Below are 113,941 nucleotides of genomic sequence, written 5' to 3' on the forward strand. Positions count from 1 at the left end.
AACCCGTGGCCAGCCGGATGCGGTCGTTGAACGCCTGCTGCACTGCCGTCAGCATTCCGGAGACGAAGGGCAGGAGAGGGGCCCAGAGCGGAACCCCGAGGTCGAGTCGCTCCCCGGAGCTGAGGACGAGGGCTGCGATGACGACGAGGACGCCGAGGATCCGGAAGGCGCTCGGCCGTTGCCTGCCGCCCGGCGGCAGGCGGGTCGCATCGACGCCCATCCCGCCCACAACCTGTCCGGAGACGAACGCCATCGTGAACATCGCCACTCCCATCAGCGGCACGGTCGTGGCCTGGGCGATGACGACCAGGGCTCCACTCAGGCCGCCGAGCAGCATCCACCACGGCAGGACCCGACCGCGCACGAGCCGGATGAGGAGCATGGTCGCGGTGCGCGAGCGCGGGGAGCAGATGAGCACGGCGACCAGGAGCAGCAGGCCGGTGGCGAAGGAGACCAGGGCGGCATAGACCGCGTGGCCGAGCACGAGGCCGAGGACGCCGTTGGCGCGCCCCTGCAGGGACATGGAGGCGCCGGCGACGATGGTGACGAGTCCCGCCGACAGGAGCGGCAGCGGGCTCGGCGTCGATCGGGTGATCACGGGCGGGGACTCACCGGGCCGACGGTCACGGGCGCGGACTCGGGGTCACTGGGCCGACGGTCACGGGCGCGGACTCGGGGTCACTGGGCCGACGGTCAAGGGTGAGGGTTCAGGGCCGCTGGGACGTGGCCAGCGGCATGATCTTGCGGCGCAGCCACACGGTGCGGGTGCCACCGGCGGAGATGCGGGTGCGGGCGAGCTCCCACTTCCCGTACTCGGCCTGGTCGGTCAGCTCCTGCAGGCTCACGGAGCGAGGCACGTCCTTGGAGAACGAGACCTTGCGGAACTCGTAGGTCATGGTCGGCCGCTGTCGCTTCATAGGCCCACCATAAACGATGTCGGCTAGTCTTGGGCATATGCCCGTCATCGTCCTTCTGCGACACGGGATCTCGAGTGCGAATACGGCAGGGATCCTCGCCGGACACTCGCCAGGCGTGTCGCTGACCGAGCAAGGTGTGAGCGCTTTGGAGGACACGCTGCGGATGCTGCCGCAGCGCTCCTTCACCCGGCTGCTCCATTCCCCTCTGCTGCGCTGTGAGCAGACGGCCCGGATCGCGGCGCGGATGGCCGACTTCGACTCGATCGAGGCGAACCCCGACATCATCGAACTCGACTACGGAGACTGGACGGGGCGCAGCCTCGAGGAGCTGAGCACCCTGGACGAATGGCGTCTCGTCCTCGAGCGCGCCTCACAGGTGCGGTTCCCCGCGGGGGAGTCGATCGCCGAGGCGGCGGCGCGGTCGGTGGGTCTCGTCCACCGGGTGGTCGATGAGCTGCGCGGCGAGGAGAAGTCCAGATCCGAGTCGGGCGAGGGCGCGCCGCTGTGGGCGATGCTCATCAGCCATGGCGACATCATCAAGGCGATCGTCGCCGCTGCGCTCGGGATGCCCCTCGATGACTTCCAGCGGTTGAGCGTGGCTCCCGGCTCGTTCACCGTCATCGACTTCGGCGGCCCCCACCCGGTGATGACGGCGATGTCCGTCACCGCCGCAGGCATCGCCGTGGGCGGGGAGCCCGGCGGCGGAGGGCTGCAGACGCCGGAGGACACACCGCCGGGCTGAGATCAGATCGCGCTGATGGCTCCGGTGCCCAGCAGGATGTAGAGGAGGATGCCGAGCGCCACGCGGTACCAGACGAAGATCGCGAACGACCGGGTCTTGACGTAGCCGAGGAACCAGTGGATGACGGCGAGGCCGAGCCCGAACGCGATGACGGTGGCCATGATCGTCGGCCCCCACCCGATGACCATGTCGGGGTTGCCGAGGCTCTTGAACAATCCGTAGAACCCCGCGCCGAGCACGGCCGGGATCGCGAGCAGGAATGAGTAGCGGGCCGCCTCGGGGCGGGAGAAGCCCATGAACCGTCCGGCCATGATCGTGCCGCCGGAGCGGGAGACGCCGGGGATGACGGCGAGGGCCTGCGCGAGTCCGAACAGGATGCCCTGCCTCCAGGTCATGTCCTCGAGCGTGTACTGCCGTTTGCCGACCCAGTCGGCGAGGCCGATGAGGAGACCGAAGGCGATGAGCATCGTCGCGGTGATCCACAGGCTGCGCAGCGCCCCTTCGATGTAGTCCTCGAACAGGAGTCCGATGACGACGATCGGGATCGATCCGATGATGATCAGCCAGCCGAGGCGGACCTCGGGATCGTGGCGGTCGTGCTTGCCGACGAGTGCCAGACACCACTTCCGCACGATCGTGACGATGTCCTTCCAGAAGTACACGACGACGGCCAGTTCGGTGCCGATCTGGATGATGGCGGTGAAGAAGGCGCCGGGATCCTGTCCCGGAAGCATCCACTCACCAACGATGCGCACGTGCGCCGACGATGAGATCGGCAGAAATTCCGTCAGTGCCTGAACGATTCCAAGCACGGCGGCGACCAGCCAGTCGTACATGCGACTCCTTGGGTAGACGATCGAGAGAAGGGGAGGGGAGAGAAGATTCCTCAATCGGAGAAAAGGGAACAGATCCAAGGTAGTCGCCGAATCGGGTAACCTCAACAATCATGAAGCAGCAGCGCCTCGGCACCACCGGTCTTGATGTCAGCGATCTGGGTCTGGGGACCTTCGAGTGGGGCCACAGGGTGGATGCCACGGTGGCGCAGACCCTCGTCGACGAGTTCGTCGCCGCTGGTGGCAACCTCGTCGAGCTGCCCAGTTCGGGAACCGGGGCCGCCACGATCTTCGGTCGGCTGAGTGTTCCCGCAGAGATCGTGCTGCTCGCCCGGGTGGGCGTGTCCATGAGTGAGACTTCCCACATCGAGGTCGGACTGGGGCGCTCACGCATCCTCGACCAGGTGGATCGGCTGCTGGAGACCACGCGCCGCGACCACATCGACATCCTCGTCCTCGACGTCTTCGACGAGGTCGTCGAGAAGGAGGAGACCGCCTCGGCGCTTCACACCCTGCTGACGCTGGGCAAGGTCCGCTACGTCGCGGTCTCCCACCACTCCGGGTGGCAGCTGGCCGAGATGCGGCACATGCCGGTGCCCATCAGCGCAGCGCTGGCCGAGTACTCGCTGCTCTGCCGGGACGCGGAGAGCGACCTCATGCCTGCCGCCGACTACGCCGGGGTCGGGCTCATCGCCGGCGCGAGCCTGGGCAGGGGAGTGCTGTCGGACAGGTACACCCGCGGCACCCCACAGGATTCGCGCGTCGCCGGAGAGCTCTCGGACTACGTCGGCGCCTACCTCGACGACCGCTGCTCATCGGTGCTGGCAGGGGTGCGCAAGGCCGCGGCGGCGTTGGGAGTGAGCCCCGTCGACATCGCGCTGGCGTTCAATCGGCACCGGGGAATCACCTCGTCGCTGGTGTCGGCCAGGACTCCCGAGCAGCTGGCGACCCTCGTCGCCAGCGACGTCGAACTCGAACCGGAGATCTCCGAGGTGCTCGACCAGATCTCCTGACCGGGCCGGTCCGCGGCGCTCAGTCCTCGTCGTCGTCAACGACGACGAAGTCGTCCTCGGGTTCCTCGTCCTCCCTGGCGTCCTCGACGTCGTCGAAGAGCTCGAATGGGGTGACCTCGTCGAAAGCGGTGTAGATGGCGTCTTCGTAGATCTCGAATGCATCGGCCAGAGCCATGTAGGCGGCCTCTACTCGGGGGTCTTCGTCTCCACTGCGGTGTGCGGATGCGGCGTAGTGCTCCCGCACTGCTTCGAGGAATGCGTCCAGGGCCTCACGAGGATCAGTGCTCATGGGTCAAATGTATCCCAGGCAGGTTCGACATGTAAGTGTTTGAACTAGGCTGGAGTCATGGCAGCTTTGTACGATCACCCCACCCCGGATCGTTTCGTCGTCGGCACGATCGGACTGCCGGGGGAGCGAACCTTCCTTCTGCAGGCGAAATCGGAATCCGCCCTGACCACAGTGGTCGTGGAGAAGGAACAGGTGGAGATCCTCGCCGACCGGATCACCGAGCTCCTCGACATGGTGATGATCAAGGACCCTGCCGCTCGGGTGCCCCAGACCGCGCTCGACGAGCGCATCGACAACGCCGGCCTCAACGTGCCCATCGACCCCGAGTTCCGGGTCGGAACGATGAGCCTGGGCTGGGACACCGTCGCCCACGAACTCGTCGTCGAATGCTTCGAACTCACCGAGGAGGACGCCCAGGCCGGCACCTCGGCCGACCCCGATGACGATGAGGTCGAGCGCGAGGTGCTGAGGGTCGTGCTCGACGCCGCCGGCGCCCGCGAATTCGCCCGCCGCGCCGAGCAGGTCGTCTCTGCCGGACGCGGCGACTGCCCGTTCTGCTCGCTGCCGCTGGAGCCCGACGGCCACCTGTGCCCCCGCGCCAACGGGATCGCCCGGGCTTGATGCACGACGTGGTCGAGGACGTGCTGACGGCGGGTGCGTGCACGATCATGGGCACGATCCCCCGGGCGAGCAACGACACCCGCCTCGTGGTGGTCGAGCACGGCGACCGGACTCTGCGTGCCGTCTACAAGCCCACCTCGGGGGAGAGCCCGCTGCGCGACTTCCCGCCGGGCAGCCTCGCGGGACGGGAGGTCGGGGCCTACCGGCTCAGCCGGCATCTCGGCCTTGACGTCGTCCCGCCGACCGTGGTGCGGTCGGACCTCGCCGCCGGTCCCGGATCCCTGCAGGCCTATGTCGAGGACGCCGGGGACGACGCCTCCGTCGCCCTGACCGGCATCGAGGCCATCCCGCCGGGACACGCCCCGATGTTCGCCCTGCGCACCCCCGACGACCGGGACCTCGTGCTCTCCCATGAGACCTCGGAGGCACTGCGCCGCATCGCCTTCTTCGACCTGCTCGCCAACAACGCCGATCGGAAGGCTGGCCACATCATCCGCGGCAGCGTGCTGCCCGGGCTCGGGCGGAGGGGAGCCGACCCCGCCACCTACGGGATCGACAATGGCCTCACATTCCACGCCGAGGAGAAGCTGCGCACCGTGCTCTGGGGCTTCTCCGGATCGTCCTTCGGCGAGGACGAGGTCGATGCCCTCGACACCGTCGCCGGCATGCCTGAGACTCTGCGCACACAACTCGTTGAGTGCCTGTCCCAGGCGGAGGTCACCTGCCTGACGCGACGCGCCGCACGGCTCGCGGAATCGGGCTTCTGGCCCGAACCCTCCGAGGACCGGATGATCATCCCCTGGCCCCCGATCTAGGAAATGCCAAGCCGGGAGGGTCTCGGTTAGGCTGGGCTCCGTGAAGTCTTGGTCCGAACCCCCACTCCCTCGAATCTCCAGCCCCGGCATCGTGCCCACCGTCTTCGACACCGGCAGCAGGGGCCCGCGAACACTCCAGGGCAACGGCTCCGCTGCCGGCCTCTATGTCTGCGGAATCACCCCCTACGACGCCACCCATCTCGGCCACGCCGCCACCTATGTGGCCTTTGACCTGCTCAACCGGGTATGGCGCGATGCGGGCATCGACGTCGCCTACGTGCAGAACACCACGGACATCGACGATCCGCTGCTGGAGAGGGCGAATGAACGCGGGCTCGACTGGCGCGAACTCGCCGACGACCAGATCGAGCTCTTCCGCACGGACATGGAGGCGCTGCGCGTCCTCCCGCCCGACCACTACATCGGAGCCGTCGAGTCCATTCCGCAGGTCGTCACCGCCGTCGAGGACCTCGTCGCCGCCGGTGCCGCCTATGCGCTCGACAACGGCGACGTCTACTACCGGGTGTCCACCTCCGTCCAGCCGGCCTTCGGCAGCGTCAGCCACGACGACCGGGCGACGATGCTGCGCCTCTTCGCCGAGCGCGGGGGAGACCCCGAGACACCGGGCAAGGACGACCCGCTCGACGCCCTGCTGTGGCGGGCCGCCCGTGACGGCGAACCGTCCTGGGACGGGGCGAGCCTCGGGCCCGGCCGGCCGGGCTGGCACATCGAATGCGCCGTCATCGCCGCCGACTACGTCGGGCTGCCGCTCGACGTGCAGGGAGGCGGCAGCGACCTCGTCTTCCCGCACCACGAGATGGGCGCCGCCCACACTGCCGCCTGGAAGCGGACCCCGCTGGCCCGCACCTACATGCACACCGGGATGGTCGGCTACCAGGGCGAGAAGATGAGCAAGTCGAAGGGCAACCTCGTGCTCGTCTCGAAGCTGCGCGAATCCGGCGTCGACCCGATGGCGATCCGCACGGTGCTGCTGAGCAACCACTACCGCAGCGACTGGAACTTCACCGAGGAGCTCCTCGCCACCGCTGAGAAGCGGCTGGCCGCCTGGCGCCACGCCGCGCAGTGCGAGTCGGAGTGCCGGGAGGGCCTGCGGGTCCACATCATCGGCCTCCTGCGCGAGGCCCTCGCCGACGATCTCGACGCCCCCCGGGCATTGGGCATCCTCGACGACTGGGCCGAGCACTACACGGACACACCGGTCCGCGACGACAGATCCGTCAGCGGCGACCGGGTCGCCGAGGCCGTCGACGCCCTGCTGGGCATTCGCCTGCTCGACTGAGACGTCGCCGGTCGGGGACGCCTACTTCTCGCGGCCGCGCTTGCGCAGATACCGCTCGAACTCCGCGGCGATCGCATCGCCGCTGGCCTCGGGCAGCTCGGTGGAGTCATTGAGCTGTTCGAGGCCCTTGACGAGCTCGGCCAGCTGCGGGTTGAGGGCGACGAGCTCATCGGCGCCGAGCTCCCAGGCCTGGCTCTCCTCCTCGAGCACCGGGATGTCGATCTCGAGTCCGGTGTGCGCCTCGACGGCCCGCGCGAGCGCCAGCTCCGCCTTCGGAGACGGCGAGTCCGTCAGGTAATCGGGGACGCCGACCCACAGGTTGATCGCCTGGATCCCATGCCAGGCGCATTCGACGCCGAGGAGGCCGAGGATGCCGATCGGACCGACGTAGCTGTTGATCTCGACGTGCAGATCGGCGGCGAGCCCGGCGTCCTCGGTATTGGCGACGACCGGCAGGGGCCGCGTGTGGGGGACTTCGGCATGGAGACCGCCGAGGAGGACGACCGCGTCCCCGACCGAGATCCGGCTGATGATCAGGGCGAGGAACTCGCGCCATTTGAGTCCGGGCTCGTGGCCGTGGATGACGGCGATCGGGATCCCCTCATGGGTGCCCCGGTGAACCTCGATGCCGGGCCAGGCGATCTTCGCCCGCCCGGTGTCGTCACGGACGATCTCGGGCTCCGAGAACCGGAACTCGTAGAAGCCGTCGGTGTCGAGCAACTCGCTCTCGCCCAGCTGCCACACGTCGATGAGGTCCTTGACCAGCGAACTGGCGGCTTCGGAGGCGTCTGCGTCCTGGCCCTCGAAGGCGACGAACACGAGCGAGTGCGACCCTGATGGGAGAAAAGTCATGCTTCAAGATTACGCTGGAATCATGACGAACCCTGCTGCGATCCTCTGGGATATGGACGGAACCCTTGTCGACACGGAACCGTACTGGATCGAGGCCGAGATCGAGCTGATGCGCGCTCACGGACTCGACTGGACGAAGGAGCAGGGACTGCAGTTCGTCGGCAACGACCTGCTCACCTCGGCGGGGATACTGCGTGCCGCGGGCCTCGACCTGGCGCCCGAGACCATCGTCGAGACGCTGCTCGAGAAGGTGATCGAGCGGGTCCGCGTCGCGGTGCCGTTCCGCCCCGGGGCGCTCGAGTTCCTCGCCGCCGCACGGGCCGAGGGCATTCCCTGCCTCCTCGTCACCGCGTCCTACCGGAGCCTCGCCGAGGCGGTTGTGGCCTCCTGCCCGGCGGGCAGCTTCGACGGCATCGTGGCGGGCGACGAGGTCAGCGCCGGAAAACCCGCTCCCGAGCCCTACCTCAAGGCCGCGGCGATGCTCGGTCTCGACCCCGGCGACTGCGTGGCGTTCGAGGACTCCGTGCCGGGCCTGACCAGTGCCGAGGCCGCCGGGACCATCGCCGTCGGGATCCCGCACCTGGTCGAGCTCGAACCGATTCCCGGCCGCCACCTGTGGCCGAGCCTCGCCGGGCGCACCATCGCCGACCTGCGCGGACTCAGGTCCCGACTATCCGTGTGATCTCCGGAGTGGCAGGGGCGGTGTTGCCCCAGGCCGGGCACAGCGGCTTGAAGCTGCACCAGCTGCACAGCGGTGACTTCCGCGGCCGCCACCGGTCGGTCTCGGCGGCCGCGATGATGTCCTTCCAGATCGCAGCGATCTCGAACTCGGTGCGTTCGAGATCAGCAGGCGTCGGGTGCAGCTTGAGCACACTGCGCGAGCCGAGGTACATCAGCTGCAGGGTGTGGACCAGATCGCCGGAGAGCCGATACTCGACAAGGGCGTAGAAGCCCATCTGGAACTTCGCCTCCTGACCGTACTGGGGCTTCGGCTGCTTGCCGGTCTTGTAGTCGACGAGGCGCTTCTCCCCGCCCGGGGCGACGTCGACGCGGTCGATGAAGCCACGCAGCTCGAGGCCGTTGTCCAGGGTCGTCGACACGTACTTCTCCGTCTGCGCCGGCTCCAGGTGCTCGGGGAACTCGAGAGCGAAATAGGACTGGAGCAGCGCCCTGGCAGATGTGAAGAATGTCTCCTTTTCGGCGTCATGGGCGAAGAGCTCGAGCACCGTCGGATCCTTCTCGATGAGCTCGGCCCAGGCCGGCATCAGCAACTGGTCGGCGGCGGGCTCGGTCCGCTCCTCGGCCGGAAGCGTGAAGAGCCTCTCGAGGACGGAATGGACCAGCGTTCCTTTGAATGCGGCCAGGGACGGCGGCTCCGGGAGCCGGTCGATGCTGCGGAACCGGAACTTCAGCGGACACTGCCGGAAGTCGTTCGCGCGGGAGGGTGAGAGACTGCTGAGCTCGGCCATGGACCCACTCTAGCGAGTCGGTCTGACACGGCGAGACGTGACGGAATCTCGCCTCCGAGCACTGCTAGGCTTGAGAACTCCCGACCCCGAATCAAGAGGACTTCCTTCGATGGCCGCGAAAAATCACCTGACCGGTGCCTCCTCGGGCTTGCGCCTGGGGACAGTGCTGGGCGCCCCGGTGATCCTGGCGTGGTCCTGGTTCCTGGCCGCGATCGTCATCACGATCCTGTTCGCCCCGTGGCTCAACTCGGTGCGCCCGGACCTGGGCGCGTGGGCCTGGCTGGTCGCCTTCGCCTATGCCGTGCTGCTGTTCTTCTCCGTCTTCCTCCATGAGCTCGCCCACGGTGTGGCCGGTCAGTTCTACGGGCTGAAGGTCGCGGCGATCGAGCTCAACATCTGGGGCGGGTTCACCCGCTTCGAACCGCAGGTCGACAACCCCCGCGACCGGGCGGCGTGGACGAGCTTCGTCATCTCCATCGTCGGCCCCATCGTCAATATCGTCCTCGCCCTGCTCGGCTGGTGGGCGCTGAGCGCGGTTCCACAGGCCTCGGTCGGGTGGCTGCTGCTCATCGCCGTCACCTTCGCCAACGTCGCGCTCGGCGCGATCAATCTGCTGCCGGGCATCCCGCTCGACGGCGGGTGGGCGCTGCAGGCGCTGATGTGGCGTCTGACCGGTTCGCAGTACATCGGCACGATCGTCGCCAGCTGGGTCGGCCGGATCATCGCGGTCGGCTTCATCGGCTGGTCGCTGATCACACCGCTGCTCGCCGGGGAGCGCCCCGACCCGCTGACCGTGGCGTGGATGTCGCTGATCGCGATCATGCTCTGGTTCTCCGCCGGCGACGCCGCCACCCACGCCAAGCGGGCCCGCAAGATGGAGACCTACGACCTGTCCCAGGTGGTCCAGCCGGCGATCGCGGCGACCTGGGACGCGGACCTCGCCGACACCCTTGACTACGCCAACACGCTGGGCAATGCGAAGGAGCGGACCCTGATCGTCGTCCTCGATCAGAAGGGACTGCCCTTCGGCCTCGTGGACCGTCATGCTGCAGCAAGGAGGCTCAGCGATTCTCTTGCGCAGGTTCCCGCGGGAGAGGTCGCCCGCCCCCTCGGCGGCTGGATCGGCGTGCCCAAGGACATCACCGCCCCGCACCTGCTCGAGTCGCTGACCCACCGCCCGAAGGCCCAGTTCTGCCTCGTGATGGACGAGAACACCCTGGTGGGAGTCATCGACCTGCAGGAGTTCTTCGACGAGCTTCTCGCCGCCTGAGCCGGGGTTCTTAGGTCAGCCTTGCTCGGCGTAGAGTAGGACCATCATGACTGAGTCAACCCAGACGCAACCCGCACGCGCGCTGAGCGCAGGGGAGAAGATCCAGCTCACCGACCCCAAGGGGCGCATGCACACGATCGTGCTCGCCCCGGGCGAGGTGTTCCACACGCACAAGGGACTGATCCCGCACGAGGACATCATCGGTCGCCCCGAGGGCATCGTGGTGACCAACACCGGCGGCGTCGACTTCCAGGTCTTCCGCCCCCTCTATGAGGACTTCGTCCTGTCCATGCCGCGCGGGGCCGCCGTCGTCTATCCCAAGGACGCCGGACTCATCGTCGCCCTCGGCGACATCTTCCCCGGCGCATGCGTCGTCGAAGCCGGTGTCGGCTCCGGCGCCCTGTCGATCGCCCTGCTGCGGGCCGTCGGAGACCGGGGACGCGTCCACTCGTTCGAGCTGCGCGAGGAGTTCGCGCACATCGCCGGCGGCAACATCGCGGACTTCTTCGACGGCCGGCCAGCGAACTGGGACGTCACCGTCGGGGATCTCGCCGAGGCGCTGCCGCAGGCCCATCCCGACGGCACGGTCGACCGGGTCGTCCTCGACATGCTCACTCCCTGGACCACGCTCGAGTCGGTGACTCGGGCCCTGGCCCCCGGCGGCGTCGTCATCGCCTATGTCGCCACCGTCCCGCAGCTCTCCCGGTTCGTCGAGGCCCTGCGCGCCAGCGGCAGCTACAGCGAACCGCAGTCGATGGAATCGATGGTCCGCGGCTGGCATGTCGACGGTCTGGCCGTGCGACCCGATCACCGGATGATCGCCCACACCGGCTTCCTCATCACCGCCCGTCGGATGGCGCCGGGAGTCGCACCCCTGGAGAAGAAGAAGCGACCGCAGGGATCGCCCGCCTCATCCGAGGACGTCGAGGCCTGGACCGGCCCCGAGGTGACGGAGGAGGCCATCGGCACCCGGACCGCAACCGGCAAGAAGCTGCGCCGCGTGATGCGCGAAGCGGGCAAGCGTTTGAACCGAGAGTTCCCGACCTCGAAGGAGGACCAGTGACCGAGACGACCACCGAGGTCAAGAAGCTGCGCGAGGACACCGCCTCTCTGCGCCAGCAGCTGCACAGCGCGGGCAAGCGGAACGAAGCCCTGTCGAAGACTCTGCGCACCGCCCGCGATGAGCTGGGCAGGATCAAGGAGGAGGCTCGGCGGCTGACCGAGCCGCCGAACAACTGGGGCACCCTCATCGGTCTGACGGAGACGGGCGTGGCCGCAGACGTCATCGTCGGCGGCCGGCGGATGCGCGTGGCCGTGGGGCCCGAGGTCGACCCCGCGACCCTGCGCGCGGGCGCCGACGTCCTCCTGTCCGAGGGGCTCGTCATCATCGGCACCGGCGAGTTCCCGCCCGTGGGCGGTGTGGTCACGGTCCGCGAGTTCGTCGACGACACCCGCATCCTCGTCGGCGCCCCGGGCGACGACGAGCAGGTCTACACCCTCGGCCAGGAGCTCATCGACTCGGGTGTGCGCGTCGGCGATGCCGTCGTCGTCGACACCCGCTCGCACTTCGCCCTGCAGATCGTCGAGAAGCCCGAGGTGTCCTCGCTGCTGCTCGAAGAGGTCCCCGACATCACCTACTCCGACATCGGCGGTCTGTCCGATCAGATCGACCAGATCAAGGACGCCGTCGAGCTTCCGTTCGAGCATCCGCAGCTCTACACCGAACACGGCCTCAAACCGCCCCAGGGCATCCTCCTCTACGGCCCTCCCGGATGCGGGAAGACGCTGATCGCCAAGGCTGTCGCCAACTCACTGGCCGACCGCACCGGCGCCGGCACCGGTCGCAAGACCTTCTTCCTCAACATCAAGGGCCCGGAGCTGCTCGACAAGTACGTCGGCGAGACCGAGAGGCAGCTGCGGATCATCTTCGCCCGCGCCCGCGAGAAGGCCTCGGCCGGCTTCCCCGTGGTCGTGTTCTTCGACGAGATGGAATCGCTCTTCCGCACCCGCGGGACCGGGAAGTCCTCGGACGTGGAGACGACGATCGTGCCGCAGCTGCTGACCGAGATCGACGGCGTCGAGAAGCTCGACAACGTCATCGTCATCGGCGCGTCGAACCGTGAGGACCTCATCGATCCCGCCATCCTGCGCCCGGGCCGCCTCGACGTGAAGATCCGGATCGAACGTCCCGATGCGCGCGCCGCCCGCGACATCTTCGAGAAGTACATCACCGAGGAGCTTCCCCTGCACCCGAGCGTGCTCGAGGGCCATGCCACCCGCGCCGAGGCGGTCGCCGCCCTCATCGGCTACTGCGTCGAGAGGATGTACGAGCAGACCCCGGAGAACGAGTTCGTCGAGGTCACGTACGCGGACGGCTCGAAGGAGGTCCTGCACTTCTCGGACTTCGCCTCGGGCGCCATGATCCACAACATCGTCGACCGAGCGAAGAAGGGTGCGATCAAGACCCTCCTGGACTCCGGCGAGCGGGGTCTGCGGCGGGAGCACTTCGCCGCCGCCATCGCCGAGGAGTTCAGCGAGCACGAGGACCTGCCGAACACGACGAACCCCGATGAATGGGCTCGGATCTCCGGGCGCAAGGGAGAGCGCGTGACGCACCTGCGGATGATGCACCTCGGCGCGGACCGCTGCCCGACGACCCTGCCGTACGAGTCCCAGCGGATCGCCGAGGTGTACCCGAACTCCGACCTGCTCTGAGCGGCCTGCCCAGAACGACCGTGCGGGAAGGGCTCGTTTCAGAAGCTCAGTGTCAGCGCCCGGACTTCGTCAGCGCCGCCGCCACGACTCTCCACCCGATGAGGGTGAGGAAGTTGAGGGCGGCGGCGACGACGATGAAGGCGCCTGCGGTGCCCGCTCCCGTCAGCACCCGGATCACGAGCGCCGTGAGCACCGTGATCGCCCATACCGCGCCACCCGTGTGCAGCGGGGAGACCGGGCGGTCCCAGACGGCGGAGAGCAGCCAGGCGAGGCCCAGTCCGGTGAGGAACGGCCAAGCCGTGGACCACAGCCCGACCGGGTCGAAGTTGTGAGAATGTGTGTAATGGCCGATGATCGCAAACAGGATCACCAGGATCAGGTCGACGGTCAGGGCGATCGGGAGATGAGATTTCTTCGCAGCCACGCCATGAGTCTAAACGCCAGGGGAGGCCCCAGTTGATCAGTGTGCACCGTGTGATGGGTTCCGAGACCGAGTTCGGGATCTCGCAGCCGGACAACCCGCATGCGAACCCGATGCGCGACTCCGCCCGGGTCGTCGACGCCTACGCGGGACCGCGCGGCCTCAAGTCCTCCCAGAACTTCTGGGACTTCGCCACCGAATCCCCGCTGGCCGACGCCCGCGGGTTCCTGATGAACATCGCCGATGCCGACATCTCCCAGCTCACCCACCTGCCACAGGAATCGGTGGAGGCCCAGTACCTGGCCAACGTGGTCACCGAGAACGGGGCCCGCTACTACGTCGACCACGCCCACCCCGAGTACTCCTCGCCCGAGGTGCTCACCCCGCGCGATCTCGTCACCTACGACCGTGCCGGGGACCTCGTCGCCCTGGCTTCGGTGCGCCGGCTCGCGTCGTCGACCGAACCGGTCAACCTGTACAAGAACAACACCGATTCCAAGGGGTCCTCGTACGGCGCCCACGAGAACTACCTCGTCGACCGCGGCATCGACTTCGACGCGATCGTGGCGGGTCTGATCCCGTTCTTCGTCACCCGCCAGATCCTGTGCGGGGCCGGACGCGTCGGCATCGGCCGGGAGGGGGAGGAGAAGGGCTTCCAGATCTCGTCACGGGCCGACTTCTTCGAGGCCGAGGTCGGCCTCGAGACCACTCTGCGCCGACCCATCGTCAACACCCGTGACGAGCCGCACGCCGACCCCGCGAAGTACCGCCGCCTCCACGTGATCCTCGGCGATGCGACCCTGGCCGAGCCGTCCACGTTCGTGCGCTTCGGTTCGACCTCCCTGGTCCTCGGGCTGATCGAGGCGGGACTGGCGCCGCAGCTCGAACTCGCCGACCCTCTGCAGTCGCTGTGGGACGTCAGCCACGACCTCACACTGTCCGCCTCCCTGCCGCTGAGCGACGGCACGACCCGCACGGCGCTCGAGATCCAGGAGATCTACTTCGCCGCCTGCGCCGAACACGCCGGGGACGACGCCGAGACCCAGGAAGTGCTCGCCGAATGGCGGAGGTTCCTCGACGGACTCGCCACCGATCCCAGGTCCCTGGCCGATTCGATCGACTGGGTGGCGAAATGGGCCCTCCTCGACGGCTACCGGCAGCGGGAGGACATCGACTGGGACCATCCCAAGCTGGCGCTCATCGACGTCCAGTATCACGACGTGCGACCGGAGAAGGGTCTCTTCCATCGCCTCGAGAAGGCCGGGAGGATCCGCCGGATGACCACCGACGCCGAGGTCGAACGCGCCGTCGTGACCCCGCCGGAGGGCACTCGCGCCTACCTGCGGTCACTGGCGGTGACCCGGTTCTCCGACTCCCTCATCGCGGCCAGCTGGGACTCGCTCGTGCTCGACGCCGGTGCCTATGGAACAGTGCGTCTGCCCATGTCGGAACCCCTCAAGGGCAACCGGGAGCTGCTCGAGCGGAGACTGGCCGACGTCCACAGCGGCGAGGAGCTTCTGCGGGCGCTGGGAGTGACTAGACTTGAGACCAACCGAGATGACGAGGTATGAGATGAGTTCCAACGAACAGATCAACAAGGACCACTCCGGCGGCGCCGGGGAGCCCCCTGCCGATCCTCCTGCAGCCGTATCCGCGCAGATCAACACCGAGAACGTCGATTCGATCCTCGACGAGATCGACAGCGTCCTCGAGTCCAACGCCGAAGAGTTCGTCCGCAACTTCGTGCAGAAGGGCGGCCAGTGAGATGGCAGGATTCCCTCCTGCCTTCCTCACCTCGACGAGCAACTCCTTCATCGAGTTCGCACGCACCGCGGCCCCCGAGGCGCTGCCGCGGATGACCGCCTCCGAACTGCACTCCCAGGTGCCGGAGGGCACCACCATCGTGTGCCTGAAGACGGCCGGGGGAGTCCTCATGGCCGGCGACCGACGGGCCACGATGGGCAACGTCATCGCCTCGCACGCGATGGAGAAGGTGCACCCGGCCGATGACTCCTCGGTGATCGGGATCGCCGGCACCGCCGGCCTCGCTCTCGAGCTGATCCGCCTGTTCCAGCTCGAGCTCGAACACTACGAGAAGATCGAGGGCGCGCGCCTGTCGCTCGAGGGCAAGGCCAACCGCCTGGCCTCGATGCTGCGCGGCAGCCTCGGCATGGCGCTGCAGGGCCTGGCCGTCGTCCCGCTGTTCGCCGGCGTCGACGACAGTGCCCCGGGCGGGCAGATCTTCAGCTTCGACGTCACCGGCGGCAAATACGAAGAGCACCGCTTCCACTCGATCGGCTCCGGCTCGGGACCTGCCCGCGGCGCCCTGAAGAAGCTGTGGGAGCCCGGGCTCAGCGCCGATGCCGCGATCAGGGTGGCCGTCGAGTCCCTGTTCGACGCCTCCGACGAGGATTCGGCCACGGGCGGCCCGGACTTCGTGCGCCGGATCGCGCCGACCGTCTTCACGGTCGACACCGTCGGCGGAGTGCAGGAGGTCGAGGCCGCTCGGATCCTCGCGGCCGCCGACGAGATCGTGGAGCGCCGGACCAGGAGGGCACAGTCATGAGCCAGGCACCGTTCTACGTCTCGCCCGAGCAGCTGATGAAGGACCGGGCGGACTTCGCCCGCAAGGGCATCGCCCGCGGCCGGTCCGTCGTCGTCCTGCGCTACGACGACGGCATCCTGTTCCTCGCCGAGAACCCGTCCCCGACCCTGCACAAGATCGCGGAGATCTACGACCGGATCGGCTTCGCGGCGGTCGGGAAGTACAACGAGTTCGAGACCCTGCGGCAGGCCGGGGTGCGCTACGCCGACCTGCGCGGGTACTCCTACCACCGGACCGACGTCACCGCCCGCGGACTGACCAACGCCTACGCCCAGACCCTGGCCGGGGTCTTCACCACCGAGTCGAAGCCCTTCGAGGTCGAACTCGTCGTCGCCGAACTCGGTGCCACCGGCGCCGGGGACCAGCTCTACCGGCTCTCCTACGACGGATCGGTCATCGACGAGTCCGAGCACGTGGCCATCGGCGGTCAGGCCGAGGCGATCACGGCGAGGCTCGCCGGGCTGACCACCTCCGAGCTCGACCTGCGCGCGGTCTTCAACCACGGGGTGCGGGCCCTGGCCGAAGCGACGACCGGGCCGCTGCCCACTCGCGACCTCGAGGCCGCGGTGCTCGACCGCACCGCTCCGGGTCATCGCACGTTCCGGCGTCTGACCGATGCCGCGATGGTCGAGATGCGAGACGAGTGATGGCGCGCATCTACGGGCTCGAGACCGAATACGGACTCGCCCACACCCCGGGCGCGGACCAGCGGCGGATCGGCCCCGAGGAGATCGCACGGTACCTGTTCCGGCCGGTCGTCGAATGGGGCCGGTCCTCGAACGTGTTCCTGCCCAACGGCTCCCGGCTCTACCTCGACGTCGGTTCCCACCCCGAATACGCGACCGCCGAATGTGACTCACTGACCGACCTGCTCACCCAGGACCGGGCGGGGGAGGCGCTGATGATCGACCTCCTGGAGCAGGCGCAGTCGAGCATCGACGCCGACGGAGTGGGCGGACGCATCCACATGGTCAAGAACAACACGGACGCCGCCGGCAACTCCTACGGCTCCCACGAGAACTTCCTGATCCGACGCAACCTCGACTTCAACCGGCTGACCTCGGTGCTGCTGCCATTCCTCGTCTCCCGGCAGCTGCTCGTCGGAGCCGGGGCCATCATCCCGACGAAGTCCTCCTTCCACCCCGACGAGGAGGTCAGCGCGGACGACAAGATGTTCGGCCTCTCCGCCCGCTCCGACGTGATGTGGGAGGGACTGTCCTCGGCCACCACCCGGTCGCGGCCGATCATCAACGCCCGCGACGAACCCCACGCGGACTCGGAGAAGTACCGGAGGCTGCACGTCATCGTCGGTGACTCCTCGATGTCGACGGCCACCTCGGCGCTGAAGATCGGATCCGCGATCCTCATCCTCGACCTCATCGAGCAGGGTGCGCGGATCCCCGAACACGGGCTGCGCCACCCCGTGCGCGACATCCGGCTCGTCGCCCGCGACCTCACCGGGTCGGTGCCGCTGGAACGAACGGACGGCTCCACGATCACCCCCCTGCGGCTGCTGGCCGACTACCGCGATCGGGCCCAGGTCATCGTCGACTCCGGTGACCACAGCCTCGGCGACGACTCCACAGCCTTCTATGTGATCGACCTCTGGACCCGGATGCTGGACAGCGTCGAATCCCAGGACTTCACCGCCGTCGAGCACGAGATCGACTGGGTGATGAAGAAGGCGCTCATCGACCGGGCCCTGGCCCGGGGCATCGACGACATCGCCGATCCGCGGATCCACCGGCTCGACATCGCCTACCACGACATCACCCCGGCCACCGGCCTGTTCCCGAAGCTCGAGCGAGCCGGAGTCGCGAAATGCCTCGTCCCCGCCGAGGCGGCGCAACGCGCGAAGGACCGGGCCCCGGCGACGACGCGGGCCGCGATCCGCGGCGAATTCGTCCGCGCCGCCCATGCGGCGCGCCGCGACTACACCGTCGACTGGGTGCATCTGCGGCTCAACGACGAAGCCGGTCGGGCGGTGGCGCTCAAGGACCCGTTCGAGTCGACCCATCCGCAAGCCGAGGCCCTCATCGCCGGTCTCTGAGAAGCACTCTGAGAAGTCGCGGTCGGCCAGACCGGTAAGATCCTCAATTGGTCCACACAAGCTGTGAGAAAGGAACCACGTGCGCACTCAAGTGCTCAGTGCCATCGCCGCCGCCGCGCTGCTGCTGTCGGCCTGCGGGCAGAGCGATTCGGCCGAGACGACGCCCAGCGCCCCACCCTCGGTGTCCGCGAAGGACGCGAAGTCGACCAGCCTCGAGGACATCGGTGTCGAGGGCAAATTCGGTGAGAAGCCGAAGGTGTCCTTCGAATCCCCGCTGGTCGTCGGCGAGAGCGCTCGCAAGGTCATCTCGGAGGGCGACGGGGCGAAGATCGCCGAGGGCGAGCAGGTCACCGCGCAGATGACCCTGGTGTCGGGAACGACCGGCAAGGTCATCGAGTCGAGCTATGACTCGAAAGCGCCGGCCGGGTTCCCGATGGACAGCTCGCAGATCTCGAAGGACCTCTACGACGCGCTCCTCAACGTGCCCGTCGGATCGCGGATCCTCATGTCCCTCAACGGGGTCGCCCAGCAGGGGCAGCCGAAGCAGACCCTCGTCTACGTCATCGACGTCCAGAAGACGGAGAAGCCGAAGACCCGCGCCGAGGGCAAGAAGCTCGATCAGTCGGGCAATCCGGTGATCGTGACCTGGGCCGAGAACGGCGAACCGGCGATCTCGAAGCCGACGGGGCAGCCGCCGAAGGAGCTGAAGTCGTACACGACGATCGAAGGCGACGGCCCGGAGGTCAAGGCGGGCCAGAGTGTGGCCGTGCACTACTCCGGCTGGCTGTGGAACGACACCTCGAAGTACTTCGACTCGAGCTGGCAGGAGGGGCGCGGTCCCTTCGCGGTCGACCCGGTCGGTCAGGCCCAGGTCATCGACGGCTGGAACGAAGGCCTCGTCGGTCAGAAGGTCGGCAGCCAGGTCGTCCTCGTCATCCCACCGGACAAGGGCTACGGCGAGCAGGGCAGCCCACCGAAGATCCCCGGCAACTCCACTCTCATCTTCGTCATCGACATCCTCTCGGCCCAGGGCTGAGAGTCAACCACCAGGAGGAGCACAATGAGCAAGCAGAAGCCAGAAGTCGAATTCCCCGGCGAGGCGCCGACCGAACTCGTCATCACCGACACCATCATCGGTGACGGCCCGGAAGCCGGCCCCGGTGACACCGTGAGTGTGCACTACGTGGGCGTCGCCCATTCGACGGGAGAGGAGTTCGACGCCTCCTACAACCGGGGGACGCCGCTCGAGTTCCGTCTCGGCTCCGGCATGGTCATCGCCGGCTGGGACCAGGGCATCCAGGGCATGAAGGTCGGGGGGCGGCGCACCCTGCAGATCCCGCCGCACCTGGCCTACGGGGATCAGGGAGCGGGCGGTGTGATCAAGCCCGGTGAGAGCCTGATCTTCGTCTGCGACCTCGAGAACGTGCGCTGAGTCATTGACTCCGGGCGCTGATTTCAGCGCTGCGCGACCAGTCTGCCCGCCGCGGCGGCAGCCAGAAAGGCTGCTGCGTCGGCGGGCAGTCTGCGTCCCATCGTCGACAGCCCGACCGGGCACGACTTGAGAGCGGCCCACAGCCCGTCCAGGTCGACGTCGATGAGCTCGTGCATGGTCAGGCGCTCGAGCTGGCCGGCGGTGACCTCGGCGAGACCGGCGGGGTCGGCGTCCATCTCGGCGACGTCCGCCTCGGCGAGGGTGGAGAAGTCGGGGACGGGAACGCTCACCCCGGGCCGGGCGATCTCGGTCAGCGAGGTCAGGGAATGGTGGGAGATGCCGAAATGACGGCCCCGGCCATCGGCGTTCGACATCCGGAGGACGCCCACCGGCCTCCCGCGAAGCAGGGCGGCGGCATTGAGATGCTCACCGGCGACGAGGCCCGAATAGCCGTACTTCGTGCCGGTGCCCAGGTTCCCCGGACCCTGGGTGACGATCGCGACGTCCGCGCCCATCACATGCCGGGCGGCGAGCAGCCCGGTGTGGATCGTCACGGCTTCGAGGTCCCCGCCCCAGGATTGGCCGGTGCTGATGCTGCCGGTGAGCCAGCCGGCGTCCTTGAGTCCGGAGACGGCCTGTGAGAACGGGGCCGGCAGAGCTGCCCCGTCGCTGAGGACGTAGGCGACCTTGAGGTCGGGGTTCTCCGCACGAATCCCGGCGACGATGGCCGGCAGCGCCGAGTGCAGATCCGCGACCAGCACCGGCATGGACTCGAGGGACTCCGCCGTGGCCAGCGTCGCGTGATGCGCCGACTCCTGGTCGTCGACGCCGAGCACCATCGTCTGGAGCGGCGAGTACCGGTCCTTGACCAGATGCCCGGGGCCGGGCGGGGGATCAGCGGGCAGCGCCTCGGGCAGGGCCACGACGAGACCGAACCCGCCGGTGCCCAGTCGTTTGGCCAGGGCCGAGACGTTGAGCAGGACCGTGTCGCCGACCTGCGGATCTCCCACCGCCTCGGTGTAGGCGATGGCCCTGATGGCCACGGTGTCCGAACCCGGCAGCGGCTGCCCGAGCTCTGCCTCGACCTCCGTGCAGCCGGGCCGCCTGGAGCGGACCGCCGTCACGATTCCCTTGCGCCAATGGATCATGGTCCCAAGACTATCGCCGGTCTGCGCTACGGTGGAATCGTGAACACTCCTCGTCCCAGCAGACAGAGACAGCAGACGGAACGTCTGATGAACCTGCTCATCGCCCTGCGCGCCGCCCGTGGCTGGGTCTCCCGCCGCACCCTGATGCGGGTCATCGACGGCTATGCGGATCTCGATGAAGCGGCCTTCGACCGGAAGTTCTCCCGCGACAAGGAGCTGCTGCGGCAGATGGGCATCTCGATCGCGACCCGTGCCGAGCACGACGCCTACGGCGACGAGGGAGAGACCGGCTACCGGATCTCGGCCGATGACTACGCGATGGGCGATGTCGACCTCACTCCGTCCGAAGCCGCGGCCGTGGCCGTGGCCGCCCAGTTCTGGTCGAACACCGAGCTTGGGGAGAGCGTGGGCCAGGCGCTGACGAAGCTGAGGGGGCTGGGGATCGACCTCGTCGAGGCGAATCCCGGACAGGCGAGCCAGGTGATGGCCTCGACCCGGCTCTCGACCGCGAACTTCGCCACCGCCCTGCGACACATCAACGCGCGGGAGGCGATCGGGTTCAAGTACCACAAACCGGGGCAGGCGCCGCGGAAGGTCAGGCTCGAACCCTACGCCCTGCTCAGCCGCGGAGACCGCGTCTACCTGATCGGCTTCGACCTCGACCGACAGGCGCAGCGGACGTTCCGGCTGAGCCGGATCGAGGGAAAGCTGGGCAAAATCTCCGGTCGGGAGCCCGGGGACTACGAGATCCCCACCGACAACGCCTGGCACCTGACGCTGAGCTCGAGTTCCGAGATGGCGTTCGTCGCCGAGGCGAAGCTGCGACTGCGGGCCCACCGCGCCGATCCGCTGCGCCGCCGGCAGGTCCGAGCCGAGGACGATGCCATCGTCATCGAGTACAGCGACGCCGCGGCCCTGGCCGCGGAGATCGTCAGCTACGGCGGCGCCGTCGAGGTGATCGGACCCGAGGAGCTGAGACGGGCCGTTGCCGATCGGCGCGCCACGATTGCGAAGTCCCTGCACCGATTGGGAGGCCGCGATGTCCTCAGCGCGTGAACGTCTGACCCGGCTGCTCAGCCTGGTGCCCTATCTCGACGCCCACCCGGGCGTCGACCTCCAGGAGACCGCCGACTACTTCGGCGTCGACGCCGCGACCCTCATCGACGATCTGCAGCTCCTGTTCGTCACCGGGCGCCCCGGGCACATGCCCGACGACCTCATCGACGCCTCCTGGGAGGGAGGCAAGATCTACATCTCCAACGCCGAGGAGGTCTCCGTGCCGGTGCGGCTGAGCGCGGAGGAGGCCGGAGTCCTGGTCCTCGCCCTCGACCTCATCGACCTCATCCCGGGACTCGACGCCGAGGCGGTGCGCACGGCCGCCGGCAAGCTGCGGCAGGCGGCGGGGGAGAACCTGCACACCCCCGTCGAGGTCTCTCCGCTGCCCGCGGACGAGGAGCTGATGGAGTTCCTCCGCTCCGCCATCGCCGCAGAGTCCGCAGTGAGCATCGACTACTACGTCGCCTCCCGCGACGAACTGACCTCCCGGGTCATCGCCCCGCACCGGCTCGTGCCCGGCGCCGACTGGTACCTCGACGCCTGGTGCTACGAGGTCCAGGCCCCGCGTCGGTTCGCGCTGAGCAAGATCCGGTCCTGGAAGCCGGCGTCCCACCCGCCTCTGTCCGCCGCCTCGGCGCAGGACACCAGCCGCGAGGTGACGATGCGGCTGAGCGCGGACGGGGCATGGCTGGCCGACGAACTCGAACTGCTCGACCGTGAATATTCGGTGAATGGCGATGGAAGCGTGAGCATCAGGATGGTCGTCCATTCCCTCGACTGGCTCAGCCGATTCCTGCTCTGCCACGCCGATGTCATCGCGGAGATCGACGACCCGGAAGCGATCGCCGCCGCGCTGGAGAGGCTCGAGGATGAAAGGCACAGCCGCACGGCGTAGAATCGTCACTGCACGTTCTACCTAAGGAGCCGCCCTCATGGGTCACGTAAGCCTGCCCCACATCCTCATCGTCGTCGCCGTCATCGTCCTCATCTTCGGTGCCCCGAAGCTGCCGATGCTCGCCCGCAGCCTGGGCCAGTCCCTGAAGATCTTCAAGTCCGAGGTCAAGGACCTGCGCGACGACGAGCCCAAGACCACGGAACCGGGCGAACTGAACTCCGGTGCCGGCACCGATCCCGCCGCCGGTTCGACCGACGCTGCCGGGGTCAAGCGCAGCACCGATGAGAAGCAGGACCCGCAGACGCACGGGAAGTGAAGGAACACAGCGACCGGAAACCGCTTTCGGCAGACAAGAGCAAGAACTCTGAGAAGAAGATGCCCGTCCTCGGGCATCTCATCGAACTGCGCAACCGCGTCCTCATCTCGGTCCTCGCGATCGTGATCGGCGCTGTCGCGGGCTGGTTCCTCTACGACCATGTGCTGGCGATCCTGCAGCAGCCGATCCGGACCATCAACGAGTCCACCGGACGGGTGGCCCAGATCAACTTCGCCGGAGTCGCCTCTCCGTTCGACATGAAGATCAAGCTCTCGTTCTTCATCGGCATCTTCATCTCCTGCCCCATCTGGCTCTACGAAGTGTGGGCCTTCGTGATGCCGGGGCTGACGAAGAAGGAGAAGCGCTACTCGGTGGGATTCCTCTCCGCCGCGATCCCGCTCTTCCTCGCCGGGTCGACCATGGCGTTCTTCGCCCTGCCGAACGCCGTGAAGGCACTGACCTCCTTCACCCCCGAGGGCGCGGCCAACATCATCCCGGCGCAGGACTACCTGACGTTCGTGATGATCATCATCGTGGTCTTCGGGCTGGCATTCGTGCTCCCCGTCCTGATGGTGGGGCTGAACATGATGGGCATCCTCTCGGCCGCCACCATCCGGAAGTCGTGGCGAGTGATCGTGCTCATCGTCTTCGTGTTCGCCGCCGTCGCCACCCCCACCCCCGATGCGATGTCGATGTTCTTCCTCGTCATCCCCATGCTTACCCTGTTCACCCTGGCCTGGGGCGTGTGCGTGCTCATCGACCGGAGACGGAAGAAGAAGCTCATCGCCCAGGGACTCTGGGTCGATGAGACCGAACTTGAAGAACTGGACGACAATGACTGACTCCCTCAGCCCCTCCGCGGCCTATGCCCGATACCGTGCCCGGGCCGAAGAGGCCACGACGCCCTTGGGGGCCTTCGAAGCCCGGATGGACTTCGCGCTCGACGACTTCCAGCTCGAAGCCTGCCGGGAGCTGCAGGAGGGCAAAGACGTCCTCGTCACCGCCCCGACCGGAGCCGGGAAGACCCTGATCGCGGAGTTCGCGGTCGAACTCGCCATGGCCGAGGGGCGACGCGTGTTCTACACGACCCCGATCAAGGCCCTGAGCAACCAGAAGTTCAACGACCTGATGGCGGTTCACGGGGAAGAGTCCGTCGGGCTGCTCACCGGGGACACGACGATCCGGCGCGACGCCCCGATCATCGTCATGACCACCGAAGTTCTGCGCAACATGCTCTACAACGACCTGTCCGGCCTGCATGACCTCGGGTTCGTCGTCCTCGACGAGGTCCACTACCTCGCCGACAAGTTCCGCGGCCCCGTGTGGGAGGAGGTCATCATCCACCTGCCCGACCGGGTGCAGATGGTGTCCCTGTCGGCAACCGTGTCCAACGTCGAGGAGTTCGGCGCCTGGCTGCGGGAGGTGCGCGGGCCGACCACCGTCATCTCCACCGACCATCGCCCGGTCCCGTTAGTCAACCACGTACTCGTCGGGCACCGGATGTACGACCTGTTCACCCATCACGACTCCGAACGCATCGACCCCGCCCTCGGACACGCCACCCGCACCTACGGCGGTCCCCGGTCGAAGCGCGAACGCGGGATGCGGTCCAGCTTCCGTCGGCCCAGCCGCACGCAGGTCGTGGCCGCCCTGGCCGAATCGGGGATGCTGCCGGCGATCATGTTCATCTTCTCCCGCAATGGATGTGACGAAGCGGTCGAGCAGTATCTCGCGGGCGGTGTGGACCTCAACTCCCGTGAGGAGAAGGTCATCGTCAACCGCAAGCTCGAAGAGCTGCGCGATGAACTCTCCGACGACGACCTCGGTATCCTCGGCTTCCACTCCTTCCGCGAGGGGCTGCTGCTCGGTGTCGCCGCCCACCATGCGGGGATGATCCCTCAGTTCAAGGAGCTCGTCGAGGAGCTGTTCTCGGCAGGGATCATCAAGGTCGTCTTCGCGACCGAGACGCTGGCCCTGGGCATCAACATGCCTGCCCGGACGGTGGTGCTGGAGAAGCTCGTCAAGTTCAACGGCGAAGCCCACGTGTCGATCACGCCAGGGGAGTACACGCAGCTGACCGGCCGGGCCGGGCGCCGCGGGATCGACCGGATCGGTCACGCCGTGGTCGTCTGGCATCCCAGCTTCGAGGTCAGCGAACTCGCCGCTCTCGCCTCCAACCGGTCCTACGCCCTCAACTCCGCCTTCGGCCCCACCTACAACATGACGGCCAATCTGCTCTCCCGGATGAGCTCGGACGAGGCCGCAAAGGTCCTCGAGACCTCGTTCGCCCAGTTCCAGGCAGACAAGGCCGTCGTCGGCCTGGCCCGCAAAGTCCGCAAGAACGAAGCGACCATCGCCGCCTATGAGAAGTCGATGCAGTGCGAGCACGGCGACTTCGGTGAGTACGCCTCCCTGCGGCAGCAGATCTCCGATGCGGAGAAGCAGGAGACGAAGACCCGGTCGAAGAACCGGCAGCGGGAGACCGTCGAATCGCTGACCGCCCTGCGGATCGGTGACGTCGTCACACTGCCGACCCGCCGCGTCGAGGGCACGGCCGTCATCATCGCGCCGATGAGCAATCGTGACGGGGTGTCCCGGCTGCCGACCGTGCTCACGGAGACCGGCAAGGTGTGGCACCTGCGCCCCCACGAGGTGACCGAGCCTGTGGCCTCGATGGGCCGGATCCGGGTGCCGAAGAAGTTCAACCATCGGCAGGCCGGTGATCGGCGGCAGCTGCTGACCATCCTCGCCGAGGCCAAAGCTGAGGGGAAGGTCGACTGGCACGCCCAGTGGGAGGGTCCCGAGGAGCGTTCCGGGGTCAGCCGGAAGGTCTCCGAGCTGACTGCTCTGCTGCGTGCCCATCCCTGCCACGACTGTCCCGACCGGGAGATCCACGCCCGTTGGGCCAATCGCGCGGCGAAGCTGGTCAAGGAGAACAACTCCCTGATCTCGAGGATCGAGGGAAGGACCACGTCGATCGCGCTGGTGTTCGACCGCGTCCAGGACGTTCTGCGGATCCTCGGCTTCCTGCCCGACGACTCCGCCATGCTGCGACGCATCTACGGGGAACGGGACCTGCTCGTCGCACTGACGATCAGGGCCGGACTCTGGGACGCACTCGACGAACCCGAGCTCGCGGCGTTCTCCTCCTGCTTCGTCTTCCAGTCCCGCGGCGGGGACCCGATCCGTCCCGAGCGCGCTCCGAGCCGTGACCTCAAGGTGGTGGGGGACGAGGCGGTGGCGACGTGGCGCAACCTCTTCCTGCTCGAGGAGCAGCACGCTCTGGCGACGACTCCCGAGCCCGACCGGGGACTGTTCAAGCCGATGTACCGCTGGACCGAGGGCAAGAATCTGTCCGAATCCCTGCGCGGCACCGACATCGCCGCCGGAGACTTCGTCCGCTGGGCGAAGCAGAGCCTCGACCTGCTCGGTCAGGTCGCCGAGGTGGTCGGACCCGAGACCGCGGTCCGGATCCGGCGTACCATCGACGCCATCCGCAGGGGAGTCGTCGCCGACTGAGCGCTCAGCGTTTGATCTTCTTGACGACGTTCTCGATGTCCGAGCCGAATGCGCTCTCCGTCGTCAGGTAGGTCCACGTCGAGGACGGGCGCTTGAGTCCGTGGGAGGCGAGGTCGATCCCCTCAGCGGTGAATTCCGCGTCCTCGACCGTCTGCGCCGAATCGTCGATGACGTCGGCCCAGAACGAGGAGAAGACGCGGATCGACTCCGTGTTGAACGCCTCATGCGGCTTCTCCCGCGCGAACGTGCGCAGATGGATGCCCTCGCGCAGATCGTTGAGGAAGGCCAGATGGTCGACCCAGCGGGCGTCGAGGTGGAAGAGCATGACCTCAACCAGCGACCGATCGACGAGTTCACGTCCGTGCTGCTGTTCGAGGTCACCGGCCCGGTCGCCGAGGCGCTCCCTGAGCTCCTCGACCCCATGCCCCTCGGTGCGCAGCTGGCGACGACGTTCGAGCACGAGCTCGCGCTGTTTGGCCATGAGCTCGTTGAACCGCCAGGTGTCGCGGTGCAGTGCCGTGTTCTGGCCCTCGGCGATCCGCTGCGCGTGTTCGACCAGCTGCAGAGCCCGCTTCGAATCGATCCGGCCGGTCTCGTCTCCCTCGGCGACGAACCGCTGGATCTCGGGCACCCGGGTCAGCAGCTCGTCCTCGAGGCTGGTGAAGAACACCGAGGTGCCCGGATCACCCTGCCGACCCGCGCGTCCGCGCAGCTGATCGTCGAGCCGCGACGACAGGTAGCGGCCGGCGCCGATGACGAGCAGGCCACCCGCCTCGGCGACCTCGTCTCCCGCGAGCCGGATGTCAGTGCCGCGCCCGGCCATCTGCGTCGAGACGGTGACGGCCCCCGGCCGGCCGGCCGCGGAGATGATCTCGGCCTCGGCCGAATCGTCCTTGGCGTTGAGGACGCGGACGTCGATGCCCTTGTCGATGAGTCGGGCGGCCAGTGATTCGCTCTCGGCCACGGAAGAGGTGCCGATGAGCACCGGGCGACCCTTCCCATGGTTGTCGATGACCTCCTCGACGATCGCCCGCTCCTTCGACTCCTGATAGGTGTAGAGGCGGTCGGGTTCGTCGATCCTGATCACCGGCAGATGAGTGTCGATCGGAACGATCTCGAGGTCGTAGAACTCCCGCAGGTCATCGCCCACGGCCAACGCCGTGCCGGTCATCCCGCACACCGTCGAATAGCCGTGGATGAGCTCCTCGACGGTCATCTGATCGAGGATCTCGCCGCTCTCGGTCGTCGTCACCTTCTCTTTCGCCTCGACGGCGGCCTGGAGCCCGTCGGGCCAGCGCTGGAGTTCGGCGATGCGTCCGCGAGAGGCGGAGATGAGCTTGATCCGGCCGCCGACGACGAGGTAGTCGACATCCCGTTTGACCAGGGTCTTGGCATAGAGGGCGAGGTTGACGGCGGCCAGTGTGCTCGAGTCCTCGCCGTAGAGTTCGACCCCGAGCGCGGATTCGACCGTGCCGATGCCCTCGTCGGTGAGCGAGACCGCCCGGTGGTCGGGGCTGATCTCGTAGTCGTGGCCGGGCACCAGTGTCTCGACCAGGGCGGCGATCTTCTCGTCCGCGCCTTCGATGCTCGCCGAGCCGGCGAGGACGAGCGGGACGCGGGCCTCGTCGATGAGCACCGAATCGGCTTCGTCGACGATGACGACATCTCGCTCGGGCACGCGGATCTGGGCGTCGTCGGTGACGAACCGGTCCCGGAGAACGTCGAACCCCACCTCGGTGACGGAGGCGTAGAGGACCTCCGCGCGGTAGGCGGCGCGGCGCTCCTCGTCGCTCATCGACGCGGAGATGGAGGCCGACCTCACGCCCATGAGGTCGAACACCGGCTTCATCCAGTTCCGGTCGCGCACCGCGAGGTAGTCGTTGACGCTGACCACGTGCACGCGACGCCCCTGCAGCGCGTATCCGGCCGCGGCCAACGCCCCGACAAGGGTCTTGCCCTCACCGGTGGCCATCTGCACGACGTTGGCCTGGAGCAGGCCGACAAGTCCCTTGAGCTGGGTGTCGTAGGCGCGCTCATCGAGGGCGCGGTCGGAGACCTCACGCGCCAGAGCGCAGTAGCGGATCAGGTTGTCCTTCTCCGCCCCCGAGGTGAAGATCTCGCCCGCCGCCTCGCTCAACTCCTTGTCGTCGAGGTCGGCGAATTCGCGTCCGGCGCGCTCGAGGTCGTCCGCTGCGCGGGCGAACCAGCCGGTCGTCCTGTCGGCCTGGGCGCCGGGGCGATTGAGCAGGCGAGAGAAGAGTCCCATAGTCGTCCTTCAGAGGTTGTGGTGATCGGAGTCGAGTCTAACGTCCGCGGCCATCGGCCAGGAGGCGTCGACGACTGCCAGCGGGTCGCGGTTCAGCCGCAGCCAGGACTGGAGATCCTCCGCCTGGGCGCGCTTCCACGTGCCCTGGGCGGCCATGATCTCCGTGCAGGTCAGGCCGGCGACGTCGACGGAGCTGCCCGCCAGGGCGCGCGCGATCTCCAGGGCCGCCAGCGCATCGGCGGCCGCGTCATGGGCATCGAGGAGGGAGACGTTCCAGCGCAGCGCGGTCTGAGTGAGTGTGCGCTTGCCGCGACGCCGCGGTTCGACCTGGCGATCGACGACATAGGTGTCGACGACGGCGGGGAGGATGGCGCTGAGGTCGACGTGCGGCTGGTGCCTGCGGACTTCGGCGGCGAGGACGCTGAGGTCGTAGACGATGTTGTGGCCGACGAGGACGCCGTTCTCGGCCTTGAGCTCGGCGAGGACGGCGCACAGAGCGGCGACCACCTCGGCGGCGGGGAGCCCGTTCGCGGCGGCGTACTCGGTGGTGATCCCATGGACAGCACGCGCCGATTCCGGGATCTCGATGCCCGGATCGGCGAGCCAGGTCCGCACCTGCTGGGCGGATTCGACGAAGGCGGCGGTGACGATCCGGGCGGTGGCGGGATCGACGCCGGTCGTCTCCAGGTCGAAGCCGACCAGTCGGCACTGCGACCAGGGCAGGGGAGCGGAGACCGAGGGAACGGCCGCGGCGGCGAACGTGGCCGTCCCCGCCGAGGTGGGCCGCTGCTCCTCGAGCGCGTCGAGCAGGGATCTCACCGAGCGCGAGATGTTCTGCCCGAGAGCCGCCGCCTCGACGGCGGCGCGGTCGAGGGGATACGGGATCGCCTCGAGGTCGATGCCGTGGTCGACGTCGGTCAGGCATGTCATCACCCGCACCGTGGCGTCGAGGGCGTCCTCGTGCTCGATGAGCGTCTGGGCGCGTTTGGGGCTCAGCCCACCCGTCTTCACTCCGGCCTTCGCGGCCCTGATGATCGCCTCGAGGGATCCGAAGCCGGCCAGCAGGGTCGCTGCCGTCTTCTCCCCGATGCCCGGTGCTCCCGGCAGTCCGTCCGAGGGGTCGCCGCGCAGTGCGGCGAGCTCCCGGTACCGGGTCCCATCGGGCACCCCGTACATCTCGGGCAGATCCTCGGCCGCGATCGCCTCCCACTCTCCGCCCTTGCGCGGACGCAGGACCGTGACGTCGCGGTCGGCGTCGAGGAGCGCGAGCAGATCGCGGTCGGGGGAGACGATGACCACCGGGGTCCGGGATTCGGCGGCCATGGTCGCGATCACGTCATCGGCCTCCGTCCCGTCCACCTCGGCGAGGGGAATGCCGGCGGCGTCGAGCACCCGCCGCAACAGCGGGAGCTGGGCCGCCAGCTGCTCGGGGATCTCCGTGCCCGCCTCCTCGTCGCGGACCCGCGCGGCCTTGTACTCGGGCATGATCGCTGTCCGGAACTCCGGGCGCCAGTCCGCGTCCATCGTCGCCACCACCCGGTCGGAGCCGAGGCGGCGGATCATCGCAGCGATCGCATCGAGAACGCCGCGGACGGCGTTGACCGGCATCTTGTCGTCGTTGACGATCGAGTCGGGGACCGAATAGAAGGCGCGGTAGTAGAGGGCGGGGGTGTCGATCAGAACCAATGGCTTCACATCCGAGACGATACCGGACGCCGCTGACTTGAGAACTCGGGTCAACCGCTCAGGTGTACCCTGGCGGCTGTGACTATGTACTTTGGTGGAGATGTGTACAGCAGTGCCGATCCGTTCGCGACCGCACTGGGGACGAGCGATTCGCGCGTATCGTTCATCGGATCCGACGAGGCGGCCCTGGCCCTTGATCCCGGGGCCATCGACCTCGGAGGGGACTTCCTGACCCCCGGTTTCGTGCATTCCGGGCAGGTCCTCGGTGCCGCCGCTCCCACTGCCGCCGAGTTCTGGGACCGGGGTTTCTCCCACGTCCATGTCCTCGGCCCGAGAGAGTCGGTGCGGGAGTTCGCTGCAGCGGCGCCGGCCGGTCTCGAGGTCATCGCGTATCCGGAGGCGACGCCGGAGGGCATCGCCTCCACGGATGATGCTGCCGCAGGTGCTGCCCACCGAGAGGGTCTCGACGGTACGGCGGTTCGCGGAGTGTCCCTGAGCGCCGAGGCCTTCCTCGACCTCGAGGCGGCCCCCACGCGAGCCGTGTACGTGCGGGTGGCGTCCGCGGGGCAGCTGCAGACCGTCCTCGACCGCCTGGGCGGGATTCGCGCCGTCGCTCAGCGCCACGGGTACCGGCTCCTGCTCGACTTCAGCGTCCCCACGGCGGCGGTGGAGGCGCTCGGGAGCTGCGGCCTCGCCGTCACCCTCGACCCCGACCGCCCCCAGCCACTTGCCCAGCTGCTCTCCGCCGGGGCACAGGTGTCCTGGACGTATTCGCAGGCATCGCCCTGGGCGAGCGTGCGCTCGGCAGTGCTCGGCGACGACGGGATCTCCGCGCGGGCGGCCTTCAACGCCGCCACTCGCTTCGCCCATCGGGCGGCGGGCAATCCCGAAGGGGGCGTCCTCGTCCCCGGCGCCCCGGCCGACATCGTGCGCTGGAAGGTCGAACGCCTCGTCGTTCAGGTCTCCGACCCTCGTGTCGCGGCCTGGAGCACGGATCCGCGGTCGGGAACACCGGGCTTGCCGGAACTCTCCGACAGCGTGCCCCTGCCCACGCGAGTGGACCTCGACTGAGACGAAACTCAAGCCGACACGCCGAGAGGAAAAACAAACTTGTGTCCGCCGCTCTCGCCCTGACCAGCGTGTTCAGCTGAAAGTGCAGGTCAGAGGGATTTTGCAAAGACCCAACCAGCAAGTAGATTCGAGTCTGTCATTCCGATGAGAACGGAATGGGGCCGGCGCCCCCGTCATTAGATAACTCGTTGCACAACGTGGTCCGAAGGCGGGGGTGTCGGCTCAATATTCTCCCCGCGGCGGGCGTAGGGTGGAGGCCGTGGTTTCGAAGATACTGGTGGTCATCCCCACTTACAACGAACGGCTCGCGCTCCCCGTCACTCTGTCCGGGCTGTTCGAACATCGCCCGGAGGTCGACGTCCTCGTCGTCGACGACGGCTCGCCCGATGGGACTGGAGACTGGGTCGACGAGCAGGCGCGGACGGATCCCCGCGTCCACGTGCTGCACCGCACGGAGAAGGCCGGTCTGGGAATGGCCTACCTCGCCGGGTTCGACTGGGCGCTGCAGCGCGACTACGACATCATCTGCGAGTTCGACGCCGACGGCTCTCATCGCCCCATCGACCTCGGACAGCTCCTCGCCGTGGCGCGCGAAGGCCGGGCCGACCTCGTCATCGGCTCCCGCTGGAAGCGCGGCGGAGCGATCGTCAACTGGCCGCGATCCCGATTCCTCCTCTCCCGCGGAGCCAACATCTACGTCGACACGGTGATGGGCCTCGGCGTCAGGGACGCCACTGCGGGCTTCCGGGCCTACCGACGCGAAGTGCTCGAGAGCCTCGACCTCACCGACGTCCAGTCGCAGGGCTACTGCTTCCAGATCGACATGACCTACCGCACCGTCGAAGCCGGCTTCCGGGTTGCCGAGGTGCCCATCGTGTTCGTGGAGCGCGAGCTGGGGGAGTCGAAGATGAGCTCCTCGATCATCTCTGAGGCCTTCACGAAGGTCGCCGGCTGGGGCCTGGCCCGGCGTGGACGTCAGGCGCGCAGTCTGCTGTCCCGCTGGGCGGGCGGCTCACGCAGGCACGCCGAGGCGAGCTGAGCCGGCCAGCGCGCGTCTCGACCGCGAGCTGAGCCGCCAGGCGCGCTTCGACCGTCGGCTGAGCCGGTCGAAACCGCGAAGAAGGGCGGGTGGGTGCAGATTCTGCACGCCACCCGCCCTTCTTGGGGTACCGGGATCCTCAGCTCTGAGCCGGGACCTCTCCGCGACGGATCGCGAGGCGTTCGTCGAGGAGGACCTGCAGCTCGTCGAACGAGCGGCGTTCCAGGAGCATGTCCCAATGCGAACGCACGTGCTTCTCGGGTTCGCCATCGGGTTCGTTGACGCCGACCCGGACGCCGATGCCGTGCTTGCCGGAGTCCCAGGTCGAAGGCACCTCGGCCTCGATGGAGAACGGAACCTTGAACCGAGTGCCGTCCTCGCACTCGAATTCGACCATCTGGCGCGGCGCGGGCTCGACGCCCTCTTCCGATTCCAGGCTGCGTGAGCCCAACTGTGTGCCGCGGAGACTGCGTTCACTCATACTTCTGTGTCACCTTCCGATTGTGGACTGCCGACCTCTGATACTCGCCCAACAGTCTATCGCCTCGGGTTATTCCGGATGGTCGCTGTTCCGGCCGGTGCGGGGACCGACGACGGTCAGGGCCAGTTCGACCTCGTCGGTGACGATCCCGTCGACCCCGAGCGATGAGAGTGTGCGCATGTCGTGCGGGTCGTTGACGGTCCAGACGTGGACGAGCAGGCCCCGCTCCCGGGCCCGGGCGACGAATCCGGAGGTGACGGCCGGCACACCCCTGACCCGCATCGGCACCTGGAGCGCATCGACCCCGGCGGGTACCGCGCGGAGCCGGGCGGGCAGGCCGAGTGCCGCGGAGAGGGCGAACAGCGCAGTCTCCGCCGTCCCCGCCGAGGTGAGCGTCCCGGGCAGCGCGGACCGCAGCCGCCGCAGGGTCGACGAATGGAACGAAGCCATCCGCACCCGCGCCTCGGCCCCGGCGCTGCGCAGAGTGCGGACCGTGGGGGCGATGCTGTGAGCGGCCTTGACGTCGATGTTCCAGCGCGCCTGCGGGAGGGCCTCGAGCAGATCGCTCATCCGCGGCAGCCGGCCGCCGCCGTGCAGTTCCACGCAGTCGAGCTCGCGGGCGGAGAGTTCGCGAATGAGATGGGGGCGGCCGGCGATGCGGCTGAGGTCCTCGTCGTGGGCGGCGAAGAGGACTCCGTCCGCGGAGGCGTGGACGTCGGTCTCCATCCAGACGACGCCGCGGTCGGAGGCGGCGGTGAATGCCTCGAGGGTGTTCTCGCTCGCGCCCGCCCAGCGACCGCCTCGGTGCGCGATGATCTCTGGCTGGGAATTCATGGACCAATCCTAAGATGCTGTTGACCGGGCATCTTGCGTCGATGAGGATGGAGGCATGAGCCCACGAAACGATCCGATCGAACCCGACTACGTCATCGATTCCACCGCGCGCACTCCCCGGGACAGGGTCCGGTCGGCAGCGACCAAGGCCTACTCCGCGGCGAGCACCGGAGCCCAGAACGTCCGCGAGTCGGCTTCGGGATCGCGTCTCCTCGAATCCGCCGAGACCACCGTCAACCGGCTGCTGGGCCGAGCCTCCCACGCCATCGACGATGCCGTTCGCTCCGGCAAGGTCGACCGCGTGTTCGAGAAGGCCCAGCACACGGTGAGCTCGGGCGCGCAGAGTGCGCGCAAGCTCATGCGTCGTCGGGGCGAATGACGCGGACCGACTGACGCGCATCGACTGACGCGCATCGACTGTCACCGGCGCCGCTCACCGGAGCTCTCAGCCCCGGTGAGCGGCGCCGACTTGTGAATGTAACAGTTTCGCAACTACACTGACTCCAGGTAACAATCCGATAACTTGGAGTCTCCACTGTGGGTAAACACTCTTCTTCACGGCCGAACACGCTGAAGTCCCTCGCCGCGGCAATGAAGCCGCGCACGAAATCCGGTCGTCATTCCGCCGCTCAGCCCTCGGCCAGCGGGGTCCTGGCATCCGCTCGGTCCCGCCCCGTCCTCTCCGCGTTCGTGGTGCCCACAGTCGCCACGGCTGCCGTGGTCGCCTCCAGCCTGGCGATCATGCCCGGCTCAGGCGGAGACGGAGCGCAGGTCGTCAGTGCCTCGCCCGTGGTCCTCGAGCCCGAAGTCACGCAGTCCCCGGACACGTCGATGGAGAAGGCGAAGGAGCAGGCGAAGGCCAAGCCCGCCGAGGTCTCCATCGAGGTGAAGACGCAGGCGCCGAAGCCGAAGTCGAGCACCGCCAAGGCCGACGTCTCCGACAAAGGATCGAAGGGCAAGTCGGCCAGCGGCGACGACAGCGGATCCTCGAAGTCAGACGCCCCTTCGGGCGCCGACGGCACCTGCCCGATGTCCTACTACGGTGGGGGAGACGGCTTCGATGGTCAGACGACCGCAAACGGGGAGACCTTCGACACGAACAAGCTCACCGCCGCCCACAAGACGCTGCCCTTCGGCACCAAGGTGAAGGTCACCAACAAGGCCAACGGGAAGTCCGTGACCGTGCGCATCAACGACCGCGGGCCCTACCACGGTGACCGCTGCTTCGACTTGTCGAAGGCTGCGATGGAAGCCGTCGGCGGAGTCGGCGCCGGACAGATCACCGGCGGCTACACGATCCTCGACTGAGCTCACAGTGCGGGCTCAGGGCCATTGAGCCGGGCCAGCTCGTGGGCCCGGCCGGCCACGGCCTCCCGCAGGGAGCGCGGAGAGACGACCTTGACTCCAGGCACGCCGAGCAGCTGAGCGACTGCGATCGCGACGGGCTCCATCGGCAGGTCGATCTCCAGGGCGTCGTCGGCAGGGTGTCCGGCAGTGATCGCATCGTCGGTGAGTCGCCCTGGGATCACCCGGCGCAGATCGTCCAGGCTCGAGACCGGCAGTCGCAGTCGCACCGTCTGGGCGCGGATCGCCCGGTCGAACTCCAGCTGCGCCCGTTCCCAGTACTCCACGAGGCCGAATCCCGGTGGGGGCGTCGCTGACGCATATCGGAGCCGGGCGCCCGCGATGCGGCTGACCCGATAGGTGCGCGGCCGCCCGCCGGGTGGCTGGCCGACGAAGTACCAGCGACCGGCTTTGATCACGAGTCCCAGGGGAATGAGGGTGCGACTCCGGCGGCCGTGCGGCCCTGCATAGTCGAGTCGGACTCCGCGCCTGCCCCGCAGCGCTTCGACGATGGTGACCAGCCACTGCGGCTGCTCCTTTGTCACGAACCAGTCGGGCCCGTCGACGAGGATGCGGTCGGCGACGATCGTTTCAGACTCGGCGGCGATTTTGGACCGCGCTGTCGCGAGTTCCTTCGAGAGTCCGAGGTCGGTCGCGGCCAGGGATCCGATGAGCACCGAATCCACCTCGTCGCGGGTCAGCCCCGAAAGGGGAGACGTCCACCCGCCCATCAGGCCGATCCCACCGCCCGGCCCGGATTCGGCCACCACCGGAACACCCATCCGCGAGAGTTCGGCGAGATCGCGGTAGACCGTGCGCACGGTGACCTCGAGCCGCGCGGCGAGCTGGGCGGCGGTGATCGGACGGGTCCGCGCCGAGAGGATGACGATCTCGGAGACCAACCGTGCTGCCTTCATGGCTCCGAGAATAGTTCGCATCACTGACATTGCCTGTCAGGGATTGCTGCCCAGAATGGGTCCATGACCACACATCACGACAGTCCCTTCAGTCATTTCGCCGAGCAGTCCCTGGCGGGTCGTGTCGCCTGGGTCGTCGGCGCCACCAGGGGAACAGGGCGTGCGATCGCCCTCGATCTCGCCCGAGCCGGAGCATTCGTCTGGTGCACCGGGCGCTCCACCTCGGCCAAGCCCTCGGACTACGGTCGGGCGGAGACGATCGACGGCACAGCCGAGCTCATCCGCCAGGCGGGCGGGAACGCCGAGGCAATCGTGTGCGACCACGGGGATCCCGATCAGATCGGCAGGGTGGTCGACCGCATCGACGACGAGCACGGGCGCCTGGACATCCTGGTCGACGACATCGGGGGAGAGGCCTACGTGTCCTGGGGTGAGAAGTTCTGGGAGAGCGATTTCGAGGCGGGAATGCGTCTCATCCGCGCAGGGCTTCTCACCCACCTGGCCACAGCCCACGCTGCGCTCCCTCTGGTCACCTCGACCCCCGGCGGGCTCGTCGTCGAGATCACCGACGGGACGAAGGACTACAACGACACCCATTTCCGTGACAGTGTGTGGCTCGACCTGACGAAGACGGCGGTGAGTCGCTTCGCGTTCGCCCTCGGCCACGAACTCAGGAAAGCAGGGACCACCGCGGTCGCCATCACCCCCGGCTGGCTGCGTTCGGAGATGATGCTCGACGGGTTCAGCACTTCGGAGGAGACGTGGATGGGCGATGCCCTCGATCCCGAACGAGAGCTTCCGCCGGTCGACTTCGCGATCTCCGAGTCGCCGCACCTCCTCGGCAGGTCAGTCGTGGCTCTGGCCGCAGATCCCGAACGGAACCGGTTCACCACCCGCACGCTGAGCAGCTTCGCGCTGGCGAGCACCTACGGCTTCGATGATGTCGACGGCTCGCGGCCTGACTCCTGGGGATATATGACGGCGAGGGAGGAGCACGGACAGGCCGACGCGAACGGATTCCGCTGAACCGCCGGATCCTACGAACCGTCGGCTCCACTGAGCCGCCGGGCCCCGATCTCGACTTCTGGCGTTGTCTGCGATCTCTGGATACTCTGAGCGGGTGAGCGGCAGCCGGCCGCACCTGTTCGAAGGAGAGCCCATGCCGGATTGTGACGTCGTCGTCATCGGAGCCGGACCCACCGGCCTCACCGCCGCCCGCACTCTCCAAGCGGCCGGGAAGACGGTCGTGGTCCTCGAGGCCCGCGACCGGGTCGGCGGTCGCACATGGACGGATCACATCGACGGTCAGATGTTCGAGATCGGCGGTCAATGGGTCTCACCGGATCAGACGGCGCTGCTGGACCTGCTCCAGGAGCTGGGCAAGGACACCTACCCGAGATACCGCGATGGTGACAGCGTCCACATCGCCCCCGACGGCACCCGCACCGTCTACAGCGGCGAGATGTTCCCGGTGGGTGAGGAGACCCAGGCGGAGATGGAACGGCTCATCGGCCTCCTCGACGAACTCGCGGCCCGCGTCGGTGCCGCCGCGCCCTGGGACGCCGAGGACGCTGCCGAACTTGACTCCATCTCCTTCCACCATTGGCTGCGCTCGGTCAGCGACGACGAGTTGGCGTGTGCGAACATCGGGATGTTCATCGCCGGGGGAATGCTGACGAAGCCGGCCACCGCCTTCTCCGCGCTCCAAGCCGTCCTCATGGCGGCCTCGGCGGGGTCGTTCTCCCACCTCGTCGACGACCACTTCATCCTCGACCGTCGCGTCGTCGGCGGAATGCAGTCGGTGTCCGAGCAGTTGGCCGCGGAACTCGGAGAAGGCGTCGTCCGACTCGGCGTTCCCGTCCGCTCGATCCGCTGGAACCCGGGCGCCGGGGTCGAAGTCGCAGCCGATGGCGTCAGCGTCACCGGCGAGCAGGCGATCGTGGCCGTTCCGCCCAATCTCTACTCACGGATCAGCTACGATCCGCCCCTGCCCAGGCGGCAGCAGATCTTCCACCAGCACCAGTCGATGGGACTGGTGATCAAGGTCCATGCCACCTATCCGACCCCATTCTGGCGCGAGGAGGGGCTCTCGGGCACCGGGTTCGGCGCGGGTCGGCTAGTCCAGGAGGTCTACGACAACACCAACCACGGTGAGGAGCGGGGCACCTTGGTCGGATTCATCTCCGACGTCAATGCCGAGGCGATGTTCGATCTCGACGAGGACACGCGCAGGAGAACGATCCTCGAGGCGATGGCTGAGTTCCTCGGACCCCAGACGCTGGAGCCGACGGTGTTCCACCTCTCTGATTTCGGCGCCGAGGAATGGACGCGCGGAGCCTATGCCACCAGCTACGACCTCGGCGGACTTCACCGCTGGGGCCGGTACCAGAACGACCCGGTCGGTCCCCTTCACTTCGCGAGCTCGGACATCGCGAGCCTCGGGTACCAGCACGTCGACGGTGCGGTGAGGATCGGCCGAGACACAGCCGCGAAGATCTTGGGCGAAGCAGGGCAGGGCTGAGATGATGATCCGATGACCTCAGAAATCCCCACTTCGACCGGCGCCGCCGCCCCCACCTCGGGTCTGAGCGCCAAAGGACTCTCCGCCGGCAAGATCGGCGCCGTCGGCGGTGCCGTCATCGGCATCTCCTGCATCGCCCCCGCGTACACCCTGACCTCGGGACTCGGTCCGACCATTTCCGAGGTGGGAGTCCACACCCCCGCCATCCTCCTCATCGGCTTCGTCCCGATGCTCCTCGTCGTGTTCGGCTACCGCGAGCTCAACACCGCGATGCCCGATTCCGGGACGACGTTCACCTGGGCGACCCGGGCCTTCGGGCCCTGGATCGGATGGATGGGAGGCTGGGGCCTCATCGCTGCCACCGTCCTCGTCCTGTCGAACCTCGCCGCCGTCGCCGTCGACTTCCTGTTCCTGCTCCTGGCCCAGGTCTTCTCCGATCCGGCGATCGCCGACCTCACCCGGGTGCTGTGGATCAACATCCCGATCACTGTGCTCCTCACCGCAGCAGCGGCCTGGGTGTCCTACCGCGGAGTCGAAGCCACCGAGAAGCTGCAGGTGTGGCTGGTCGCATTCCAGGTGCTCGCCCTCGCCTGGTTCGTCATCGCCGCCTTCGTTCATCTGGGTCAGGGCACCGCCTTCGACGCGACCCCGGTCGAACTCGGGTGGTTCAACCCCGCCGAGGCGGGGGACTTCTCGACGATCGCCGCCGCGGTGTCGCTGTCGATCTTCCTCTTCTGGGGCTGGGACACCGTGATCACGATGAATGAGGAGGCGAAGAACCCCGAGAAGACCCCGGGCCGAGCCGCCATGCTCACGATCGTCGCGATTGTCATCATCTACATCGCCTGCACGCTCGCCGTCATCTCGTTCGCCGGTATCGGCACCGAAGGCCTGGGGGCGGGGAACCCGGACAATCAGGAATCGATCTTCGCCACCCTGGCCGGGCCGGTGATGGGACCGTTCGCGATCCTCGTCTCCATCGCGGTGCTCTCCAGCTCGGTCGCGTCCCTGCAGTCGACGATGGTCTCGCCCTCGCGCACGATCCTCGCGATGGGCCACTACGGGGCGCTGCCGGAGAAGTACGGGCGGATCTCACCCCGGTACAAGTCGCCCTCGGTGGCCACGGTCACCTCGGCGGGAGCAGCGATCATCTTCTACGTCGTCATGCGGCTGCTCTCGGAGAACGCCCTCTGGGACACGATCACCGCACTCGGGCTCATGGTGTGCTTCTACTACGGGATCACCGGCCTCGCCTGCATCTGGTACTTCCGGAAATCACTGTTCGCCAGTCCCAAGAACGTCTTCTTCCGGTTCCTGTTCCCGCTCATCGGGGGACTGACGCTGCTCGTCATCTTCGTCACCACCGCGATCGACTCGATGGACCCGGCCTACGGCTCGGGATCCTCGGTGTTCGGCATCGGGCTCGTCTTCGTCCTCGGCATCGGCGTCCTCCTGCTCGGGGTGGTGCTGATGATCGTCCAGTCGATCAGACATCCCGAGTTCTTCCGCGGACAGAGCCTGAAGCGGGGCGTCCACGACGGCCGGTGATCAGGCGCGGCGCCCGGGAGCGTCGGCCGAGCGCGGAGTGAACGGCAGGCACCTCGAGCAGCTGCGGCTGCTGCGCCAAGTCCGCGACCGCATCGATCGGGAGTTCGACAGGCCCTTGGACGTCGGGAGCCTCGCCGCCGGCGTCCACATTTCGGCCGGTCACCTGAGCCGGCAGTTCAGGGCCGCATACGGGGAATCGCCGTACTCCTACCTGATGACACGACGGATCGAGAGGGCCATGGCCCTGATCCGCCGCGGGGATCTCTCGATCACCGACATCTGCTTCCAGGTCGGCTTCTCCTCGTTGGGGACATTCAGCACCCGCTTCAGCGAGCTCGTGGGAATGTCGCCACGGGCTTACCGCGATGCCCTGGTAGGCGGCGAGCACGACCTGCCGACGTTCATCGTCAAGAATGTCGTGAGACCGGTCAGGAATCGAGAAGTCCCCTGAGGTGAAGCTGGTTAAGATCGTGAGCTATGAACCTATCGATCAATGCCAGCTTCCTGCCGCACGTCGACGCCGCGGAGTCGCTCGCGTTCTACCGCGACGTGCTCGGGTTCGAGGTCCGCCTCGACGTCGGATCCGGACAGATGCGCTGGATCACCGTCGGTCCCGCCGGCCAGCCCGACACATCGATCGTGCTCACCCCGCCCGTCGCCGACCCGACGATCAGCGAGGATGAGCGTCTGGCCATCGAGTCCCTGATGGCCAAGGGCAGCTTCGGCGCCATCGTGCTCGCCAGCACGGACGTCGACGCAGTCTTCGCCGAGGTGGAGTCCAGGGGAGCGGACATCGTCCAGGAGCCGATGGACCAGCCCTACGGTCTGCGCGACTGTGCCGTGCGCGACCCGGCGGGAAACATGATCCGCATCCAGCAGCGCAGCTGAACGCCATCCCTGACGACGGAGATCCCCGAGATGACCCACCCGGCAGACACCCACGACCTCATCCGCGTCCGCGGTGCCCGCGAGAACAATCTCAAGGACGTCAGCATCGACATCCCCAAACGTCGCCTGACCGTGTTCACCGGCGTCTCCGGTTCGGGCAAGAGCTCTCTCGTCTTCTCCACCATCGCCGCGGAGTCGCAGCGGATGATCAATGAGACCTACTCCGCGTTCATCCAGGGCTTCATGCCGAGCACGGCCCGCCCCGATGTCGACGTCCTCGAGGGACTGACCACGGCGATCATCGTCGACCAGGAGCGGATCGGGGCCAATCCCCGCTCGACGGTGGGCACGGTCACGGACATCAACGCGAAGCTGCGGATCCTGTTCTCCCGCCTGGCCGAGCCCAGCCTCGGCTCTGCGAACGCCTATTCGTTCAATGTCGGGACTCTGAGCGGACAGGGCGCGGTCACTGTCGAGACGGCCACCGGCGCTGAGGTCGAACGGCGCAGCTTCAGCGTCAACGGCGGAATGTGCGTCCGCTGCGAGGGCACGGGCACTGCGACGGACATCGACGTCGACCAGGTCGTCGATGCCACGAAATCCCTGAATGAGGGCGCGATCCTCATCCCCGGGTTCAAGGTCGGCGGCTGGTCGGTGCGCTTCTACACCGAATCCGGATTGTTCGACCCCGACAAGCCGGTGGGTGAGTACTCCCCGGTGGAGCGTGAGCGCCTGCTTCACACCGAGGGTGAGAGGATCGTCATCAACGGCACGAACATGACCTTCGACGGCCTGATCCCGCGCATCCGCCGGTCCTTTCTGTCCAAGGACCGCGAGGGGATGCAGAAGCACATCCGGGCGTTCGTCGATCGGGCCGTGGTCTACACGGAATGCCCCGAGTGCCACGGAACCCGGCTGAATGCTGCCGCGCGCGGTTCGCGACTGGCCGGTCGCTCCATCGCCGAGGTGTGCGCGATGCAGGTCTCGGACCTGCCCGAGTGGCTGAGAGGCATCGACGACCCCGGGGTGCGTCCGCTCGTGGAGTCCCTGTCTCAGACGCTGCAGGCCTTCACCGACATCGGCCTGGGCTATCTGTCGCTGGATCGGGCCTCGGGGTCGCTGTCCGGGGGAGAGGCGCAGAGGATCAAACTCGTCCGCCATCTCGGATCCGCTCTCACCGACGTCACCTACGTCTTCGACGAACCCACGATCGGCCTTCATCCCCATGACATCGCACGGATGAACTCCCTGCTCCTGGCGCTGCGGGACAAGGGCAACACGGTGCTCGTCGTCGAACACAAACCGGAGACGATCCTCATCGCCGACCACGTCGTCGACCTCGGCCCGCATGCCGGCGCCGGCGGCGGTCGGATCTGCTTCACCGGCAGCGTGGACGGTCTGCGCGACAGCGGCACCCTGACCGGCAGGCATCTGAGCTATCGGGCCGAGCTGAAGCCCACCACGCGAGAGCCCACGGGCGCGCTCGAGATCAGGGGAGCCGACGCTCACAACCTCGCGGATGTCGACGTCGACGTTCCCCTGGGCGTGCTCACAGTCGTCACCGGTGTCGCCGGCTCCGGGAAGAGCTCGCTCATCCACGGCTCGCTGGGTGTCCGCGACGGTGTCGTGATGATCGACCAGGGCGCGATCCGGGGCTCCAGGCGAAGCAATCCCGCCACCTACACCGGCATGCTCGACTCCATCCGGAAGGCGTTTGCCAAGGTCAACGGGGTCAAGCCGGCACTGTTCAGCGCCAATTCGGAAGGAGCCTGCCCCAACTGCAACGGCGCCGGAGTCATCTCTGCGGATCTCGGTGTGATGGCGGGGATGTCGGCCCCGTGCGAAGTCTGCGAGGGCCGGGGGTTCCAGGCCGAGGTCCTCGACCACACCCTGGGCGGGAAGAACATCCGGGAGGTGCTCGACCTGCCCGTGAGCGCGGCGGTCGACTATTTCGCCGCGGGGGAGTCGAAGGTCCCTACGGCACGGAAGATCGCAGGTCACCTCGCCGAGGTGGGTCTTGGCTACCTCAGCCTCGGCCAGCCGCTCACGACACTGTCCGGAGGCGAGAGACAACGCTTGAAGTTGGCGGCGCATCTGTCCGACAAGAGCGCCGACGCCGCCCGGGTGTTCATCCTCGACGAGCCGACGACGGGACTGCATCTGGCGGACGTCGGGAATCTGCTCGGGCTGCTCGATCGTCTCGTGGATTCGGGACGATCGGTCATCGTCATCGAGCATCATCAGGCTGTGATGGCGCACGCGGATCGGATCGTCGACATGGGACCCGGCGCGGGCCACGACGGCGGACGCATCGTCTTCGAGGGAACGCCCGCGGAACTCGTCACCGCTGGGACGACCCTGACGGCGCAGCACCTGGCCGAATACGTGGGAGCCGCATGAGTAGGTCCGTTCCGACTGCATGGTAACGCCGATAATATACATTATGTTAAGTAAAGTGATCTGACCACTTCCCCCTGACCACTTCCCCCTGACCACTTCCCCCTGACCGCTTCCCCCTGACCACGACTTCCCCTGGCGTCGGCGGCCGCTGCTGTCAGAGGACGAGCAGTCCGAGCGCTGCCGAACCGACGACGAGTGCCCAGGGCGGAATCCGGAACTTCTGCAGCGCCACGAAACCGGCCACCGCCAAGACGAACGCCGGCACCGAGGTGATCCCTTCCGTGAATACGGGATCGTAGAGGGCGGCCGCGAGCAGTCCGACCACGCCGGCGTTGACGCCGAGCAGCACTGAACGGGCAGCCGGGGCGCGGCGTAGCCGCGTCCAGAACGGCAGCGCCGCGACGACGAGGAGCCCGGCCGGGATGAAGATCGCGACCAGGGCGATCGCCGCACCGAGGATCCCCGTCGGTGCCGACGTCGAGGCGGCCCCGAGGAAGGCGGAGAACGTGAACAGCGGCCCCGGCACCGCCTGCGCCATTCCGTAGCCGGCGAGGAACGTCGAGTTCTCGACCAGGCCGGAGGCGACCACCTCGGTGTCGAGCATCGGCAGGACGACGTGCCCGCCGCCGAACACGAGTGACCCGACTCGGTAGAAGATGTCGGCCAGACGCACAGTACCGTCTCCCGTGACGGAGGCCGCCACCGGCAGGGCTGCGAGGAGGGCGAGGAAGACGAGCAGGACGACTCCCCCGGCGCGCCGCGACACCGGCACCCGCAGATCCTGAGTCTCATCGACGTCGTCCTGGACGGCCTCGCGCCGCAGGAGCAGACGTCCGAGGATCCCGGCGAGCACGAGGGCGAGGACGGTCGTCCACACCCCGGGCAGCAGGGCCGCGATGGCCAGCACGACCACCGCGATCGCCGCCCGCTTCGCATCGGGCGTCAGCGTCCGTGCCATCCCCAGCACTGCCTGGGCGACGACGGCGACGGCTGCGACCATGAGGCCCTGCAGCCAGCCCGTCGAGCCGGGGTCCTCGAGGTGCGACAGGCCGAGCGCGGCGAGAGTCAGCAGGATCGCCGAGGGAAGCGTGAACCCTGCCCAGGCGGCGAGCAGTCCGCGGACCCCAGCTCGGTGCAGGCCCAGGGCCATGCCGACCTGGCTCGAGGCGGGGCCGGGCAGGAACTGGCACAGCGCCACGAGATCGGCGTAGGCGCTCTCCCCCAGCCACCGGCGCCGGACGACGAAGGCCTCGCGAAAGTACGCCAGATGAGCGGTGGGTCCTCCGAATGAGGTGAGGCCGAGTCTGAGGAAGATCAGGAACACTTCGCGCACGAGCACCAGACTAACTGTTCGGGGCTGCGCGCCTGCCGCCATGACTTCGAGCGGTCGATCGATTCATGTGATGTTCATCATCACCGAATTGCTTCCCGACTGCTGGGAAGTTCATGCCGATTCCTTTCCTACCCGAGCGTAAACCCCCGGCCAGGGGGTATATCTTAACCACACAGGGACACAACCGGGCAATGCAGCCGGGTCCCCTGCCAACTGCTCGCTCTCGGGCTCGACTCCCGAGGAGCGTCCAACCAGCTCGACAACGAAGCTCGACAACGAAGTGAGGAGCGGACAATGGTGATCGCAGCAGGTGCCGCCAACGATTACATCGGTCTTGCCAATGCCCCAGTCCTATGGATCCTGGCGCTGACGGTGATGGGAGTCGTTGTCCTCCAGTCCCTGATCTACATGAACGCGGTGAAGAAGAACGCCGAATCGGCGGGAATGTCCCAGAAGGAAGTGAAGACGGCCTTCCGCGCCGGCGGTGTTGCGGCCATCGGCCCATCCCTGTCGGTTGTGCTCGTCGCCATCGCCCTGCTCCCACTGTTCGGCACTCCACCTGTCATCGTCCGCGTCGGGCTCATCGGCTCGGCCGCCACCGAGGTCGCCTCTGCGTCGATCGCGGCCGGGACGATGAATGCCAACCTCGGCGACGAGACCTTCACCCGCGGAGTCTTCATCGTGGCGCTGATGGCCATGAGCCTGTCCGGTGCCGGATGGATGATCTCGACGCTGATCCTCACACCGGTCTTCAAGCGCAGCTCGCACAAGCTCGAGAAGGTCAACCCGGCGCTGATGGGGATCATCCCGGGGGCGGCACTGCTGGCCGCCTTCGCCGCTCTGACGTTCCGTGAGCTCCCGAAGTCACCGACCCACGTCGTCGCCATCGTCGTGTCCGCCGTCGTGATGGCGATCTGCCTGTTCATCGCCAACCGCTTCCATCAGCAGTGGCTAAAGGAATGGGGACTGGGCATCTCCCTCCTGATCGGACTCATCGCCTCCTACTTCGCCCACTATGCCGGCCTCGGCATTCCGGAATCCTGAGGAGAAAGCCATGTCGAACACTGTCGCCTCACCATCGCATGAGGCCTTCGAGAGGACGACGACCCGCTGGGGCTCGATCACCCTGTTCACCGGGTTCCTCATCGCCACCTCGGTGCCGTTCTATCTGCTCTTCGTCGCCGATGCCAACATCGACTTCGGGAACATCCTCACCGGATTCCTCGCCGTCTTCGCTGTCTACGGCGTCTTCTACATCGTCGAACCGCTGACCTACTTCCCCATTCTGGGACCAGCCGGAATGTACCAGGCATTCATGATCGGCAATGTGTCGAACAAGCTGCTGCCCTCCGCCATCGTCGCTCAGGCCACGATCGGGGTGAAACCGGGTACGCGCAAGGGTGAGTACGCCGCGACGATGGCGATCTGCGGTGCGGCCATCATCCACGTGATCTCGATGGTGCTGTTCGTCGGCATCCTCGGCACCTGGCTCGTGTCCATCATTCCCGAGCCGGTGACCAACATCGCCCAGCTCTACATCCTGCCGGCCATCCTGGGCGGCGTCACGGTGCAGCTCATCACCTCGCTCAAACAGGTCAAGTCGACGATCATCGCCCTCGTCATCGCGGCGCTGGTCATCCTCGTCCTCGTTCGCCTGGTTCCGGTGCTGGCCCCCGGAGATGTGGCTATCGTGGTCATACTGACGATCATCGTCACCTGGTTCACCCGGAACAAGTCCGTCACCGACAAACGCGCCGACGGTGACGACACCGTCGGAATCAACTGACCAAGGAAAGGACACCATGCCACTCAGCTCCGCCCTCAAGGACGCGATCTCCGCCGACCTGGCGGCCACGGTCGAGACCTACAAGGAGTTCCACCGGTCCCCCGAACTCTCCATGCAGGAGACGCGCACCGCGGCGGCGATCGCACAGCGGCTCGAGAGCCTCGGTCTGAGCACGATGACGTTCGGCGGGACCGGCGTCGTCAGCGTCATCGAGAACGGCGACGGACCGGTCGTCGCCTACCGGGCGGACACCGACGGACTGCCGATCGCCGAGGACACCGGACTCGACTATGCCTCCACGGCCGAGGGCACTCTGCCCGACGGCACCACCACGAAGGTCATGCACGGCTGCGGCCACGACACCCACATCACCGTCGGGCTGGCTCTGGCCAAGCACCTCGTCGAGCACAGGGACCTGTGGTCAGGCACCGTCGTCCTGCTGTTCCAGCCCGGTGAGGAGACCGGGCAGGGCGCGCGCGCGATGCTCGACGACGGCCTCTGGGAGCATGTCGTCAAGCCGGACGTCGTCTATGGTCAGCACGTCTGGCCCGGCCAGGCGGGGCACATCTACGCCGCGTCCGGCACGGCGATGGCGATGTCCGACTGCCTGAAGGTCACCGTCAAGGGCAAGCAGGCACACGGTTCGCAGCCGGAGAACGCAGTCGACCCGATCGTGCTCGGCGCCTACATGATCACTCGGCTGCAGAGCGTCGTGTCCCGCGAGATCTCGGGCCGCGACATGGCCGTCGTCACGGTCGGCACCTTCCACGGCGGGCTGAAGGAGAACATCATCCCGGACTCCGCGGAGTTCAAGCTCAACATCCGCACCTTCAAGGAGGAGGTCCGCGAAGTCGTGCTCGACCGGATCCAGCGGATCATCCTCGCCGAGGCGCTTGCCTCCGGCGCCCCGGAACCGGTCATCGAGGAGATGTACCGCTTCCCTCGCTGCTACAACGACCCGGACCTCGCCGAGGCGCTGCTGAGCGATCTCGAGGCCGAGCTCGGTGCCGAGCAGGTCCACCTCTCCGAGGCGGTGACGGGCAGTGAGGACTTCGGGGCCTTCGGCGACGACATCGAGGTTCCCTACGTCTACTGGTTCTTCGGCGGCTACTCCCCCGCGAAGCTCGAGTCGGATGAGACGCCTCCGGGCAACCATTCGCCGTTCTTCGCTCCCGACGACGTCGAGACGACGTTGGAGACCGGGATCCGCGCGGCTCTCACGGCCGTTCTCAGCCAGCTCGGAAGGTGAGGGCCGGAGTGAGCGATGAACTGAGATGGATCTCCACCCGTGAGCTGGCGGCGAAGATCGCCAACCGCGAGATCTCCGCGAGAGAGGCTCTCGAGGACCACCTGGGGCGCATCGACGCGGTCAACCCGGCCATCAACGCCGTGGTCACTCGTGATGACGAAGGCGCTTGGAAGCGGGCCGAGGCCGCCGACGAGGCCATCGCACGGGAGGAGCCGATCGGGCCCCTGCATGGGGTGCCGATGACGCACAAGGACACCCACGACACCAAGGGAATGCTCACCACCTGGGGCTCTCCCCTGATGGCCGACCGGGTTCCCGAGTCGGATTCCCTCATCATCTCCCGGCTCAAAGCGGCCGGGATCAACACGACCGGGAAGACGAACGTGCCGGAGTTCGCAGCCGGCTCCCACACGTTCAACGACGTGTTCGGCACGACGCTCAACCCCTATGACACGACGAAGTCGGCGTCGGGGTCCTCGGGCGGAGTCGGGGCGGCCCTGGCAGCCGGCATCCAGGCCTCGGGCGACGGCTCGGACATGGGCGGGTCTCTGCGCTCCCCCGGTTCGTTCAACAACGTCGTCGGATTCCGCCCCTCCAACGGCCGGATCCCCCACACGCTGCCGGGCGATCCCTTCGCCTGGCTGGCGCAGTCGGGATTCATGGCCAGGACAGTCTCCGACGTCGCTCTGCTGATGAGCGTGGGCAGCGGGCCCGAGCCCGGCGGTCCCGGCTCGATCGACGAGCCGGGCAGCGTCTTCGACCTGCCCGAGTTCGCGATCGTCGCTGACTTCCAGCCGGAGCTGACGGGGGTCCGGGTCGGCTTCAGCCCCGATCTCGCCGGGCTCCTGCCCATGGAGACGGAAGTGCGCGAAGTCGTGGCGGGCACCGCGCAGGTCTTCACCGACCTCGGGGCCGAGGTCAGCGACACGATTCCCGACCTGTCCGACGCCGATGAGGTCTTCGGAGTCCACCGGGCCCTCGACTTCGTCAACGCCTGGGGTCCCCTGTACGAAACGCAGAAGGACCGGATCAAGGAGTCGGTGGTGTGGAACATCGAGCTGGGGCTGAAGCTCACCGGCGCCGAGGTGGTCTCCGCCGCCCGTGCCCGCGCGCGTCTCTTCGGCGAGGTCGATCGGTTCTTCGCCGATCACGACGTTCTCGTTCTCTCGACCTGCCAGGTTCTGCCCTTCGACGCCGCGATCGAGTATCCGACCGAGATCAATGGGGAGAAGCTCGACAACTACCTCGATTGGATGCGGGCTCTGTGCCTGATCTCGGCCACCGGTTGTCCGGCGATCTCGGTGCCCGCCGGGTTCTCCGCCTCAGGTCTGCCGGTCGGAGTGCAGCTGGTGGCCAAGCCGGGCAACGACGTGGGTCTGCTGCGGATGGCGCACGCGTTCGAGGCGGCCACCGAGTTCCACCTCCGCCACCCTGAGATCTGAGACGGACCGCGGCTTCCGAGCCTGCGGCCCGCCTGCGGGTCAGCGGCCGGCCTCAGACCTGCGAGGGGTCCGCTGAGATGTCCTGGTCCTCCGCGATCCGGGAGATCTCAGCGGCCATCGCGGTGTCCTTGTCCGTGAGGGCCCCGGCATCGTGCGTGGTCAGGGCGATGTCGACATGCGGGTAGCGCAGGTCGACGTCCGGGTGATGACCGGCCGCCTCGGCGGCGTCAGTGATCGCATTGATGAAGGCGACCCCCCGGACGAAGGATCCGGTCAGAAACCGGGTCCGCAACGCATCCTCGGTCTGGTTCCACTGGTTGAGCTCTTCGTTGTCAGTCATGCTTCCAGCGTGGCACAAAGCCGCCGGGTTTGCTATGCCTGAGCTTTGTTTGCGGAGCCTAACCATTCTGGAATCATTCCGGAGAAGGTGACAGTCTGGTGGTACTGAAGGCGGTCGAACGGCAGCCTCGAAACCCGAAGGAGCATGAAATGCACTTGAGTCCCGCAATGCAGAACGTCCTCGGCGAGCAGGTCACCCTCGAGCTCGAGGCTTCGATGGTCTACCTGCAGCTGTCCATTCAGCTCGACGATCTCGACCTCCCCGGGATGACCCGGTGGATGCGGGCGCAGTCGGAGGAGGAGCAGGTCCACGCGGCGAAGTTCATCGAACACTGTCTCGACCGCGGCTTCGCCCCGCAGATCGGCGACATCGCGGCGCCGAAGGTCTCGGGCTCGCGCCCGATCGACTTCTTCAAGGCCGCCCTCGCCCATGAGGAGAAGGTTTCGGAGTCGATCCGCAACCTCTACCGCACCGCGCAGGCCGAGTCCGATCTCGATGTCCTCCCCCTGCTGCACTGGTTCATCGATGAGCAGGTCGAAGAGGAGTCGAGCATCTCCGAGATCATCGGCCGCCTCGAAATGGCCGGCGAATCCGGTTCCGGCCTGCTGAGCATCGACTCCGAGCTCGGTTCCCGCCGGCCCGACATCAGCGCCGACAACGAGTGACATCACCGTCTGATGTCCGCTGACATCACCGTCTGAAGGCGGTCGGGTCCCCTCGCGGCCCCGACCGCCTTTTTGCTGAGAATTTGCTGCGACGGGAATGATTTCAAAGTTGAGTGTGTTTGACTCAACGTAAGGACCCGCGTGAGAAAGGAATACTCATGGCAACTCGTTTCGATCCCATCCGTGACCTCGACCGCTTCTTCTCGGAGGTGACGAGGACTCCGTCATCGACGTCGCTTCCCATGGACCTCTACCGGGACGGCGAGGTCTTCGTCGCGCACATCGACATGCCCGGGGTCGATCCCTCCAGCATCGATGTCGACGTCGAGGACCGCACCCTCACGGTCCGGGCTCAGCGTCGTTCCGCCGTTGCGGACAAGGACGTCAAGTGGCTGACTCGTGAGCGCACGACGGGCACGTACGCCCGCCAGCTCACCCTGGGCAACCGGGTCTCGCTGGATCGGATCCGGGCCGAGTACGAGGACGGCGTCCTCACGCTGACGATCCCGGTCGCCGAGGAGGCCCGCCCGCGCAAGATCACGGTCGCCCACTCGCAGTCGGGTTCGCAGTCGACAGTGTCGTCACCGGAGGTCGTGGAGTCCTCGACGACGGACCCGAAGCAGGTCTCCGGGCAGGCCTGACTCACTTCCGAGAACCGTCTTCCGGGACGCATCGTCACGGACATGCATTTCCGGACTCGAGCGGGTCGCACCTCGTGGTGCGGCCCGCTCGGTGGATTCAGGCACTACGACTGGGGCCGGCACCGGAGCCGGCACTACGACTCGCGGTCAGCGCTGGAGCAGGTAGGCCAGGCACATGTACGGAAGCCCCATCGTGCCTGTCACCGGGTGCTCTGTCGTGAAGTACTCGCGCAGATTCGACTCGACGCGCGCCCGAGTCCGCTCATTCGACCGCAACCAGTACGACCGTGTTCGCGCCAGGTCGATGACGCCGTCAACGGTGATGGGAGTGTCGAACTCGATGAGCGCATGCTCGACGAGTGCGAAGCCCGCTCCCGGCCGCGGGCGGAATTCGGGCCGGTAGACATCGCCGGCGTGCATGATCCGGCTCAGCCTCAGCACCCAGTCGACGCGGACGTCGAGCTGATTGATGAGGATGAGCAGGCGACCACCGGGAGTCAGGATGCGGGCGATCTCCTCCCCCGCCGCGGCCTCGTCGAACCAATGCCAGGCTTGGGCGACGGCGACCACGTCGACGCTGCCGTCGTTGAGGCCCGTTGCTTCCGCTGTGCCCACCAGGCGGCGGGAGGGATTGCGCTCGAGGGCGGCTGCGTCGGGGTCGACGGCGACGACCTCGGCGCCCAGGGAGAGCAGGCTGCGGCTGAGGATCCCGGTGCCCGCTCCCAGGTCACAGACACGCAGACCGGACCAGTCTTCACCGACGAGGCGGAGCGCGGCCTCCGGGTAGCCGGGTCTGACCTCGTCGTAGAGCTCCCCCAACTCGCCGAAGCGCGTTCCATGTGAGGCTTTGGCCCGAGGTCTCACGTCCGTTCCCTTCCTGTCGGTCGACACCCGTCCACTCTATCCGGCGGATCGCACGGGTTCTGCGGCCAGTGACTAGGATGGAACCATCGGCTGAGATCAAGCGACAAGGAGCATCGATGACCCCCCCGTCCGAACTGCAGGACCAACTCGACACCGCTGCGAGGGAGTATGAGGAGTTCGCGGCCAGAGGCCTCGCCCTCGACATCACCCGCGGCAAGCCCGGAAGCGAACAGCTCGATCTCTCGGCCGGTCTCCTCGACGCTGTCCGCGGCGAAGACGTGTTCACCCCCAGCGGCGTCGACACCCGCAACTACGGCGGTCTCGAGGGTATCGAAGAGCTGCGCGAGCTCTTCTCTCCCCTGCTCAGGGTGCCGACGAGCCAACTGCTGGCCGGCGGAAACGCATCGCTGACCCTGATGGCTCAGGCTCTGACGTTCGCGCTCCTGGGCGGCACGCCCCTCAGCGCCCGCCCCTGGGGCGCGGGACCGCACAAGATCATCTGCCCGGTGCCCGGCTACGACCGGCACTTCACTCTGGCCGAGTCCCTGGGCTTCGAGCTGCTGAGCATCCCAATGGATGAGGAGGGCCCCGTCGTCGCCGAGGCGGTACGACTGGCCGAGGATCCATCCGTCAAAGCCATGTGGCTGGTGCCCATGTACTCGAACCCGACAGGGATCACGATCTCCGAGTCCAGGGCTCGGGAGCTGGCAGCGATGCCCGCAGCGGCTGCGGATTTCACACTGCTGTGGGACAACGCATACGGACTCCACCATCTGCGAGAGGACCACCCCGACACTCTCGACATCCTCAGCCTGTGCGCCGAGGCGGGGAACCCGGAGCGACCCTGGATCTTCGCCTCCACCTCGAAGATCACCCATGCGGGTGCCGGTGTCTCGTTCTTCGGGGCGGGACCGGAGACGTTCTCCTGGTTCCGGGCGAACCTGTCGAACATCGCCATCGGTCCGGACAAGATCAATCAGCTGCGCCACCTGCGGTTCTTCGGCGATGCCGCCGGAGTCGAGGCGCACATGCGCCGACACGCTCAGATCATCGCCCCGAAGTTCGACGCCGTGCTGTCCACGCTGGAGTCCGGTCTGGGCGGCACGGACTTCGCCAGCTGGACCGAGCCGGACGGCGGTTACTTCATCACCCTGACGACCCTCGAGGGGACCGCCGAGCGGATCGTCAAGCTGGCGGGCGAGGCGGGCGTGAAGCTGACCCCTGCGGGCGCCACTCATCCCTATGGTCTCGATCCGAACAACAGAGTCATCCGGATCGCCCCGACGATGCCGAGCCTCGAGGAGGTCGAGCTGGCCTCGACGGGGCTGGTCGCCTGCGTGAAGCTCGCCAGTCTCGAGAAGCTGCTGGCCGGCTGAGCCGGGCCACGAAACCGCTGGCCGGCTGAGACAGGTGAGCCGGCTGAGTCAGGGCGCTGGACCCGGGACTCAGCCGGCCGGACGGCCGGCGGCGAGTGCCGGGCGTTTCGAACCCGGCACTCGCCGCTCAGTGGTCGTAGAACCCGCGACCGGACTTGACGCCGAGCAGTCCGGCGTCTACCATCCGCGACAGCAGGACCGGCGGCTTCACTGCGGGGTCACCGGTCTCCGCGTACATGGACTCAGCCGCGAACAGGCAGGTGTCGAGTCCCACCAGGTCGGCCAGGGCGATCGGCCCCATCGGGTGGGCACAGCCGCCCACCATCCCGGCATCGATGTCCTCCTTCGTCGCGAACCCGGATTCGAGCATTCGGATCGCCGAGCACAGGTACGGGATGAGGAGGGCATTGACGATGAAGCCGGGACGATCACCGGCCTGGATCGGCGTCTTCCCGAGCACCTCGGCGACGAAGTCGGTCATCGTCTGGCGCACCGCATCGGCCGTGACCACCGAGGATACGATCTCGACGAGCGGCTGCACGGGTGCAGGGTTGAAGAAGTGCACCCCGAGCACGCGGTCGGGCCGCGACGTCGCCTGCGCGAATCGGATGATCGGCATCGACGAGGTGTTCGAGGCCAGGATCGCGTCCGAGTCCGTGACGACGGAGTCGAGTTCGGCGAAGATCGACTTCTTGATGTCCTCGTTCTCGCTGGCGGCTTCGATGACGAGCTGCCTGTCCGCGAGATCACCTGTGTCGGTGGTGAAGCGCAGCCGTGACCACGCCTGGTCGCGGTCGTCTGCGGACAGCTTGCCCTTGGCCACGGCCTTGGCCAGGGACTTCTCGATCCGGTCCCGCCCAGCCGCCGAGGCCTCGGCGCTGACCTCGGACACGATCACATCCTGACCGGCCTTCGCCAGCACCTCCGCGATGCCGGCTCCCATCAGTCCGCTGCCGATGACCGCGCTGCGCTGAATGCTCATCTCTCCATCCTTCTTGTCAGTTCTTGAGGAACCACTGTCAGTTCTTGAGGAACCACGCTGCCGCGCGGATCTCCTTCATCGCCGTGCGCCGTGTCTCCTTGGGCAGCGTCTGGATGTAGACCTGACCGTCCAGGTGGGCGACCTCGTGCTGGAGCATCTGGGCGAAGACCTCGGTGCCCGAGACCTCGATGGGATTGTTCGCCGCGTCGACTCCCCTCACCCGCGCGAACTCGTAGCGCGGGGTGGGGAAGAAGAGGCCGGGAACGGACAGGCAGCCTTCGTCGATGTCGCGCAGCTCACCGCCGACCTCGACGATCTCCGGATTGATGACGTATCCGCTGCGACCGTCGAGGTCATAGGCGAAGGCGCGCAGCCCGACGCCGATCTGCGGGGCGGCGACGGCCGCGCGGCCCGAAGGCCGCGCGGTGTCGAGGAGGTCCTGGGCCAGCGTCTCGATGCTCTCATCGAACGTGGTGACCGGTGCGCACGGGCTGCGCAGCACCGGGTCGCCCCAGAGACGGATCTCCCGTTCAGCCATCGATGACCACCACGAGGTCACCGCCCTCGAGCTGCTGCACGTTGCCGATCGCGACACGGGACACGACGCCTGAGACCTGAGTGGTGATGGCCGCCTCCATCTTCATCGCCTCGATCGTGGCGACCGTCGCTCCGGCCTCGACCTCGTCGCCGACCTGGACCTGGAGGGTGACCACTCCGGCGAAGGGGCTGGCGACATGCTTCGGGTTGGAAGGGTCGGCCTTCTCCGCGGTCTTGACGTCGACCTCGACGGAGCGATCGCGGACCTGCAGGGGCCGCAGCTGCCCGTTGAGGGTGAACATGACTGAGCGCATGCCGCGTTCGTCGGTGCCGCTGATTGCCTGGACGCCGATGAGGAGATTCTTGCCCTTGGACAGGTGTACGGCGTGCTCCTGACCGGCGGTGAGACCGTAGAGGTATTCCGAGGTCTCGACCACGGACAGATCGCCGTAGTCGGCCCGCATCCGCTGGAACTCCTTCGTCGGTCCCGGGAACAGGAGTTCGTTGAGCTTGGCCTGCCGGGCCGAACCGGGCTCCTGGAGCGCCGCTTCGTCCGCGGGCTCGAGCCGTTCGGCCACCGGTCGGTGGTTGCGCCCGGCCAGGGCCTTGGTGCGGAACGGCTCCGGCCAGCCGCCCGGAGGGTCACCGAGCTCTCCGTTGAGGAAGCCGATCACCGAGTCCGGGATGTCGTACTTGTCGGGGTTCGCGGCGAAGTCCTGCGGATCAGCGCCGACGCCGACGAGGTGCAGTGCCAGGTCGCCGACGACCTTGGAGGACGGGGTGACCTTGACAAGGTGTCCGAGGATGTCATCGGCGGCCTCGTACATCTGCTCGATCTGCTCGAACTTCTCCCCCAGTCCCAGTGCCACGGCCTGCTGCCGCAGGTTGGACAGCTGGCCTCCGGGGATCTCATGGCGGTAGACACGACCGGTCGGTCCGGGCAGGCCCGATTCGAAGGGCGCGTAGACCTTGCGCACGGATTCCCAGTACGGTTCGAGATCGCTGATGCCCGACAGGCTGATCCCGGTGTCGCGCGGGGTGTTCTCGAAGGCGGCGACCAGGGCCGAGAGGCTCGGCTGGCTGGTGGTGCCGGCCATCGCCGCAGAGGCACCGTCGACAGCATCCGCTCCGGCTCCCGCAGCCGCGAACAGGGTCGCCAGCTGACCGCCGGCAGTGTCGTGGGTGTGGACGTGGACGGGCAGGTCGAAGTTCTCACGCAGGGAGGTGACGAGCCGTGCGGCCGCTGCCGGACGGAGCAGACCGGCCATGTCCTTGATCGCGAGCACATGCGCGCCTGCCTCGACGATCTCCTCGGCGAGTTTCAGGTAGTAGTCGAGGGTGTAGAGCTTCTCCCGCGGATCGAGGATGTCGGAGGTGTAGCACAGGGCCACCTCGGCGACGGTGGTGTTCGTGCCGCGCACGGCCTCGATGGCCGGACGCATCTGCTCGACGTCGTTGAGGGCGTCGAAGATGCGGAAGATGTCGATGCCGGTCCGCGCCGCCTCGTCGACGAACGCGTCGGTGACTGCGGTCGGGTAGGGGGTGTAGCCGACGGTGTTGCGACCGCGCAGGAGCATCTGCAGCGCGATGTTGGGCACGGCTTCGCGCAGCTGTGCCAGGCGCTCCCACGGATCCTCACCGAGGAAGCGCAGTGCGACGTCGTAGGTCGCCCCGCCCCAGGCCTCGATGCTCAGCAGCTCGGGGGTCGTCCGTGAGACGTGGCCGGCGACGGCCAGCAGGTCGCGGGTGCGCACGCGGGTCGCGAGCAGTGACTGGTGGGCGTCGCGGAAGGTGGTGTCGGTGACCGCCAGCGCGGTCTGCTCACGCAGTGCCCGGGCGAAGCCCTCCGGTCCGAGGTCGAGGAGCCGGTCGCGGCTGCCGGGAGCCCCGGGCACGCTGAGGTCGATGTCGGGCAGCTTGTCGGAGGGACGGATCCGCACCGTGGGTTCCCCGTACGGTCGATTGACCGTGACATCGGCGAGGTAGTCGAGGATCTTCGATCCGCGGTCCGCGCTGACGCGGGCGTCGAGCAGGTGCGGTCGCTCCTCGATGAAAGAGGTGGCGACGTCACCGGCGATGAAGGACTCGTCCTCGAGGACCGCGCGGAGGAAGCCGATGTTCGACGACACACCGCGGATGCGGAACTCCGCGAGGGCACGACGGGCGCGGGACACGGCCTGCGGGAAGTCCCGACCGCGGCAGGAGAGCTTGACGAGCATGGAGTCGAAGTGCGCGCTCACCGAGGCGCCGGCGTGGACGGTTCCGCCGTCGAGGCGGACTCCGGCGCCGCCGGCCGAGCGGTAGGCGGTGATGGTGCCGGTGTCGGGCCGGAAGGAGTTGGCCGGGTCCTCGGTGGTGATGCGGCACTGCAGAGCGGCGCCCCTGATTCGCATGTCCTCCTGACGGAGACCGAGATCGGCGAGGCTCTCCCCTGCGGCGATGCGCATCTGGGAGGCGACGAGGTCGACGTCGGTGATCTCCTCGGTGACCGTGTGCTCGACCTGAATCCGGGGGTTCATCTCGATGAAGACGTGCTGACCGGCACGCGGTCCCTCGGTCTCGAGGAGGAATTCGACCGTGCCGGCGTTCTGGTAGCCGAGAGCCGCGGCGAACTTGATGGCGTCGGCGTGCAGCGCCGAGGCGATCGCCGGGTCGAGGTTCGGAGCCGGCGCGATCTCGATGACCTTCTGGTGCCGGCGCTGCACGGAGCAGTCCCGTTCGAACAGATGGATGGCGTTGGAGTCGTTGTCGGCGAGCACCTGGACTTCGATGTGCCGGGGTCGCTGGACGGCCTGCTCGATGAAGACCGTCGGGTCGCCGAAGGCGCCTTCGGCCTCGCGCATCGCGGCTTTGAGCGCCTCCTCGAGCTGCGCGGGCTCGGACACACGCCGCATTCCCCGACCGCCGCCGCCGGCCACTGCCTTGACGAACAGGGGGAACTGCATCGACTCCGCGTCCGCCAGCAGCTGGGCGATGTCCGCCGAGGGGCGGGTGGAATCGAGGACCGGGATGCCGGCGGAACGGGCGGCGGCCAGCGCCTGCACCTTGTTGCCGGCGAGTTCGAGGACATCGGCCGCAGGCCCGATGAAGGTGATCCCATTCTCCTGGCAGGCACGAGCCAGGTCGGGATTCTCGGACAGGAACCCGTAACCGGGGTAGATCGCATCGGCGCCGGATTCCTTGGCCACGCGCAGCATCTCCTCAACACTGAGGTAGGCGCGGACGGGGTGTCCCTTCTCACCGATCTGGTAGGCCTCGTCGGCCTTCATTCTGTGTTCGGAATTGCGGTCCTCCCAGGGGAAGACGGCAACCGTGGAGGCACCGAGTTCGTAGGCCGCGCGGAACGCACGGACTGCGATCTCCCCACGGTTTGCCACAAGAACTTTGGAGAACGTCATAGTATCTCTCTTCGTATTCGATCGCCGCGTGGCGACAGGTCGATGGTCTGGCTCGACCAACTCTACTCAGTGACCTGGGTTACCTCATCGAGGGGGGTCGAAATCGGACTTGCCCGGCGTGGTCGAGACGGCTGTTGAGGTCTCGATACGTTACCGTAGGAGAGTGCTTGTCCTAAGTATCAGCAGTCTCAAAGGCGGAGTCGGTAAGACGTCCGTGACGCTCGGTCTGGCTTCGGCCGCCTACAACAGGGGAATACCGACTCTTGTCGTCGACATGGACCCTCAGGCCGATTCCTCGACGGGCCTCGATGTTCCGACTTCGACGCGCGTCGACATCGCCGATGTCCTCGCCGCTCCGAAATCGCAGAAGATCCTCTCCGAGGCGATCCTGCCCTCGGGCTGGGTGGGTGAGAAGATGGGTCACCTCGACGTGATCTCCGGCTCCCCCCGCGCCGCCGAGTTCGACCGGCCGTCCCTATCGGAACGGTACCTGCGCAGGCTCGACGACGCTCTGACCCGAATCGCCAAGGGCTATCGTCTGGTCCTCATCGACTGCCCGCCGAGCCTCAACGGGCTCACCCGCACAGCGTGGTCGGCGAGTTCGCGGGTGGCGGTGGTGACGGAGCCGAGCCTGTTCTCCGTGGCGGCAGCGGACCGTGCCCTGCGTGCCGCCGACGAGCTGCGCCAACGCGGCGCCTCCGATCTCCAGCCCCTCGGCCTCATCGTCAACCGGGTGCGCGCCGGATCAACCGAGCACGACTACCGGATCCAGGAGATGCGGGAGATGTTCGGGCCTCTCGTCCTCAATCCGCCCTTGGCGGAACGTGCCGTGATGCAGCAGTCGCAGGGTTCGGCTCGACCGATCCACTCCTGGCCGGGCAAGCCCGCCGAGGAGGTCGCCGCGTCCTTCGATGTCCTCCTCGACCGTGCGCTGCGCTCGGAGAGCATCCGTTCCCGTCGCAGCCCGAAGAAGGACTCGGACAAGGCGCCTGAGAAGAAGTCGTCGGGCGGCGACGGCGCCGAAGCGAAGACTCCCGCAGGTCAGAAGTCCGGGAAGTAGACACGCCCTTCTCGCGGTCGGATCCGACCGGGGACCGCACGCAGTACCCGGCTGAACTCTCAACGCCGACCTCTCAGCACATGAATGAGCGAGTGGCCCGACCGATTCGGTCGGGCCACTCGCTCATTCCCCGCTTGGGTGGGCTGAGCTGGGTGTGAGGCCGCTCAGCCGGAAGTGGTCAGCCCAGCTTCTTCGCCCTGCGCTGCGCGAGCTCATCCATGGCGACGACGGACGAGTCGTCCTCGGGAAGACGTTCGCTCGGGAGTTCGGAGAGGCTGCCTTCGACCTCGTTCCAGACTCGGCCGACGGCGATGCCGAAGACGCCCTGTCCGCCCTGGAGAAGGTCGACGACCTCATCGGGCGAGGTGCACTCGAAGACGCTGGCCCCGTCGGACATCAGGGTGATCTGCGACAGGTCCTCGACGCCGCGAGAGCGCAGGTGGTCGACTGCGGTGCGGATCGACTGCAGGCCGACACCGGTGTCGAGCAGTCGTTTGACGATCTTGAGGACGAGGATGTCGCGGAAGCTGTAGAGGCGCTGGCTTCCCGATCCGGTGGCATTGCGGATCGAGGGGGTCACGAGATCGGTGCGCGCCCAATAGTCGAGCCGCCGGTAGCTGATGCCGACGACTTTGCACACTGTCGGACCACGGTAGCCTGCCTCTTCATCGAGCACGGGCAGATCGTCATCGAACAGGAGACCTTGAGCAGCCGGCGGTATGGGCGTCGACTGGTAGGTGTCATGACTTGAGCGGTTCACACCGACTCCTCCTTATAGTCCCTGGGGGAAGCGAGGTCGCTTTGAAGGGCAGAGAATATAGCCATTCTAGCCCTGTTCTCTCGGCGGACCTACAGTGGGATTCAACATCTCCAAACTATTCGGGCCCGCCTTCCAGGACAAACACCTCAAGGTAACGATTTGTGCGTGTCGCCGTTACCGCAGTATTCGAACAGCTCAGGACTCGTCGGTCTTCTTGGGCTTGGCGGCGGTCAGGAGCTTCGTCTTCACCGTCGACGCGTACTTGTCGACGTACTCCTGGCCGGACAGGCGCATGATCTCGTACATGATCTCGTCGGTGATCGAACGGAGGAGGAACCGGTCCGTCGGCAGGCCTTCGTATTTGGAGAAGTCCATTGGAGCGCCGAAGACGACCCCGACGCGAGTGAACTTCGGAAGCGGACGACCGACGGGAGAGATCTTGTCGGTGCCGATGATGGCGACCGGGACGACCGGGGCGCCGGACTCGAGGACCAGGCGGGCCACACCTGTGCGGCCGCGATAGAGCTTGCCGTCAGGGCTCCGGGTGCCCTCGGGGTAGATGCCCAGGGAGTTGCCCTCGCGCAGCACTTTGAGGCCGGACTCCAAGGAAGCCTGCGAGGCGCTGCCGCCGGCCCGGTCCATCGGGAGCTGATTGTTGAGTTTGAAGAACCAGCGCGTGACCGCGCCCTTGATGCCGCGACCGGTGAAATAGTCCTTCTTCGCCAGATACACGACCGGGCGCGGGGCGAGCAGGGGGACGAAGATGGAATCCATGAAGTGCATGTGGTTTCCGGCGATGATCGCGGGGCCCTCGGTCGGCAGGTTGTCCACACCGCGAACCCAGGGACGGAAGAGTATCCGCAAGATGGGTCCGGCCACGACTCGCTTGAGAAACCAATAGAACACGAGCACCCTTCCATGTCACGACGCTTTGTCGTCTCCGGTCATCATATCTTGACGCCATCGCCGTTCATCCATGCCATGCTAATGCTATGGAGATCGACTTCACGCCACAATCGCCGGCCACTGCGGCCTACCGGCGGCGGGTGCCGCAGGCGTCGGAGGCGGTGCTGTTCCTCCATGGGATCACGGGGTCGCCGGCTGCGTGGACCCCGATCGCCCGCGCCCTCGGCGATGAGGGTGTGAGCGTCAGCGTGCCGCTGCTGCCGGGCCATGGAACCCGCTGGCAGGAGCTGAACCGAACCGGCTGGGACGCTTGGATCGACTCCGCCGCAGAAGAGCTGCGCGAACTGCGGAGCACTCATGAGAAGGTGATCGTGGCCGGCCTGTCGATGGGCGGAGCCCTGGCCCTGAGCCTCGGCACTCAGAAGAATTCCGCCGATGCGCTCGTTCTCGTCAACCCCGCCCTCGTCATCGACTCTCCCCTGGCGTCGGGACTGCAGCTGCTCAAGCACGTCGTCCGCTCCGTCCCCGCGATCGGCAACGACATCGCCCATCCGGGTCGGGACGAATACGCCTACGATCGCACGCCAGTGGCCGCAGTGGCCTCGTTCGCCGCCGCCCAAAGGGGCCTGCGCGAGAGGCTGTGGCGGATCGAATGCCCGGTCACCGTGCTCGTCTCGGGTCGCGACAACGTCGTCGGCCCGCGGTCCCTGGCCCTGCTGCGGTCTCGCCTTCCCCGGCCGCCCCGGGTCGTCTCACTGCGCCGCAGCCATCATGTGGCGACGCTCGACCATGATGCTCCGCGGATCGCCGAGGTGATCCTTGACGCCGCCCGGGTACGGGAATAGCGACGACGAATGGTTTGCTGTGACTGATATGGACAACGAGGACGAGGAGCGCTGGCGCGACCACGTGCCCGAACCCGAGCAGGTCGGGGATTCGTCGCGGATCAGCGACAGTGCCTGGAACGATCTCGTCAGTCGTTTCGACGACCCTTCCGGCGCGGCCGCGGACATGCCCAGCGACGAGGTGCGCGAGCGGCTCGAGGAGACCGAGAGATGGCAGCCCGAGCCTGCCGCGCCCATCGGCTGGCGCACCGCTTCCCCGACCCTGATGCTGTCAGTGCTCGCAGCCTTCGGCGCTCTCATCGCACTGCTCATCGGAGTGGTCTTCTTCCGGCCGCTGCCGGGCTGGTTCCTGCCCGTCTCCATCGCCGTCCTCCTCGGCGGGGCCGTCGGACTGTTCTTCCACCTGCCCAAGCAGCGCGGCTTCGGCGACGACAACGGAGCCGCGGTCTGAGGGTGCTGGAGGTGCGGTGCCGCCGTCCGGTGCACCTGCCGACCCGGGGATCACGTTCGTGTCAGATGCGGATGGCACACTGAGTTCCATGTCCTTGCCAGCGCACACTCCCTTCGACCGGACCCCCTCGGCCATCGACCGCACTCAGCTGTCGTTCGACAGTCTGGGGACCCCGCTGCACGAAGTCACCTTCGTCATCGTCGACCTGGAGACGACGGGCACGAGCGCCGGACGATCAGAGATCACCGAGATCGGCGCGGTGAAGACGCGCGGTGGGGAGGTCATCGGGGAGTTCCAGTCGCTGGTCAAACCCGAGGAGTCCGTGATCAGCCCGTTCGTCGCCAGGCTGACCGGGATCACCCATGCACTCGTCGACGACGCCCCGTCGATCAGATCCGTCCTGCCGAGCTTCCTCGAATTCGCGATCGGCTCGGTGCTCGTGGCCCACAACGCCCCGTTCGACATCGGGTTCCTCCGCGCCGCCTGTGAGCGGCTCGACTACCACTGGCCCCAGCCCACGGTGCTCGACACCGTGACCCTGGCTCGTCGCGTGCTCGGCCGTGATGAGGTGCGCAATCACAAGCTGTCGACCCTGGCCGCCCACTTCGGCACCGCCGTCGAACCCGATCACCGTGCACTGTCCGACGCCAGGGCGACAGGTGAGGTCCTCCACCGTCTGCTCGAACGGTTCGGCAGCTATGGAATCACCACGCTCGAGGACCTCGCCACCGTCCGACAGGCCGGGTGGGCCAAACGCCAGGCGAAATCGCACCTGGCCAAGGGCGTGCCGAACGAACCGGGCGTCTACATGTTCCTCGATGGGACCCGGCGCGTCCTCTACATCGGGAAGTCGGGCAACATGGCCCGGCGAGTCAGGGGGTATTTCAACGCCTCGGAGAACCGGGGCCGGATGGCGGAGATGATCACCGCCGCCCAGGAGGTCACCTGCCTGCCGTGTGCGCACGTCCTCGAGGCGGAGATCCGAGAGGTGCGGCTGATCGGAGAACTCGCTCCTCCCTACAACCGGAGGTCGAAGAACCCGGAGCGCAATTCGTGGATCGCGCTGAGCAATGAGGACTACCCGCGACTGTCGGTGGTGCGCTCACACACCGCGCTGGAGAAGTCGCCCGCGCCGGCGCTGGGACCATTCCGGTCGCGCAAGACGGCTCAGGCGGTCAAGGAGCTGCTCGATGTGCTCTACCCGGTCAAGCGCTGCACCGCGAAGATCCGGCAGTCCCAGGTCGAGGCCCACCGTCCGTGCGTGAGCTCCCAGGTCGGGCAGTGCGGCGGACCGTGCTCCGGGGTCACGGACCCCTCCGCCTATCTCGAGCAGATCAGCGACCTGATGGCTGCGTTGGGCGGTGATTTCTCGTCATTCCGGGCGTTGTGCGCCGATCGGATGGCCAAGCTCTCGACCGAGGCGCGTTATGAGACCGCAGCCGAAGTGCGGGACGCGATGCGGACCCTCCACCTCACAGCGGCACGCGCCGAGGCGGTCAGAACCCTGTGCGACGTCGAGGAGATCCTCGCGTGCTCCCCCGGTGAGGAAGGTGGATACGATCTTGCCGTCGTGCGTCACGGGAAGCTCGCCGGCGCCGGTCACACGGCTTCTCCCGCGGCGGTCGTCCCCACGCTGCAGACCCTGCGGGCGACGGCCGAATGGGTGCCACGTCCAGGACCCCATCCCACGCCCGGCGATCCCCTGCCCGAGGAGACGCGAATGCTCGCGCGCTGGCTGGAGGGGGCGAGCCTCGTGTCGATGACCGGAAGCTGGTCGATGGCCAGCAGAGGGGCCAACTTCCACGCCCAGGACTCAGGAGCGGTTCGCCTCGGCGATCGCTCGTGAGACGGAGATGAGCTCATCGAGCTTCTGCGCGCCCAATCCGGAGTCCACGGTGGCCACGGCGATCTCCAGCTTCGTCGCCATCCGCTCCGTGAAGCTGCCGGCCGCCGACTCATCCGCGGCCACGAGCGCCGCTGCCGTGTTGATGAGGACGATGTCCCTCACCGCGGAGCGTCGGCCGTCGAGCACGGCGCGCATGATGTCCGCATTCTCCGCCGGTCCACCGCCGCGCAGATCCTCTTTCGTCACCCGTTCGAAACCGAGGTCGAGGGCGTCGAACGTGGTGTGCTCGACCTCGCCGTGCCTGACCTCCCAGACGTCGTTGACCTCGGTGTTGCTGAGCTCGTCGAGGCCGTCCCGGGACCGGAAGACGACAGCCTGGTGACCACGCTTGGCCAGAGTGCCGACCACAAGTGGTGCCATCTGCGCATCCGCAACCCCGATCGCGGTGTGACGGGCGCGAGCGGGATTCGTCAGCGGACCGAGGATGTTGAAGGCCGTAGGAACGCTGATCTGACGGCGGACTGCGGAGACGAACTGCATCGAAGGATGGAAGACGTTGGCGAAGCAGAAGGCCAGTCCCACCTTCCGGGCGATGATGCCGGTCTGCTCGGGGGTGATGTCGAAGCGGACTCCCAGAGCTTCGAGCACATCGGCGGATCCTGACGCCGAAGAGGTCGCCCTGTTGCCGTGTTTGACGACGCGCTGCCCTGCGGCGGAGATGATCATCGCCGCCGTCGAGGAGATGTTCGCGGTCTTCGCGCGGTCCCCTCCGGTGCCGACGATGTCAACGGAGTCCTCCAGACCCGGGAGGGGCACAGCATGGTCCATCATGGCCGAGACCAGGCCGGCGATCTCCTCGACGGTCTCCCCCTTCGTATGGTGGGCGGCGAGGAATGCGGCCATTGTCACATCAGGAGTGTGACCGGACATGATCTGGTCCATCGCCCACGCCGCCGAGCGGCCGTCGAGGTCCTGCTGATGCATCAGCTGCATCAGGAGATCAGGCCAGTTGAGGGACCCCTCATCCGCTGCGGTTGCGTGCTCGCCCTGGCCACTCGTGCGGGATGTGTGCGTCATAAAAGTGCTTTCCTCTTGGCTCTGCCACCAGCGGGGTCTGACGAGGTGGACCTTCCTGCGGCATCCTATCCTGTCGCCGACGGGGCGCACGGGAGCTGTTCGACACGCGGGCGCAATTCCGCCCTGGACCGCGCCTGACGCACCAGTACGGGGTTTTCGCTACATCGTGTAGAAATTTCTTCTCCGAAACCTGGGTAAAAGGTGAAAACTCACCTCAAGACGAGTAATAATGGGTCTGTGTCAACAGCCACTGCATCTCAGACAGCGCCATCGCATCCGGTTGTCAATCGTCCGAATGTGACCACGGTGGGCTTCATCGTGTTCCTCGCGAGCGACCTGATGTTCTTTGCCGCGCTCTTCGCCATGTACTTCACCATCCGATCCGTCGTGCCGGGTCTGTGGGAGACTCAGACCGAGATTCTGAACGTTCCGTTCGCTCTCGGCAACACCATCATCCTGGTGTCGTCCTCCTTCACCTGTCAGATGGGCGTGTTCGCAGCTGAGAGGTTCCGTCCGCGTCGGACCGGTTCGCTGCTCAACATCTCCAAGTGGGGAATGATCGAGTGGTTCTACCTCACGTTCCTGCTCGGTGCGATCTTCGTCTCGGGTCAGGTCATGGAGTATGCAGAACTCGTCCACGAGGGCATCGCCATCAACTCGGACGGCTACGGCTCGGTCTTCTACCTGACGACCGGTTTCCACGGCATCCACGTGACCATCGGACTCATCTGCTTCCTGCTCGTCATCGGACGGGCCTACGGAGCCAAGAAGTTCGGTCACCACGAGGCCACCTTCGCGATCTGCGTGTCCTACTACTGGCACTTCGTCGATGTCGTCTGGATCGGACTCTTCGGCGTCATCTACCTCCTCCAGTAGTCGGCTGCGAGATCATCGGCTGACCGGACCCAAGACATTTACAAGCAAAGGACGATCACGTGAAGCTTTTAGCAGATCGCCGCAGACACCCCATGGCACTGGTTGTGCTCCTGCTGGTGGGCTTGCTGCTGACTGGTGGAGCATACGCACTCTTCACCCAGACCTCGAGCGCCAAGGCGACCACGGCCAGCGCCTCGGACATCGAAGGCGGAAAGAAGCTCTTCGCCGCCAACTGTGCGACCTGCCACGGTCTCAACGCCGAAGGCACCAGGAACGGACCGAGTCTCGTCGGCGTCGGCGCCGCCGCAGTCGACTTCCAGGTCGGCACCGGCCGCATGCCCCTGCAGGCGAACGGACCCCAGGCCCCGCAGAAGGAACCGCAGTTCAACGACGAGCAGACCGCTCAGCTCGCCGCTTACGTGGCCTCGCTGGGACCCGGCCCCGCGATCCCCGAGGACCAGTACCTCGACGCCTCCAAGGGCGATCCGGCAGCCGGTGGCGGACTGTTCCGCACCAACTGCGCCATGTGCCACAACGTGGTCGGTGCCGGTGGTGCACTGACCCGAGGCAAGTTCGCTCCGAACCTCTCCGAGGTCAGCGACAAGCATCTCTACGAAGCGATGCAGACCGGCCCGCAGAACATGCCGATCTTCAACGATGCGAACCTCACTCCCGAGGACAAGCGCGACGTCATCGCCTATGTCAACGAGGTCACCGACAACCCATCGCCCGGCGGGTTCAAGCTCGGTTCGCTGGGACCGGTGGCCGAAGGCCTCTTCGTCTGGTTCTTCGGACTCGGTGCAGTCATCGCGATCACCGTGTGGCTGTCCTCCAGGGCGAAATGAGCCCGAAATTGTCGTCACCCAACCATTACGAGAATAGACGGGGAATGCAATGACCTCGAAAGATCACTCCGGCGGCGGCAGCCAGCTCGAGGAGTTGAACGGGTTCACCAACCCGGGGCTGCCGGAACACAAGCCCAGGCTCACTGACAGTGATCCCCGGGCTCAGAAGGTCGCTGAACGTCAGGTGGCCCTCTGGTTCCTCCTGTCGATGATCGGCACCATCTGGTTCATCGTCGCCTACTTCCTGTTCCCGTTGGAAGAGTCGATGGAGAGCATTCGCCTGCACACCATGTTCGTCGGACTGGGTGCGACACTGGCCATGTTCGGCATCGGAGCAGGCGCCGTCCTGTGGGCGAAGAACCTGATGAGCGACCATGAGGGCATCGATGAGCGCCACGACATCCACGGCAGCGAGGAGGACCAGGCGATCGCCCTGGAGATCCTCCACCAGGCCAACGAGGAGTCCGGCATCGGCCGTCGTCCGCTGATCCGCAACACCCTCATCGCCGCTCTGGCCCTCGCTCCCCTGCCGGCTGTCCTCGTCTTCCGTGACCTCGGTCCTCTCCCCGGCAACACGCTCCACCACACCATCTGGGACAAAGGCGTTCGCCTCATCCAGGACCCGGGCGGCATTCCGAGCCCTGAGTCCGAACGCCCCATCCGGGCCGACGAGGTGACCATCGGCTCTGCCTACCACGTGCTGCCGTCGGGCATCGGTGATCACGAGAACACCGACCACCCGATCAACGAGAAGGCCAAAGCAGCCGTGCTGCTGATGCGGATCGATCCCAAGGAACTCAAAGAGGATCCGGCTCGCAAGGACTGGTCACACGACGGAATCGTCGCGTACTCGAAGATCTGCACCCACGTCGGCTGCCCGGTCGCCCTCTACGAGCACCAGACACATCACCTGCTCTGCCCGTGCCACCAGTCGACCTTCGACGTGACAGAGCACTGCAAGGTCATCTTCGGACCGGCGAAGCGTCCCCTGCCGCAGCTGCCCATCACCGTGGACAGCGAAGGCTACCTGGTCGCCCAGTCGGACTTCCCTGAGCCTGTCGGACCTACGTTCTGGGAGATCAACCACCCATGAGTACAACACAGCCCACAACCGCCATCGGGAAGGCCGCGAACTTCACCGAAAACCGCGTCGGGGCATCCGTTCTGGTTCGCGAATTCGGTCGGAAGATCTTCCCTTCCCACTGGTCCTTCATGCTCGGTGAGGTTGCTCTCTACAGCTTCGTCATCGTCGTCCTCTCCGGCACCTTCCTCACGTTCTTCTTCCATCCTGCGATGGGCGAGCTCCACTACGAGGGCCCGTGGGTGCCGCTGCGCGGCGTCGAGATCTCAGAGGCGTACAACTCGACCCTGGCCATCTCGTTCGAGATCCGGGGTGGACTGTTCATCCGTCAGATGCACCACTGGGGCGCTCTGCTGTTCGTCGCCGCGCTGAGCATCCACATGCTGCGCGTGTTCTTCACCGGTGCGTTCCGCCGTCCGCGTGAACTCAACTGGATCGTCGGTGTGCTCCTCCTGATCATGGGCATGGCCGCCGGCTTCACCGGTTACTCGCTGCCCGATGACCTGCTCTCCGGAAACGGACTGCGCATCATTGACGGAATCATCAAGTCGCTGCCGCTGGTCGGAACGTATGTCTCGTTCTTCCTCTTCGGCGGTGAGTTCCCGGGCATCGACATCGTCTCGCGTCTGTACACGCTGCACATCATGATCGTCCCGGCGCTGATCATCGCGCTCATCGGTGTCCACCTGGTGTTCGTCGTCGTCCACAAGCACACCCAGTGGCCCGGCGCCGGACACACTGAGAAGAACGTCGTCGGTGAACCTGTGCTGCCGACCTTCGCAGCCAAGGGTGGCGGATTCTTCTTCCTCATCTTCGGTCTGCTGTCGCTGATCTCGGCACTGTTCACGATCAACCCGATCTGGAACTATGGGCCCTACGACCCCTCACCGGTCTCCGCTGGAACTCAGCCGGACTGGTACATCGGCTGGGCCGATGGATATCTCCGCATCGTGCCGGGCTGGTTCGAGTTCTACATCGCCGGGTGGCCGATCTCGTTCAACATCAACAGTGCGCTCGTCGTCATGGGCGGCGTGTTCGTGGCGATGTTCGTCTACCCGTTCTTCGAGGCGTGGCTGCTCAAGGACCATCGGGAACACCACATCCTCGACCGTCCGCGCAACAACCCGACTCGCACTGCGATCGGCGTCGCCGGCATCATCTTCTACTGCAACCTGTGGGCCGCGGCATCGGGTGACCTCATCGCCGTGTTCTTCCACATGTCGCTCAATGACATGATCTACATCTTCCGGTTCCTGTTCTTCTTCGGACCGATCATCGGATACATGATCACGAAGCGCATGTGCATCGGGCTGCAGCGCAAGGATCGTGAGCTCGCGCTGCACGGTCGGGAGACGGCCCAGATCATCCGACTCCCCCACGGTGAGTTCCTCGAACGCCACGAGGCGCTGCCCGCGAACAAACTGTGGAAGATCACCGCGTTCGAATCGCCGCAGTATGTGCCTGCCGAGCCGAACGCCGACGGAAAGATCACCGGCGCCGAGAAGCTCCGGGCCCGCCTGTCCAGGTTCTTCTTCGAGGACCGGGTTGCCCCCGTGAGCAAGCAGGAGCTCGACGCTTCTCACCATGACCACCACGAGGTGGGAAGCACCGACCAGGCGCAGATCGGTCACTGAGAGCTTCGGAGTGACTCGCCCGAACAGTCGACCTGGTTCGGATACTGTCCCGCCGAGAGACTGAACCACCGGCCACACGACTGAGGGGCCCAGCATCATGCTGGGCCCCTCAGTCGTCTCCGTCCTGTCTCGGTTCAGTGTGTCCAGGCTGCACCGAACCGAAGGCCAGTGCACGCGCAGGCGAAGCGTCTTCGACGATGTGAGGGTTCGAACTTCGCGGCACGGCAGGACCGACCGCTCGGCACCAGTGCGATAGCCCGCTCGGCACGAGGGGACGAGCCCGCTCGGCAGCCAGCTGGGACCCCACCCCGCCACCGCGCTGCTGCGCGTTCTGAGGGCCACACACAGGTCGACGAGTCCCGCCCCGGCGCTGCGGTGGGACCGCTTGCCTTCCTGCCCGTCCACGCGCCCTCACAACGCCCTGTCAGCCCAACGGACACAGCGCTCCGGGCCACCAGCGGGTCGTCAGGCAGCGACGTTCCCAGGGCCGGCAGAGGCCGGGTGACGGTACGCGGGGCGGGCAGACGGGTGCCCGCGGCCACGGTACGCTGTGCACCAGATACATGCCGGCGGTGGCAGAACAAGTGGTACCAGCGATCGGCCTCGCGCCAAGGCGACATTCACCGAGACGAACCGACAGGCAATCGTCCTGCACCATTGTCAACAGGTCCTGCAACGCCGCAGACGCACAGCATTGACCCGGCTGAAGCCGCGCCCGGACCGGTAGCGCGCCGTTCGGGCATCCCTGCGCTCAACCAACCGTCCCCCTGACGAGAGTCAGCTCCAGCGGTCGTCCCCGCACAGCCAGGCACTTGCGGTCGTCCCGGTCCACCCATCCGTCCGCAGTCGTACACATCGACCCAACCGTCGACGGTCGTCCCCGTCCACTCAGCCGCCTGCCGTCATCCCCCTCGAGCCGGCCGTCTGTCACCCACGGTGTGCATCCGGCTCCGCATGTGCCGCCCGGATGTGAATGCACGTGTGGCCCGGACTCGATCGAGTCCGGGCCACACGTGGTGGTGCCAGATGTCCGACTGCCCCAGGAGGGCGGCAACGGCTCAGAGAGGATCAGTGAGCGTGATCTCCACGGTCGTACTCGTAGGTCAGGCCGATCAGCGCGACGATGCCGATCGCGACGCCGAAGGGGAAGATCCACCAGCCCATGGCGATACCGTAGAAGGCAACCGCTGCGCCGCCGGCGCAGACGATGGGCCACCAGCTCCACGGGCTGAAGAACCCGTAGTCGGCATCGGCATCGGAGATCTCGGCGTGATCGTTGTCCTGGGGCTGGAGCCCGACGCGGCGGTCGGTCAGCCACAGGTAGACGCCGATCATGATCGACATCAAGCCGACGAGCAGGAGTGCAGGGAAGCCGACCAGCTCACCGAAGTCGGTGTGCCATCCGTAGTAGATCCCCACGAGGATGAAGAACACACCGCAGAGGTTGAAGACGTAGATCGAAGACTTCACTTGGAGCGACCTCCAGCAAGTTGGGGCTCAGCGTGGCCGTGGGCGTATTCCAGCAGTTCCGGGTGGTTCACATCGAACGCCGGGCGCTCGGAGCGGATCCGGGGCAGCGAGGTGAAGTTGTGGCGCGGCGGCGGGCACGAGGTGGCCCACTCCAGCGATCCACCGTAGCCCCAGGGATCGTCCACAGTGACCTTCGGAGCGTTGCGTGCGGTGACCCAGACGTTCCAGAAGAACGGAACCATCGACAGGCCCAGGAGCATCGCACCGACGGTGGACACCTGGTTCATCCACGTGAAGCCGTCCTGCGGGAGGTAGTCGGCGTAACGGCGAGGCATGCCGTCGACGCCCAACCAGTGCTGGACGAGGAAGGTGCCGTGGAAGCCGAGGAACAGCATCCAGAAGTGGATGTGGCCGAGCTTCTCGTTGAGCATCTTCCCGGTCCACTTCGGCCACCAGAAGTAGAATCCGGCGAACATCGCGAACACGACGGTGCCGAAGACCACGTAGTGGAAGTGCGCGACGACGAAGTAGGAGTCAGAGACCGACTGGTCCAGGGCCGGGCTGGCCAGGATGATTCCGGTCAGCCCGCCGAAGAGGAAGGTGACGAGGAATCCGATCGCCCACACCATGGGGGTCTCGAAGGTGATCGACCCTCGCCACATGGTGCCGATCCAGGCCAAGAACTTCACGCCTGTCGGGACGGCGATGAGCATCGTCATGAAGGCGAAGAACGGCAGCGCGACCACACCGGTGACGTACATGTGGTGGGCCCACACGGTCACGGACAGGGCAGCGATGGTGATCGTGGCGAAGACGAGGCTCTTGTATCCGAAGACCGGCTTGCGGCTGAAGACCGGGATGATCTCCGTGATGATGCCGAAGAACGGCAGAGCGATCACGTACACCTCGGGGTGGCCGAAGAACCAGAACAGATGCTGCCAGAGGACAGGCCCGCCGTTGCCTGGGCTGAACACGTGGGATCCGAGGATGCGGTCCGAACCGAGGACCAGCAGGGCAGCGGCCAGAGGCTGGAACGCCATCAGCACGAGGATGCCGGTGATGAGGACGTTCCAGGTGAAGATCGGCATGCGGAACATGGTCATACCCGGCGCACGCATCGTGATGATGGTGGTGATGAAGTTGACCGAGCCGAGGATCGTGCCGAATCCGGACAGTCCCAGACCGAGCACCCAGAGGTTGCCTCCGGCGCCGGGCGTGAACGTCGTATTGCTCAGCGGAGCGTAGGCGGTCCATCCGAAGGACGCCGCGCCCTGTGGGGTGAGGAACCCGGAGAGGGCGATGAGGCTGCCGAAGAGGAACATCCAGAACGCGAACGCGTTCAGGCGGGGAAATGCGACGTCAGGCGCGCCGATCTGCAGCGGCATGATGACATTCGCGAATCCGGCGAACAGCGGCGTCGCGAACATCAGCAGCATCAGCGTACCGTGCATCGTGAACAGCTGGTTGTACTGCTCTTTGGTCTCGATGATCTGCATCCCGGGCTCGAAGAGCTCGAGGCGGATGATGAGCGCCATCACGCCGCCGATGCAGAAGAAGAAGAACGACCCGATCAGGTACATGTACCCGATCGTCTTGTGGTCGGTCGACGTGATCCAGTCGACGATGATCTTTCCCTTGCTCCGCGGAGTCACCGGAGCGTCAAGGGCCGGCTGATTCATGGTAGCCGTCATTGCTGCGCACCTTCTTTCGGGTACCAGTTGCGGTCGTACTCCGGACCGAGAACGCCTGTGTTGCCTTGATCGGCCAGCGACTTCGTGTACTGCTCGAACTCCTGCTGGGAGACGACCTTCACGTTGAAGAGCATCTCGGAGTGATACTCGCCGCAGAGTTCGGCGCACTTGCCGACGTATTCGCCTTCCTTCTCGGCGCGCAGGTGAATGCTCTGCGGGTGGCCGGGGATCATGTCGCGCTTCTCAAGGAAGGCGGGGATCCAGAAGGAATGGATGACGTCACGCGAACGGAGACGGATCTCCAGGTCGGTGTCGACCGGCAGGTAGAGAGTCGGGGCGGTCTTCTCCGGCGCCTCGGTGCCGTCGAGGGCGACCTGCGTGCCTGCGAGGTGCACGTTCTCGGTCACGTAGTTGAAGTCCCAAGCCCACTGCTTGCCTGCGACCTCGATGACCTGCTCCCCCGGAGTCCTGTCGTCGGTGGTCTTGTCCATGACCTGTACGGACTGGAAGAAGAAGCCGAGGACCACGATGATCGGAGTCACCGTGAACAGGATCTCGATCGGCATGCTGTAGCGCAGCTGCACCGGCAGACCGCGATCGTTCTTGCGCCGCCGGTAGGCGATCATCGCCCACAGAATCAAGCCCCACACGATCAGCCCCAGTACCAGCGAAGCGATCCACGCACCGTTCCACAGCGAGGTGTAGGCCTCGGTGTGGTTCGTCGCGCCCTTCGATTCGACGGGGAAGAATCCTGTTGCAATCTGCTCTTTCGTGCAACCCGATAGAAGCGCCGGTATAGTCACGGCGCCCAGAATGCCGAGCCGCTTCGCCCAGGACCGCTTCGGTCCCGGCTGATTCGGAGAATCCACGTGCAGCCTTTCACAACCTTCTTCGCCTCACAGAACGCTGAGAGGCGAATCCTTACTTTGTCATCTAACAGACTACCGCTACAGGCGGTAGAAATTCACATGCGGATGATCATTTGTTGAGAATAGCCTGACAGTGGTTACCGCGGAGGGCGGAATCTAGCCGCGCGGAGTACTCGAGGCCGCTGATCTCCGACACGCCGAGGGTGGCCAGGTGTGGTGTCTGCCACTGGGTGTCGATGAGCCAGGCGGTTCCGTCGGAGGATGCATCCGCCGAGGTGAGACCGGGTTGTCCGGGGTCAGTGTCGAAGAGGCCGACGAGGTGCGCGAGGGCAGCCTTCGAGGCGTCCCGCTGCGTGTGGAACATGGACTCGCCGGCGAAGAGGGAGCCGATCGCGACCCCGTAGAGACCGCCGACCAGGCGCCCTTCCGACCATACTTCCACGGAGTGCGCCCACCCGCTGCGGTGGAGCTCGGTGTAGAGGCGGATGATGTCGCCGGTGATCCATCTCCCCGTCCGCGAGGGATCGGCGCAGGCGCGGATCACCCTGTCGAAGGCCCGGTCGACGCTGAACTCGAACCCGCGCATGGACTTGCGCAGGCTCTTGCTGACCTTGAGCTCGCCCGGCAGCAGGACACCTCGCCGGCGCGGTGCCCACCAGCCGATCCTCCCGGTGCCGCCCTCCCCGATTCCCATCGGGAACAGCCCTGCCCGATACGCGGAAAGGACCTGGGGCTGCGTGGCCGTGGTCGAGACGGCACGCAGATCCTCCAGGTCCATCACCGGTGAGTCTGTCGTGGGCTGCTGGTCAGTGGAACGAATCGCCGCAGGCGCAGGAGCCGCCGGCATTCGGGTTGTCGATCGTGAAGCCCTGCTTCTCGATCGTGTCCGAGAAATCGATGGTCGAGCCGTTGAGGTAGGGCACGCTCATCCGGTCGACGATGACCTCGACACCGTCGAAGTCGCGCACGGCGTCTCCGTCGAGGTAGCGCTCGTCGAAGTACAGCTGGTAGATCAGACCGGAGCAGCCGCCGGGCTGCACGGCAACCCGCAGGCGCAGATCGTCGCGACCCTCCTGTTCGAGAAGGCTGCGAACCTTGTCGGCAGCGGTCGGGGACAGATCGACCTCGTGGGTCGCTACATCGTGATTGGTCGCAGTCATCGTTTCTCCTTCATTGCTCCTGACCTCAAGCCTACATGGCCCTCAACGCCATGCGGGTGAAGCCTATTCCCATGCTGTCACGGAATCTCGCGTGCTGAATCCTCCGCTCAGGAGGCTGTCGGTGCGAGTCGCTCGAGCAGCAGCACCTCGGCGAGGATCGCGGCCTTGAAGTCGGGCAGGTACAGAGATTCGTTCGCGCTGTGGGCCCGGGCATCGGGGTCCTCGACCCCCGTGACGAGGATCGAGGCCTGCGGGAACACCTCGAGGAGGTCGGCGATGAAGGGGATCGATCCGCCGATGCCCATCGTCACCGACTCCACTCCCCATGCGTCGGAGAGCGCGTCCCTCGCCGTCTGCACGATCGGGTCGTCGAGGTCGGCCTGCCAGGGGCTGCCGCCTTCGGTCGCTCCGATCGTGAGAGTGGCGCCGAAGGGAAGGTGCGCGGACAGGTGGTCGGTGACGGCCTGGACGGCGTTGTCCGGGGTGTCACCCGGCGCCAGTCGGATGGAGAGCTTGGCCTTGAGGCTGGCCTGCAGCGTGTTCGACGACACTGCGACGTCGGGAACGTCGAGACCGATGACCGTGATCGATGGTTGGGACCACAGGCGTGAGGCGAGGGTGCCCGTGCCGATGAGCTCGGTCGTGTCGAGCGCACCCGAGTCCCGACGGATCGTGTCCTCGTCGTAATCGATGTCGGAATGGGTCTCCCTCTTCAAGCCGGCCACGGCCACCGAGCCGTTCTCGTCGTGCAGGCTGGCGAGCACTCTGGTCATGGCCAGCATCGCGTCGGGGACGATGCCACCGTACATGCCCGAGTGCACCGCGTGGTCGAGGGTCGCGATCTCGAACTCGAGGGCGCACATCCCGCGCAGGCTCGTGGTCAGCGCCGGCACCCCGGCCGCCCAGTTGCCCGAATCGGCGACGACGATGACGTCGGCGGCGAGCTTCGACCGGTGGGCCTCGAGGAAGTTCCGGAAGCTCGGGCTCCCCGCCTCCTCCTCCCCTTCGATGAACAGGGTGACACCGACGCCGAGGCGGTCGCGCAGCAGCCGCAGAGCGGTGAGGTGGACCATGATGCCGGCTTTGTCGTCGGCGGCCCCGCGGCCGTAGAGCCGCTCACCCACTCTGGTCGCGGTGAAGGGCTCGGTGTTCCAGGCCTCGGGCCGTCCGGGAGGCTGAACGTCGTGGTGCGCGTAGAGGAGCACGGTCGGGGCTCCGGCCGGTGCAGGGATGGACGCGACCACCGCTGGGTACCCCTCGGTTCCCTCCGGAGTCGGGGCGGTGAGGATCTCGGCGTCGAGCCCGAGGTCGCGGGCGAGTGCTGCGACCGCCTCGGCGCTGGCGCGGACCCCGGCGGGATCGAAGCTCGGCCAGGCCACCGAGGGGATGGCGACGAGTTCGCTCAGCTGGGCGAGCACCTCGTCGAAGATCTGATCCAGTTCGGCCCGCAATTGCGCATCCTGCGGCGCTGTTGTCGATTCGCTCATTCTCCAAAGGTAGTATTCATTGGGTGTTCGGAAGCAAAAAGACCCCCGAGGATGCAGAATCCTCCTCTCAGCCCGTCGACCCCTCAGCTGACGCTGCTGCCGCGCGCCGTGCGGCGGAGCAGAAGAAGGGACGACCCACGCCCAAACGCAGCCAGCAGGAGTCGGTGCGCAGGCAGCCGCTGGTCTCGAAGGATCGCAAGGTCGCGAACCAGAAGGCCAAGGACCAGATCCGGAAGGAGCGGGATCGCGCGCGCATCGGCATGATGAATGGTGAGGAGAAGTATCTCACCCGCCGCGATCGCGGACCGCAGCGCCGCTACGTCCGTGACTTCGTCGACGCCCGATTCTCGATCGGGGAGCTCTTCATCCCCGCCGCGATCCTCATCCTCGTCGTCGCCTTCACCCAGCCGGTGGCCATTCAGCAGTACTTCACCTACGCAGTTTGGGGTCTGCTGGCGCTCGTGATCCTCGACGGCTTCATCCTCAACTATCTCCTCAAGGGCCGCCTGAAGGCGAAGTTCGGCGAGGTCGAGCGCGGGCTGACGTTCTACGCGGTCATGCGCAGTGTCCAGCTGCGCCCCCTGCGCATGCCGAAACCCCAGGTCAAGCGCCGCCAGTACCCGCAGTGACGTGCGTGCCCGCACCGCTGCGGGCACCGACGTCGACGGCCCCGGTTCACATTCGTCTCCGCCATCTCTGACCGGGGCAGACGCTGTGAATCGGGGCCGTTGCTGGTGGCCGCTACTTCGCGGCGAGCAGGCCGCGTGTCTTCTGCGCGCGGATGATCCGGCCCGGCCAGAACGGGCCCGAGTAGATCATCTCGGAATAGACCTGAACGAGATCCGCACCTGCGGCCAGGCGGGCGCGCACATCCTTGGAATCGGCGACTCCCCCGACGGAGATGACGGTGAGCGCGTCACCGACGGTGTCCTTGACCAGACGGAGGACTTCGAGGGACCGAGCCGCCAGAGGCCGACCAGAGATGCCGCCGGCCTGGGAGCGCGCGAAATCCGCTTCCTCCCCAGTGAGAACGTCCCGGTCGATCGTCGTATTCGTGGTGATGAGGCCGTCGACGCCGAGGCGGACCGCGAGATGGCAGATCTCGATCACGTCCGCATCGTTGAGGTCGGGAGCGATCTTGACCAGCAGGGGCACGTGCCCCAGCGTCGAACGCGGACTCTCGACCACCTCGGCGGCGGTCGACTGCACGGCGGAAATGATCGGTTCGAGGCTCGAGGCCGACTGCAGATCGCGCAGGCCGGGGGTGTTCGGTGAACTGACGTTGATGACGAGGTAGTCGGCGAGCGGCGCCAGCGCCCGGGCCGATGCCGCGTAGTCCGCGACGGCGTCCTCGGCGGCCACGACCTTCGTCTTGCCGATGTTGATCCCGATGATCGGGCGGGCCCTTGCGGGCAGAGCCTCGAGCGCCCGGCGCTGGTCGGCGATGTTGAAGGAGGCCTGCCGCGCTCCCTGGTTGTTGAACCCCATGCGGTTGAGCAGGGCCAGGTTCTCACGGAGCCGGAACAGGCGGGGCCTGTCGTTTCCCGGCTGCGCGTGGGCGGTGACGGTGCCGACCTCGATGTGCCCGAATCCCAGTGCGGACAGCGCCCGGACCCCCTCCCCGTTCTTGTCGAAGCCGGCTGCCAGACCGACCCGGTTGGGGAATCTCAGACCGAGGACCTGCGTCTCGTCCCTGGTTCCCCGAGCGAAGACGAGTCGCATCAGGCGATTGATCACGGGCAGGGCGTCGAGGAATCTCAGCGTGGCGAACGACACATGATGTGCACGTTCGGCATCCATCGGGACGAAGAGGAGTCTGAAGATAAGTGAGTACACGCCGTCCAGAATACAAGGGCTGAAGTCGGGTATATGACGCACCGTTTGAACTCCGCTTCGCGAATGGCATTAGGATCGAGCCAACGCCCATCGACGATGAAAGGGATCAGATGCCTGGTGCCTCCACCCCCAGCAGATACTCCTCGAGCGCTCCCACGAAGACCGCAGCGTCGGTCCTGGTGCTCGCCGCCGCAGAGGGCTCCGTCCTCGGCCTCGACTCCGCGAAGTCGGCCCGGACCTCGCTCGAGACCATGATGGCAGCGATCGGATTCACAAGCAGGACCGGGGCGACAGCCCGCATCCCCTCCCCCAAGGGTTTCGCCGCCGACAGCATCCTCCTGGTCGGCCTCGGTTCCTTCGATCCGGCCTCTTCGGGCCCGGAATCCGAATCAGCGAATGCGGAGGTTCTGCGCCGCGCCGCCGGCAACGCGCTGCGGCAGCTCGACGGCGTCGACCAGATCGCGGTGGCTCTGCCGACCACGACACCCGGTGACGTCGAAGCGGTGACCGTCGGGGCCGACCTCGGCGCCTACCGCTTCCTCGACTACATCAGCGACGACGGGGACAAGGCACCCGGTGCCGTCACCGTCCTCGGTCCCAGGGGGAAGGCGTTCGTCTCAGCCCATGCGACCGGAGCGACGCTCGCGGCCGCCACGAACCGCGCCCGCGACTTCGTCAACACTCCCCCGCTCGACCTCTACCCCGAAACCTTCGCCGAGCTCGTCAGGGACCAGGCCAAGGCCGCCAAGGTCAAGGTCACCGTATTGGCCGAGAAGGAGCTCGAGGCCGGCGGCTACGGCGGCATCCTCGGCGTCGGACAGGGCTCGACCCGCGGACCGCGCCTGGTCAAGGTCGAATACGCGCCGAAGGGCGCCAAGCGCCACCTCAGCTTCGTCGGCAAGGGAATCACCTTCGACTCCGGCGGGCTCTCCCTCAAACCGGCGGCGAACATGGAGGACATGAAGTCGGACATGTCCGGCGCCGCGGCCGTCGCCCAGGCGGTGTTCGCTATCGCCGAGCTCGAACTTCCCGTGCGCGCGACCGCCTGGCTGCCCTTGGCGGAGAACATGCCCGGCTCTTCGGCCATCCGTCCCAGCGATGTGCTGAGGATGCGCAGCGGCAAGACCGTCGAGGTCACCAACACCGATGCCGAGGGTCGATTGGTCCTCGCCGATGCCCTGGCCGACGCGGACGCCGAGGATCCCGACCTGCTCGTCGACGTCGCGACCCTGACCGGCGCCCAGGTCGTCGCCCTCGGCAACCGCACCTCGGGAGTGATGGGAGCCGAGACCGCGCGAACCGCCGTCACCGAGGCGGCCGAGAGGGCCGGCGAGGAGATGTGGGCGATGCCGATTCCGGAGGAGATGCTCTCCGGCTTCGATTCGAACGCCGCCGACATCAAGAACTCCGGACCCCGTCAGGGCGGAATGCTCGCGGCCGCGGCCTTCCTGCGGGAGTTCGTCGGCGAGGAGACCGCCTGGGCCCACATCGACATCGCGGGCCCCAGCTTCAACACCGCCTCGGCGTTCGGCTACACCCCGGTGGGCGGCACCGGTGCCGCGGTGCGCACGTTGGTGGAGCTGGCCAGAAACGCGGACTGAGAGCTCGGTGCTGCTGTGATCGACCAGATTCTACAGACTGTCGAAAACGACGTGATCATGCACACCTTAATCGAAACAGACGGTCTGTGCTTTCACCACCTGCGATAAAAGTGGAAAGATAATGAGGAAAGCTGCCAGCGGCAGTTTTATTCGAAAGCTACGAGGAGTAATCCGTGAGTGATTCATTGACCTACGACCTTGTCGTCCTCGGCGGCGGAACCGGTGGCTATGCCGCGGCTCTGCGCGCTGCAGAGCTCGATATGAAGGTTGCTTTGATCGAAAACGACAAGGTGGGAGGCACCTGCCTTCACCGTGGCTGCATCCCCACCAAGGCGCTGCTGCACTCCGCTGAGGTCGCCGAGTCAGCGAAGGACTCCTCGAAGTTCGGCATCGACGCCGAGTTCAAGGGCGTCGACATCGCCAAGGTGCTCGAATACAAGGACAGCGTCATCTCCCGCAACTACAAGGGACTGCAGGGCCTGGTCAAGGCCCGCGGGATCGACACCTACTTCGGCACCGGAAAGCTCGTCGGCCAGGACACGGTCGAGGTCAGCGGTGAGGACGGCACTCAGACCGTCAAGGGCAAGAACGTCCTCCTGTCCACCGGATCCACCTCGAAGACCATCGGTCTCGACATCACCGACCGCGTGCTGACCAGCACCGAAGCGCTTCAGCTTCAGGCGGTCCCGAAGTCCGTCGTCGTTCTCGGCGGCGGCGTCATCGGCGTCGAGTTCGCCAGCGTCTGGAACTCCTTCGGTGCGAAGGTGACCATCGTCGAAGGCCTCAAGCACCTCGTCGCCAATGAGGACGAGACCATCTCGAAGAACCTTGAGCGCGCGTTCAAGAAGCGCAAGATCGACTTCAAGCTCGGCGTCATGTTCAAGGGCGTCGAAGAGACCGCCGACGGCGTCAAGGTGACCCTCGACGACGGCTCCGTCCTGGAAGCCGAGTACCTGCTCGTAGCCGTCGGCCGCGGACCTGTGACCGACGGCTTCGGCTTCGAGGAGCAGGGCATCCCGATGGACCGCGGTTTCGTCCTCGCCAACGAGCGCCTGCACACCGGTGTCGGCAACATCTACGCCTGCGGAGACATCGTTCCGGGGCTGCAGCTTGCCCACCGCGCCTTCGGCCAGGGAATCTTCATTGCCGAGGAGATCGCCGGTCTCAGCCCGGCGCCGGTCGCCGAGTCCGGCATCCCCCGCGTGACGTACTGTGAGCCCGAGATCTTCTCGGTCGGCATCACGTCGAAGCAGGCCGAGGAGCAGTACGGCGCCGACAACGTCGAAACCATCGAATACAACCTGGGTGGAAACGGCAAGTCCGTCATCCTGGGCACCACTGGTCTGATCAAGGTCATTCGTGAGAAAGAAGGACCTGTTGTCGGCATCCACGGCATTGGCGCTCGACTGAGCGAACAGGCTGGAGAGGCCCAACTGATCGTCAACTGGGAGGCATTCCCAGAGGAAGTCGCGCAGCTCATCCACGCGCACCCGACGCAGAATGAAGCGCTCGGTGAGGCCCACCTGGCCCTCGCCGGCAAACCCCTGCACTTCCACTCATAAGATCCGAGGAGACGAAAGACATGTCGAATTCCGTGCAGATGCCGGCTCTCGGTGAGTCGGTGACCGAAGGCACCGTCACCAGGTGGCTCAAAGAGGTCGGCGACGAGGTCCAGGTCGACGAACCATTGCTCGAGGTGTCGACCGACAAGGTCGACACAGAGATCCCGAGCCCCTACGCAGGAGTCCTCGAGAAGATCCTCGCCGACGAAGACGATGTCGTCGAAGTCGGCGGCGATCTCGCCTACATCGGGGACGGCAGCGGCGCCGATTCCGGTGAGGCAGCGCCCGAGGAGGAGCCCGCCGGTGCGGCCGGTTCCGACGAGGCCGCAGAATCGGCCGAGGAGAGCTCGCAGGACGACTCGTCCGAGCAGGCTTCCGAGCCTGAGGAGGCCAAAGCTGCGGAGAGCGGCTCCGCCAAGGCCTCTGAGAGCAGCTCCAGCGCCTCCAGCGACGGAGGGGGCACCGAGGTCACGATGCCCGCATTGGGCGAATCGGTGACTGAGGGAACCGTCACCCGCTGGCTCAAGGAAGTCGGCGAAGAGGTCGAGGTCGACGAACCTCTCCTCGAGGTCTCGACCGACAAGGTCGACACCGAGGTACCGTCACCGGTCGCCGGTGTCGTGCAGAAGCACCTGGCCTCCGAAGACGAGACGGTCGAGGTGGGCGCCGTGCTGGCGATCATCGGTTCGGGCGCTCCCGCAGAGGAAGAGGCTCCCGCCGAAGAGCCTGCAGAGGAAGAGGCTCCCGCCGAGGACGAGCCGGCCAAGGAAGAACCCGCGAAGCAGGAGAAGCCTGCTGAGGAGAAGCCGGCCGCACAGGCCCCGGCGGAGGACAAGCCCTTCCAGCAGAAGCCGGACTCGGCATCCGAGCCGGCTCAGGCCGAAGCCGAATCGGCCGCCGTCCAGCAGTCGTCCGCCTCGACGCCTGCTGCGAAGCCGGAGACCGCCCAGGCGGCATCCGCTTCGCAGGCTGCAGAGACCGTCGGTGAGAACGCCGCCTATGTCACTCCTCTCGTGCGCCGCCTGGCTCGCGAGAAGGGCGTCGATCTCGGATCCCTGACCGGAACCGGAGTCGGCGGGCGCATTCGCAAGCAGGACGTGCTCGAAGCTGCGGCCAACCGTTCGGCGGCACCCGCAAGCGCACCTGCCGGTGGCGCCCAGGAACCCTTCAAGCTCGAGATCCCCGAAGAGGCTGCCAAGCTGCGGGGCACCACCGAGAAGGCTTCGCGCATCCGCAAGACCATCGCCAAGCGGATGAGCGAGTCCCTCGAGGCCTCCGCTCAGCTGACTCAGGTCATCGAGGTCGACATGACCCGGGTGGCGAAGCTGCGACGGGCGAACAAGGATGCGTTCCAGGCCAAGCACGGTGCCAAGCTCACCTACCTGCCGTTCTTCGCCAAGGCGATCGTGGAGGCCCTCAAGCAGCACCCGAAGGTCAACGCTCAGTACGACCTGGAATCCCAGGAGATCACGTACTTCGACTACGAGCACCTGGCGATCGCCGTGGACACTCCGCGCGGACTGCTGGTTCCCGTGGTCAAGAATGCCGGGGACATGAGCATCGCAGGCCTCGCCAAGGCCATCGACGACGTCGCCGACCGGACCCGGAACAACAAGATCCAGCCGGACGAGCTCTCCGGCGGAACGTTCACGGTGACCAACATCGGTTCGGTCGGGGCGCTGTTCGACACCCCGATCATCAACCAGCCGCAGATGGGCATCCTCGGCACCGGCGCGATCGTGCGTCGCCCGGTCGTCGTCAAGACGGCCGACGGTGAGGAGTCGATCGCTATCCGCGACATGGTCTACCTGCCGCTGACGTACAACCACCAGCTGGTCGACGGAGCGGATGCGGGACGCTTCCTGCAGACGATCAAGGCTCGACTGGAAGGCGGCAACTTCCAGGCGGATCTCGAACTCTGATCCTCTGAGCACTGCCGCGGGGAGGGACCGTTCACCGAGGTGGACGGTCCCTCCCCGCATTCACCGGCACTGCTCTCACCCGGACCCGGTCTCGATCACCTCGGCGACCTTCCACACGCCGGAGTGCAGTGAGAGATGGAATTCGACCTGCCGAGCGTCGAAGCTGACCTGCTCGCCGTCGATCGATGCGGTCGTCGACATTCGGGCAGTGACGACGAGACCCATCTCCGAGCGGTCGACGACTGCTGGTGAGTGCAGTTCGATCGCAAAGTCATGCCCGGCGAACGAACCGACGTCGATGAGTTCGTCCGCTGCGGCGGCAGTCGACTCCGGCACGGTCAGCTGTGCAAGGCCTCCGCTGTCCCCAGCGCCGAGTGCCTGCGCGCGCCTGTCGCACAGCTGCTCGAGCAGGGCGACGACCTCCTCATCGCTCAATCGGTCCGCGGCGTCGTCGCGGCCCGGGGCCGTGTCCCCCTGCTCCGCCTCCCGCTCCCCTGAGCCTGCGTGCGGAGCCGACCGCCCGGCCCCGGGCTTCGCCTTCGCCGCAGCCGCGTCCGCGGCCGTGTCGATGCTCGAACTCCACGACTGGACCAAGACCGCCGCCCCGCACACCGCGATGCTGACGGCGAGGAGGATCAGCAGCCCTCGACGCCCGACTGGCCGGGGCACCTTGCGTGCGAGTCCCGGCCCTGACCGTGAGAGCCACTTCAGCAGCCGTGGCTCGCATGACCTCTGCCTGCTGGCGGAGCGCAGTCGCCGGGCCGGGTCGGCCGTCTCCCCGACGCCGAGGCGCTCGTTCCCCACGGTGGAACGCGTGTTCTTCGTGGCGAAGCCTTCATTCCCCGTGGCGGATCGCTCGCTCCCCGTGGTGGAGCGTATGCTCTTCGTGGTGGAGCGTACGCTGCCGGAACGGCCGGCGCTCGAAGCGGATGGACCGCTCTCGGCGCTCGAGCGGCGGAGCACGTTGCCCGCCCTCAGGCGGGCCGTGAGGGCCTGTGCCGGATCGAGAGCGCGCTCGGCCGGCAGGAGCGGGAGCGGAATCGGTTCCGCGGTCCGCCTCAGACAGTCGCTCACCTCGGCGATGGCGGAATCGAACTCCGCGGATGAAGGCCCCTCCGCGGCCGGAGCACTGTCGTTGAGCAGCTCCGCGACGAGGAGCTGCAGGGGCTCGGGATGTCGCTGCAGGGCGATCCCGACGGGCAGCAGGCTCTCCCGCCACGGTGAGCCGTACGCCGCGTGATAGAGCATCTCCCCCAGTGCGCGACGGACGGAGCCCGAGGTGTCACCCTCGATACCCGGAATGATGCGCGGGTGGCCTTCGGCGTCGAGACCGAGGCAGCTCAGCGACAGCCGGGCGGCGGGCCGCGATACGGTGCGCAGTTCGGCGAACAGGCCGAGGACGAGTGTGCACATCTCTCCGCTGGTCAGACCCTGATACGAGCGGACGATGTCGAGGACGAGGCCACCCGGGAGCGGGTCGACGAGGAGCAGCTCGGCCGGTCCCGTGGGAAGGTCGACCTCGGCAGTGCCCTGCGCCTGCGGATGGTCGTCGTCCCTGCAGTGGTGGACGACTCCCCAGGAGATGCGACCCGCGTCGTCGCCCAAGCGGTGGATGTGGTCGGAGAGAGTCGCCTGGAATCGCCAAGTCATAGTTCGTCATCCCCATCGAAGCCGATAATGCCGTTTGATATCGTTTAATGATTGTTGATTCACTCCGCAACGTCAAGAGCTGCGGGAAACGTGTTCTGTATCATGTCCTTTGAAATTGAACCCCCGCACCGGGAGACCTAGTGTTGAGTCATGCCTCTGGCCACAGAAACGCTGGGTTTCGCGCCGAACTACTCGGACTACCGCCGAACCTGGGACTTGCAGAAGAGATATCACGAAGAAGTGATCGCCGGGACCCGAGACTCGACGATCCTCCTGCTCGAGCATTCACCGGTGTACACTGCCGGGAAGCGAACGGAGGACCACGAACGGCCGGTCGACGGCACCGAAGTCGTCGACGTCGACCGCGGGGGGAAGATCACGTGGCACGGACCGGGACAGCTGGTCGCCTACTTCATCTACCGACTCAATGACCCCAAAGAAGTCCGGCTGTTCGTCTCACAGCTCGAGGACTCGATGATTCGCCTCCTCGGCGAATACGGGATCGAGGCCACCACGGTCGACGGTCGCGCGGGAGTCTGGATCCTCGGAGACGGCCTGCGACGCGACCGCAAGATCGGCGCGATCGGCATCAGGATCCACGAAGGGGTGACGATGCACGGACTGGCGCTCAACTGCAGCAACGACCTCGGTGCGTTCTCGTCGATCATCCCCTGCGGGATCACCGATGCCGATACCACCACCATCAGTGCCGAACTCGGCCGGATCGTGACGCCTGCGGACGTTGCATCCAGGCTCGACGAGATCCTGCACGAGACCATCACAGCCTAGGAGATCAGACGTGACGATTGCGCCCGAAGGCCGCCGAATGCTGCGTGTCGAGGCTCGGAACTCGCAGACCCCGATCGAGCAGAAGCCGGCCTGGATCAAGGCCAAGGCCCACATCGGTCCCGAGTACACCTCGTTGAAGTCGCTCGTGCGCAAGCAGGAGCTGCACACCGTGTGCGAAGAGGCCGGCTGTCCCAATATCTTCGAGTGCTGGGAGGACCGCGAGGCGACCTTCCTCATCGGCGGCGAGCAGTGCACCCGGCGCTGCGACTTCTGTCAGATCGATACCGGCAGGCCCGCCGACTTCGACGCCGACGAGCCCAGGCGCGTCGCCGCCTCGGTCGCCGAGATGGGACTGCGGTACTCGACGATCACGGGTGTGGCCCGTGACGACCTCGATGACGGCGGTGCGTGGCTCTACGCCGAGACCGTGCGCCAGATCCACAACCTCGACTACGTCGACGGCCGCGGCACCGGAGTCGAGCTCCTCATCCCGGACTTCAACGCGGATCCCGATCAGCTCGCCGAGGTGTTCTCCTCCCGCCCAGAGGTCCTCGCCCACAACGTCGAGACCGTGCCGCGCATCTTCAAGCGCATCCGACCCGCCTTCCGCTACGAACGCTCGCTGTCGGTGATCACCCAGGCGCGGGAGGCCGGCTTGATCACCAAGTCCAACCTCATCCTCGGAATGGGCGAGACCAACGAGGAGATCATCTCGGCCCTGCAGGATCTCCATGACGCCGGCTGCGACCTCATCACCATCACGCAGTACCTGCGCCCGTCCCCTCGGCATCATCCCGTCACTCGCTGGGTCAAGCCGGGCGACTTCGTGATGCTGCGCGACGCGGCCGAGGAGATCGGCTTCCTCGGCGTCATGTCCGGTCCCCTGGTGCGCTCGTCCTACCGGGCCGGTCGCCTGTGGGCCACCGCGATGCGTCACCGCGGAGAGACCATTCCGACCCATCTCTCGCATCTCGACAAGCACACCCCTGCCCGGCAGGAGGCGCAGGCCGTTGTCGATACCTTCGGCGAGGGCGAAGAGGTAGACTTGTCTGCTGAGCACTGAATCGGCTCCGGGGCTTATTGGATGTCCTCAGAGCTGAAGCCGCCCGCAAAGAGCAAGTGAGAGAATGAGCGAAGAACCGCGCAAAGGACTTTTCCGCCGCAAGCCCAAGGATCCCAACCGGAAGCCGGGGCGGCTGGCGCAGATGCGTCAGGTGTACGCATTGGCTGCCAAGCACAACAAGGCCACTCCGTGGCTGCTGGCCGCAGCGATCCTCGGGTGCACGATCCTCGGCGTCGGCGTCGGTCTCGTCTTCAAGGGAATCGTCTTCACTACCATCCTCGGCTTCATGGTCGGGCTGCTGCTGGCCATGTTCATGCTCGGGCGCTTCGCGGAGACCGCGGCGTTCGCCCAGATGGAGGGCCAGCCCGGTGCCTTCGGTGCCGTTCTCAACACCGCTCGTCGCGGATACCTGATGGATGAGCAGCCGATCGCTGTCGACCCCAGGACCCGTGACCTCGTCTTCCGCTCAACCGGCCGGTCCGGCGTCGTCCTCTTGAGCGAAGGCCCGAAGGCCCGCAGCGCCAAGCTGCTGGCCAAGGAGAAGAAGCGTCACGAGCGCATCCTCCCCAACGTCCCCGTGCACGCTCTCCAGGGAGGAAGCGAAGAGGGACAGCTGACGATGAAGCAGATCGTCCCGACCGTCCACAAGCTCCCGCGCAAGCTCAACCGCGCCGAGGTGCTGGCCGTGCGCAACCGTCTCGCCGCCCTGGGCACCCAGGCGTCCCGGCCGCCGATCCCGAAGGGCATCGATCCGAACAAGGCCCGACCCAACCACAGGGCCATGCGCGGACGTTGACCGCCGCCGGCTGGAGCACGGACGCACATCTCCGTTGACTGAGTGAGGGACCGCCGACATATGTCGGCGGTCCCTCACTCAGTCACTCCACAGCCGGTCCCCCGCGCCGAGGCGGTTCTGGCGCCGAGGTTGTCCCTCGCGCCAGGGCGTCACCTCGCCCCCAGCCGGCTCCCCGGCGACGAGGCGGTTCAACGACGGAGGATCACTGTGCCGGCGGCCAGATCGTGGAGCCCGCGGTGGTCTCGGTCGAAGATCAGAGCGGGAATGACGAGGACGACGAGCAGAGCGCGGATCGCCGACTTGAGGAATCCGGGCACGTGCCCGTCGAGCCTGCGAACCTCGACCCCGAAGATTCGGTGGCCGACGCTGTAGCCGAGAGTCGCGACGAGGACGAGATTCTCGAGCGCGAAGATCGCCGGGGCCAGGAACGGATTGTCCGAGCCGATGAGACCGGCGATCGCCAGGCACATGAACCAATCGACCAGCAGGGCGAGGAAGCGGCGCCACGCGGGGGCCAGGGAATGCGACCCCGTCTCCGGCAGTCCCAGCCGCCGACCGGGCCAGTCGCCTGCTTCCCGTTGTGTCTGAGGGCCCGAAAGCCAGGATCCGAGGTCATCGCGATTCATCACGAATCCAGCCTACCGAAGCCGCGGCTGAGAGGTTTCCAGGAAACATGCCCGAAACATGTGCGTCATCACGGCTTCACGCCGAGGCAACTAAGATGGGTGATGGTCAAAGCCAAAGGACCAGTGGTCAGGACAAGCGGCCACACAAATCTATCTAGGAGACCTAAGTGTTCTCGTCTGCTGAAGAACTCGTCAAGTACATTGCGGACAACGACGTCAAATTCGTCGATGTCCGTTTCTGCGACCTCCCCGGTGTCGTCCAGCACTTCAACCTTCCCGCCGCTTCCTACGGTGTGGAGGAGATCACCGAAGGCCTCCTCTTCGACGGTTCGTCCATCACAGGCTTCCAGGGCATCCACGAATCCGACATGAAGCTGCTCGCCGACGTCGAGACCGCCTTCATCGATCCTTTCCGCGAAGCCAAGACACTCGTCGTCACCCACTCCATCGTCGATCCCTTCACCGATGAGCCCTACTCCCGCGACCCCCGCCAGGTCGCGGCGAAGGCGGAGGCTTACCTGCAGAGCACCGGCATCGCCGACACCGTCTTCTTCGGCGCTGAGGCCGAGTTCTACATCTTCGACTCGATCCGCTACAGCAACACTCCGGGCCACAGCTTCTACCAGATCGATTCCGAAGAGGCCGCCTGGAACACCGGCACCGACGAGCCCGGCGGGAACCTGGGATACAAGACCCCATTCAAGGGCGGCTACTTCCCCGTTTCCCCGCAGGACCACTTCGCCGACATCCGCGACCAGATGTCGCTGACGCTCGAACAGATCGGCTTCGAGATGGAGCGTGCCCACCACGAGGTCGGCACGGCTGGTCAGCAGGAGATCAACTACAAGTTCAACACCCTCCAGCACGCAGCCGACCAGCTGCTGGACTTCAAGTACGTGATCAAGAACACGGCGTTCGAGTTCGGCAAGTCGGCGACGTTCATGCCGAAGCCGCTCTTCGACGACAACGGTTCGGGCATGCACTGCCACCAGTCGCTGTGGAAGAACGGCGAGCCTCTCATGTATGACGAGAACGGCTATGCGGGTCTGTCCGACCTGGCCCGCTGGTACATCGGCGGCCTGATCGAACACGCCGGCGCGGTGCTCGCGTTCACCAACCCGACGATCAACTCGTACCGTCGGCTCGTTCCCGGTTACGAGGCACCGGTCAACCTCGTCTACTCCGCTCGCAACCGCTCGGCCGCCATCCGGATCCCGGTCACCGGGTCCTCGCCGAAGGCCAAGCGCCTCGAGTTCCGCGTTCCCGACCCGTCGACCAACCCCTACCTGGCGTTCTCCGCCCAGCTGATGGCCGGGATCGACGGCATCCGCAACCGGATCGAGCCCCCGGAGCCGATCGACAAGGATCTCTACGAGCTTCCTCCGGAGGAGGCCAAGGACATCAAGCTGGTCCCCGGTTCGCTCGACGAGGCTCTGGTCGAACTCGAGAAGGACCACGACTTCCTCACCGCGGGAGACGTCTTCACCCCCGACCTCATCGAGACCTGGATCCGGATCAAGCGCGAGAACGAGATCGAGGTCGCCAGGCTCCGCCCGACCCCGACTGAGTTCGAGCTCTACTACGCACTGTGACCTGCCCGGTCACCGGAGCGTGAGCAGTCGCTGAGGGAATACAGTGGGGGCGTCACGGGTTCATCCCGTGGCGCCCCCTCTCTCATGGGCCGCTGCCAGAAACACACCCGACGGTGAGGCTCGCCACTCGCCCACGGGACACAACTCGAGCATGGATGGACTATGACGCATTTCGACCTGCTGGTGATCGGCACGGGATCGGGCAACACGTTCCTCGACGACAGGTTCGCCGGACTGACAGTGGCGATCGCCGAGGAATGGCATTTCGGCGGCACCTGTCTCAATGTCGGTTGCATCCCCACCAAGATGTTCGTCTACCCCGCCACCATCGCCGAGCAGGCAGCGGACTCCGCGCGCTACAACATCTCGTCCGAGTTCACCGGCGTTGATTGGCCCGCGCTGCAGAAGCGGATCTTCGACCGCATCGATGCCATCGAGGCCGGCGGACGCGCATACCGGAGCAGACAGCTTCAGCCGCAGGTGACAGTCATCGCCGAGCACGTTCACTTCACCGACCTCAAGACTGTGCGCACCGCTTCCGGTGAGGAGATCAGCGCCGAGCGGATCGTCATCGCCGCCGGCGCCGCTCCCCAGATTCCCGAGGTCACCGGCCTTGACGTCGCTCGCGTCGACACCCCCGGCTACCCCGTCCACACCTCGAACACGATCATGCGCGTCCCCGAACTCCCCCGCCGCCTCGTCATCGTCGGCTCCGGGGTCATCGCCGCGGAGTTCGCTCATATCTTCGCCGCCCTCGGCTCCGAAGTCACCGTCGTCATCCGGGGGTCCGATCTGCTCGGGTCACTCGATTCCGAGGCCTCTCGGGCCTTCACGGAGATCTTCACTGACTCGCACACCGTGTTCGAGGGCGTCGAACCCGCGCAGTACACCGTCGACGACGACGGGGTGCGGGTGGAGCTGAAGTCCAGCGGCCGCCTCGGCGAGGTCGATCATCCTGCTGCGCTCAGTGCCGATGCCGTCCTCATCGCCACCGGCAGGGCGCCGAACACGGAAGGGCTGCGCGCCGCCGACGTCGGCTACGACGTCCATTCTGATGGTCGGCTCGCCGTTGATGATCATCTGCGGGTCCTCGCGGACGGCGCCCCCGTGCCCGGGGTCTTCGCCCTCGGCGACATCTGCTCGCCGTATCAGCTCAAGCACGTGGCCAACCACGAAGCGAAGATCGTCGGGGCGAATCTGGCCGCGGACATGGACTCCGGCGCTCCCGGGGCCGCCGCCGAGGCGATTCTCGCGACTGTCGACCACCATGCGGTTCCCGGGGCGGTGTTCTCCTCTCCCGAGGCCGCGTACGTCGGAATGACGGAGGACGAGGCGCGGGCAGCCGGCCATGAGGTGACCATCAAGGTCCAGCAGTACAAGGACGTCGCCTATGGCTGGGCGATGGCCGATGACCCCGGGATCGTCAAGATCATCGCCGACCGCCGGAGCCGGTTGATCCTCGGCGCATTCGTCGTCGGCCATGAGGCCTCGATGATCATCCAGCCCCTGATCCAGGCGATGGCGTTCGGGCAGGCGGCCGACGTCGTCGCCCGCGGCCAGTACTGGATCCACCCGGCGCTGCCGGAAGTCGTCGAGAACGCCCTGCTCGGACTCGACTTCGACGACTGAGCGCGGCTGCCGGCAACGCGGAGCGACGACTCAGTCGAATCCGTAGAAGCGCTGCTCCATCACTGCGCGCGCGTGCCGGGTGGCCCTGAGATAGTCGTCCTCGAGCTCGTGGCCGCCCCCGGCGGGATATCCGAGAAGGCGGGCGGTGGCTTCGAGCTCCGAGTACTCGGTCGGCAGCGAATGGCTCGTGCGTCCCTTGTAGAGCATCACCGCCGACCGCACATCCGTGGCCAGCTGCCAGGCGGTCGCCAGCTCCGTTGCGTCCTCGGCGGGGATGAGGCCCTCGGCCGCGGCAACGCGCAGGGCCGGGAGGGTCGACGGGGTCCGCAGACCCTCGATGCGATGGGCGTGCTGCAGCTGCAGGAGCTGCACGGTCCATTCGACGTCGGACAGGGAGCCGCGTCCGAGCTTGAGGTGGCGGCGCTTGTCGGCGTTGCGCGGCAGACGCTCCTCCTCCATCCGCGCCTTGAGCGTGCGCACCTGGGTCAGCGCCTTCGACGGCATCGTCTCCGGATACCTCAGGGGGTCGATGAGCGCGGTGAAGTCGTCGATGAGCGGAGCGTCGCCGGCCACCGGACGCGCCCGCAGCAGCGCCTGGGCCTCCCAGGGCTGTGACCACTTCGCGTAGTAGGACTGGAAGGACGAGAAGCTGCGGACCAGGGGCCCGTTCTTCCCCTCGGGGCGCAGATCCGCATCGAGTTCGACGCCCTCCGCGCCTTCGGACGATCCCAGTCGGCTCGCGAGCTGGAGGGCGACCTTGTTCACGTGCTTGCTCAGCTTGGTCTTCGCCTCGGCGCCGAGATCCTCATCGACGGGACGGTAGACATACATCGCATCGGCATCCGAGAAGTAGCCGATCTCGCGGCCGCCCCAGCGTCCCATCGCGATCACGGAGAACTCGTAGTCCGGAATGTCCTCCTGGTCGAGATCGAGGCGCACCGCACGCAGCGCACCCTGGACCGTGAGGTCCATGAGGGCGGTCAGATCGCCGGGGATCTCCGCCCGGTCCCCCACCCCGAGGACATCGCGCAGGGAGATGCGGAGGAGTTCGCGGCTGTAGGTCTCGCGCATCTGGCCGACGGCTCTGCCGCCGTGGCGGCGAAGCAGACCGTCGACCTCGGCGCGCAGCACCTGCAAATCACGGGCCCTGAGGTTCGAGTAGTTGTCGAGCCAGGCCACTGCCGCGGGCTGACGCAGGAGCAGTTCGGTGGCGTACCGCGACAGAGACAGGACCTCGGCGACGGACTTCGCCGCCAGACCGGAATCCCGGAGCATCTTGAGGAACCAGCCCGAGGAGGACAGTGACTCGCTGAGCCGCCGGAACGCCAGCAGACCGGCATCGGGGTCGACACCCTCGGAGAACCAGTCGAGGAGGGCAGGCAGCACCTGTCGGATGACGAGTGAGGCCCGCGACATTCCGCTGGTCAGCGCTTTGATGTGGCCCAGTGCCCCCTCCGGATCGACGTAGCCGAAGGCGCGGAGGCGGTCGGCAGCAGCCTGCAGGCTCGTGCCGCGACTGTGCGCATCGACGACGGCGCCGTGGACTCCGACCGCGGCCTCGAGAATCGGGCGGTAGAAGATCTGCTCGTGCAGGCGGGTGACCTTCTTGGCATAGTCCTTCCGGGCCTCCTCCAGCCGATCGGCGGAGCGGGGCCCGAAGCGGAAGACCGAGCGGGCCAGGATCCGCAGCCGGTCATCGGCGTCGGGAATCAGGGCATTGCGCAGCATGCGAGGGATCTGCACCCGATGCTCGACGACCCGCATGAACCGGTAGGCGGCGGAGAAGACATGGGCGTCCTGCTGGCCGATGTACCCGTGCTCACCGAGCGCTTCGAGGGCGAGCAGCGTGTTGGGGGTGCGGATGTCGACGTCGCTGCGCCCGTGGACGAGCTGAAGCAGCTGGGCGGAGAACTCGACGTCGCGGAGTCCGCCACGGCCGAGTTTGATCTGACGCGGCGCCTCGGCGGCGGGAATCAGGTCGACGACGCGACGGCGCATCGCGCGAATCCCATCGATGAACCCCTGCCGGCTCGCGGCCTCCCATACGAGCGGCAGCAGAGTCTCGACATACTCCTCGCCGAGGGCCCAATCGCCGGCGACCGGACGAGCCTTGAGGAGGGCCTGGAACTCCCAGTTCTTCGCGATGTCGGCGTAGTAGTGGGTGAATTCGCTCATCGTGCGCACCAGCGCCCCCGCCTTCCCCTCGGGCCGCAGCGCCGTGTCGACCTCCCACAGGGCGGGTTCGGCTCCCGGGTCGGAGAGGATCGCGCGCATCCGCTGCGCCATTTCGGTGGCCAGGCCCCGCTGGGCGTCGTCCGCCCCGGTGGCCTGGACGAAGACGACGTCGACGTCGGAGACGTAGTTGAGCTCCCTGGCCCCGGTCTTGCCGAGCGCGATCACTGCCAGCCGGACGCTCGCGTCGGGATCGATTTCGCTGCGAGCAATCGCCAGGGCGCCGTCCATCGCAGCGGCGGCCAGATCCGACAGGACCGCCATCACCTGGTCGACGATCTCCTCCGGCTGCTCGCTGCTGAGATCATCGGCGACGAGGCGCAGAAGTGCGTCACGATAGGCATGACGCAGGGCGATGATGCCCTCATCGCCGACGAGCTTCGCGCGTGGTGCAGGGTCGTTCGGATCCGCGCCCACACTGCCCAGCAGGGCTTCGCGCAGCGCGGGAGCAGAGGCGGCGGGGGTGGAGATCATGAGGAACGGCGCGGGATCCAACAGCAGCGACAGCGAATCCGGATGACGCACGAGGTGGTCGACCATCGCCTCGGAAGTGCCGAGGACGGTGAGCAGCCGCCCGAGCAGCGGCCGGTTGAGTTCGTCCTCGGCGAGCTCCTCGGCCTCTCCGGCACGGATCGCGGCGGCGAATGCCGGCAGCACGCCGTCGGCCTGCTCGAGCACGCGGAGCAGACCGAGGGCGGCACTGTGCGGATCCGGGCTCGCCTCGAGGAGGTCGACGAACCGCGAGTCGAATGCCAAGGGCAGTCCGAGCAGATCGTTGATGTCCTTGAGGAAGCGGGCGGCGGACTCGGAGACGGCGGCGGTGCGCGACGTGATTCGGGCCATCGTCGCCTACATCGAGGTGAAGTGCTTGCTGAGTTCGTACGGGGTCACCTGGGCGCGATACTCGTTCCATTCCTGCCGTTTGTTGCGCAGGAAGAAGTCGAAGACCTCCTCGCCCAGCGTCTCGGCCACCAGGTCGGACTGCTCCATCGTCTCCAGGGCATGGGACAGACTCGAGGGCAGTGCCTGAATGCCCATCGCACGCCGCTCGATGTCGGAGAGCAGCCAGACGTTGTCCTCCGCCTCGTCGGGCAGTTCGTACTCCTCCTCGATGCCCTTGAGCCCGGCCGCGAGCATGAGCGCGTACGACAGGTATGGGTTCGCCGAGGAGTCGAGCGCCCGGTACTCGACCCGCGCCGACGACGATTTGCCGGAGTTGTACTGGGGGACCCGCACGAGCGCGGACCGGTTCCGGTGTCCCCAGCAGATGTAGGACGGTGCTTCATGCCCGGTCCACAGACGTTTGTAGGAATTGACGTTCTGATTCGTCACCGCGGTGATCTCCGCGGCATGGGTGAGGAGACCGGCGATGAATTGACGGCCGGTCTTCGACAGCTGGTAAGTGGCGCCGGGTTCGAAGAAGGCGTTGTTCTCGCCTTCGAACAGGGACACATGTGTGTGCATCCCGTTGCCGGGGTGATCGGCCAGGGGTTTGGGCATGAACGAGGCGTAGACGCCCTGGGAGATCGCGACTTCCTTGATCACCGACCGGAAGGTCATGATGTTGTCGGCCATCGTCAGCGCGTCGGCATATCTCAGGTCGATCTCGTTCTGACCGGGGCCCGCCTCATGGTGGGAGAACTCGACGGAGAGTCCCATCGCCTCGAGCATTGTCACCGCTGACCTGCGGAAGTCATTGGCGGTGCCGCCGTTGACATGGTCGAAGTACCCGGCGGAATCGACGGGCACGGGTCGGGTGCCGTCGACGATTCCGGTGCGCGGGTCGAGGTTGTCGGTCTTGAACAGGTAGAACTCGACCTCTGGATGCACGTAGAAGGTGAATCCCTTCTCGGCCGCCTTCGCCAGCGTCCGTTTGAGGACGTTGCGCGGGTCGGCCGGAGCGGGCTCGCCACCCGGGACGTGGATGTCGCAGAACATCCTCCCCGTCGGTTCGGTCTCACCTCGCCACGGCAGCAGCGAGAATGTCGAAGGATCCGGTTTGAGGACCATGTCGGCCTCGAACACCCGCGACAGTCCCTCGACGGCGGACCCGTCGAAGCCGATCCCCTCGGAGAAGGCCCCTTCGAGCTCTGCCGGAACGATCGCGACGGACTTGAGCCCGCCGAGGACGTCGGTGAACCACAGTCGGATGAACCGGACCTCCCGGTCCTCGACCGTGCGGAGGACGAACTCTTCCTGACGGCTCATCGACTCAGCCGTTCCATTCTGCGTCTTGGTCGTCCCAGGCCTCGTTGCGGGACTTGGCCTTCTCAAGGGCGGCACGGGCCTCGGCCTCGGTGTCATAGGGACCCATCCGGTGGTTCCAATCGCTCACCAGACCCTTTTCGACCGCGTTGGTCTCCAGGTTGAAGTAGTACTTCGAGTTGGCGTTTTCAGCATCTTTGAACAGTCCCATGACGACCCTTCCATCGCAGTGTGCAGTCCTTGCCGTTTCAGCTTACCGGTTCGGACCCGCTCCCACCGGGATGGGCGCGGACGGCTGTGGGGGGTTCCCATCTGCTCTTTCACTGTGCTGCGGGGTGGTCTGTCGGTGGCTGGCGCACTCTCCTCGACACTGCGTTATCCGTGGCCGCAACACTGCGATCGGTGCGCCGCGGAAACATTCTTCCACGGAATCCGCAAGAAATCTGCTGTTTTCGCCGTTAAAGGTTTGCCTCCCAGACCTTAAGCGGAATACAGTGAGACGTACCCTCAGCCACGTCACCACGCGGCTGGATATGCCCACGTCGCAACGGGGCGAAATGAGAGAGGAAAGCAATGCGCATTTCTGTGCCCACCGAGGTCAAGAACAACGAGTTCCGCGTCGCCATCACGGCAGCTGGAGTCCAGGAGCTCGTCTCCAATGGACATGAGGTCACCGTGCAGGCCGGCGCGGGCGAAGGTTCGTTCATCAGCGATGAGGAGTACACCGCAGCCGGTGCCACGATCGCTCCCGACGCCGCTTCGACGTGGGCTGCCGGAGACATGGTCCTCAAGGTCAAGGAGCCCATCGCTTCCGAGTACGGCTTCCTCCGCAAGGACCTCGTCCTGTTCACCTACCTCCACCTGGCCGCCGATCAGGCGCTGACGAACGCCCTGACGGAGGCCGGTACCACGGCGATCGCCTACGAGACCGTCCAGCCCGACGGCGGCGGCCTTCCGCTGCTCGCCCCCATGAGCGAGATCGCCGGTCGGCTCTCGACCCAGGTCGGAGCCCACAGCCTGCTCAAGGCCGAGGGCGGCCGCGGCATCCTGCTCTCCGGGGTGCCTGGAGTCGACCGCGCCAACGTCGTCGTCATCGGTGCCGGTGTGGCCGGAACCAATGCCGCCCGGATGGCCCTGGGTCTCGGTGCCACGGTCGAAGTCATCGACATCAACATCCCCCGACTGCGCCAGATCGATGACACTTTCAACGGTGCGATCGCGACGAAGGTGTCGAACAAGTACGAGATCACCAAGTCGCTGGCCACCGCCGACCTCGTCATCGGTTCGGTGCTCATCCCCGGCAAGAAGGCTCCGAAGCTCGTCACCGACGAGATGGTGGCAGGCATGAAGCCCGGCTCCGTCCTCGTCGACATCGCCATCGACCAGGGCGGCTGCTTCGAGAACTCGCGTCCGACGACTCACGACGACCCGACCTTCACCGTCCACAACTCGGTCTACTACTGCGTGGCGAACATGCCCGGTGCGGTGCCGAACACGGCGACCAAGGCACTGACCAACGCGACCCTGCCGTTCGCGGTCAAGCTGGCCAACCAGGGATGGCACCAGGCACTGTCGAACGACTCGGCGCTGGCTCGCGGCCTCAACACCCACAACGGCCACGTCACCAATGACAACGTCGCCGAAGCCTTCGGCCTCGAGGCCGTCTCGGTCGCGCACGCTCTCGCCAGCTGAGAAGGCGCGGGCCGGCCGACCGCTTGGGCACCGCTGGCCGCAATTCACCCCGATGCAATGGGGCGTATTGCGGCCAACGGTGCCTTTTGCATATCTCTCCGGGTGAACTACGTCCAGCGGTGCGTTGTGAATTGGTCCCGAAGCGACCGGACCCGCGGTGGGAAGTGCAGCTAAGCACTGCGGAAGCGGTGAGTTCAGTGGGGATTCGCGTTGAACTTCTGACCGCCAGGACGCCCTGCTCGGAGCCGCACGCTTGGTGGTGGCCGCCCGTGAGCTCGTCGGCGATTTCGAGCCGGGTGCTCTGCACACCGCGTCCGGTCAGCTGACGGTGTACCCGAATTCCCCGGTCGTCGTCGCCGAGCACAGCTGGGATCAGAACCCGTATTCTGAGGACGGGGTCGAGCTGGCATGGTCGGTCGCGGATGATCTGGGACTCAACTCGGCGAAGGTGATGGTCGTGGCCGGACATGACTCGACCAACATGAAGGACGAGGCGCCCACCGTCATGCTCTTCATCCCCAGCGTCGACGGAATCTCGCACAGCCTGCAGGAGTTCACGAAGGACGAGGATCTCGTCTTGGAGCTCCATCACCTCACCGAGGTGGTCCTTCGGCTCGCCGCCGGTGCCGTGGCCTGATCACTCCAGCAGTGCGGGGAGCGCGACCAGTCAGTTGATTGCGCCGCCGGGTCAATAGATGTCGTCGACGTCTTGGTTGTCGTCGACGAGCTTCTTCGCCAGCGGCTCCCACTTGTCGTAGGCATCGGGGTAGGCCGAGCGCTGCACTTCCTGTGCGGCATCACCGGGGTCGATGTCCTCCCAGTTGTCGATCTGGGTCAGCCCGGGGTTGGATGTCTCGGAATCGACTCCGTAGAAGGCTTTCGATGCATACACGGTGTCGGTGACTTCGTCAGCCGATCCCCAGTTCATCGAGGGACGCTGCTGGAAGGCGCCGGCGGAATCGCGGTCCCCGCCGTCGAGGTCGTTGAGGCTCGATTCCTGCAGTGCGGTCATCACGGCGATCGTCTGCGCCTGCTTCGACAGGTCTGCGCCCTTGCCGACGCCGATGATGGTGCGCGCGTTGTCGATCTGCTCCTCACTCAGCTCGTCCGGGCCATCAATCCCTCCGGGCGGTCCGGCGTCGGATTCTCCGCCGGCCGAGGCTCCTGCGTTCTCCTGGCTGACGCCTCCGGACATCGAGTCGGCCGCGGCAGAGGTCGCCGTTGCCAGGGAGACTCCCCCGGCGAGGACGGCGGCGGACAGTGCAGTCACCGCAAGTGTGCGCGCACGTTTCATCTGTTCTCACTTTCTCTTGATCGGGTACTCGACCCGGTCGGCGACTCCTGGTGCGCGGCACACGCAGTGTGTTCTGTGGCATTTGGTCTGTGGTCGGCACAGGAATCCCGGAGCAGAAGGTGCCGTGGAATCGCCCCACACCACACTGACGGACCGAACGGCCCCGTTCAATGCAGAGAGACTCCGAGAACACTTATTCTCGTCGCAACGAATCGTCACGGTTCCGTGTGCATGCGATCAGAGTTCGCTGCATGCTCCGCGGTCACCGGCGGCGCTCTCACCCGCCCGTGACCGAGGTCTCGCTGGGTTCGTCGGGCTGTTCGCAGACGTGAGCCAGGGAAGACTCAGATGCGGCGAGGTGGCCTCCTCTGCCCTCGACCGGCGTCCACCGCTCAGCCGCCTGTCACAAATGCGATGGCCGAGTTCAGCTCAGGCGGCGGGCGGGGGCGGTGTGGTGGTCGAGCGGAAGTGCTCCTCGCACAGGCGGCCGGCCTCGAGCGAGTCGCCGGCCGCGATGGCATCGACGATGGCGGCATGATCGTGCACGGCCCGTTCGAACAGCTTGACGGAGAACGGATCGTGCCGGAACCCCGCGTTGATCTTCATGTCGATGTCAATGGCCATGCGGGCGAGCTCCGGATTGTGGCAGGCCCGGGCGATGGCGAAATGGAATTGCGCGTCGGCGGTCCGGGCGGCGGCCGCCTCGGCGAGTTCGGAGTACGTCGCCGCCAGCTCCCGCAGCTGTGAGAGCTCGTCGTCGGTGCGTCGCAGAGCAGCGACGGCGGCAAGCGTGTTGTGGAAGACGGCGCGGGCGTCGAGCAGGTTCCGCCGCTCGGCGTGGAACTCGCCGATCCGTTCGGCCATCGGCGCCAGGGCTGTCGGCTCCGCGCTTGAGACGAACGTTCCTCCCCCACGACCGCGGCGGCGCTCGACGACGCCGAGGCGCTCGAGACGCTCCAGCGCCGCCCGGACACTCGAGCGCGAGACCTGGAGGGCGGCGGCAAGCGCACGCTCACCGGGAAGCATCGTGCCCACAGGCAGCGCTCCGACGGCGATTCCCGACAGGATGTGATCAGCGATCTGCTGAGGTGCGCTGGTGAGGCTGACGACGTCGCCGAGCCCGGAGAACTCCTGTGTCCCTGGGTCGATCTGATCGTTCATCGCACCTCCCGGTTGATCGGCCGCCGCCGGTGATCGTGGCCGCGCGACTTCGGCAGGATCGAGTCTAAACCGCCGCGCCGCCTTTCGGACATGTCGACAGGCACGGCAGTTGTGGAATAACTGCGCGATCCCGCTCTAGAATCGAGTCATCATGACTTCAGCGCCACGCCTGCTCACACCCGGCACGGTCTCCCCCGAGCGTCCCGTGCCCCCGACCATCGTCCGTCCCGAGTACGTCGGGCGCGCCGACGCCGACGAGGGCCGCGGCCATAACTTCTACACTCCCGAGGAAGTCGAGAAGGTCCGGCAGGCGGGCTCGATCGCGGCGAACGCCCTGGCCGCAGTCGGGGAGATCATCGCCCCGGGCGTCACCACTGATGCGATCGATGCGCGAGCCCACGAGTTCATGTGCGATCACGGCGCCTACCCCTCGACCCTGGGGTACCGCGGGTTCCCCAAATCGGTGTGCACCTCGATCAACGAGGTGATCTGCCACGGGATCCCGGATTCCACCGTGCTCGTCGACGGCGACATCATCAACGTCGACATCACCGCTTACATCGACGGCATGCACGGCGACACGAACTACACGTTCTGCGTCGGGGACGTCGCCGAGGAATCACGGCTGCTGGTCGAGCGGACCTGGGAGGCGATGATGCGCGGCATCAAAGCGGTGAAGCCGGGCCGGGAGATCAACATCATCGGCCGCGTGATCGAGAAGTATGCGAAGCGGTTCGGCTACGGCGTCGTCCGCGACTACAGCGGCCACGGCGTCGGCCGTGAGTTCCATTCCGGACTCATCATCCCCCACTACGACGCCGCACCGGCCCACGCCGAGGTGATGGAGCCGGGAATGATCTTCACCATCGAACCCATGCTCAATCTCGGGACCGAGGCATGGGACGTCTGGGACGATTCCTGGACCGTGGTGACGAAGGACAGGAAACGATCGGCTCAGTTCGAACACACCCTTGTCGTCACCGAGACCGGTGCCGATATCCTGACTCTGCCGGATGCGGACACCGCCATCGCGCAGGGACCGAAGAGACTCGAGGAATCCAGATGACACAGGGCACCCAGGGGCGCTTGAGCATTGGAATCGACATCGGCGGCACCGGCATCAAGGCCGCTCTCGTCGACATCGTCACCGGCAAGCTGCTCTTCAAACGAGTGCGGGTCTTCACTCCGAAGCCGAGCACCCCCGAGGCGGTGGCCCAGGCGATCACCGAGGTGTACGAACTGCTCGTCGCCAGGGCCCTGGAATCGGAATGCATCGACGACCGCAGCGTCCTCGACGCGCTGCCGCTGGGCTGCGGGTTCCCGGGCGTCGTGTGCAACGGCCGCGTGGAATACATTGCGAACCTCGACAAGAGGTGGCGTGAGTGGCCGATCGAGGACTATCTGCGGGAGCAGACCGGCAAGACGGTCCACCTGATGAATGACGCAGACGCCGCGGGACTGGCGGAGATGAGCTTCGGCGCCGGGACGAAATTCCGGAAGAAGACGGTGCTGATGACGACATTGGGCACCGGCATCGGAACCGCGCTGTTCACTCAGGGCAGGCTCGTGCCCTACACCGAGTTCGGCCACATCGAGATGAACGGCCGCGACGCCGAGACGCAGGCGGCGGAATCGGTCAAGGTCCGCGAGGGCCTCGAATACCCCGAATGGGCCGAGCGCCTCCAGCAGTACTACTCGATGATGGAGCTCCTGGTCTGCCCCGACCTCATCATCGTCGGCGGCGGGGTCTCCAAGTCCCATCAGCAGTTCCTGCCCCTGATCAAGACCCGGGCACAGATGGAGCCGGCGAAGTACCGCAACGACTCCGGCACGATCGGCGCCGCAGTGCTGGCCGCCAACCGAGGCAAAGCGAAGGTCCGGAAGCGAAAGAAGGCACCCGTCGAGGCGGTCTGAAGCGGTTGAGAGAGGACAGGCCACCGATACGCCGGGTTCTGTTATCGAGTCGGTTGCCCTCCTCGACTGACGGCCATCTATCTGGGACCGATGTTGCCACCGGCCTCGAGCGATCCACCCGACGACTCGGCGAGCAGCCTCTAATGCCGTCTGTCTGATCTTGCTCCGGATGGGGTTTACCCAGCAGCGCCGGTCACCCGGCACTCTGGTGGTCTCTTACACCACCGTTTCACCCTTACCGACCGCAGCCGATCCGAAGATCGGCGACGGCAGGCGGTCTGCTTTCTGTTGCACTTGCCCGCGGGTTGCCCCGGGTGGGTGTTACCCACCATCCTGCTCTGCGGAGCCCGGACGTTCCTCAGCCCGAAACCGGGCCGCGGCCGTCTGGTGACCTGTCCTCAAGTCCCCCATCCTACCCGCGCGGACCCTGCCCGCGGCCACTCCTCCTCGCTCGGCGGCACCGAGGTGATGCAACTAACGTGAGACGCCCGGGCGTCCCTCCCCCGGCCCGCCCTACCATGGTGAGGTGAAGATCCTGCTGCCGCCCTCCGAAGGGAAGACACCCGCGAGTTCGGGTGACCCACTCGACCTCGACGCACTCTCGGCCCCGGATCTCAATCCCCACCGGCACACCGTTCTGACCCAGCTGAAGCAGGTCTCCGGACGCGAGGACGCACTCGACGTCCTCGGCGTCGGCGCCACTCTGGCCGACGACGTCGCCCGCAATGTCGAGATTGACTCCCACCCCTGCGCTCCCGCGCTGCTCACCTATTCGGGCGTCCTCTACGAGGCGATGGGCGCGCCGGAGCTCGTCGCCGCAGCCGAGGCGAACGAATCGCTCGCGGCGAAGCTGCGCGAGGTCCACGTGTTCTCCGCCCTCTTCGGCCACGTCCACGGCCTCGACCCGATACCGGCCTATCGGCTGGCGATGAAGACCGAACTCGGCCAGCTCGGCAAGCTCACCTCATGGTGGAAGCCGACGCTGGCCCAGACCTTCCGTGTCGACCCCGCCGAAGTGATCCTCGACTGCCGCTCGAGCGACTACCGGGCAGCGTGGCCCGGTCCGAAGAACCAGGTCGTGACCTTGGGCGCGATCAAGGAAAATGGATCCAAGCGCAGCGTGGTCTCCCATTGGGCGAAGTACTACCGCGGCGACTTCGTCGGCCGCCTGCTCGCCGACGAGCGGCCGCTGCCGCAGTCGCATGATGAGCTGCTCGGACGAGCTTCTGAGCACTACGAGGTCGAATACGCCGAGGCGGCAGGCAGCAAGCCCGCCGCGCTCACCATCGTGCTCCGCGACTGAGCGAATCTGCGCACAGGTGCTGACTCTGCGCGACTGAGTGTGAACTCAGGCCCTGCGCAGCAGGACCGCTTCGCACTCCTCGCACTCATAGGTCTCGTTGACGTCGTTGCCGATCATTCCGTGCCATGTCATCCCGCTGATCTCCTGGCCGCAGGCCTGGCAGTGAGGGCCGGAGAGGATCGCCGCTCCGGGGCCCCCCTGAGCAACGTTGCGTTCGAACCGGCGCACGAGCTGATCCGGTAGTTCGGCCTTGAGCTTCCTGGCGGCGTCCTCGACTTCGCTCAGTTCGCCGGCGATCTCGGTTTTGCGGTCCTTGATCGACGTCTGCATGGCACGGCCGGCTGCGGTCACCTCGGCGAGGCCGGTTTCAATCTCCGAGAGCGCGGCCTCCGCGGTCTCGAGCTCCTCCATCACCCCGAGCTCGGTCTCCTCGAGTTCGGCGACCTTGTCCCGGTGCCCGGCGATCTCGTCCTGCAGATTGACGAGGTCTCGACTGGTCAGACCCGTGCCTGCGTTGAGCTCGGCGGTCTTCTTCTCGATCAGCCGATTCTTCTTCTCGATCACGGCGGTGAGATCCGCGACCTGTGTACGCAGGGTCTCGACGACCTCGGCGGCGGAGGCCTTCTGCGCGGTGACGTCCTTGTGCTTGGCCACCAGCTCCGCCAGCGCACCCGCGTCCTCCGGGTTGTCGTGTTCGTGCTGCAGAGCACGCCCCCGGGCGGCGAGCTCGATGAGGGATTCGAGGTTCTGACGTTGATCGGCGGTGATCAGCATGTGGCGGTCCTTAAGTCGTCGGGAAGAGCGGTCAATAGCGTTCGACCCACGGGTCGGTATTCACCGCTGAGCGCTGCAGGCCAACCGTGAAACCGCGGGAGGCGAACTCGGCCTCGAGCTCCGTGGCGGCAGCCTCGAGCCACACCGACTCCGAGGCCCAATGGGAGACGTCGATGAGGTGGGGGTTGCCGGTGTGCCGGTTCGCTGTGTCGCGGGCTTCGGTGGCGGGATGATGGCGCAGGTCGGCGGTGATGTAGACCTCGGCGCCGCTGTCGCGGACGGCGTCGAAGAGCGAATCCCCCGCACCGCCGCAGACGGCGACGCGAGTCACCTCAGCGCCGGGATCCCCAGCGATCCGCACCCCTGTCGTGGTGCGCGGCAGCCGAGCGGACAGGGTGCGGGCGATCTCCCTCACCGCAGTCGGGGATTCGAGGTCCCCGACCCGGCCGATCCCGGTGACGGGGCCCTGCTCGAGGCCTGCCGCAGCGTCCGCGGAACGATGCGGCACGAGCGGCTCGGCGTCCTCGATCCCGAGCAGGGAGATGAGGACGTCAGAGACTCCGCCGCGGGCGGAATCCGCATTCGTGTGAGCGTTGAACAGGGCGATGCCGTGGCCGATCAGAGTGTGGATCGCTCCGCCTTTGAGGGTGGAGGCGTTGACGGTCTGCACCGGCTTGAGCAGCAGCGGATGGTGGTTGAAGACGAGGTCGGCACCGAGGACCACCGCCTCGGCGATGACCGAGTCCATCGGGTCCAGGGCCAGGAGGATCGACCGGACCTCCGCGTCGGGATCCCCGACGGCCAGACCGATGGAGTCCCAGCTCTCTGCCAGGGCCGGTGGCCACAGCGACTCGAACACGTCCACGCAGTCGGCAACCTTCGGGAAAGTCATGGCCCCACACTATTACATTCGCCCCGGAGCCCCGACGGCTTCTCATGACCGCACGGACGGTTCACTTTTCTACTGATCAGAATTAGATTGAGGCCATGAGTGCCATTGAGTCGACGACGACTGCTCCCGCCCTGTCCGCCTCCTCCACCGTCGCCGACATGCTGCGCCGCAGCGCCGGTCGCCACCGTGATGCGGTGGCCATCGAGTTCGGGGACCGCACGTGGTCATATCAGGCCCTCGACGACGCCGTCACGGCTGTGGCCAGACAACTCGTCCGACTCGGCGTCGAGAAGGGCGAGAGGGTTGCGGCGTATGGCAAGAACTCGGACCTCTACGTGATGCTCTATCTGGCCTGTGCGCGGGCGGGGGTCATCCATGTGCCGGTGAACTTCCAGTTGAGGAACGACGAGCTTGACTACATCCTCAGCGATTCCGGTGCCCGCGTCGTGTTCGCGGACTCCGACCTCATCGACGCCGTCACCGGTACGGAAGCGGGCGCCGCGGCCCAGGTGCATGACCTCGCTGCGCTGCTGGGAGCGGCCTCGTCCACACAGGTCCCGCCCGCCGAGTTCGCCGAGTTCGACGTCACCGACACCGACGTCGCGCAGCTGCTCTACACCTCGGGCACCACCTCGGCGCCCAAAGGCGCGGTGATGACCCACCGGGCCCTGATCCATCAGTACATCTCCTGCCTGCAAGCCCTCGACTTCGCGAGCACGGACAGGGCGGTCCACTCCCTGCCGCTCTACCACTCGGCACAGATGCATGTCTTCATGCTCCCCCTGCTGGCCGTGGGCGCGCACAACATCATCGTCCCAGCGCCCGTCCCCGATCAGCTGCTCGCCCTGTTCGAGGAGCGATCCATCAACTCGTTCTTCGCCGCGCCCACCGTGTGGGTGGCCCTGGCGAACAGCCCCGAATTCGAGACCCGCGACCTCGGAAACCTGCGCAAGGCCTATTACGGTGCCTCGATCATGCCGGGGCCGGTGCTGAGGAAGCTGCGAGCACAGCTGCCCGATCTCGGCTTCTACAACTGCTTCGGCCAATCCGAGATGGGTCCGCTGTGCACGGTGCTGCGTCCGGAGGAACACGACGAGCACCCCGGCTCGGCCGGACGAGCCGTCCTGTTCGTCGAGACCTGCGTCGTCGACGACGCAGGTCGTCGCGTCGCCCCGGGAGAGCTCGGTGAGATCCTCTACCGGTCCCCTCAGCTCTGCGCGGGGTACTGGAACAAGCCGGAGGCCACCGCCGAGGCGTTCGCCGGGGACTGGTTCCACTCCGGGGACCTGGTCCGGATGGATGAGCAGGGATTCGTCGATGTCGTCGATCGGCTCAAGGACGTCATCAACACAGGCGGTGTCCTCGTGGCCAGCCGTCAGGTCGAGGATGCGATCTTCGAACTGCCGCAGGTCGCCGAGGTGGCTGTCGTCGGCGTCGTCGATGAGAAGTGGATCGAAGCGATCACCGCGTTCGTCGTTCTCAAGCCCGCTCCGTCCGGCGCGGACGAACCAGCCGGGGATGGAGGCTTGACCGAAGCGGCGATCATCGACCACGTCGGGTCGCGGTTGGCTGCGTTCAAAGTCCCCAAACGGGTCGAGTTCGTCGCGAAGCTGCCGAAGAACTCGGCGGGCAAGATCCTCAAGAGGCAGCTGCGCAGCCGCTGACGGTCCAGGACCGCCACTCCCCTACTTCTTCCTCCGCCGCCACCGGAATCGGAAGGGGAAGAACGATACGCGGGGCGGGTCGGGGACATCCACCTCGGCGTCATGCGTCTCGATCAGGGCAGCGGCCTGAGCAGATTCGACACCGGCGAAGACCAGGAGATCGATCGCGGCCAGGCGCACGGAAGCATGGATCTGCCTGCGAGCCGGGGAATCGTCCTCTCCCGCTTCGAGCTCCTGAAAGGACGCCAGGGCTCCTTCGGCGGCCTGCTGCCTGGTCGCACGATCTCCGGGGTCCGCGGCGAGGGTCCGGATCACCTCGGCGATCCTGGTGATGACGGGGGCGAAACTGGGCCGGTCCTCGCTCGGCAGGGACCGCACGGAGCGGGCGAGGACGAGGATGCTGTTGTTGAGCAGATCGAGCTGGCCCGCGTTCTCGCTCTCCTGCACGATCGGGGCCGAGCGCCACCACCACACAGGGGCGTGGCGGGCGGTTCGGCTGCTGTCCTTCCTGGTGTCGGCCAGATCGGTGAGCTTGTCGCGCAGAGACCGCAGATCGCCGATCGCCTCCTCCGCCTCACGGTCGTCGCCGTGGTCGAGCGCGTGCGAGACGTGCTCGAGAGCCGCCGCCATCGCACTGAGCACGTCGGTCTCGGCACGCCTGAGCAGGTCGATGGGTTGGGCCGGGAACAGGAGCTGGCTGAAGACCAGGGCGACGCCGGCGCCGATGAGCGCGTCCATGATCCGTTCGGGACCGAACTCGGGTTGGCCCCCTGCCACGGTGAGAATGGCGCCGACGGCCCCTTGGGCGATGACGAGACGGCTTCCGTCGCAGGCCAGGGCGATGGCCATCGCAACCAGAGTGGCGATGCCCATCGCGGCGAATCCGGTGCCGAGGACCAGCAGCGCGGCTTCGCCGACGACGATGCCGAGCAGCACGCCGACGATCAGGTTCACCGCGTTGGTGCCTCGTTTGCCCCGATTGGCGTTGAGCGCGATGACGGCGGCGATGGGAGCGAAGAAGGGCTGCGGGTGGCCGGCCAGCCGCAGGGCGATCCACCAGGCGATGGTCCCGGCGAGGGCTCCCTGGAACAGGGGCCAGAAGTCCTCACGGAGGCGCGACAGCGCCCGCCCGCCGCCGGCAGTCAATCGCTGCCGGATGCGGCGGGCGGAAGCGGCGGCACCACTGTGGACCCAGGGCATCGGAGGAGAACCTACTTCCGCCCCGCCGTTGTCTTCTCACCCGTCGCCGGGTCGCGGTGGAACCGCTTGAGCAGTGCGGCGTCGACCTCCTCGAAGTCGCGGTCCTTGGTCTCGGGGACGTAGCGGCCGATGAACCACAGTCCGAAGCCGCAGATGACCGCGAAGATCCAGAAGGTCTGGCCCTGCCCGATGGCGTTGGCGACACTGAGGAAGACGAGGCTGACGAAGAAGTTCGAGCCCCAGTTGACCGCCGTCGACACTCCTGATCCGTAGGAGCGGGCATCGGAGGGGAAGATCTCTCCCACCAGCGTCCAGAAGATGGGGCCGAGCCCGACGGCGAAGGCGGCGATGTAGAGGACCATGAACACCAGCGAGATGACCGGACTCCAGCCGACGATGAAGGACAGGCCGAGCAGCGCCAGCGTCACCGTCATTCCCGTCATCGAGACGATGAGGAGTTTGCGGCGGCCGCTGCGATCGATGAGCCGATTGGCGACGATGGTCATCACGAGGTTGATGACGCCGATGGCGATGGAGTAGAAGATCGCGTTCGACGCGGAGAGTCCCGTCTGCTGGATGATGGAGGGAGCGTAGTAGATGATCGTGTTGATGCCGCCGAACTGCTGGATCGCCGCCAGCATCAGGCCCACGATGAGGGCGGGCCGGACCCTCTCGGCCAGCAGGATCCGCCACGTCGGTGCCTCGTCGGCGTCATGTCCAGCGTCGGCGTCATGTCCAGCGTCGGCGTCATGTCCAGCGCGGGAGCTCTGAGAACCGCTGTGTTCCTCCTGCTTGCCCTCTCGACGTGCGGCGATGACCGCATCTGCGGTCTCCTCATCGGTGATGGAGGCGTAGAACTTTCGCGCCTGGTCCTCGCGACCATGGGCGAGCTGCCATTCGGGCGACTCGGGCAGGAACCACAGCGCGCCGGCGAGGAGGATCAGGGCGGGAATCGCCCCGACGCCGATCATCTCGCGCCACCCTTCGAACGCGGAGAAGGCGAGGTTGGTGAAATAGGCGAAGAGGATGCCGACTGTGATGAGCAGCTGATTGAGCGTGAGCATGCGGCCGCGGATGGCAGTCGGCGCCACTTCGGACAGATAGATCGGCACCGTCGCCGATGCTGCTCCGACAGCCAGACCGAGGACGAATCGGGCGATGATCAGCATCCAGAACCCGGTCGCGAAGACGGCGAGTGCGGTGCCGACGAGGAAGACGACTCCCTGCAGTCCGAGGGCCTTTCGCCGGCCGAGCGGTTCGGAGATGCGGCCGACTCCGAGTGCGCCTGCCAAAGCCCCGAGCAGCAGGATGCTCACCACCGTTCCCTGTTGGAAGGAGTTGAGCGCGAAATCGGTCTTGATGAACAGAAGAGCTCCGGAGATGACGCCCGTGTCGAAGCCGAACAGGAATCCCCCGACGGCGATGATCACACACCAGCGCCGCACCTTGCGCAGCCCCGCGGCCGGAACATCATCCAATGGTCCCTGCGATTCCCCTGAAGTGGAGTCTGCCTGTGCCACTGTTCTCCTCCCATCCTGCAGTGTCCGAACGCCGTCGGACGTCTGTGCGACCCTGGCCGGACGCGACGTGTGGACGACTCTAACGAACACGTGCGGTCGGCGACAGCAGACGTGATGAATCAGCAGTCGGACCCGCCGGGACCCCGAGGAGACCTGAGCTATGCGACCGCGTGCGGGTGCTCCGCCTCCCGGTCCTGGAAGGCGAGGATGGCGGGGTTGAGGATGACTCCGTCACGCAGCTCGATCGCCCTCGTCACGGTTTCGCTGTGCGCCCAGGACGCCGGACCTCCCATGACGATGTCGAGGAATGGCAGCAGCGCCGCACTGATCTCCCAACTGGCCGAATTCCAGAGGTAGGACGGGCTGTGGTCGACCGCGTAGTAGTTGATGTTCGACCCCACTGTGACCATCGGATCGGCGAAGGTCGTCGGCCGCGCCCAGTCGAAGCCCATCCCCTCATCGCAGGAGACGTCGACGATGAGGCTGCCGGACCGGAATGCAGCGAGCTCGGCTGTGCGCAGGTAGAGCAGTGGCGCGTTCGGGTCCTGCAGGGTGCAGTTGACGACGATGTCGGACTCGGCGAGGAACGGGGCCAGAGGGACTCGACCCCGATCGTCGGTGATCACTTCGCTGAGATGCGGTCCGCCGTCATGGTCGAACTGGATCATCTCCACTGAGTGGATGGGAGCTGCCACCGAGGCGACTCGGCGGTTGGTGAGCACCCTGATGTCGGCAACGCCGTGGGCCTTGAGTGCGGTGATGGCGCCGCGTGCGGTTGCCCCGAATCCGATGACGACGGCGCTCAGGCGCCGACCGTAGTCGCCGGTCACTCCGGTCAGTGCCAGGGAGTGGATCACCGAGCTGTACCCGGCGAGCTCATTGTTCTTGTGGAAGACGTGCAGCGAGAACCCGCCGTCACTCGCCCAGTGGTTCATCGCTTCGAAAGCGATGAGGGTCAGGCGCCTGTCGATGGCCAGTTGAGTCAGCGCCGAGTCCTGAACGCAGTGCGGCCATCCCCAGAGCGTCTGTCCTTCTCGGAGGTCCTCGAGGTCAGCGGCCTGCGGTTTCGCCAACAGCACCGTATCCGCAGCGGCGATGACCTCGGCGCGGGTCGTGACTCCGGCGACCAGAGCTGATAATTCATGGTCCGAGAACCCGAACCGCTCGCCGTATCCCGACTCGACGACCATGCGCTCACGGATGCCGGGGTCGATCCGCTCGAAGTGCTCGGGGTGGATGGGGACGCGGTTCTCGTCGGTCTTGCGGGATCTGCCGAGGACGCCCAGGACGGGAAGGGTCGGTGTTGCCATGATGCACATCCGTTTCGGGCGCCGCCATGGCGCCATCACCTCCAACTTACACGGCTTGCGTCGTCGTCCCCGGCTGCGGTCATACACTGACATGCAGGAGGTGGTTGCATGACCGTCGTCATCGCCTTTGTCGCCAATCTGCTCGTCGCCATCGCGAAGACCGCAGTCGCCGTGATCACGGGCTCGGCCTCCATGATGGCCGAAGCCGCCCATTCCTGGGCGGATGCGGGCAACGAGATCTTCCTGCTCATCGCCGACCGCCGCTCGGCCCGGTCCAGGGACCAACGCCACCCCCTGGGTCACGGCCGAGAAGCCTACGTCTGGTCGATGTTCGCCGCCGTCGGCATCTTCACGGCCGGTGCTGTGTTTTCCGTCACCCATGGCATCCACGAACTGTCCAACCCCGCTCCGGTCGAATCGGCGCACATCGCCTTCATCACTCTGGGAATCGCGTTCATCCTCGAGGGCGTTTCCTTCACCCAGGCGATCATCCAGGCCCGGAAGCAGGCGCGGAAGGCCGGCACCTCGGTGCTCCGACTCGTCCTGCGCACATCCGACACGACGCTGAGAGCCGTCGTCGCCGAAGACTTCGCGGCGCTGACCGGCCTCATCATCGCCGCAGCGAGCATCTGGGCTCACGAGCACACGGGCAACGCGATGTGGGACGCGCTGGGATCGATCGTCGTGGGTGTTCTGTTGGGAGTCGTGGCCCTCGTCCTCATCGACCGCAACCGTCACTTCCTCGTCGGGGCCAGTTCGTCGGCGAAGAACCGCACACGCGTCGGCCGGGCGCTGCAGCAGCATCCGAAGGTTTCCCGCGTGACCTATCTGCATCTGGAGTACGTCGGTCCCGGCCGGCTGTTCCTCGTCGCCGAGGTGGATCTGGAGGGAGACGACCCCGAAGAGGAGGTCGCCCGGCGGCTGCGCCGGATCGAACGGGAGCTCGAGGCGCATGAGTCGATCGAAACCGCCGTCCTGTCGCTGTCTGTCAGCGACGAGGCTTCCCTGGAGTTCTGAGGCTGCCCTGGAGCCTCGACGCTGCCGTGTGCGCCGCGGGAGTCGAATCTCTCCTGCCCACGGGGCCGTGCATGTGCCAGAGTGGATGGATGACCATTGACATCAACCGGGCCGGCTCGTTCCTGGCAGAGCATGGACGACTCCTCGACCGTCGTCGCTTCGCTCTGCTCGGATCAGGGACGAGTCAGGCTGACCGGGAAGCGGTGTTCGCCGCGGTTGAGGCGCACCGCAACGCGGATGGCGGTTATGGCTGGGGGCTCGAACCCGACCTGCGCGCGCCCGAGAGCCAACCGGCCGCTGCCCTGCACGCCCTGGAAGCCCTCGCCGACTGCGGCCCCGCGACGACTCCCGCCACGTGCAGGCTGTTCGACTGGCTTGATTCGGTGACGCTGCGAGACGGCGGTCTGCCCTTCGCTCTGCCGATCGCCGACCCCGCCGGTTGTGCGCCGTTCTGGTCCGACGCCGATCCCTCGGAATCGTCGCTGCAGATCACAGCAGCGGTCGCGGCGCAGGCCCATCGCGTCGCTCGATTCGATGAGGCGGCGAAGAATCATCCGTGGTTGGAGCGAGCCACTCGGTACTGCTTTGACGCGATCGCTGCGATCGATCGGCCCCCGTTCGCCTATGTTCTGTCATTCGCCCTTCAGGTCCTCGATTCCTCAGCTCACTCCCATCCCAGAGCTCTCGAGCTCATGGGTCGCCTCGGTCAGTTTGTGCCCCGCGATGGGGCGATCCCGGTCGACGGCGGCACCGAGGGCGAAACCCTGCATCTCCTCAATTTTCGCCCCCATGCCCGGTCATCCGGTTCGCGCCCTCGTCGACGACGCAGCCGTGAGCGCTGACCTGGACCGTCTGGAGACGGGACAGCGCTCCGACGGAGGGTGGGCCGTCGATTTCACCAGCCATTCCGCTGCTGCGGCACTGGAGTGGCGGGGCTATGCGACCGTGACGGCAGTGGCGACGCTCTTGGCCAACGGTCGCTGAACCGAGTGTGATTGAGAATCGAAATGTGATTTGGACCACATGGCGCGATCTTGGCGGTAGAGTGTTGGTGATCTCGCACTTCCTGATATATCAACCGTATACTAGACTCGCACTGCACAGTTAGATCTCGACGAGGAGTGGACCATCATGCAACAACTCGCGCAAAGGCTCGACCGATTGGGCACGGAGACTGCCTTCAGCGTCGCCCAAGCCGCAGCCGCCTGGAAGGCGAAGGGGAACACCGTGTACCCCTTCCACCTCGGCGACATCAACATTCCGACAGCCCCGAACATCGTTGAGGCCATGAACAAGGCGATCGCCGACGGCTACACCGGGTACTGCCCGGGGCCCGGCATTCCTCAGCTGCGCGAGGCGCTCGCCGAGGACATCGGTTCACAGCGCGGGATTGAGCTGTCCCCGGACAACGTCATCGTGATGACCGGCGGCAAGCCCGTGATCACGAAGTTCCTCCAGGCGGTCATGAACCCCGGGCAGGAAGTGCTCTACCCCAACCCCGGCTTCCCGATCTACGAATCGCAGATCGAATACCTCGGCGGAACCGCCGTTCCCTACCGGTACCTCCCCACCGATGCCGGCTTCGCGATCGACCTCGACCAGGTTCGTGCGTCGATCACCCCGAACACGGTCGCCATCATCTACAACGACCTGCAGAATCCGATCTCGGCCGAATCGACCGATGCCGAGCGCGCGGCGATCGCGCAGATCGCCGAGGAGCACGATCTCTGGGTGCTCTCCGACGAGGCCTACTTCGAGACCCGCTACGAGGGCGTCTCGAAGTCGATCGCCTCGCTCCCGGGAATGCTGGAGCGAACCGTCATCCTCTACACGTTCAGCAAGAAGTTCGCGATGACCGGTTCCCGCCTGGGCTGCGCGGTCGCTCCGACCGAGCTCGCCGGGGTGTTCAGCACTCTCAACACCAACGACGAATCGTGCACCACGCACTACGTGCAGTGGGCAGGCGTCGAGGCGCTGCGCGGCACTCAGGAGCCGGTCGCCCAGATGCTCGATGTCCTCCGTGATCGCCGCGACGCCGCCTGTGAGGCCGTCAATTCCATCGCGGGCATGAGCGTTGCCGTGCCGCAGTCGACGTTCTACCTGTTCCCCGACGTCACCGAGGCGATGGAGCGAATGGGCTACACCGAGGTGGGTGAATTCGCTTCCGCAGCCCTCTACGCCACCGGAGTGTCCTTCTGCACCCGTGAGCACTTCGGCCGCCGCCAGCCCGGCGAGGATCGTCAGTACATCCGGCTCGCCTACTCAGGCATCGGCTCCGATGACATCCGCGAGGGCCTCGGCCGTCTGCGCGAATGGGTGGAGTCCGCATGAGCCGGGTCGTCGTCACGGGACGGATTCCCGACGCCGCGCTGGAAAAACTCCGCGCCGAGCACGACGTCGATGCCTGGGATGGCACAGAGTCGATCAGCCGTGAGGAGCTGCTGCGTCGAGTCGCCGGCGCTGAGGCGATCGTCAGTCTGCTCACCGAACGCATCGACGGGGAACTGCTCGACGCCGCCGGACCGCAGTTGAAGGTCGTCGCGAACGTGGCCGTCGGCTATGACAACATCGACGTTCCGGCCTGCACCGACCATGGTGTCACGGCCACGAACACCCCCGGTGTGCTCACCGACGCCACCGCCGACATCGCGCTCAGCCTCATCCTCATGGCGACTCGACGCCTCGGCGAGGGCGAGCGGATCATCCGATCCGGCGAGAGCTGGAAGTGGGGCATGTTCTTCCTGCTCGGCAGT

Annotated in this window: 106 protein-coding genes, 1 other RNA gene and 1 pseudogene (2 of these 108 running past the window's edge); 66 read left to right on the forward strand and 42 right to left on the reverse strand. The window is 66.5% G+C overall.

The genetic code is table 11. The annotated features are described in order from the left end of the window. Positions 1-598: the 5' portion of a DMT family transporter gene (locus RIT73_RS01280; RefSeq protein ID WP_309130236.1), read on the reverse strand. 398 nt of this gene lie to the left of the window's left edge; the window shows 598 of its 996 coding nt (coding positions 1-598); it begins with the start codon at positions 596-598; its stop codon lies beyond the left edge, outside the window. A 109-nt stretch (positions 599-707) separates the two neighbouring features. Next, positions 708-917 carry a DUF5703 family protein gene (locus RIT73_RS01285; RefSeq protein ID WP_309130237.1) on the reverse strand — a complete coding sequence of 70 codons (210 nt, stop codon included), beginning with the start codon at positions 915-917 and terminating at the stop codon, positions 708-710. Positions 918-954: 37 nt separating this feature from the next. On the opposite strand from RIT73_RS01285, the gene RIT73_RS01290 reads away from it, so the two are divergent. After that, positions 955-1,659 (forward strand): histidine phosphatase family protein, encoded by a 705-nt coding sequence (locus RIT73_RS01290; protein WP_309130238.1) that lies wholly within the window; start codon positions 955-957, stop codon positions 1,657-1,659. Between the two features lie 2 nt (positions 1,660-1,661). On the opposite strand, the gene RIT73_RS01295 is transcribed toward RIT73_RS01290, so the two are convergent. Next, positions 1,662-2,495: an undecaprenyl-diphosphate phosphatase gene (locus RIT73_RS01295; protein ID WP_309130239.1), complete on the reverse strand. Its 834-nt coding sequence runs from the start codon at positions 2,493-2,495 to the stop codon at positions 1,662-1,664. A gap of 110 nt (positions 2,496-2,605) precedes the next feature. On the opposite strand from RIT73_RS01295, the gene RIT73_RS01300 reads away from it, so the two are divergent. Beyond that, positions 2,606-3,505 (forward strand): aldo/keto reductase, encoded by a 900-nt coding sequence (locus RIT73_RS01300; RefSeq protein ID WP_309130240.1) that lies wholly within the window; start codon positions 2,606-2,608, stop codon positions 3,503-3,505. Between the two features lie 19 nt (positions 3,506-3,524). On the opposite strand, the gene RIT73_RS01305 is transcribed toward RIT73_RS01300, so the two are convergent. Continuing rightward, positions 3,525-3,794, reverse strand: a complete 270-nt coding sequence (locus RIT73_RS01305) for a hypothetical protein (protein WP_309130241.1) — start codon at positions 3,792-3,794, stop codon at positions 3,525-3,527. A gap of 57 nt (positions 3,795-3,851) precedes the next feature. On the opposite strand from RIT73_RS01305, the gene RIT73_RS01310 reads away from it, so the two are divergent. Genes RIT73_RS01310 through mshC form a run of 3 tightly spaced genes read left to right on the forward strand, consistent with a single transcriptional unit; the run spans position 3,852 to position 6,530 of the window. After that, on the forward strand, positions 3,852-4,415 hold the full coding sequence (locus RIT73_RS01310; protein WP_309130242.1) for a DUF3090 domain-containing protein: 564 nt from the start codon (positions 3,852-3,854) through the stop codon (positions 4,413-4,415). Next, positions 4,415-5,230: an SCO1664 family protein gene (locus tag RIT73_RS01315; RefSeq protein WP_309130243.1), complete on the forward strand. Its 816-nt coding sequence runs from the start codon at positions 4,415-4,417 to the stop codon at positions 5,228-5,230. The genes RIT73_RS01310 and RIT73_RS01315 overlap by 1 nt, the downstream gene beginning before the upstream one ends. A gap of 40 nt (positions 5,231-5,270) precedes the next feature. After that, on the forward strand, positions 5,271-6,530 hold the full coding sequence (mshC, locus tag RIT73_RS01320; RefSeq protein WP_309130244.1) for a cysteine--1-D-myo-inosityl 2-amino-2-deoxy-alpha-D-glucopyranoside ligase: 1,260 nt from the start codon (positions 5,271-5,273) through the stop codon (positions 6,528-6,530). A gap of 21 nt (positions 6,531-6,551) precedes the next feature. Here the strand turns inward: mshC and RIT73_RS01325 are convergent, their stop codons facing one another. Next, positions 6,552-7,382 (reverse strand): PAC2 family protein, encoded by an 831-nt coding sequence (locus tag RIT73_RS01325; protein ID WP_309130245.1) that lies wholly within the window; start codon positions 7,380-7,382, stop codon positions 6,552-6,554. Positions 7,383-7,404: 22 nt separating this feature from the next. On the opposite strand from RIT73_RS01325, the gene RIT73_RS01330 reads away from it, so the two are divergent. Then, positions 7,405-8,064, forward strand: coding sequence for an HAD family phosphatase (locus RIT73_RS01330; RefSeq protein WP_309130246.1), 660 nt, complete (start codon positions 7,405-7,407; stop codon positions 8,062-8,064). On the opposite strand, the gene RIT73_RS01335 is transcribed toward RIT73_RS01330, so the two are convergent. Next, a complete protein-coding gene (locus RIT73_RS01335; protein ID WP_309130247.1) occupies positions 8,042-8,851 on the reverse strand; it encodes a PD-(D/E)XK nuclease family protein in 810 nt (269 codons plus the stop codon). The genes RIT73_RS01330 and RIT73_RS01335 overlap by 23 nt on opposite strands. 109 nt (positions 8,852-8,960) lie before the next feature. Here RIT73_RS01335 and RIT73_RS01340 point away from each other — a divergent pair, with 109 nt between their 5' ends. From RIT73_RS01340 to arc, 3 genes are read left to right on the forward strand one after another with little or no spacing between them, the layout of a single operon-like run. Continuing rightward, entirely contained in the window at positions 8,961-10,121 is a 1,161-nt protein-coding gene (locus RIT73_RS01340) for a site-2 protease family protein (RefSeq protein WP_309130248.1), read from the forward strand. 46 nt (positions 10,122-10,167) lie between these two features. Next, entirely contained in the window at positions 10,168-11,184 is a 1,017-nt protein-coding gene (locus RIT73_RS01345; RefSeq protein ID WP_309130249.1) for a tRNA (adenine-N1)-methyltransferase, read from the forward strand. Next, positions 11,181-12,836 (forward strand): proteasome ATPase, encoded by a 1,656-nt coding sequence (arc, locus tag RIT73_RS01350; protein ID WP_309130250.1) that lies wholly within the window; start codon positions 11,181-11,183, stop codon positions 12,834-12,836. Before RIT73_RS01345 ends, arc begins: the two co-directional genes overlap by 4 nt. 52 nt (positions 12,837-12,888) lie before the next feature. Here arc and RIT73_RS01355 read toward each other — a convergent pair whose 3' ends face one another. Next, positions 12,889-13,260: a DUF3054 domain-containing protein gene (locus RIT73_RS01355; RefSeq protein WP_309130251.1), complete on the reverse strand. Its 372-nt coding sequence runs from the start codon at positions 13,258-13,260 to the stop codon at positions 12,889-12,891. A 53-nt stretch (positions 13,261-13,313) separates the two neighbouring features. Here RIT73_RS01355 and dop point away from each other — a divergent pair, with 53 nt between their 5' ends. The 7 genes from dop to RIT73_RS01390 all read left to right on the forward strand — a co-directional run bounded on the left by dop (position 13,314) and on the right by RIT73_RS01390 (position 19,344). Further along, a complete protein-coding gene (gene dop, locus RIT73_RS01360) occupies positions 13,314-14,828 on the forward strand; it encodes a depupylase/deamidase Dop (RefSeq protein WP_309130252.1) in 1,515 nt (504 codons plus the stop codon). Between the two features lies 1 nt (position 14,829). Beyond that, a complete protein-coding gene (locus RIT73_RS01365) occupies positions 14,830-15,021 on the forward strand; it encodes a ubiquitin-like protein Pup (RefSeq protein WP_309130253.1) in 192 nt (63 codons plus the stop codon). Position 15,022: 1 nt separating this feature from the next. Next, complete coding sequence (gene prcB / locus RIT73_RS01370) at positions 15,023-15,823, forward strand: proteasome subunit beta (protein ID WP_309130254.1); 801 nt, start codon at positions 15,023-15,025, stop codon at positions 15,821-15,823. Then, positions 15,820-16,509: a proteasome subunit alpha gene (gene prcA / locus RIT73_RS01375; RefSeq protein ID WP_309130255.1), complete on the forward strand. Its 690-nt coding sequence runs from the start codon at positions 15,820-15,822 to the stop codon at positions 16,507-16,509. Before prcB ends, prcA begins: the two co-directional genes overlap by 4 nt. Continuing rightward, complete coding sequence (gene pafA / locus RIT73_RS01380) at positions 16,509-17,912, forward strand: Pup--protein ligase (RefSeq protein WP_309130256.1); 1,404 nt, start codon at positions 16,509-16,511, stop codon at positions 17,910-17,912. The genes prcA and pafA overlap by 1 nt, the downstream gene beginning before the upstream one ends. A gap of 79 nt (positions 17,913-17,991) precedes the next feature. Further along, positions 17,992-18,948, forward strand: a complete 957-nt coding sequence (locus tag RIT73_RS01385) for an FKBP-type peptidyl-prolyl cis-trans isomerase (RefSeq protein ID WP_309130257.1) — start codon at positions 17,992-17,994, stop codon at positions 18,946-18,948. Between the two features lie 24 nt (positions 18,949-18,972). Beyond that, positions 18,973-19,344, forward strand: a complete 372-nt coding sequence (locus RIT73_RS01390; protein ID WP_309130258.1) for an FKBP-type peptidyl-prolyl cis-trans isomerase — start codon at positions 18,973-18,975, stop codon at positions 19,342-19,344. 23 nt (positions 19,345-19,367) lie between these two features. Here the strand turns inward: RIT73_RS01390 and RIT73_RS01395 are convergent, their stop codons facing one another. Beyond that, a complete protein-coding gene (locus tag RIT73_RS01395; RefSeq protein WP_309130259.1) occupies positions 19,368-20,492 on the reverse strand; it encodes a DUF3866 family protein in 1,125 nt (374 codons plus the stop codon). Positions 20,493-20,531: 39 nt separating this feature from the next. Here RIT73_RS01395 and RIT73_RS01400 point away from each other — a divergent pair, with 39 nt between their 5' ends. Genes RIT73_RS01400 through RIT73_RS01420 form a run of 5 tightly spaced genes read left to right on the forward strand, consistent with a single transcriptional unit; the run spans position 20,532 to position 26,278 of the window. Then, positions 20,532-21,548: a WYL domain-containing protein gene (locus tag RIT73_RS01400; RefSeq protein ID WP_309130260.1), complete on the forward strand. Its 1,017-nt coding sequence runs from the start codon at positions 20,532-20,534 to the stop codon at positions 21,546-21,548. Further along, on the forward strand, positions 21,532-22,443 hold the full coding sequence (locus RIT73_RS01405; protein WP_309130261.1) for a WYL domain-containing protein: 912 nt from the start codon (positions 21,532-21,534) through the stop codon (positions 22,441-22,443). The genes RIT73_RS01400 and RIT73_RS01405 overlap by 17 nt, the downstream gene beginning before the upstream one ends. A 37-nt stretch (positions 22,444-22,480) precedes the next feature. Further along, the gene (gene tatA, locus RIT73_RS01410; RefSeq protein WP_309130262.1) at positions 22,481-22,759 is read left to right on the forward strand and encodes a Sec-independent protein translocase subunit TatA; all 279 of its coding nucleotides are present in this window, start codon (positions 22,481-22,483) and stop codon (positions 22,757-22,759) included. A gap of 59 nt (positions 22,760-22,818) precedes the next feature. Then, complete coding sequence (gene tatC / locus RIT73_RS01415; RefSeq protein ID WP_375294962.1) at positions 22,819-23,601, forward strand: twin-arginine translocase subunit TatC; 783 nt, start codon at positions 22,819-22,821, stop codon at positions 23,599-23,601. Next, positions 23,594-26,278, forward strand: coding sequence for a DEAD/DEAH box helicase (locus RIT73_RS01420; RefSeq protein WP_309130264.1), 2,685 nt, complete (start codon positions 23,594-23,596; stop codon positions 26,276-26,278). Before tatC ends, RIT73_RS01420 begins: the two co-directional genes overlap by 8 nt. A gap of 4 nt (positions 26,279-26,282) precedes the next feature. Here the strand turns inward: RIT73_RS01420 and secA2 are convergent, their stop codons facing one another. Both secA2 and RIT73_RS01430 read right to left on the reverse strand, forming a co-directional pair. Beyond that, positions 26,283-28,544 carry an accessory Sec system translocase SecA2 gene (gene secA2, locus RIT73_RS01425; RefSeq protein ID WP_309130265.1) on the reverse strand — a complete coding sequence of 754 codons (2,262 nt, stop codon included), beginning with the start codon at positions 28,542-28,544 and terminating at the stop codon, positions 26,283-26,285. Positions 28,545-28,553: 9 nt separating this feature from the next. Then, positions 28,554-30,239 carry a 5'-3' exonuclease H3TH domain-containing protein gene (locus tag RIT73_RS01430; RefSeq protein WP_309130266.1) on the reverse strand — a complete coding sequence of 562 codons (1,686 nt, stop codon included), beginning with the start codon at positions 30,237-30,239 and terminating at the stop codon, positions 28,554-28,556. Between the two features lie 75 nt (positions 30,240-30,314). Here RIT73_RS01430 and RIT73_RS01435 point away from each other — a divergent pair, with 75 nt between their 5' ends. Both RIT73_RS01435 and RIT73_RS01440 read left to right on the forward strand, forming a co-directional pair. Continuing rightward, positions 30,315-31,301, forward strand: a complete 987-nt coding sequence (locus tag RIT73_RS01435; protein ID WP_309130370.1) for a metal-dependent hydrolase — start codon at positions 30,315-30,317, stop codon at positions 31,299-31,301. 259 nt (positions 31,302-31,560) lie between these two features. Further along, on the forward strand, positions 31,561-32,340 hold the full coding sequence (locus RIT73_RS01440; RefSeq protein WP_309130267.1) for a polyprenol monophosphomannose synthase: 780 nt from the start codon (positions 31,561-31,563) through the stop codon (positions 32,338-32,340). A 139-nt stretch (positions 32,341-32,479) separates the two neighbouring features. Here the strand turns inward: RIT73_RS01440 and RIT73_RS01445 are convergent, their stop codons facing one another. Both RIT73_RS01445 and RIT73_RS01450 read right to left on the reverse strand, forming a co-directional pair. Beyond that, entirely contained in the window at positions 32,480-32,821 is a 342-nt protein-coding gene (locus tag RIT73_RS01445) for an RNA polymerase-binding protein RbpA (RefSeq protein WP_309130268.1), read from the reverse strand. Between the two features lie 69 nt (positions 32,822-32,890). Continuing rightward, a complete protein-coding gene (locus RIT73_RS01450; RefSeq protein ID WP_309130269.1) occupies positions 32,891-33,655 on the reverse strand; it encodes a glycerophosphodiester phosphodiesterase family protein in 765 nt (254 codons plus the stop codon). 55 nt (positions 33,656-33,710) lie between these two features. Here RIT73_RS01450 and RIT73_RS01455 point away from each other — a divergent pair, with 55 nt between their 5' ends. Beyond that, the gene (locus tag RIT73_RS01455) at positions 33,711-34,034 is read left to right on the forward strand and encodes a hypothetical protein (RefSeq protein WP_309130270.1); all 324 of its coding nucleotides are present in this window, start codon (positions 33,711-33,713) and stop codon (positions 34,032-34,034) included. A gap of 212 nt (positions 34,035-34,246) precedes the next feature. Next, positions 34,247-34,963, forward strand: coding sequence for a septal ring lytic transglycosylase RlpA family protein (locus RIT73_RS01460; protein ID WP_309130271.1), 717 nt, complete (start codon positions 34,247-34,249; stop codon positions 34,961-34,963). A 2-nt stretch (positions 34,964-34,965) separates the two neighbouring features. Here RIT73_RS01460 and RIT73_RS01465 read toward each other — a convergent pair whose 3' ends face one another. After that, positions 34,966-35,916, reverse strand: coding sequence for a WYL domain-containing protein (locus tag RIT73_RS01465; RefSeq protein WP_309130272.1), 951 nt, complete (start codon positions 35,914-35,916; stop codon positions 34,966-34,968). Between the two features lie 63 nt (positions 35,917-35,979). Here RIT73_RS01465 and RIT73_RS01470 point away from each other — a divergent pair, with 63 nt between their 5' ends. From RIT73_RS01470 to RIT73_RS01495, 6 genes are all read left to right on the forward strand, one after another. Then, positions 35,980-36,942 carry an SDR family oxidoreductase gene (locus RIT73_RS01470; RefSeq protein ID WP_309130273.1) on the forward strand — a complete coding sequence of 321 codons (963 nt, stop codon included), beginning with the start codon at positions 35,980-35,982 and terminating at the stop codon, positions 36,940-36,942. Between the two features lie 133 nt (positions 36,943-37,075). Further along, positions 37,076-38,437, forward strand: coding sequence for an NAD(P)/FAD-dependent oxidoreductase (locus RIT73_RS01475; protein ID WP_309130274.1), 1,362 nt, complete (start codon positions 37,076-37,078; stop codon positions 38,435-38,437). 12 nt (positions 38,438-38,449) lie between these two features. Next, on the forward strand, positions 38,450-39,985 hold the full coding sequence (locus tag RIT73_RS01480) for an APC family permease (protein WP_309130275.1): 1,536 nt from the start codon (positions 38,450-38,452) through the stop codon (positions 39,983-39,985). Between the two features lie 37 nt (positions 39,986-40,022). Further along, a complete protein-coding gene (locus tag RIT73_RS01485) occupies positions 40,023-40,436 on the forward strand; it encodes a helix-turn-helix transcriptional regulator (protein ID WP_309130276.1) in 414 nt (137 codons plus the stop codon). Between the two features lie 26 nt (positions 40,437-40,462). Beyond that, a complete protein-coding gene (locus RIT73_RS01490; RefSeq protein ID WP_309130277.1) occupies positions 40,463-40,873 on the forward strand; it encodes a VOC family protein in 411 nt (136 codons plus the stop codon). A gap of 30 nt (positions 40,874-40,903) precedes the next feature. Beyond that, entirely contained in the window at positions 40,904-43,273 is a 2,370-nt protein-coding gene (locus RIT73_RS01495) for an excinuclease ABC subunit UvrA (RefSeq protein WP_309130278.1), read from the forward strand. Between the two features lie 154 nt (positions 43,274-43,427). Here the strand turns inward: RIT73_RS01495 and chrA are convergent, their stop codons facing one another. Further along, positions 43,428-44,648: a chromate efflux transporter gene (chrA, locus tag RIT73_RS01500; protein ID WP_375294958.1), complete on the reverse strand. Its 1,221-nt coding sequence runs from the start codon at positions 44,646-44,648 to the stop codon at positions 43,428-43,430. A gap of 252 nt (positions 44,649-44,900) precedes the next feature. Here chrA and RIT73_RS01505 point away from each other — a divergent pair, with 252 nt between their 5' ends. From RIT73_RS01505 to RIT73_RS01520, 4 genes are read left to right on the forward strand one after another with little or no spacing between them, the layout of a single operon-like run. Further along, positions 44,901-45,650: a DUF5058 family protein gene (locus tag RIT73_RS01505; RefSeq protein WP_309130280.1), complete on the forward strand. Its 750-nt coding sequence runs from the start codon at positions 44,901-44,903 to the stop codon at positions 45,648-45,650. A gap of 10 nt (positions 45,651-45,660) precedes the next feature. After that, positions 45,661-46,392: a hypothetical protein gene (locus tag RIT73_RS01510; RefSeq protein WP_309130281.1), complete on the forward strand. Its 732-nt coding sequence runs from the start codon at positions 45,661-45,663 to the stop codon at positions 46,390-46,392. A gap of 16 nt (positions 46,393-46,408) precedes the next feature. Next, complete coding sequence (locus RIT73_RS01515; RefSeq protein WP_309130282.1) at positions 46,409-47,641, forward strand: amidohydrolase; 1,233 nt, start codon at positions 46,409-46,411, stop codon at positions 47,639-47,641. Positions 47,642-47,649: 8 nt separating this feature from the next. Continuing rightward, positions 47,650-49,083, forward strand: a complete 1,434-nt coding sequence (locus RIT73_RS01520; RefSeq protein WP_309130283.1) for an amidase family protein — start codon at positions 47,650-47,652, stop codon at positions 49,081-49,083. A gap of 52 nt (positions 49,084-49,135) precedes the next feature. On the opposite strand, the gene RIT73_RS01525 is transcribed toward RIT73_RS01520, so the two are convergent. Further along, positions 49,136-49,423, reverse strand: coding sequence for a 4a-hydroxytetrahydrobiopterin dehydratase (locus tag RIT73_RS01525; protein ID WP_309130284.1), 288 nt, complete (start codon positions 49,421-49,423; stop codon positions 49,136-49,138). Positions 49,424-49,572: 149 nt separating this feature from the next. Between RIT73_RS01525 and RIT73_RS01530 the strand changes: the two genes are divergently transcribed. Both RIT73_RS01530 and RIT73_RS01535 read left to right on the forward strand, forming a co-directional pair. Next, complete coding sequence (locus RIT73_RS01530; RefSeq protein WP_309130285.1) at positions 49,573-50,088, forward strand: ferritin; 516 nt, start codon at positions 49,573-49,575, stop codon at positions 50,086-50,088. Positions 50,089-50,246: 158 nt separating this feature from the next. Continuing rightward, entirely contained in the window at positions 50,247-50,729 is a 483-nt protein-coding gene (locus tag RIT73_RS01535) for an Hsp20/alpha crystallin family protein (RefSeq protein ID WP_309130286.1), read from the forward strand. A gap of 147 nt (positions 50,730-50,876) precedes the next feature. Here the strand turns inward: RIT73_RS01535 and RIT73_RS01540 are convergent, their stop codons facing one another. Then, entirely contained in the window at positions 50,877-51,620 is a 744-nt protein-coding gene (locus RIT73_RS01540) for a class I SAM-dependent methyltransferase (protein WP_309130287.1), read from the reverse strand. An 89-nt stretch (positions 51,621-51,709) separates the two neighbouring features. On the opposite strand from RIT73_RS01540, the gene RIT73_RS01545 reads away from it, so the two are divergent. Next, positions 51,710-52,969 carry an aminotransferase gene (locus RIT73_RS01545; RefSeq protein WP_309130288.1) on the forward strand — a complete coding sequence of 420 codons (1,260 nt, stop codon included), beginning with the start codon at positions 51,710-51,712 and terminating at the stop codon, positions 52,967-52,969. A gap of 127 nt (positions 52,970-53,096) precedes the next feature. On the opposite strand, the gene RIT73_RS01550 is transcribed toward RIT73_RS01545, so the two are convergent. Genes RIT73_RS01550 through RIT73_RS01560 form a run of 3 tightly spaced genes read right to left on the reverse strand, consistent with a single transcriptional unit; the run spans position 53,097 to position 57,886 of the window. Further along, complete coding sequence (locus RIT73_RS01550; RefSeq protein WP_309130289.1) at positions 53,097-53,951, reverse strand: 3-hydroxybutyryl-CoA dehydrogenase; 855 nt, start codon at positions 53,949-53,951, stop codon at positions 53,097-53,099. A 37-nt stretch (positions 53,952-53,988) separates the two neighbouring features. After that, entirely contained in the window at positions 53,989-54,489 is a 501-nt protein-coding gene (locus tag RIT73_RS01555) for a peptide deformylase (RefSeq protein WP_309130290.1), read from the reverse strand. After that, positions 54,482-57,886: a pyruvate carboxylase gene (locus RIT73_RS01560; RefSeq protein WP_309130291.1), complete on the reverse strand. Its 3,405-nt coding sequence runs from the start codon at positions 57,884-57,886 to the stop codon at positions 54,482-54,484. The genes RIT73_RS01555 and RIT73_RS01560 overlap by 8 nt, the downstream gene beginning before the upstream one ends. A 163-nt stretch (positions 57,887-58,049) precedes the next feature. Between RIT73_RS01560 and RIT73_RS01565 the strand changes: the two genes are divergently transcribed. Beyond that, complete coding sequence (locus RIT73_RS01565; RefSeq protein ID WP_309130292.1) at positions 58,050-58,946, forward strand: ParA family protein; 897 nt, start codon at positions 58,050-58,052, stop codon at positions 58,944-58,946. Positions 58,947-59,124: 178 nt separating this feature from the next. On the opposite strand, the gene RIT73_RS01570 is transcribed toward RIT73_RS01565, so the two are convergent. Beyond that, a complete protein-coding gene (locus RIT73_RS01570) occupies positions 59,125-59,706 on the reverse strand; it encodes a MerR family transcriptional regulator (protein ID WP_309130293.1) in 582 nt (193 codons plus the stop codon). Between the two features lie 195 nt (positions 59,707-59,901). Next, positions 59,902-60,612: a lysophospholipid acyltransferase family protein gene (locus RIT73_RS01575; RefSeq protein WP_309130294.1), complete on the reverse strand. Its 711-nt coding sequence runs from the start codon at positions 60,610-60,612 to the stop codon at positions 59,902-59,904. A gap of 86 nt (positions 60,613-60,698) precedes the next feature. Between RIT73_RS01575 and RIT73_RS01580 the strand changes: the two genes are divergently transcribed. From RIT73_RS01580 to RIT73_RS01590, 3 genes are all read left to right on the forward strand, one after another. Continuing rightward, a complete protein-coding gene (locus tag RIT73_RS01580) occupies positions 60,699-61,457 on the forward strand; it encodes an alpha/beta fold hydrolase (protein WP_309130295.1) in 759 nt (252 codons plus the stop codon). Positions 61,458-61,485: 28 nt separating this feature from the next. Continuing rightward, positions 61,486-61,908, forward strand: coding sequence for a hypothetical protein (locus RIT73_RS01585; protein WP_309130371.1), 423 nt, complete (start codon positions 61,486-61,488; stop codon positions 61,906-61,908). An 88-nt stretch (positions 61,909-61,996) separates the two neighbouring features. Then, a complete protein-coding gene (locus RIT73_RS01590) occupies positions 61,997-63,754 on the forward strand; it encodes a DEDD exonuclease domain-containing protein (protein WP_309130296.1) in 1,758 nt (585 codons plus the stop codon). On the opposite strand, the gene trpD is transcribed toward RIT73_RS01590, so the two are convergent. Beyond that, positions 63,722-64,831 carry an anthranilate phosphoribosyltransferase gene (trpD, locus tag RIT73_RS01595; protein WP_375294959.1) on the reverse strand — a complete coding sequence of 370 codons (1,110 nt, stop codon included), beginning with the start codon at positions 64,829-64,831 and terminating at the stop codon, positions 63,722-63,724. The genes RIT73_RS01590 and trpD overlap by 33 nt on opposite strands. 306 nt (positions 64,832-65,137) lie before the next feature. Between trpD and RIT73_RS01600 the strand changes: the two genes are divergently transcribed. From RIT73_RS01600 to RIT73_RS01615, 4 genes are all read left to right on the forward strand, one after another. Beyond that, positions 65,138-65,707 (forward strand): heme-copper oxidase subunit III, encoded by a 570-nt coding sequence (locus tag RIT73_RS01600; protein WP_309130373.1) that lies wholly within the window; start codon positions 65,138-65,140, stop codon positions 65,705-65,707. A gap of 92 nt (positions 65,708-65,799) precedes the next feature. After that, positions 65,800-66,552: a c-type cytochrome gene (locus RIT73_RS01605; RefSeq protein ID WP_375294963.1), complete on the forward strand. Its 753-nt coding sequence runs from the start codon at positions 65,800-65,802 to the stop codon at positions 66,550-66,552. A 49-nt stretch (positions 66,553-66,601) separates the two neighbouring features. Next, positions 66,602-67,645: a Rieske 2Fe-2S domain-containing protein gene (locus RIT73_RS01610; RefSeq protein WP_309130298.1), complete on the forward strand. Its 1,044-nt coding sequence runs from the start codon at positions 66,602-66,604 to the stop codon at positions 67,643-67,645. After that, a complete protein-coding gene (locus RIT73_RS01615; RefSeq protein WP_309130299.1) occupies positions 67,642-69,267 on the forward strand; it encodes a ubiquinol-cytochrome c reductase cytochrome b subunit in 1,626 nt (541 codons plus the stop codon). Before RIT73_RS01610 ends, RIT73_RS01615 begins: the two co-directional genes overlap by 4 nt. 1,068 nt (positions 69,268-70,335) lie before the next feature. Here the strand turns inward: RIT73_RS01615 and RIT73_RS01620 are convergent. The 6 genes from RIT73_RS01620 to RIT73_RS01645 form a co-directional block, all read right to left on the reverse strand. Next, positions 70,336-70,737 (reverse strand): cytochrome c oxidase subunit 4, encoded by a 402-nt coding sequence (locus RIT73_RS01620; RefSeq protein WP_309130300.1) that lies wholly within the window; start codon positions 70,735-70,737, stop codon positions 70,336-70,338. Continuing rightward, a complete protein-coding gene (gene ctaD / locus RIT73_RS01625) occupies positions 70,734-72,428 on the reverse strand; it encodes a cytochrome c oxidase subunit I (protein WP_309130301.1) in 1,695 nt (564 codons plus the stop codon). Before ctaD ends, RIT73_RS01620 begins: the two co-directional genes overlap by 4 nt. Further along, positions 72,425-73,297, reverse strand: a complete 873-nt coding sequence (coxB, locus tag RIT73_RS01630; RefSeq protein WP_309130302.1) for a cytochrome c oxidase subunit II — start codon at positions 73,295-73,297, stop codon at positions 72,425-72,427. Before coxB ends, ctaD begins: the two co-directional genes overlap by 4 nt. A gap of 109 nt (positions 73,298-73,406) precedes the next feature. Continuing rightward, positions 73,407-74,075, reverse strand: coding sequence for a leucyl/phenylalanyl-tRNA--protein transferase (aat, locus tag RIT73_RS01635; RefSeq protein ID WP_309130303.1), 669 nt, complete (start codon positions 74,073-74,075; stop codon positions 73,407-73,409). Between the two features lie 28 nt (positions 74,076-74,103). Then, positions 74,104-74,457: an iron-sulfur cluster assembly accessory protein gene (locus RIT73_RS01640; RefSeq protein WP_309130304.1), complete on the reverse strand. Its 354-nt coding sequence runs from the start codon at positions 74,455-74,457 to the stop codon at positions 74,104-74,106. A 107-nt stretch (positions 74,458-74,564) separates the two neighbouring features. Further along, positions 74,565-75,944, reverse strand: a complete 1,380-nt coding sequence (locus RIT73_RS01645; protein WP_309130305.1) for a dipeptidase — start codon at positions 75,942-75,944, stop codon at positions 74,565-74,567. Between the two features lie 23 nt (positions 75,945-75,967). On the opposite strand from RIT73_RS01645, the gene RIT73_RS01650 reads away from it, so the two are divergent. Then, a complete protein-coding gene (locus RIT73_RS01650) occupies positions 75,968-76,573 on the forward strand; it encodes a DUF3043 domain-containing protein (RefSeq protein ID WP_309130306.1) in 606 nt (201 codons plus the stop codon). 112 nt (positions 76,574-76,685) lie between these two features. Here the strand turns inward: RIT73_RS01650 and RIT73_RS01655 are convergent, their stop codons facing one another. Further along, entirely contained in the window at positions 76,686-77,780 is a 1,095-nt protein-coding gene (locus tag RIT73_RS01655) for a quinone-dependent dihydroorotate dehydrogenase (RefSeq protein ID WP_309130307.1), read from the reverse strand. Positions 77,781-77,890: 110 nt separating this feature from the next. On the opposite strand from RIT73_RS01655, the gene RIT73_RS01660 reads away from it, so the two are divergent. From RIT73_RS01660 to sucB, 3 genes are all read left to right on the forward strand, one after another. Continuing rightward, on the forward strand, positions 77,891-79,381 hold the full coding sequence (locus RIT73_RS01660; RefSeq protein WP_309130308.1) for a leucyl aminopeptidase: 1,491 nt from the start codon (positions 77,891-77,893) through the stop codon (positions 79,379-79,381). Positions 79,382-79,554: 173 nt separating this feature from the next. Continuing rightward, entirely contained in the window at positions 79,555-80,943 is a 1,389-nt protein-coding gene (gene lpdA, locus RIT73_RS01665) for a dihydrolipoyl dehydrogenase (RefSeq protein ID WP_309130309.1), read from the forward strand. A gap of 20 nt (positions 80,944-80,963) precedes the next feature. Next, positions 80,964-82,865: a 2-oxoglutarate dehydrogenase, E2 component, dihydrolipoamide succinyltransferase gene (gene sucB / locus RIT73_RS01670; RefSeq protein WP_309130310.1), complete on the forward strand. Its 1,902-nt coding sequence runs from the start codon at positions 80,964-80,966 to the stop codon at positions 82,863-82,865. Positions 82,866-82,940: 75 nt separating this feature from the next. On the opposite strand, the gene RIT73_RS01675 is transcribed toward sucB, so the two are convergent. Then, positions 82,941-84,515, reverse strand: coding sequence for a hypothetical protein (locus RIT73_RS01675; RefSeq protein WP_309130311.1), 1,575 nt, complete (start codon positions 84,513-84,515; stop codon positions 82,941-82,943). 150 nt (positions 84,516-84,665) lie between these two features. Here RIT73_RS01675 and lipB point away from each other — a divergent pair, with 150 nt between their 5' ends. From lipB to RIT73_RS01690, 3 genes are all read left to right on the forward strand, one after another. Then, positions 84,666-85,304 carry a lipoyl(octanoyl) transferase LipB gene (lipB, locus tag RIT73_RS01680; RefSeq protein ID WP_309130312.1) on the forward strand — a complete coding sequence of 213 codons (639 nt, stop codon included), beginning with the start codon at positions 84,666-84,668 and terminating at the stop codon, positions 85,302-85,304. A 10-nt stretch (positions 85,305-85,314) separates the two neighbouring features. Then, entirely contained in the window at positions 85,315-86,367 is a 1,053-nt protein-coding gene (gene lipA, locus RIT73_RS01685) for a lipoyl synthase (RefSeq protein ID WP_309130313.1), read from the forward strand. A 64-nt stretch (positions 86,368-86,431) separates the two neighbouring features. Beyond that, positions 86,432-87,163, forward strand: coding sequence for a DUF4191 domain-containing protein (locus RIT73_RS01690; protein ID WP_309130314.1), 732 nt, complete (start codon positions 86,432-86,434; stop codon positions 87,161-87,163). 188 nt (positions 87,164-87,351) lie between these two features. Here the strand turns inward: RIT73_RS01690 and RIT73_RS01695 are convergent, their stop codons facing one another. After that, on the reverse strand, positions 87,352-87,792 hold the full coding sequence (locus tag RIT73_RS01695; RefSeq protein WP_309130315.1) for an RDD family protein: 441 nt from the start codon (positions 87,790-87,792) through the stop codon (positions 87,352-87,354). A 164-nt stretch (positions 87,793-87,956) separates the two neighbouring features. On the opposite strand from RIT73_RS01695, the gene glnA (RIT73_RS01700) reads away from it, so the two are divergent. Continuing rightward, positions 87,957-89,381: a type I glutamate--ammonia ligase gene (gene glnA / locus RIT73_RS01700; RefSeq protein ID WP_309130316.1), complete on the forward strand. Its 1,425-nt coding sequence runs from the start codon at positions 87,957-87,959 to the stop codon at positions 89,379-89,381. A gap of 162 nt (positions 89,382-89,543) precedes the next feature. Next, positions 89,544-91,010 (forward strand): mycothione reductase, encoded by a 1,467-nt coding sequence (locus RIT73_RS01705; protein WP_309130317.1) that lies wholly within the window; start codon positions 89,544-89,546, stop codon positions 91,008-91,010. Between the two features lie 30 nt (positions 91,011-91,040). Here the strand turns inward: RIT73_RS01705 and RIT73_RS01710 are convergent, their stop codons facing one another. The 3 genes from RIT73_RS01710 to RIT73_RS01720 are packed head-to-tail and all read right to left on the reverse strand — an operon-like array spanning position 91,041 to position 95,658. Then, a complete protein-coding gene (locus RIT73_RS01710; protein ID WP_309130318.1) occupies positions 91,041-94,085 on the reverse strand; it encodes a bifunctional [glutamine synthetase] adenylyltransferase/[glutamine synthetase]-adenylyl-L-tyrosine phosphorylase in 3,045 nt (1,014 codons plus the stop codon). A 6-nt stretch (positions 94,086-94,091) separates the two neighbouring features. Continuing rightward, on the reverse strand, positions 94,092-95,450 hold the full coding sequence (gene glnA / locus RIT73_RS01715) for a type I glutamate--ammonia ligase (protein WP_309130319.1): 1,359 nt from the start codon (positions 95,448-95,450) through the stop codon (positions 94,092-94,094). A 4-nt stretch (positions 95,451-95,454) separates the two neighbouring features. Next, the gene (locus tag RIT73_RS01720) at positions 95,455-95,658 is read right to left on the reverse strand and encodes a hypothetical protein (protein ID WP_309130320.1); all 204 of its coding nucleotides are present in this window, start codon (positions 95,656-95,658) and stop codon (positions 95,455-95,457) included. Positions 95,659-96,020: 362 nt separating this feature from the next. Here RIT73_RS01720 and ald point away from each other — a divergent pair, with 362 nt between their 5' ends. Together ald and RIT73_RS01730 are read left to right on the forward strand one after the other, a co-directional pair. After that, a complete protein-coding gene (gene ald / locus RIT73_RS01725) occupies positions 96,021-97,139 on the forward strand; it encodes an alanine dehydrogenase (RefSeq protein ID WP_309130321.1) in 1,119 nt (372 codons plus the stop codon). 217 nt (positions 97,140-97,356) lie between these two features. After that, a pseudogene (locus RIT73_RS01730) lies at positions 97,357-97,776 on the forward strand (Zn-dependent hydrolase); the annotation flags it as partial. 51 nt (positions 97,777-97,827) lie between these two features. On the opposite strand, the gene RIT73_RS01735 reads toward RIT73_RS01730, so the two are convergent. Together RIT73_RS01735 and RIT73_RS01740 are read right to left on the reverse strand one after the other, a co-directional pair. Then, entirely contained in the window at positions 97,828-98,409 is a 582-nt protein-coding gene (locus RIT73_RS01735; protein WP_309130322.1) for a hypothetical protein, read from the reverse strand. A gap of 453 nt (positions 98,410-98,862) precedes the next feature. Continuing rightward, on the reverse strand, positions 98,863-99,594 hold the full coding sequence (locus tag RIT73_RS01740) for an FCD domain-containing protein (RefSeq protein ID WP_309130323.1): 732 nt from the start codon (positions 99,592-99,594) through the stop codon (positions 98,863-98,865). Positions 99,595-99,745: 151 nt separating this feature from the next. On the opposite strand from RIT73_RS01740, the gene map reads away from it, so the two are divergent. Both map and ppgK read left to right on the forward strand, forming a co-directional pair. Further along, entirely contained in the window at positions 99,746-100,660 is a 915-nt protein-coding gene (map, locus tag RIT73_RS01745) for a type I methionyl aminopeptidase (protein WP_309130324.1), read from the forward strand. After that, complete coding sequence (gene ppgK / locus RIT73_RS01750; protein WP_309130325.1) at positions 100,657-101,508, forward strand: polyphosphate--glucose phosphotransferase; 852 nt, start codon at positions 100,657-100,659, stop codon at positions 101,506-101,508. Before map ends, ppgK begins: the two co-directional genes overlap by 4 nt. An 11-nt stretch (positions 101,509-101,519) precedes the next feature. Here ppgK and rnpB read toward each other — a convergent pair. Further along, positions 101,520-101,904, reverse strand: an RNA gene (gene rnpB, locus RIT73_RS01755) — RNase P RNA component class A. Positions 101,905-102,034: 130 nt separating this feature from the next. On the opposite strand from rnpB, the gene RIT73_RS01760 reads away from it, so the two are divergent. Then, positions 102,035-102,811, forward strand: a complete 777-nt coding sequence (locus RIT73_RS01760) for a peroxide stress protein YaaA (RefSeq protein ID WP_309130326.1) — start codon at positions 102,035-102,037, stop codon at positions 102,809-102,811. A gap of 45 nt (positions 102,812-102,856) precedes the next feature. Here the strand turns inward: RIT73_RS01760 and RIT73_RS01765 are convergent, their stop codons facing one another. After that, complete coding sequence (locus tag RIT73_RS01765; RefSeq protein WP_309130327.1) at positions 102,857-103,585, reverse strand: hypothetical protein; 729 nt, start codon at positions 103,583-103,585, stop codon at positions 102,857-102,859. A 31-nt stretch (positions 103,586-103,616) separates the two neighbouring features. Next, positions 103,617-104,477: a Nif3-like dinuclear metal center hexameric protein gene (locus RIT73_RS01770; protein ID WP_309130328.1), complete on the reverse strand. Its 861-nt coding sequence runs from the start codon at positions 104,475-104,477 to the stop codon at positions 103,617-103,619. A gap of 95 nt (positions 104,478-104,572) precedes the next feature. Between RIT73_RS01770 and RIT73_RS01775 the strand changes: the two genes are divergently transcribed. After that, the gene (locus tag RIT73_RS01775; protein ID WP_309130329.1) at positions 104,573-106,141 is read left to right on the forward strand and encodes a fatty acyl-CoA synthetase; all 1,569 of its coding nucleotides are present in this window, start codon (positions 104,573-104,575) and stop codon (positions 106,139-106,141) included. A gap of 21 nt (positions 106,142-106,162) precedes the next feature. Here RIT73_RS01775 and RIT73_RS01780 read toward each other — a convergent pair whose 3' ends face one another. From RIT73_RS01780 to RIT73_RS01790, 3 genes are all read right to left on the reverse strand, one after another. After that, the gene (locus RIT73_RS01780) at positions 106,163-107,341 is read right to left on the reverse strand and encodes an FUSC family protein (protein WP_309130330.1); all 1,179 of its coding nucleotides are present in this window, start codon (positions 107,339-107,341) and stop codon (positions 106,163-106,165) included. Positions 107,342-107,352: 11 nt separating this feature from the next. Further along, positions 107,353-108,861: an MFS transporter gene (locus RIT73_RS01785; RefSeq protein ID WP_309130331.1), complete on the reverse strand. Its 1,509-nt coding sequence runs from the start codon at positions 108,859-108,861 to the stop codon at positions 107,353-107,355. 158 nt (positions 108,862-109,019) lie between these two features. Then, positions 109,020-110,171: a N(5)-(carboxyethyl)ornithine synthase gene (locus tag RIT73_RS01790; protein WP_309130332.1), complete on the reverse strand. Its 1,152-nt coding sequence runs from the start codon at positions 110,169-110,171 to the stop codon at positions 109,020-109,022. Positions 110,172-110,279: 108 nt separating this feature from the next. Here RIT73_RS01790 and RIT73_RS01795 point away from each other — a divergent pair, with 108 nt between their 5' ends. From RIT73_RS01795 to RIT73_RS01815, 5 genes are all read left to right on the forward strand, one after another. After that, on the forward strand, positions 110,280-111,188 hold the full coding sequence (locus tag RIT73_RS01795) for a cation transporter (protein ID WP_309130333.1): 909 nt from the start codon (positions 110,280-110,282) through the stop codon (positions 111,186-111,188). Positions 111,189-111,277: 89 nt separating this feature from the next. Beyond that, positions 111,278-112,030: a hypothetical protein gene (locus tag RIT73_RS01800; RefSeq protein WP_309130334.1), complete on the forward strand. Its 753-nt coding sequence runs from the start codon at positions 111,278-111,280 to the stop codon at positions 112,028-112,030. Beyond that, the gene (locus RIT73_RS01805; protein WP_309130335.1) at positions 112,020-112,172 is read left to right on the forward strand and encodes a hypothetical protein; all 153 of its coding nucleotides are present in this window, start codon (positions 112,020-112,022) and stop codon (positions 112,170-112,172) included. The genes RIT73_RS01800 and RIT73_RS01805 overlap by 11 nt, the downstream gene beginning before the upstream one ends. 147 nt (positions 112,173-112,319) lie before the next feature. After that, positions 112,320-113,519, forward strand: a complete 1,200-nt coding sequence (locus RIT73_RS01810) for an aminotransferase class I/II-fold pyridoxal phosphate-dependent enzyme (RefSeq protein ID WP_309130336.1) — start codon at positions 112,320-112,322, stop codon at positions 113,517-113,519. Beyond that, a protein-coding gene (locus RIT73_RS01815; RefSeq protein WP_309130337.1) for a D-glycerate dehydrogenase crosses the window boundary here: on the forward strand, positions 113,516-113,941 show its 5' portion. It continues 534 nt past the right edge of the window; the window shows 426 of its 960 coding nt (coding positions 1-426); the start codon lies at positions 113,516-113,518; the stop codon falls past the right edge of the window. Before RIT73_RS01810 ends, RIT73_RS01815 begins: the two co-directional genes overlap by 4 nt.

This window comes from Brevibacterium sp. (genome assembly GCF_031179145.1).
Lineage (GTDB): Bacteria > Actinomycetota > Actinomycetes > Actinomycetales > Brevibacteriaceae > Brevibacterium.

Excerpts from the sequence above, each read along its gene's own strand:
- RIT73_RS01515 (WP_309130282.1), top strand. The coding sequence starts at position 46,409 with ATGCCACTCAGCTCCGCCCTCAAGGACGCGATCTCCGCCGACCTGGCG.
- RIT73_RS01335 (WP_309130247.1), bottom strand. The coding sequence starts at position 8,851 with ATGGCCGAGCTCAGCAGTCTCTCACCCTCCCGCGCGAACGACTTCCGG.
- RIT73_RS01445 (WP_309130268.1), bottom strand. The coding sequence starts at position 32,821 with ATGAGTGAACGCAGTCTCCGCGGCACACAGTTGGGCTCACGCAGCCTG.
- RIT73_RS01775 (WP_309130329.1), top strand. The coding sequence starts at position 104,573 with ATGAGTGCCATTGAGTCGACGACGACTGCTCCCGCCCTGTCCGCCTCC.
- RIT73_RS01450 (WP_309130269.1), bottom strand. The coding sequence starts at position 33,655 with ATGAATTCCCAGCCAGAGATCATCGCGCACCGAGGCGGTCGCTGGGCG.
- RIT73_RS01315 (WP_309130243.1), top strand. The coding sequence starts at position 4,415 with ATGCACGACGTGGTCGAGGACGTGCTGACGGCGGGTGCGTGCACGATC.
- secA2 (WP_309130265.1), bottom strand. The coding sequence starts at position 28,544 with ATGGGACTCTTCTCTCGCCTGCTCAATCGCCCCGGCGCCCAGGCCGAC.
- RIT73_RS01580 (WP_309130295.1), top strand. The coding sequence starts at position 60,699 with ATGGAGATCGACTTCACGCCACAATCGCCGGCCACTGCGGCCTACCGG.
- RIT73_RS01765 (WP_309130327.1), bottom strand. The coding sequence starts at position 103,585 with ATGCTGATCACCGCCGATCAACGTCAGAACCTCGAATCCCTCATCGAG.
- RIT73_RS01740 (WP_309130323.1), bottom strand. The coding sequence starts at position 99,594 with ATGAACGATCAGATCGACCCAGGGACACAGGAGTTCTCCGGGCTCGGC.
- RIT73_RS01460 (WP_309130271.1), top strand. The coding sequence starts at position 34,247 with ATGAAGCCGCGCACGAAATCCGGTCGTCATTCCGCCGCTCAGCCCTCG.
- RIT73_RS01605 (WP_375294963.1), top strand. The coding sequence starts at position 65,800 with ATGGCACTGGTTGTGCTCCTGCTGGTGGGCTTGCTGCTGACTGGTGGA.
- RIT73_RS01395 (WP_309130259.1), bottom strand. The coding sequence starts at position 20,492 with ATGATCCATTGGCGCAAGGGAATCGTGACGGCGGTCCGCTCCAGGCGG.
- ctaD (WP_309130301.1), bottom strand. The coding sequence starts at position 72,428 with ATGACGGCTACCATGAATCAGCCGGCCCTTGACGCTCCGGTGACTCCG.
- RIT73_RS01610 (WP_309130298.1), top strand. The coding sequence starts at position 66,602 with ATGACCTCGAAAGATCACTCCGGCGGCGGCAGCCAGCTCGAGGAGTTG.
- prcA (WP_309130255.1), top strand. The coding sequence starts at position 15,820 with ATGAGCCAGGCACCGTTCTACGTCTCGCCCGAGCAGCTGATGAAGGAC.
- RIT73_RS01490 (WP_309130277.1), top strand. The coding sequence starts at position 40,463 with ATGAACCTATCGATCAATGCCAGCTTCCTGCCGCACGTCGACGCCGCG.
- aat (WP_309130303.1), bottom strand. The coding sequence starts at position 74,075 with ATGGACCTGGAGGATCTGCGTGCCGTCTCGACCACGGCCACGCAGCCC.
- RIT73_RS01770 (WP_309130328.1), bottom strand. The coding sequence starts at position 104,477 with ATGACTTTCCCGAAGGTTGCCGACTGCGTGGACGTGTTCGAGTCGCTG.
- RIT73_RS01525 (WP_309130284.1), bottom strand. The coding sequence starts at position 49,423 with ATGACTGACAACGAAGAGCTCAACCAGTGGAACCAGACCGAGGATGCG.
- RIT73_RS01365 (WP_309130253.1), top strand. The coding sequence starts at position 14,830 with ATGAGTTCCAACGAACAGATCAACAAGGACCACTCCGGCGGCGCCGGG.
- chrA (WP_375294958.1), bottom strand. The coding sequence starts at position 44,648 with ATGGCGGCAGGCGCGCAGCCCCGAACAGTTAGTCTGGTGCTCGTGCGC.
- RIT73_RS01305 (WP_309130241.1), bottom strand. The coding sequence starts at position 3,794 with ATGAGCACTGATCCTCGTGAGGCCCTGGACGCATTCCTCGAAGCAGTG.
- RIT73_RS01590 (WP_309130296.1), top strand. The coding sequence starts at position 61,997 with ATGTCCTTGCCAGCGCACACTCCCTTCGACCGGACCCCCTCGGCCATC.
- RIT73_RS01290 (WP_309130238.1), top strand. The coding sequence starts at position 955 with ATGCCCGTCATCGTCCTTCTGCGACACGGGATCTCGAGTGCGAATACG.
- RIT73_RS01790 (WP_309130332.1), bottom strand. The coding sequence starts at position 110,171 with ATGGCAACACCGACCCTTCCCGTCCTGGGCGTCCTCGGCAGATCCCGC.
- RIT73_RS01545 (WP_309130288.1), top strand. The coding sequence starts at position 51,710 with ATGACCCCCCCGTCCGAACTGCAGGACCAACTCGACACCGCTGCGAGG.
- glnA (WP_309130319.1), bottom strand. The coding sequence starts at position 95,450 with ATGAGCCGTCAGGAAGAGTTCGTCCTCCGCACGGTCGAGGACCGGGAG.
- RIT73_RS01795 (WP_309130333.1), top strand. The coding sequence starts at position 110,280 with ATGACCGTCGTCATCGCCTTTGTCGCCAATCTGCTCGTCGCCATCGCG.
- RIT73_RS01390 (WP_309130258.1), top strand. The coding sequence starts at position 18,973 with ATGAGCAAGCAGAAGCCAGAAGTCGAATTCCCCGGCGAGGCGCCGACC.
- RIT73_RS01505 (WP_309130280.1), top strand. The coding sequence starts at position 44,901 with ATGGTGATCGCAGCAGGTGCCGCCAACGATTACATCGGTCTTGCCAAT.
- RIT73_RS01550 (WP_309130289.1), bottom strand. The coding sequence starts at position 53,951 with ATGAGCATTCAGCGCAGCGCGGTCATCGGCAGCGGACTGATGGGAGCC.
- RIT73_RS01810 (WP_309130336.1), top strand. The coding sequence starts at position 112,320 with ATGCAACAACTCGCGCAAAGGCTCGACCGATTGGGCACGGAGACTGCC.
- RIT73_RS01800 (WP_309130334.1), top strand. The coding sequence starts at position 111,278 with ATGACCATTGACATCAACCGGGCCGGCTCGTTCCTGGCAGAGCATGGA.
- RIT73_RS01690 (WP_309130314.1), top strand. The coding sequence starts at position 86,432 with ATGAGCGAAGAACCGCGCAAAGGACTTTTCCGCCGCAAGCCCAAGGAT.
- ald (WP_309130321.1), top strand. The coding sequence starts at position 96,021 with ATGCGCATTTCTGTGCCCACCGAGGTCAAGAACAACGAGTTCCGCGTC.
- RIT73_RS01640 (WP_309130304.1), bottom strand. The coding sequence starts at position 74,457 with ATGACTGCGACCAATCACGATGTAGCGACCCACGAGGTCGATCTGTCC.
- sucB (WP_309130310.1), top strand. The coding sequence starts at position 80,964 with ATGTCGAATTCCGTGCAGATGCCGGCTCTCGGTGAGTCGGTGACCGAA.
- RIT73_RS01330 (WP_309130246.1), top strand. The coding sequence starts at position 7,405 with ATGACGAACCCTGCTGCGATCCTCTGGGATATGGACGGAACCCTTGTC.
- RIT73_RS01475 (WP_309130274.1), top strand. The coding sequence starts at position 37,076 with ATGCCGGATTGTGACGTCGTCGTCATCGGAGCCGGACCCACCGGCCTC.
- RIT73_RS01345 (WP_309130249.1), top strand. The coding sequence starts at position 10,168 with ATGACTGAGTCAACCCAGACGCAACCCGCACGCGCGCTGAGCGCAGGG.
- RIT73_RS01340 (WP_309130248.1), top strand. The coding sequence starts at position 8,961 with ATGGCCGCGAAAAATCACCTGACCGGTGCCTCCTCGGGCTTGCGCCTG.
- RIT73_RS01555 (WP_309130290.1), bottom strand. The coding sequence starts at position 54,489 with ATGGCTGAACGGGAGATCCGTCTCTGGGGCGACCCGGTGCTGCGCAGC.
- RIT73_RS01660 (WP_309130308.1), top strand. The coding sequence starts at position 77,891 with ATGCCTGGTGCCTCCACCCCCAGCAGATACTCCTCGAGCGCTCCCACG.
- RIT73_RS01465 (WP_309130272.1), bottom strand. The coding sequence starts at position 35,916 with ATGAAGGCAGCACGGTTGGTCTCCGAGATCGTCATCCTCTCGGCGCGG.
- RIT73_RS01510 (WP_309130281.1), top strand. The coding sequence starts at position 45,661 with ATGTCGAACACTGTCGCCTCACCATCGCATGAGGCCTTCGAGAGGACG.
- RIT73_RS01495 (WP_309130278.1), top strand. The coding sequence starts at position 40,904 with ATGACCCACCCGGCAGACACCCACGACCTCATCCGCGTCCGCGGTGCC.
- RIT73_RS01295 (WP_309130239.1), bottom strand. The coding sequence starts at position 2,495 with ATGTACGACTGGCTGGTCGCCGCCGTGCTTGGAATCGTTCAGGCACTG.
- RIT73_RS01675 (WP_309130311.1), bottom strand. The coding sequence starts at position 84,515 with ATGACTTGGCGATTCCAGGCGACTCTCTCCGACCACATCCACCGCTTG.
- RIT73_RS01300 (WP_309130240.1), top strand. The coding sequence starts at position 2,606 with ATGAAGCAGCAGCGCCTCGGCACCACCGGTCTTGATGTCAGCGATCTG.
- RIT73_RS01470 (WP_309130273.1), top strand. The coding sequence starts at position 35,980 with ATGACCACACATCACGACAGTCCCTTCAGTCATTTCGCCGAGCAGTCC.
- RIT73_RS01585 (WP_309130371.1), top strand. The coding sequence starts at position 61,486 with ATGGACAACGAGGACGAGGAGCGCTGGCGCGACCACGTGCCCGAACCC.
- RIT73_RS01435 (WP_309130370.1), top strand. The coding sequence starts at position 30,315 with ATGTACTTTGGTGGAGATGTGTACAGCAGTGCCGATCCGTTCGCGACC.
- tatC (WP_375294962.1), top strand. The coding sequence starts at position 22,819 with ATGCCCGTCCTCGGGCATCTCATCGAACTGCGCAACCGCGTCCTCATC.
- RIT73_RS01455 (WP_309130270.1), top strand. The coding sequence starts at position 33,711 with ATGAGCCCACGAAACGATCCGATCGAACCCGACTACGTCATCGATTCC.
- RIT73_RS01720 (WP_309130320.1), bottom strand. The coding sequence starts at position 95,658 with ATGGGACTGTTCAAAGATGCTGAAAACGCCAACTCGAAGTACTACTTC.
- trpD (WP_375294959.1), bottom strand. The coding sequence starts at position 64,831 with ATGACGCACACATCCCGCACGAGTGGCCAGGGCGAGCACGCAACCGCA.
- lipB (WP_309130312.1), top strand. The coding sequence starts at position 84,666 with ATGCCTCTGGCCACAGAAACGCTGGGTTTCGCGCCGAACTACTCGGAC.
- RIT73_RS01480 (WP_309130275.1), top strand. The coding sequence starts at position 38,450 with ATGACCTCAGAAATCCCCACTTCGACCGGCGCCGCCGCCCCCACCTCG.
- RIT73_RS01310 (WP_309130242.1), top strand. The coding sequence starts at position 3,852 with ATGGCAGCTTTGTACGATCACCCCACCCCGGATCGTTTCGTCGTCGGC.
- RIT73_RS01530 (WP_309130285.1), top strand. The coding sequence starts at position 49,573 with ATGCACTTGAGTCCCGCAATGCAGAACGTCCTCGGCGAGCAGGTCACC.
- RIT73_RS01405 (WP_309130261.1), top strand. The coding sequence starts at position 21,532 with ATGTCCTCAGCGCGTGAACGTCTGACCCGGCTGCTCAGCCTGGTGCCC.
- tatA (WP_309130262.1), top strand. The coding sequence starts at position 22,481 with ATGGGTCACGTAAGCCTGCCCCACATCCTCATCGTCGTCGCCGTCATC.
- RIT73_RS01560 (WP_309130291.1), bottom strand. The coding sequence starts at position 57,886 with ATGACGTTCTCCAAAGTTCTTGTGGCAAACCGTGGGGAGATCGCAGTC.
- prcB (WP_309130254.1), top strand. The coding sequence starts at position 15,023 with ATGGCAGGATTCCCTCCTGCCTTCCTCACCTCGACGAGCAACTCCTTC.
- RIT73_RS01285 (WP_309130237.1), bottom strand. The coding sequence starts at position 917 with ATGAAGCGACAGCGGCCGACCATGACCTACGAGTTCCGCAAGGTCTCG.
- RIT73_RS01705 (WP_309130317.1), top strand. The coding sequence starts at position 89,544 with ATGACGCATTTCGACCTGCTGGTGATCGGCACGGGATCGGGCAACACG.
- RIT73_RS01645 (WP_309130305.1), bottom strand. The coding sequence starts at position 75,944 with ATGAGCGAATCGACAACAGCGCCGCAGGATGCGCAATTGCGGGCCGAA.
- RIT73_RS01780 (WP_309130330.1), bottom strand. The coding sequence starts at position 107,341 with ATGCCCTGGGTCCACAGTGGTGCCGCCGCTTCCGCCCGCCGCATCCGG.
- map (WP_309130324.1), top strand. The coding sequence starts at position 99,746 with ATGACTTCAGCGCCACGCCTGCTCACACCCGGCACGGTCTCCCCCGAG.
- RIT73_RS01420 (WP_309130264.1), top strand. The coding sequence starts at position 23,594 with ATGACTGACTCCCTCAGCCCCTCCGCGGCCTATGCCCGATACCGTGCC.
- ppgK (WP_309130325.1), top strand. The coding sequence starts at position 100,657 with ATGACACAGGGCACCCAGGGGCGCTTGAGCATTGGAATCGACATCGGC.
- RIT73_RS01710 (WP_309130318.1), bottom strand. The coding sequence starts at position 94,085 with ATGGCCCGAATCACGTCGCGCACCGCCGCCGTCTCCGAGTCCGCCGCC.
- RIT73_RS01615 (WP_309130299.1), top strand. The coding sequence starts at position 67,642 with ATGAGTACAACACAGCCCACAACCGCCATCGGGAAGGCCGCGAACTTC.
- RIT73_RS01325 (WP_309130245.1), bottom strand. The coding sequence starts at position 7,382 with ATGACTTTTCTCCCATCAGGGTCGCACTCGCTCGTGTTCGTCGCCTTC.
- dop (WP_309130252.1), top strand. The coding sequence starts at position 13,314 with ATGGGTTCCGAGACCGAGTTCGGGATCTCGCAGCCGGACAACCCGCAT.
- RIT73_RS01535 (WP_309130286.1), top strand. The coding sequence starts at position 50,247 with ATGGCAACTCGTTTCGATCCCATCCGTGACCTCGACCGCTTCTTCTCG.
- pafA (WP_309130256.1), top strand. The coding sequence starts at position 16,509 with ATGGCGCGCATCTACGGGCTCGAGACCGAATACGGACTCGCCCACACC.